Annotated in this window: 83 protein-coding genes, 6 tRNA genes, 10 rRNA genes and 1 riboswitch (2 of these 100 cut by a window edge); of the genes, 71 read left to right on the top strand and 28 right to left on the bottom strand. The window is 41.6% G+C overall.

The window, feature by feature from the left end:
* The 3 genes from recB to HWV03_RS21265 all read left to right on the top strand — a co-directional run.
* Nucleotides 1-1,971 carry the 3' portion of an exodeoxyribonuclease V subunit beta gene (gene recB / locus HWV03_RS21275; protein ID WP_211677817.1) on the top strand. The gene continues 1,602 nt to the left of window position 1, outside the view, so 1,971 of the gene's 3,573 nt are visible here — the last part of the coding sequence; the start codon falls outside the window, past its left edge; the stop codon is at nt 1,969-1,971.
* Nucleotides 1,968-3,995: an exodeoxyribonuclease V subunit alpha gene (recD, locus tag HWV03_RS21270; RefSeq protein ID WP_211677816.1), complete on the top strand. Its 2,028-nt coding sequence runs from the start codon at nt 1,968-1,970 to the stop codon at nt 3,993-3,995. Before recB ends, recD begins: the two co-directional genes overlap by 4 nt.
* Before the next feature lie 242 nt (nt 3,996-4,237).
* On the top strand, nt 4,238-5,416 hold the full coding sequence (locus tag HWV03_RS21265; RefSeq protein WP_255547191.1) for a dicarboxylate/amino acid:cation symporter: 1,179 nt from the start codon (nt 4,238-4,240) through the stop codon (nt 5,414-5,416).
* A gap of 111 nt (nt 5,417-5,527) precedes the next feature.
* On the opposite strand, the gene miaA is transcribed toward HWV03_RS21265, so the two are convergent.
* The gene (miaA, locus tag HWV03_RS21260) at nt 5,528-6,451 is read right to left on the bottom strand and encodes a tRNA (adenosine(37)-N6)-dimethylallyltransferase MiaA (protein WP_211677814.1); all 924 of its coding nucleotides are present in this window, start codon (nt 6,449-6,451) and stop codon (nt 5,528-5,530) included.
* A gap of 271 nt (nt 6,452-6,722) precedes the next feature.
* Between miaA and asnC the strand changes: the two genes are divergently transcribed.
* Nucleotides 6,723-7,184 carry a transcriptional regulator AsnC gene (asnC, locus tag HWV03_RS21255; protein WP_006032709.1) on the top strand — a complete coding sequence of 154 codons (462 nt, stop codon included), beginning with the start codon at nt 6,723-6,725 and terminating at the stop codon, nt 7,182-7,184.
* Between the two features lie 97 nt (nt 7,185-7,281).
* Nucleotides 7,282-8,517, top strand: a complete 1,236-nt coding sequence (locus HWV03_RS21250) for a cystathionine gamma-synthase family protein (protein ID WP_211677813.1) — start codon at nt 7,282-7,284, stop codon at nt 8,515-8,517.
* A 96-nt stretch (nt 8,518-8,613) separates the two neighbouring features.
* Here the strand turns inward: HWV03_RS21250 and HWV03_RS21245 are convergent, their stop codons facing one another.
* Nucleotides 8,614-10,296, bottom strand: a complete 1,683-nt coding sequence (locus HWV03_RS21245; protein WP_211677812.1) for a DUF342 domain-containing protein — start codon at nt 10,294-10,296, stop codon at nt 8,614-8,616.
* 522 nt (nt 10,297-10,818) lie between these two features.
* Here HWV03_RS21245 and rplY point away from each other — a divergent pair.
* Nucleotides 10,819-11,106, top strand: a complete 288-nt coding sequence (gene rplY, locus HWV03_RS21240) for a 50S ribosomal protein L25 (protein ID WP_198439038.1) — start codon at nt 10,819-10,821, stop codon at nt 11,104-11,106.
* Between the two features lie 60 nt (nt 11,107-11,166).
* Here the strand turns inward: rplY and HWV03_RS21235 are convergent, their stop codons facing one another.
* Both HWV03_RS21235 and HWV03_RS21230 read right to left on the bottom strand, forming a co-directional pair.
* Nucleotides 11,167-11,676, bottom strand: a complete 510-nt coding sequence (locus HWV03_RS21235) for a tellurite resistance protein (RefSeq protein ID WP_211677811.1) — start codon at nt 11,674-11,676, stop codon at nt 11,167-11,169.
* 9 nt (nt 11,677-11,685) lie between these two features.
* Nucleotides 11,686-12,075: a SirB2 family protein gene (locus HWV03_RS21230; protein ID WP_211677810.1), complete on the bottom strand. Its 390-nt coding sequence runs from the start codon at nt 12,073-12,075 to the stop codon at nt 11,686-11,688.
* Nucleotides 12,076-12,279: 204 nt separating this feature from the next.
* On the opposite strand from HWV03_RS21230, the gene HWV03_RS21225 reads away from it, so the two are divergent.
* Entirely contained in the window at nt 12,280-14,319 is a 2,040-nt protein-coding gene (locus HWV03_RS21225) for a protein-disulfide reductase DsbD family protein (protein ID WP_211677809.1), read from the top strand.
* 213 nt (nt 14,320-14,532) lie between these two features.
* Entirely contained in the window at nt 14,533-14,898 is a 366-nt protein-coding gene (locus HWV03_RS21220; RefSeq protein WP_211677808.1) for a nitrous oxide-stimulated promoter family protein, read from the top strand.
* Here HWV03_RS21220 and HWV03_RS21215 read toward each other — a convergent pair.
* Nucleotides 14,879-15,709, bottom strand: a complete 831-nt coding sequence (locus tag HWV03_RS21215; protein ID WP_211677807.1) for an NAD(P)H-binding protein — start codon at nt 15,707-15,709, stop codon at nt 14,879-14,881. The two genes, HWV03_RS21220 and HWV03_RS21215, sit on opposite strands and share 20 nt — an antisense overlap.
* 97 nt (nt 15,710-15,806) lie before the next feature.
* On the opposite strand from HWV03_RS21215, the gene HWV03_RS21210 reads away from it, so the two are divergent.
* The 8 genes from HWV03_RS21210 to HWV03_RS21175 all read left to right on the top strand — a co-directional run bounded on the left by HWV03_RS21210 (nt 15,807) and on the right by HWV03_RS21175 (nt 24,923).
* Complete coding sequence (locus HWV03_RS21210; RefSeq protein ID WP_211673358.1) at nt 15,807-16,277, top strand: hypothetical protein; 471 nt, start codon at nt 15,807-15,809, stop codon at nt 16,275-16,277.
* Between the two features lie 158 nt (nt 16,278-16,435).
* Nucleotides 16,436-18,385 (top strand): DNA topoisomerase III, encoded by a 1,950-nt coding sequence (locus tag HWV03_RS21205; protein WP_211677806.1) that lies wholly within the window; start codon nt 16,436-16,438, stop codon nt 18,383-18,385.
* 147 nt (nt 18,386-18,532) lie between these two features.
* A complete protein-coding gene (gene msrP / locus HWV03_RS21200; RefSeq protein WP_211677805.1) occupies nt 18,533-19,555 on the top strand; it encodes a protein-methionine-sulfoxide reductase catalytic subunit MsrP in 1,023 nt (340 codons plus the stop codon).
* 2 nt (nt 19,556-19,557) lie between these two features.
* The gene (gene msrQ / locus HWV03_RS21195) at nt 19,558-20,136 is read left to right on the top strand and encodes a protein-methionine-sulfoxide reductase heme-binding subunit MsrQ (RefSeq protein ID WP_211677804.1); all 579 of its coding nucleotides are present in this window, start codon (nt 19,558-19,560) and stop codon (nt 20,134-20,136) included.
* Between the two features lie 157 nt (nt 20,137-20,293).
* On the top strand, nt 20,294-20,467 hold the full coding sequence (locus HWV03_RS21190; protein ID WP_211677803.1) for a periplasmic nitrate reductase, NapE protein: 174 nt from the start codon (nt 20,294-20,296) through the stop codon (nt 20,465-20,467).
* 39 nt (nt 20,468-20,506) lie between these two features.
* Complete coding sequence (torC, locus tag HWV03_RS21185; protein WP_211677802.1) at nt 20,507-21,700, top strand: pentaheme c-type cytochrome TorC; 1,194 nt, start codon at nt 20,507-20,509, stop codon at nt 21,698-21,700.
* 13 nt (nt 21,701-21,713) lie between these two features.
* Entirely contained in the window at nt 21,714-24,230 is a 2,517-nt protein-coding gene (gene torA, locus HWV03_RS21180) for a trimethylamine-N-oxide reductase TorA (RefSeq protein ID WP_211677801.1), read from the top strand.
* Nucleotides 24,231-24,386: 156 nt separating this feature from the next.
* Entirely contained in the window at nt 24,387-24,923 is a 537-nt protein-coding gene (locus tag HWV03_RS21175; protein ID WP_211677800.1) for a YaeQ family protein, read from the top strand.
* A gap of 97 nt (nt 24,924-25,020) precedes the next feature.
* Here HWV03_RS21175 and HWV03_RS21170 read toward each other — a convergent pair whose 3' ends face one another.
* The 3 genes from HWV03_RS21170 to HWV03_RS21160 form a co-directional block, all read right to left on the bottom strand.
* The gene (locus HWV03_RS21170) at nt 25,021-25,932 is read right to left on the bottom strand and encodes a DUF808 domain-containing protein (protein WP_211677799.1); all 912 of its coding nucleotides are present in this window, start codon (nt 25,930-25,932) and stop codon (nt 25,021-25,023) included.
* 107 nt (nt 25,933-26,039) lie between these two features.
* Nucleotides 26,040-26,741 (bottom strand): spondin domain-containing protein, encoded by a 702-nt coding sequence (locus HWV03_RS21165; RefSeq protein WP_211677798.1) that lies wholly within the window; start codon nt 26,739-26,741, stop codon nt 26,040-26,042.
* Nucleotides 26,742-26,898: 157 nt separating this feature from the next.
* The gene (locus HWV03_RS21160) at nt 26,899-28,281 is read right to left on the bottom strand and encodes a DEAD/DEAH box helicase (RefSeq protein WP_211677797.1); all 1,383 of its coding nucleotides are present in this window, start codon (nt 28,279-28,281) and stop codon (nt 26,899-26,901) included.
* Nucleotides 28,282-28,549: 268 nt separating this feature from the next.
* Here HWV03_RS21160 and HWV03_RS21155 point away from each other — a divergent pair, with 268 nt between their 5' ends.
* Nucleotides 28,550-30,172, top strand: coding sequence for a hybrid sensor histidine kinase/response regulator (locus tag HWV03_RS21155; protein WP_211677796.1), 1,623 nt, complete (start codon nt 28,550-28,552; stop codon nt 30,170-30,172).
* A gap of 38 nt (nt 30,173-30,210) precedes the next feature.
* On the opposite strand, the gene HWV03_RS21150 is transcribed toward HWV03_RS21155, so the two are convergent.
* Complete coding sequence (locus HWV03_RS21150) at nt 30,211-30,357, bottom strand: hypothetical protein (RefSeq protein WP_211673348.1); 147 nt, start codon at nt 30,355-30,357, stop codon at nt 30,211-30,213.
* Between the two features lie 195 nt (nt 30,358-30,552).
* Between HWV03_RS21150 and HWV03_RS21145 the strand changes: the two genes are divergently transcribed.
* The 3 genes from HWV03_RS21145 (at nt 30,553) to glpX (ending at nt 34,298) form a co-directional block, all read left to right on the top strand.
* A complete protein-coding gene (locus HWV03_RS21145; RefSeq protein ID WP_211677795.1) occupies nt 30,553-31,197 on the top strand; it encodes a lysoplasmalogenase in 645 nt (214 codons plus the stop codon).
* A 47-nt stretch (nt 31,198-31,244) separates the two neighbouring features.
* Nucleotides 31,245-33,161 carry an MOSC N-terminal beta barrel domain-containing protein gene (locus HWV03_RS21140; protein ID WP_211677794.1) on the top strand — a complete coding sequence of 639 codons (1,917 nt, stop codon included), beginning with the start codon at nt 31,245-31,247 and terminating at the stop codon, nt 33,159-33,161.
* 120 nt (nt 33,162-33,281) lie between these two features.
* Complete coding sequence (gene glpX / locus HWV03_RS21135) at nt 33,282-34,298, top strand: class II fructose-bisphosphatase (RefSeq protein WP_211677793.1); 1,017 nt, start codon at nt 33,282-33,284, stop codon at nt 34,296-34,298.
* Nucleotides 34,299-34,393: 95 nt separating this feature from the next.
* Here glpX and HWV03_RS21130 read toward each other — a convergent pair whose 3' ends face one another.
* Nucleotides 34,394-35,452, bottom strand: a complete 1,059-nt coding sequence (locus tag HWV03_RS21130) for a 3-deoxy-7-phosphoheptulonate synthase (protein ID WP_211677792.1) — start codon at nt 35,450-35,452, stop codon at nt 34,394-34,396.
* Nucleotides 35,453-35,518: 66 nt separating this feature from the next.
* Nucleotides 35,519-35,947 carry a GNAT family N-acetyltransferase gene (locus HWV03_RS21125; RefSeq protein WP_211673343.1) on the bottom strand — a complete coding sequence of 143 codons (429 nt, stop codon included), beginning with the start codon at nt 35,945-35,947 and terminating at the stop codon, nt 35,519-35,521.
* 65 nt (nt 35,948-36,012) lie between these two features.
* Here HWV03_RS21125 and murB point away from each other — a divergent pair, with 65 nt between their 5' ends.
* The 20 genes from murB to thiH all read left to right on the top strand — a co-directional run bounded on the left by murB (nt 36,013) and on the right by thiH (nt 57,952).
* On the top strand, nt 36,013-37,062 hold the full coding sequence (murB, locus tag HWV03_RS21120; RefSeq protein ID WP_255546968.1) for a UDP-N-acetylmuramate dehydrogenase: 1,050 nt from the start codon (nt 36,013-36,015) through the stop codon (nt 37,060-37,062).
* Nucleotide 37,063: 1 nt separating this feature from the next.
* A complete protein-coding gene (birA, locus tag HWV03_RS21115; RefSeq protein WP_249185562.1) occupies nt 37,064-38,023 on the top strand; it encodes a bifunctional biotin--[acetyl-CoA-carboxylase] ligase/biotin operon repressor BirA in 960 nt (319 codons plus the stop codon).
* 150 nt (nt 38,024-38,173) lie between these two features.
* Nucleotides 38,174-38,249: transfer RNA gene (locus HWV03_RS21110), tRNA-Thr, on the top strand.
* A gap of 28 nt (nt 38,250-38,277) precedes the next feature.
* Nucleotides 38,278-38,362 (top strand) — tRNA-Tyr (locus tag HWV03_RS21105).
* A gap of 19 nt (nt 38,363-38,381) precedes the next feature.
* A tRNA-Gly gene (locus HWV03_RS21100) sits at nt 38,382-38,456 on the top strand.
* Between the two features lie 5 nt (nt 38,457-38,461).
* Nucleotides 38,462-38,537 (top strand) — tRNA-Thr (locus tag HWV03_RS21095).
* Between the two features lie 335 nt (nt 38,538-38,872).
* Nucleotides 38,873-39,250, top strand: coding sequence for a preprotein translocase subunit SecE (gene secE / locus HWV03_RS21090; protein ID WP_211673340.1), 378 nt, complete (start codon nt 38,873-38,875; stop codon nt 39,248-39,250).
* Nucleotides 39,251-39,254: 4 nt separating this feature from the next.
* Nucleotides 39,255-39,797: a transcription termination/antitermination protein NusG gene (nusG, locus tag HWV03_RS21085; RefSeq protein WP_211677791.1), complete on the top strand. Its 543-nt coding sequence runs from the start codon at nt 39,255-39,257 to the stop codon at nt 39,795-39,797.
* Between the two features lie 185 nt (nt 39,798-39,982).
* A complete protein-coding gene (gene rplK, locus HWV03_RS21080) occupies nt 39,983-40,411 on the top strand; it encodes a 50S ribosomal protein L11 (protein WP_045108698.1) in 429 nt (142 codons plus the stop codon).
* Between the two features lie 8 nt (nt 40,412-40,419).
* Complete coding sequence (rplA, locus tag HWV03_RS21075) at nt 40,420-41,118, top strand: 50S ribosomal protein L1 (protein WP_211677790.1); 699 nt, start codon at nt 40,420-40,422, stop codon at nt 41,116-41,118.
* A 374-nt stretch (nt 41,119-41,492) separates the two neighbouring features.
* A complete protein-coding gene (rplJ, locus tag HWV03_RS21070) occupies nt 41,493-41,996 on the top strand; it encodes a 50S ribosomal protein L10 (protein WP_045108700.1) in 504 nt (167 codons plus the stop codon).
* 47 nt (nt 41,997-42,043) lie between these two features.
* Entirely contained in the window at nt 42,044-42,409 is a 366-nt protein-coding gene (gene rplL, locus HWV03_RS21065; protein ID WP_211677789.1) for a 50S ribosomal protein L7/L12, read from the top strand.
* Between the two features lie 233 nt (nt 42,410-42,642).
* Nucleotides 42,643-46,680, top strand: coding sequence for a DNA-directed RNA polymerase subunit beta (gene rpoB, locus HWV03_RS21060; protein WP_211677788.1), 4,038 nt, complete (start codon nt 42,643-42,645; stop codon nt 46,678-46,680).
* Nucleotides 46,681-46,780: 100 nt separating this feature from the next.
* Complete coding sequence (gene rpoC, locus HWV03_RS21055) at nt 46,781-51,064, top strand: DNA-directed RNA polymerase subunit beta' (RefSeq protein WP_211677787.1); 4,284 nt, start codon at nt 46,781-46,783, stop codon at nt 51,062-51,064.
* Between the two features lie 147 nt (nt 51,065-51,211).
* A riboswitch (TPP riboswitch) is annotated at nt 51,212-51,313 on the top strand.
* A gap of 131 nt (nt 51,314-51,444) precedes the next feature.
* Nucleotides 51,445-53,454, top strand: coding sequence for a phosphomethylpyrimidine synthase ThiC (gene thiC / locus HWV03_RS21050; protein WP_370629416.1), 2,010 nt, complete (start codon nt 51,445-51,447; stop codon nt 53,452-53,454).
* A 7-nt stretch (nt 53,455-53,461) separates the two neighbouring features.
* Nucleotides 53,462-54,925 carry a thiamine phosphate synthase gene (gene thiE, locus HWV03_RS21045; RefSeq protein WP_211677785.1) on the top strand — a complete coding sequence of 488 codons (1,464 nt, stop codon included), beginning with the start codon at nt 53,462-53,464 and terminating at the stop codon, nt 54,923-54,925.
* A gap of 1 nt (nt 54,926) precedes the next feature.
* Entirely contained in the window at nt 54,927-55,697 is a 771-nt protein-coding gene (locus tag HWV03_RS21040; RefSeq protein WP_211677784.1) for a HesA/MoeB/ThiF family protein, read from the top strand.
* A 102-nt stretch (nt 55,698-55,799) separates the two neighbouring features.
* Nucleotides 55,800-55,997, top strand: coding sequence for a sulfur carrier protein ThiS (thiS, locus tag HWV03_RS21035; RefSeq protein WP_211677783.1), 198 nt, complete (start codon nt 55,800-55,802; stop codon nt 55,995-55,997).
* Nucleotides 55,998-56,807, top strand: coding sequence for a thiazole synthase (locus tag HWV03_RS21030; protein ID WP_211677782.1), 810 nt, complete (start codon nt 55,998-56,000; stop codon nt 56,805-56,807).
* Between the two features lie 23 nt (nt 56,808-56,830).
* Nucleotides 56,831-57,952 carry a 2-iminoacetate synthase ThiH gene (gene thiH, locus HWV03_RS21025; RefSeq protein ID WP_211677781.1) on the top strand — a complete coding sequence of 374 codons (1,122 nt, stop codon included), beginning with the start codon at nt 56,831-56,833 and terminating at the stop codon, nt 57,950-57,952.
* A 60-nt stretch (nt 57,953-58,012) separates the two neighbouring features.
* Here thiH and HWV03_RS21020 read toward each other — a convergent pair whose 3' ends face one another.
* Complete coding sequence (locus HWV03_RS21020) at nt 58,013-58,939, bottom strand: DMT family transporter (protein ID WP_211673328.1); 927 nt, start codon at nt 58,937-58,939, stop codon at nt 58,013-58,015.
* A 119-nt stretch (nt 58,940-59,058) separates the two neighbouring features.
* Between HWV03_RS21020 and HWV03_RS21015 the strand changes: the two genes are divergently transcribed.
* Complete coding sequence (locus HWV03_RS21015) at nt 59,059-59,517, top strand: Lrp/AsnC family transcriptional regulator (protein ID WP_211677780.1); 459 nt, start codon at nt 59,059-59,061, stop codon at nt 59,515-59,517.
* A 40-nt stretch (nt 59,518-59,557) separates the two neighbouring features.
* Here the strand turns inward: HWV03_RS21015 and HWV03_RS21010 are convergent, their stop codons facing one another.
* The 9 genes from HWV03_RS21010 to gorA all read right to left on the bottom strand — a co-directional run bounded on the left by HWV03_RS21010 (nt 59,558) and on the right by gorA (nt 69,633).
* Nucleotides 59,558-60,208: an SCO family protein gene (locus tag HWV03_RS21010; protein ID WP_211677779.1), complete on the bottom strand. Its 651-nt coding sequence runs from the start codon at nt 60,206-60,208 to the stop codon at nt 59,558-59,560.
* A gap of 20 nt (nt 60,209-60,228) precedes the next feature.
* Nucleotides 60,229-60,708 (bottom strand): copper chaperone PCu(A)C, encoded by a 480-nt coding sequence (locus tag HWV03_RS21005; RefSeq protein WP_211677778.1) that lies wholly within the window; start codon nt 60,706-60,708, stop codon nt 60,229-60,231.
* Between the two features lie 14 nt (nt 60,709-60,722).
* Nucleotides 60,723-61,178, bottom strand: a complete 456-nt coding sequence (locus HWV03_RS21000) for a hypothetical protein (RefSeq protein ID WP_211677777.1) — start codon at nt 61,176-61,178, stop codon at nt 60,723-60,725.
* Between the two features lie 238 nt (nt 61,179-61,416).
* Complete coding sequence (locus HWV03_RS20995) at nt 61,417-61,953, bottom strand: dihydrofolate reductase family protein (RefSeq protein ID WP_211677776.1); 537 nt, start codon at nt 61,951-61,953, stop codon at nt 61,417-61,419.
* Nucleotides 61,954-61,979: 26 nt separating this feature from the next.
* Nucleotides 61,980-62,861, bottom strand: a complete 882-nt coding sequence (locus tag HWV03_RS20990) for a Dyp-type peroxidase (protein WP_211677775.1) — start codon at nt 62,859-62,861, stop codon at nt 61,980-61,982.
* A 54-nt stretch (nt 62,862-62,915) separates the two neighbouring features.
* Entirely contained in the window at nt 62,916-64,706 is a 1,791-nt protein-coding gene (locus HWV03_RS20985) for an aminopeptidase P family protein (RefSeq protein WP_211677774.1), read from the bottom strand.
* Between the two features lie 234 nt (nt 64,707-64,940).
* Nucleotides 64,941-65,846: a DMT family transporter gene (locus HWV03_RS20980; protein WP_211677773.1), complete on the bottom strand. Its 906-nt coding sequence runs from the start codon at nt 65,844-65,846 to the stop codon at nt 64,941-64,943.
* 165 nt (nt 65,847-66,011) lie between these two features.
* Nucleotides 66,012-68,036: a methyl-accepting chemotaxis protein gene (locus HWV03_RS20975; RefSeq protein ID WP_211677772.1), complete on the bottom strand. Its 2,025-nt coding sequence runs from the start codon at nt 68,034-68,036 to the stop codon at nt 66,012-66,014.
* A gap of 241 nt (nt 68,037-68,277) precedes the next feature.
* The gene (gene gorA / locus HWV03_RS20970; RefSeq protein ID WP_211677771.1) at nt 68,278-69,633 is read right to left on the bottom strand and encodes a glutathione-disulfide reductase; all 1,356 of its coding nucleotides are present in this window, start codon (nt 69,631-69,633) and stop codon (nt 68,278-68,280) included.
* A 258-nt stretch (nt 69,634-69,891) separates the two neighbouring features.
* Between gorA and prlC the strand changes: the two genes are divergently transcribed.
* From prlC to HWV03_RS20885, 17 genes are all read left to right on the top strand, one after another.
* Complete coding sequence (prlC, locus tag HWV03_RS20965) at nt 69,892-71,931, top strand: oligopeptidase A (RefSeq protein WP_211677770.1); 2,040 nt, start codon at nt 69,892-69,894, stop codon at nt 71,929-71,931.
* Nucleotides 71,932-72,145: 214 nt separating this feature from the next.
* Nucleotides 72,146-75,130, top strand: coding sequence for a sensor domain-containing protein (locus HWV03_RS20960; protein ID WP_211677769.1), 2,985 nt, complete (start codon nt 72,146-72,148; stop codon nt 75,128-75,130).
* A gap of 112 nt (nt 75,131-75,242) precedes the next feature.
* Nucleotides 75,243-76,007, top strand: coding sequence for a class I SAM-dependent methyltransferase (locus tag HWV03_RS20955; protein ID WP_255546967.1), 765 nt, complete (start codon nt 75,243-75,245; stop codon nt 76,005-76,007).
* A gap of 144 nt (nt 76,008-76,151) precedes the next feature.
* Nucleotides 76,152-76,862, top strand: coding sequence for a helix-turn-helix transcriptional regulator (locus tag HWV03_RS20950; protein ID WP_211677768.1), 711 nt, complete (start codon nt 76,152-76,154; stop codon nt 76,860-76,862).
* Nucleotides 76,863-77,433: 571 nt separating this feature from the next.
* Nucleotides 77,434-78,978 (top strand): 16S ribosomal RNA (locus HWV03_RS20945).
* A gap of 119 nt (nt 78,979-79,097) precedes the next feature.
* Nucleotides 79,098-79,173, top strand: a tRNA-Glu gene (locus tag HWV03_RS20940).
* Between the two features lie 248 nt (nt 79,174-79,421).
* Nucleotides 79,422-82,313 (top strand): 23S ribosomal RNA (locus tag HWV03_RS20935).
* 140 nt (nt 82,314-82,453) lie between these two features.
* Nucleotides 82,454-82,569 (top strand): 5S ribosomal RNA (gene rrf, locus HWV03_RS20930).
* Nucleotides 82,570-82,609: 40 nt separating this feature from the next.
* Nucleotides 82,610-82,686: transfer RNA gene (locus HWV03_RS20925), tRNA-Asp, on the top strand.
* A 276-nt stretch (nt 82,687-82,962) separates the two neighbouring features.
* Nucleotides 82,963-84,507, top strand: a 16S ribosomal RNA gene (locus HWV03_RS20920).
* Between the two features lie 291 nt (nt 84,508-84,798).
* A 23S ribosomal RNA gene (locus HWV03_RS20915) occupies nt 84,799-87,690 on the top strand.
* Nucleotides 87,691-87,816: 126 nt separating this feature from the next.
* A 5S ribosomal RNA gene (gene rrf, locus HWV03_RS20910) occupies nt 87,817-87,932 on the top strand.
* A 923-nt stretch (nt 87,933-88,855) separates the two neighbouring features.
* Nucleotides 88,856-90,400: ribosomal RNA gene (locus tag HWV03_RS20905) — 16S ribosomal RNA — on the top strand.
* A gap of 291 nt (nt 90,401-90,691) precedes the next feature.
* A 23S ribosomal RNA gene (locus tag HWV03_RS20900) occupies nt 90,692-93,585 on the top strand.
* A gap of 141 nt (nt 93,586-93,726) precedes the next feature.
* Nucleotides 93,727-93,842: ribosomal RNA gene (rrf, locus tag HWV03_RS20895) — 5S ribosomal RNA — on the top strand.
* A 95-nt stretch (nt 93,843-93,937) separates the two neighbouring features.
* A 5S ribosomal RNA gene (gene rrf, locus HWV03_RS20890) occupies nt 93,938-94,053 on the top strand.
* The 16S, 23S and 5S rRNA genes sit together here with 2 tRNA genes alongside, the layout of an rRNA operon.
* Before the next feature lie 173 nt (nt 94,054-94,226).
* Nucleotides 94,227-94,787, top strand: a complete 561-nt coding sequence (locus HWV03_RS20885; RefSeq protein ID WP_211677767.1) for a DUF1415 domain-containing protein — start codon at nt 94,227-94,229, stop codon at nt 94,785-94,787.
* Between the two features lie 60 nt (nt 94,788-94,847).
* Here the strand turns inward: HWV03_RS20885 and pyrI are convergent, their stop codons facing one another.
* Together pyrI and pyrB are read right to left on the bottom strand one after the other, a co-directional pair.
* Complete coding sequence (gene pyrI / locus HWV03_RS20880) at nt 94,848-95,309, bottom strand: aspartate carbamoyltransferase regulatory subunit (RefSeq protein ID WP_211677766.1); 462 nt, start codon at nt 95,307-95,309, stop codon at nt 94,848-94,850.
* 4 nt (nt 95,310-95,313) lie between these two features.
* On the bottom strand, nt 95,314-96,246 hold the full coding sequence (gene pyrB / locus HWV03_RS20875) for an aspartate carbamoyltransferase (RefSeq protein WP_211680357.1): 933 nt from the start codon (nt 96,244-96,246) through the stop codon (nt 95,314-95,316).
* A gap of 337 nt (nt 96,247-96,583) precedes the next feature.
* On the opposite strand from pyrB, the gene HWV03_RS20870 reads away from it, so the two are divergent.
* From HWV03_RS20870 to tuf, 8 genes are all read left to right on the top strand, one after another.
* The gene (locus HWV03_RS20870) at nt 96,584-96,967 is read left to right on the top strand and encodes a RidA family protein (RefSeq protein ID WP_211677765.1); all 384 of its coding nucleotides are present in this window, start codon (nt 96,584-96,586) and stop codon (nt 96,965-96,967) included.
* Between the two features lie 12 nt (nt 96,968-96,979).
* Nucleotides 96,980-97,378 carry a sulfurtransferase complex subunit TusD gene (gene tusD, locus HWV03_RS20865; RefSeq protein WP_211677764.1) on the top strand — a complete coding sequence of 133 codons (399 nt, stop codon included), beginning with the start codon at nt 96,980-96,982 and terminating at the stop codon, nt 97,376-97,378.
* 22 nt (nt 97,379-97,400) lie between these two features.
* Nucleotides 97,401-97,757, top strand: a complete 357-nt coding sequence (gene tusC, locus HWV03_RS20860; RefSeq protein ID WP_211677763.1) for a sulfurtransferase complex subunit TusC — start codon at nt 97,401-97,403, stop codon at nt 97,755-97,757.
* Between the two features lie 14 nt (nt 97,758-97,771).
* A complete protein-coding gene (tusB, locus tag HWV03_RS20855; protein ID WP_067046660.1) occupies nt 97,772-98,062 on the top strand; it encodes a sulfurtransferase complex subunit TusB in 291 nt (96 codons plus the stop codon).
* Between the two features lie 228 nt (nt 98,063-98,290).
* Nucleotides 98,291-98,665: a 30S ribosomal protein S12 gene (rpsL, locus tag HWV03_RS20850; RefSeq protein ID WP_006033662.1), complete on the top strand. Its 375-nt coding sequence runs from the start codon at nt 98,291-98,293 to the stop codon at nt 98,663-98,665.
* 84 nt (nt 98,666-98,749) lie between these two features.
* On the top strand, nt 98,750-99,223 hold the full coding sequence (gene rpsG / locus HWV03_RS20845) for a 30S ribosomal protein S7 (RefSeq protein WP_017223615.1): 474 nt from the start codon (nt 98,750-98,752) through the stop codon (nt 99,221-99,223).
* Between the two features lie 68 nt (nt 99,224-99,291).
* On the top strand, nt 99,292-101,385 hold the full coding sequence (gene fusA / locus HWV03_RS20840; protein ID WP_211677762.1) for an elongation factor G: 2,094 nt from the start codon (nt 99,292-99,294) through the stop codon (nt 101,383-101,385).
* A 64-nt stretch (nt 101,386-101,449) separates the two neighbouring features.
* Nucleotides 101,450-102,634 carry an elongation factor Tu gene (gene tuf, locus HWV03_RS20835; RefSeq protein WP_211677761.1) on the top strand — a complete coding sequence of 395 codons (1,185 nt, stop codon included), beginning with the start codon at nt 101,450-101,452 and terminating at the stop codon, nt 102,632-102,634.
* 149 nt (nt 102,635-102,783) lie between these two features.
* Here the strand turns inward: tuf and HWV03_RS20830 are convergent, their stop codons facing one another.
* From HWV03_RS20830 to hslR, 5 genes are all read right to left on the bottom strand, one after another.
* A complete protein-coding gene (locus HWV03_RS20830) occupies nt 102,784-105,123 on the bottom strand; it encodes a Tex family protein (RefSeq protein ID WP_211677760.1) in 2,340 nt (779 codons plus the stop codon).
* 48 nt (nt 105,124-105,171) lie between these two features.
* Nucleotides 105,172-105,657 (bottom strand): transcription elongation factor GreB, encoded by a 486-nt coding sequence (gene greB, locus HWV03_RS20825; protein ID WP_211677759.1) that lies wholly within the window; start codon nt 105,655-105,657, stop codon nt 105,172-105,174.
* Nucleotides 105,658-105,827: 170 nt separating this feature from the next.
* Nucleotides 105,828-107,459, bottom strand: coding sequence for a phosphoenolpyruvate carboxykinase (ATP) (pckA, locus tag HWV03_RS20820; protein WP_211677758.1), 1,632 nt, complete (start codon nt 107,457-107,459; stop codon nt 105,828-105,830).
* 163 nt (nt 107,460-107,622) lie between these two features.
* Complete coding sequence (gene hslO / locus HWV03_RS20815; protein WP_211677757.1) at nt 107,623-108,504, bottom strand: Hsp33 family molecular chaperone HslO; 882 nt, start codon at nt 108,502-108,504, stop codon at nt 107,623-107,625.
* Nucleotides 108,505-108,523: 19 nt separating this feature from the next.
* Nucleotides 108,524-108,922 carry a ribosome-associated heat shock protein Hsp15 gene (gene hslR / locus HWV03_RS20810; RefSeq protein ID WP_446724893.1) on the bottom strand — a complete coding sequence of 133 codons (399 nt, stop codon included), beginning with the start codon at nt 108,920-108,922 and terminating at the stop codon, nt 108,524-108,526.
* A gap of 440 nt (nt 108,923-109,362) precedes the next feature.
* On the opposite strand from hslR, the gene gspC reads away from it, so the two are divergent.
* The 5 genes in view from gspC to gspG are tightly spaced (at most 51 nt apart) and all read left to right on the top strand, a layout consistent with a single transcriptional unit that may run on beyond the window.
* On the top strand, nt 109,363-110,235 hold the full coding sequence (gspC, locus tag HWV03_RS20805; protein WP_211677755.1) for a type II secretion system protein GspC: 873 nt from the start codon (nt 109,363-109,365) through the stop codon (nt 110,233-110,235).
* 51 nt (nt 110,236-110,286) lie between these two features.
* A complete protein-coding gene (gspD, locus tag HWV03_RS20800) occupies nt 110,287-112,380 on the top strand; it encodes a type II secretion system secretin GspD (RefSeq protein ID WP_211677754.1) in 2,094 nt (697 codons plus the stop codon).
* Nucleotides 112,381-113,880 (top strand): type II secretion system ATPase GspE, encoded by a 1,500-nt coding sequence (gspE, locus tag HWV03_RS20795; protein ID WP_211677753.1) that lies wholly within the window; start codon nt 112,381-112,383, stop codon nt 113,878-113,880. It abuts the gene before it with no gap.
* Between the two features lie 2 nt (nt 113,881-113,882).
* A complete protein-coding gene (gene gspF / locus HWV03_RS20790) occupies nt 113,883-115,103 on the top strand; it encodes a type II secretion system inner membrane protein GspF (RefSeq protein WP_211673297.1) in 1,221 nt (406 codons plus the stop codon).
* Nucleotides 115,104-115,128: 25 nt separating this feature from the next.
* Nucleotides 115,129-115,343: the 5' portion of a type II secretion system major pseudopilin GspG gene (gene gspG, locus HWV03_RS20785; protein ID WP_211677752.1), read on the top strand. It continues 220 nt past the right edge of the window; only the first 215 of its 435 coding nucleotides appear in the window; the start codon lies at nt 115,129-115,131; its stop codon lies beyond the right edge, outside the window.

Here is a 115,343-nt window from a genome sequence, read left to right as displayed (position 1 = left end):
ACATTATTGACAGATGCGCAGCAAGGTAATGCGATGTTATCTGGTCGGCCCGTTAAAGCGGGAGATATTGCTGTTCTTGTGCGAACGGGGGCGGAAGCTAAGTTAGTGCGTGACCAGCTCGATGCTTTATCTGTCCCTAGTGTATATATGTCGAACCGTGAAAGTGTATTTGCAACCCGTGAAGCGCGCGAGTTGTATCATATTTTTGCCGCTATTTTGAATCCTGAAGATGAAGGTTTATTACGAGCGGCATTAGCGACCGCTATTTTTGAGAAACCTGCTATTGAGTTAGACCAACTGAGTAATGATGAAAAAGTCTGGGAACAAACCGTTGCGGAATTTAAGCAATATCAAAATACCCTACAGTGGCAAGGATTTTTACCAGCATTAAGGTTATTACTTAATCAGCAAAATATTGCCGCGATCATGCTCTCAGCCCAAGGTGGTGATAGGCGTTTGACTGATGTTCTGCATTTGGGCGAATTATTACAAGAAGCGAGTTTGGAATTAGATGGTGAGTATAGCCTGTTCCGCTGGTTTGGTGAAAAAATTGAAAACCCAAATAGTGATGCGCAAGAGCAGCTGGTTCGTTTAGAAAGTGAAGCCGATCTCGTACAGGTCGTGACGATCCATAAATCAAAAGGGCTGGAATATAATTTAGTATTCCTGCCGTTTATTTGTGCGACAAGACAAGCATCAACCCCACTTTATCATCAGGATGGCCATACTTATGTGCATCTTGATTTAGATGACGAAGAAGCGTTAGAGACTGCGAAAGAACAAGCTGACCAAGAACGTCTTGCTGAAGATCTACGTCTGTTATATGTGGCATTAACGCGGGGTGTTTATGCTACTTGGTTAGGCTTAGGTGCTGTTAAAATGGGTAATTCTCATAATAAAATGCACTTAAATGCGATGGGATATTTATTACAGCAAGGCGAAGAGTGCAAAGATACTGAATTTAGAGCCTGTATCGAAAAACTTGCCGAGCAGCAGACTTGTGTTGATGTAGTATCTCTACCGTTAGCGGCGGTCGATGCTTATCAACCCATCGTTGCACCGCCTGTGGTTTATCAAGCTAAGACGATGACAAACCCGATTAGTAAAAACTGGTGGGTAACGAGTTATTCTGCATTATCTCGCCATAGTCATGGTAACCGTCATTCTAGCTATGACGCATCGCTAGAATTACCGGGATTCGATGCTGAAGTGGATACCGAAAAAGAAGATGAACAGGAAATTCGTTGGGATATTTTTAGTTTCCCGCGTGGTGCTGCAGCCGGTACCTTATTGCATACGGTGTTTGAGCACATTGATTTTTCCAATGTTGATGAAGACATGCTCACCGAGCAAATATTACAACTGCTCGAGCGCGAAGGGTATGACTTAGCTTGGTTGCCAGTATTACTTGAACTGGTTAACCAAGTACTGGATTGTCCATTGCAGGATGGCTTTAGTTTACGCCAGTTAACGCCAACCCAGAAAAAAGTGGAGATGGAATTCTTTATGCCAATTTCATCGCTTAACTGTGATGATTTAAATACATTGATCAAGCAGCATGATGGCCTTTCTCAGCAGGCTGGAGATCTTGATTTTCAGCAAGTGAGTGGCATGTTAAAAGGTTTTATCGATCTGGTGTTTGTTTATGAAGGTCGTTATTACGTTCTGGATTATAAATCGAATCATTTAGGTGACAGCCAAGCGGATTATACCTTTGGGGCGATTAATCAGGTGATGATTGAGCACAGATATGAACTGCAGTACCAACTGTATACCTTAGCGTTACACCGTTTCTTACGTTCACGTATCCCAGATTACAACTATGAGCAACATTTCGGTGGCGTTTATTATTTGTTCTTACGTGGCATGCAAGTCGAAACAGGTGATCAATATGGCGTATTCTTTACTAAACCATCATTCGACTTTGTTATGCAGTTAGATGACTTATTTTTAGGAGAACTCGCATCATGAGTGTACTTCATTGTCTCAAAGAATTAGCCAACGAAAATAAAATTCGTCAATTGGATTACCAGTTTGCTCGTTTTATCAGTAATTATGAATCTGACCCCGCTATTATTTTATTAGCTTGCTTAACCAGTTATCAACTGGGTAAAGGGCATGTCTGTATTGATTTAAAAAATATAGACAGCAATGCGTTATTTGATTTGAATTTAACCCGTTCACATCTGTTACTGGCTGAAGTCCCGAGTCGTAGCATTACTTGGCCGACATTATTAGAAAATTCGTTGGTGGTTGGTGAGTCGGCACCATTACAGTTTGTGAACGATGCCAATAAATTATATTTACAGCGATACTGGGCTTATGAGTTACAAGTTGCGCAACAATTAAAAGATTTGGCAAAACAAAGTCAGCAACCTGATTTAAGTGCCAGTCTTAATCGTTTGTTCAAACGTGATTATGGTTTCCTATTTCCTATACTTGCCAAAGAGCGAGAAAGTCATTTTAGTGCGCAAACATTTGTGGCTAAATATCTTGATGTGGTGAAGAAAGGCCGGATTAGTTGGCAGGATGTTGAGCAGGTATTACTTACGGCTAAAAATGCCCAAGAACTACATGCATTGGATAGTTTAATACCTGAAGCATACTGCTTAAACTGGCAAAAGTTATCGGTGGCGGTTGCTGCTACTCGTCACTTTTCAGTTATCTCTGGGGGGCCGGGTACAGGTAAAACCACAACAGTAACCAAGTTGTTAGCGTTATTAATCGAACAGGGATTATTAGCGCAACAAGCGTTAACCATTAAACTTGTAGCACCAACTGGTAAAGCCGCTGCACGGTTAACTGAATCGATTGCGGGTGCCAAAGGTAAACTCGATTTACACGTTAGCGTCGCGGATCTTATCCCCGAGCAAGCGGGAACGATACACAGATTATTAGGTGTTATCCCGAATCGACAAGCATTTCGTCATAATAAAGATAATCCCTTACATCTTGATGTGTTGGTGGTAGATGAAGCCTCGATGGTGGATTTACCGCTAATGGCAAAGTTGTTAGCGGCATTACCACCGCATGCACGATTGATACTGTTAGGCGATAAAGATCAACTTGCCTCGGTAGAAGCGGGTTCTGTATTGGCGGATATTTGTGCTTATGCTGAGTCCGGTTATTCGGCAGAGCAAGCTAACTGGTTATCGAAGATTACTGACTATGAACTGAGTCAATATCAAGCCTCTGATGCAGCGGCTATTTATGACAGTTTGTGTTTATTACGTAAGAGTTATCGTTTTGATGCCGAATCCGGTATTGGCTGTTTAGCTAGCGCGGTGAATCGAGGTGATCTGAATGAGTTTGATCGTGTTTGGGAAAATCAACACGATGATATTCACTTGCACCCGTTATCGACAGAAACCTACGACGCACTAATCACAATGGCGAAACAAGGTTATCAAGATTACCTTGCTAAGGTTGTGGTATCACCGAGCGAAGACGAAGCTAAATCAATATTGCGCAGTTTTAATGATTTTCAAATTCTAACTGCGATCAGAGAGGGGGACTTCGGTGTACATGGTTTAAATCAACGCATCGAAAAGGCGTTACAGTCGGCGCGTAAGATCCGTAAAAATCAGTCTGAATGGTATGCGGGCAGACCGATCATGATCACCAATAACGATCATGGTCTCGGTTTATACAATGGTGACATTGGCATTTGTATGCTAGATGAAGATGATCGCATGCGGGTTTATTTTGAAATGGCGGACGGTAATGTGCAGTCTTTTTTACCTAGCAGATTGCCGCCACATCAAACTGTCTTTGCGATGACGATCCATAAATCGCAGGGGTCTGAGTTTCGACATACGGTAATGATACTACCAAATCGCTTTAACCCGGTGCTAACCAGAGAGCTCGTTTATACCGGTATTACCCGTGCAAAAGAGAAACTAGACATATTTACTAACGTCACTGTACTGAAAAAAGCGATCAAATTACGTACGGAACGTGTGAGTGGATTAATGGCATTACTTAATCAAGATTGATGGATCGTAGATTTAGACCCTAGATTATCATTTATCCTAAAAAGGCACTGCTTTGTTATCGATTTTGCAAACATGGACTTAAAAAGTTGGCGTTTGATCACATTTATAGCTAACTTGTTGTGTTATCTTCGCCGCGTTTTTGTTAGCGTATAATATATCGCATAAAGCCTTATTAGGAGAGTGTTTTGCTTAAGGATAAAAATAGTCTGGTTAAAAATATTGGGTTTCAAGTTGTAGTTGCTATGATTATCGGTGCTGCTGTCGGTGCCTTTATGGGTGAAGGCGCTGCCATTTTTGCGCCACTGGGTGCCTTGTTCATTAATCTGATCAAAATGTTAGTTATCCCACTTGTTGCGGTATCGATTATTGCGGGTGCGGCGAATCTCGGTGATAGTCCTTCTGCCGGTAAAATTGGCGTCGGTACATTTGTATTCTTCATGTTGACGTCTGCGATTGCTGTTGCACTGGCGTTAGTGATGGGTACCGTATTTGAACCAGGTGTTGGTGTTGATTTCTCTCAAAATACAGTTGGTCTCGTTGCTGTAACCGCTGAACAGGGTGCACTGCCCGGTGTATTTGAGACTATAATTGGCATGATCCCAACTAACGTCTTTAGTGCGTTAACCAGTGGTAACATTCTCCAAATTTTAGTATTCAGTATCTTCTTTGGTATTGCGTTAACGAAAGTTGAGCGTAAACGTGCAAAACCAATTATGGATGGCTTACAGACCATTATTGATGCATTCGTTTGGATGATTAACTGTGTGATGGTTATTGCCCCAATTGGTGTATTTGGTCTGATGGCAGAATCAGTTGGTACGTTTGGTTTTAGTGCGCTAGCTGTAGTAATGAAACTATTCGTTGTTTATATTGCTGCGATTATTATCTATGGCTTTATCTTCTATCCACTGGTAGTTAAATTTTTCTCTGATACACCAGTTCTGAAATTCATGTCAGCAATGAAGAAACCACAAGCGTTAGCATTATCGACGGCGTCATCAATGGCGACATTGCCAGTGACACTAGAAGTATGTGAAAAAGAATTAAAAATTGCTAACTCAACGGCATCGTTTGTATTGCCGTTAGGCGCAACGATCAACATGAGTGGTAATGCTATTTATTACGGTTTAGTAGCTGTGTTCTTTGCACAAATGTTTAATGTTGAATTGGGCATGGCTGCTTACGCTGCGATTATCTTCACATCGACATTAGGTGCGATTGGTCAAGCGGGTGTTCCTGGGCCGTCTTTCCTTGTTGTTGCAGTATTATTGGCTGCGGGCATACCAATCGAAGGTTTACCACTATTATTCGCGTTAGACCGTATCTTTGATATGGTGCGTACCGCATTGAATATTACAGGTGATGCTGTTTGTGCAGTGGTAATGGATAAATATAATCCAGAGCATCAAGTAACTAAATAATAAAAATTTAGTTACTAAATATTTAAGCTAATAAGATAAGAAGCCACACCCGTTCGGTGTGGCTTTTTTATAGTTGGTAATTATGGCTTAAATTATTATTCGAGATGAGGGTTAGCTTTGTTGGAATTGACTTAATACAGCTTGCGCTTGTTGGTTTATATCACCTGTGCCATCTAACCAATGAATTGTTGCGCCTTGGCGTTCCATTCTTCTAAACCAAGTGTCTTGACGTTTCGCGTATTTATGAATTGCCACGTTGAGTTTATCAAACATGTCATCATAGCTTATTTTACCTTCCACATACTGGCTGACAAAACGATATTCAAGGCCAAAGTATTCAAGCTTCTCATGTGTAACGCCTTGCGCTAGCAAGCCCTCCACTTCTTCTATCATGCCGTTTTCTAAGCGTTCTTTTAAACGTAGAGTAATACGTTGACGTAATACACTACGCTCCCATTTTATCCCAAAATAAAGTGGCTTAATATCAGGTAGAGGTTTTTTTACCGGAGGCATGGTTTGCGATGTTGTATGCTGGGCAATTTCAATGGCGCGGTATAAGCGTGGTCGCACGGTAATATCGGTTGCTTGATACGCATCGCTGTCTAATTCAAATAAGATTTGTTGTACGGCTTCGAGTGCCATGTCGGAAAACTGTTCACGCTGGCTAATATTTTTATCGACTTGCACAAATTCATAACCAGCAACCACCGCATCTATATATAGACCGGTACCGCCGACAAGGAGGGGGAGTTTACCGCGTTGGTTAATGTCTTTAAATACCTTGAAGAAATCGCGTTGGAATTGAAAGGCGTTATATTCTTTACCGGGTTCGATAATATCAATTAAATGATAAGGTACCTCGCCATATTCAGCTAAATCTTTGCCTGACCCAATATCTAAACCAGTATATACCTGTCGAGAATCACCTGAGATTACTTCCCCGTTTAATTGTTTTGCCAGATCGACACCTAAACGTGTTTTCCCCGATGCGGTCGCACCAAGTACGACGATAAGATTGTATTGTTGTTGAGACATGAAATTACCTGAATGAAAAATTGCGCTGTGTGCAGGCCGAAATGGTAACTCAAGCTTGCTATGTGACCAATAGTCTTTTTCACTTTGTCGTGAAACTTATTTTAATTTAGATGAAATTCAAAGATTAATTAATGGAATATTGGATAAATCTCAATTATGCAGTCAAAAAGGTGGTATTTTTTCAAGATTATTCAAATTATACGCTAGATGATTAGGGTTTTAGCGTTATAATCGCCTTCTTGTATTGTTACTTATGATCGGAAAAGTTGTAATGTCGCTTAATGCTAATCTTGATGAATTAGATAAAAAAATCCTTAATGCCCTCATGGTTAACGCGCGTGTACCTTATGCTGAACTGGCAAAAAAGTTTAACGTAAGTGCGGGTACTATTCATGTACGTGTCGAAAAAATGAAAACAACAGGGGTTATTCTTGGCACTAAAGTTGAAGTATGCCCGAAAAAGCTCGGTTATGACGTGTGTTGTTTTATTGGTATTAATCTAAAGAGCGCAAAGGATTACCCTTCTGCGTTGGCACAATTAAAAGCGTTAGATGAAGTCGTAGAAGCGTATTACACAACGGGTAATTACAATATTTTTGTTAAGTTGATGACGCGCTCGATTGATGAACTACAAAAAGTACTGATTGATAAAATTCAACAGATTGAAGAAGTACAATCGACCGAAACATTGATCTCATTACAAAACCCAATTAGTCGTGGTGTTCACCCATAACTTTCACCGCTAATTATAAATGATATAAATGCTATAAGTTAGCCTCATCCTGATCAATAATGAGGTTAACGTCAATTTGTTGTATGAAGGAATATCAATGAAAGAGCAGGGATTCACTACTCATTTAGTTCATCATGATCACAACCAAAATTTAGAGTTTGGTGCTATTCACGCGCCAATTTATAACTCTGCCACTTATGGTTATGATGACATTCAAGATCTTATCGATATCTTCCAAGGCCGCCAAGCTGGCCAAGCTTATGCTCGTCAAGCTACGCCAACGATTGATATGTTGCAAAACATGATCTGCGAAATGGAGCAGGGTAAAGCATCACTATGTTTTAGCTCTGGTATGGCGGCGATTGTTGCGGTATTTTTGACTTTATTAAAAGGTGGCGATCATATTGTTGCCAGCCGTTTCTTATTTGGTAATACCTCAAGTGTATTTGGTACATTAAAAAGTTTTGGCATTGAAGTGACACTTGTTGATGCGACAGATGTGGCTAACGTTGCTGCAGCTTGCCAAGAAAATACGAAAATGGTGTTTGTAGAAACAATTGCAAATCCTGCTACACAAGTTTGTGACTTAGCCGAAATCGGCGAGTTATGTGATGCCAAAGGTTTACTATATGTTGTTGATAATACATTAACGTCAGCGTATTTGTTCCAACCTAAAGTCGTGAAGAGTCATCTTATCGTTACTTCACTATCAAAATATTTTGGTGGTCACGGAAATGTGATTGGCGGCTCTGTAACAGATACTGGTTTATTTGACTGGTCACAGTACCCGAATATATTTGAAGCGTACCGTAAAGGTGACCCGGCTATGTGGGGTTATGCGCAAGTGAAGAAGAAAGGCTTACGTGATATGGGCGCCTGTCTGAGTTCTGAAGCGGCTGGCCAATTAGCGTTAGGTTCAGAAACCATGGCTCTGCGAATTAAGCAATCGTCAGGTTCGGCATTAGCTTTAGCATTGATGTTAGAGAATCATCCAAAAGTTGAACGTGTTTATTACCCTGGTTTGGAATCACATCCTGAATATGCTCGTGCTAAATCATTATTTTCTGCATCTGGATCGATGTTAAGTTTAGACTTGAAAGAAGGTTTGGATTGTTGCAAATTTTTAAATGAGTTGAAGCTGGTGATTGGCGCGACGCATTTAGGTGATAACCGCAGTTTAGCACTGCCTGTTGCGTCAACTATTTTCCATGAAATTGGCCTAGTAGCAAGACAGGAATCGGGTATTAGTGAGAATATGATCCGCTGTTCAATTGGTATTGAAGATACTGATGATTTACTGGCTGATTTTACCCAAGCACTAGCAAATCTGTAAGTTTATTAGCTCGTATATTGAAAGAAAGGCCTAAGTGAGCACTTAGGCCTTTTTGTTCGCACATATAAAATTAGTGAGCATGGTATTTATTATTATCTAACCATGATCAGCATAATCGAAGTCAATTTGTTTATCTTTATGTATGACTCGACAAGGGCCGTGCTCACGCTGAGTAACGGTTGATGCTGTACCTACATGTAAGGTAACGTTATCAAATATACATTTACTTACTTTAATGTTGTGTACGTGAAAGTATTGATCTAATTCAAGTTGTAGTTGCTGTAATTCTATTTCGTCATTCACGCGTTGTTGGTTAAACCTATTTTTTTCATACAGCATTTCTTTGATTTCAGCAACGACACCGTGATCATGTTTCCATTTATCTTTTGGCGGTAAATTATTAATTTTGAGCCACAGCGAATCATCTTCTTCAACTAACGCTTTTAATTCTAGGCTACGGTCTTGTACTTGCACTCGAATTTCATCTTCTTGCATGGCACAAAAAATTTCAGTTTTGGTGCCTGACATCGCCCCAATGTTGACTACTACAATACCATTATTCGCATTTACAGTGCCGCCAATGATATCACCATGGCGGTTAAAACCATCACTCACCGTCAGTTTTCCTTGGGTATGAGTCACACTATGTAATAATTGTTTTGTAATCGTGATGTCACCAACGGCGGTTAACTCGGAATATTGCACAAACTGAGCGCGTATTTGTCCTTGTGCTTTAACCTTAGTCGCGAGCTGTTGACTGTCCCCGTTATTTGTTAGTTGACGGCCTAAGATGCCTTTATTGACGATAACATCACCTGCTGCTTCCAAGGTTGCGGAGTCAACAAACCCCATAACGGTTATATCACCACTACTTTTCACTATCATCTCGGCGTCAACATCACCTGTGATTAAAATGCTACCTTTAAACGTAATATGACCTGTGCCTATATCTACATTCTTAATCGTTAGCATATCATCAACTTGCAAGATGCCTTGGACCTCAACGGCTTGTCCTGTCATGGTTGCAAGTAATCTCAAAGGATTGTTTGGGTCGATCCGGGTACCAGGACCTGCTTGTAGCTTAGTGTCTTTACCTGACTTTGGTAATAGCTCTTTACCGAGTAAGTTGAATCCTTTGGTGCCATTATCTGCGGGTATTTTTTCGATGAGTACGTCGTTAGTTTTAACCATGTTTATTTCACCAAGGTTACGCATATCAACATTACCATCAGTTTTTATTTGTGGCTGTAATAATCGTTCTCGGGCTAATGATACTTGGCGTTTCAATTCGGCATCTTTGCCATTAATTGGAAGTTGACCTTCGGCAACAGTAATCTTAATTTGTTCACCGGGTGATAGGCTCGAGAGTTGTGTAAGTTGTTCCGTTATTTTTTGTTTATCAATACCAAGGTGGATGTTGCTGTTAGTGAGCTCAGCTAAAATATCATCAATTGAAATTTGGTTATCACCCCAGCCAGCCGTTAAATTAATTTCTGCTCGCATGCAGTCTTCATTAAGGCTGATATCAATTTTACAATTATTACGCTCTGCGAGAATAAAGATAAGTTCTTCTTCGCCGGCGCGTTTACCTGTAAGTTTATTTATTTGGGTGACGGCTTCTTCAAGGTTCGCAAGAATAGGAGATAGTTGATTGAAAGGCTCAATATTCAGTAATTCAAGTAAATCAGTTATTTCGAGTGGCGCGTGTTTATTTGGGAGCAGACGGACTTCGGCTTGGTTATCATCTTCGCTTAGCCTAATTAATGTTGAGTCCAGCATACAAGATCCTAAGGTATTATCGTTGATATTAGGGGGAGTTACGTTCCAGTATAGCAGCATAAACTTTATCTAAAGTAGTATAACCTATTGAAATGCTCGGTTTAGTGATCTAAAACTTACTTTAGAGATAGATGAGTTTATTATGTTTAGATACATTGTTTTTTTGTTTGATAGCTCTAATTTATTTGTTATTTAGAATGTAATCTCTGTTGATTATAATATTCCGAATCTTTTACATAGTTGTTCTTTATTGAAGTACATTATTTGGTGGCTTGTTTTTGTTGAAATAAATGTTGAAGGGAGTTAAATAGTATTTATTCCCGATAGATGCACATTTCCCTTATTTCAAATAGACTGAATCTTTTAGTTCTGTGCATTTACTTGTTGTGGTAAGGCTGCCATGGTATTATCCGCACCCGTTAATTATACTGTTGTTGCCCGGTCGCAGGCAGCAGTTAAAAGACGCTTACTTATCTGGATTTTAGTCCAGATCTAAATATTACTACTTATTAGGAAAAGATTATGTCTTTCACTTTTGAAGCACAAGTACGTTCTGACCTTGGGAAAGGTGCGAGCCGCCGCCTACGTCACGCTAACAAATTCCCTGCTGTAATCTACGGTAAAGGCGAAGAAGCTATCTCTATCGAACTAGACCACGATACAGTTAACAACGCACAACGTAACGAAGAGTTCTTCTCTTCAGTAATTACGCTTGTAGTTGACGGTACTGAAATGGCTGTTACAGTTAAAGCTATGCAACGCCACGCGTTCAAGCCAAAACTACAACACATTGATTTCATCCGCGCTTAATATCGGATTGTTATAATTGTGATAAGAGCGCCATGTTGATGATTCGACATGGCGCTTTTTTTATGGTTTTTTACAGACAATCTGTGCAATAGCGCGGTCAGGATTGCGTTCAATCCCTTCAAAATAATGTAAACATTCCCAGTCACTGAACATCGCTTTTAATTCTCCCAACTGTAATAGAAATGCATCACGATTAGGTCGACCAAATTGTCTGTTCTCGACAGTGAAAGTTTCATAGATCACAATACCGCCAGAACATACTGCTTGCTTGATTGCGTCAATGAGTGGACGGTGTAAATATCGAAATACGACAATGCCTTGATAGTGATTAGCGGGTAATTTATGCTCACCATTTTCAAAGTCAACTTGCCAGCATTGCTCGCTACTCACACCCGATACCGCCGCTATACTGGTTAAAGCAGTCCGATTTTGATCGGCAAAAATAGTGGGTATCTGTTGTTGATGCAGATACAGACCATTGCGACCTGCGCCACAGGCTAAATCCAATACGGGTTTACCTGACGGCTGGAACAACGTGCTGTATTGTTGTAATAGTGCTGATGCGGTCATATAAACCCCTTAAGCGAGCGCTAACCACGACATCACATCATGACTTTTTGCAACACCCAGAATATAAGCAAAAATGGCTACCGCAGCCACACTTGCCCATAAGCGTATGATAGCTGTCTTACCACGTTTTATTGCAATTGTACCCACGATAATATAAGCGATAAGGCCGATTAACTTTGCCGTTAACCAAGCATCAGCAAACGGATATTGTTGGATTGTCATCATTAAGTGACCCGCTAGCAAGATAAGTAGCGTATCAATGATGTGCGGTAATATTTTGATTACCTTATTTTGTAATAATGAAGATTCTGTGACCGACAAAATTGAACGAAAGATAAAGAAAGTGATACTAAGGTAAGCCATGCCCATATGCATGTGTTTAACAAATGCGTAATCCATTTTAATTGCCCATTGTAAAAGTGATGTGATTAAATCGATTAAGGGGAATAAATTTAATATCCACCTTAATACGCGTGTTAGTGACGTCTTCGGCGAGAAGTATATCTAATTCTGGTGGGGTTAGGTAATACATACGTTTTTAATTTCCTATCTTAAGGTAGCTGACTTAAAATAGGTGTAATGTAAAAATTTGGAACTTATTGAATGCGATTTTATATTTTAATTTGCCTTTTACTTTCTTCTTTTGCTTATGCGGAACAAAGTGCTAGTGCATTTGACCCTGCGGCGAAGGTGGCGACTGCGCAGTTACTATCAACGGCGAATGGCGTTAATGGCGCAACGGTATTGTCTATGGGTTTAAAAATAACCTTAGATGATGAGTGGAAAACCTATTGGAGTTCACCTGGGTTAGCTGGAGCACCACCGAGTATTGACTGGCAAGGATCTGAAAACTTAGCGGATGTTGAATGGTCATGGCCGGTACCGCAGCGCATGATGGTGTATGATGTTGAGACTTATGGTTACAAACACGAAGTGATTTATCCTCTGCAAGTTACCGTTATTGATCCCAGTAAAGCTTTAGCGTTACAAGCTAAAACGACCATGTTAGTGTGTCGTGAAGTGTGCATACGTGCACAAGTGAATCTGGTATTAAATCTCCCCGCAACAGCAAGCAGCATTGATAAAGCCTCAAGTGCACAGCTACAGCCTTACGTCGCTAATGTTCCGGTAGATATTAGTGCCACGTCGGCTTCTATCCAACAGTTCGGTTGGGACAGTGCATCATCACAATTATTAATTGAAGTGGCAGGATTAACAACGCCAGTGCTTGATAGTTTTGTTGAAGGTGTAGATTTTACTCTGTTTAGTCAGCCTAAAATAAGCCAGCAAGATGGGGTCACACGTTTAATTATACGGGTTGAAGACATGGCGGGCACACCTGCTCGATTAGATCCTCAACAAGCGTTAAAAGTGACGTTAACCAATGCACACGGGGGCATTACATTTACCGATACCATTAAACCCACCGTGATAGAACAAACCTTACCAAGTTGGATATACATGTTGCTGCTGGCGGTTGTTGGTGGTTTGATTCTTAATTTAATGCCGTGTGTATTACCGGTTTTGTCGATTAAATTATTAGGTGTGGTTGAATCGGTTAGTGAATCGAGTGCGCAACGACGGGTTAACTTTTTATTAAGCGCCGCTGGTATTTTTGTGGCGTTTTGGTTGCTGGCATTACTTTTCATAGGCTTAAAGTATTTCGGTATTGGTTTTGGTTGGGGAGTGCAATTCCAATCGGCTGCGTTCTTATTGATCATGATCCCGGTATTGTTGTTATTTGCATTAAATTTATTGGATAAATTTGATGTGCAGTTACCACAAAGTTTAATGGATAGGCTGTCTGGCTCTAATAAGGGGCATTTTTATCAAGGTATCTTTGCGGTGTTATTAGCAACGCCTTGCTCTGCACCTTTTTTAGGTACCGCGGTTGCCTTTGCCTTAGCTGGCTCAGGCTGGCAGATTATGGTGATATTTAGTGGTTTAGCCTTGGGTTTATCACTGCCATATTTACTTATCGCGATGTGGCCAAATAGCGTAAAAGTGATGCCAAAGCCGGGTCTATGGATGGTACGCTTTCGTCAGTTTCTAGCAGCCTTACTTTGCGCGACATTAGTGTGGCTAATTTGGCTGCTGCAAGCACATTTAAGCATGATGTTGTGGGTTACTTTTAGCGTCATTATTTGTGCGATGGTGATTCTCTTAATCGTTAAACCGGGCCCTAAATCACTGGTCACGACATTTGCAATATATCTGCTGTTGGCGAATACCATTATTTGGTCGCCTGAGTCTGTGAAGTTATTACAGCGCAGCGATATCCAGTCTGAATCAGAAATACACTGGCAGGCATTTGAGCCTGAAAAGATTGCGGAATATGTAGCGGAAGGAAAAACCGTGTTTATCGATATTACTGCCGATTGGTGTATTACCTGTGTGGTGAATGAACGTGCAGTGCTGCAACGTAGTGATATTATCGCCCGTTTAAATGCGGATAACGTTGTAGCGATGAAGGGAGACTGGACTAAGCCCGACAGTCAAATTGAAGCGTATTTAAAACGCCATGGCCGTTATGCTATCCCATTTAATCAGGTGTTTGGCCCGGCATTACCACAAGGAAAGTTATTACCTGAGTTATTAACGAAAGATGTCGTCACTATCGGATTGGTACAGGCTGGACAGTAATTCAGACTCATTGCTGCCTTATTGTTGAGTGATAATGGAGCAAGGCAAAAAACGGATGTACACTAAACGCCTGTTTTTTGTCTTGCAGTTCGATTATTTTGCTGTTCTAATTGCGCTCTTCTGAATTTATACAAGACTCATTTTATTGTTGAACTAAGAGATTAACGGATTTATTGAACCGTTAAGTTGGCGAACAGATAAAATAGATATACGATGAAAACAGTTACTGAAACTTTAGCGCAGCCACGTTTAAACCGTGAAATGCGCCTGCAAAATGCAATGATAACTATGTATTGTAAACAGCATCATGTTTACCAAGGTAAAGTATGTCGTGAGTGCGAACGTTTACAACAAATGACCGCGCGTAAACTAGCATTTTGTGAAAGTGGTATAGAAAAGCCCACCTGTGTAACCTGCACTGCTGTATGTTATACCCCTGTTGTCTCCAAACAAGTAAAGACTATTTCTCGTTGGGGCCGCCTGCGTATTTGGTTTCGTCACCCTATTCTCATGTCTCTATATTGTTTTGATAGCCTCAAACCAAGTCAAATGCCAAAACCTAAATTACTAAATCTGTAGCTGACTGATGTGTAAATTGGTAGTTTAATCGTTGCTTTAACTTCTCGTTGGCAATGATGCAATGTGGTTTGCTGTTCTTAGTTGTAAAGCTTGGAATCGTAATACTCAGTTGTTTGGCTGCTTGTTGATAGAATGTTTGTCTGCTGGGATGGTGATCGCAACAGGCATTGAATACTTCTCCCCAACATTCTTGTTTGATCACTTGATGAATGATCCCAACCGCATCATGTTGATGAATTAGGTTTACAGGTGATTCTCCGGCATCAAAGATATGACCGTCGGCACTCTTTTTCGATAAACTTTTTGTTGGATTCCTATCTTCGCTAATAAGCCCAGCAAAGCGGATAATGGTGTAATCAATATTTTGTTGTTGCTGAATTAATTGTTCTGCCGCATACACAGTACTGTTTGGATTTAAGGGTGATGTTTCGGTCAATGCTTGGTCTGTTTTTTGATATATGCTGGTGGAACTAATAAAGATCAATTTACCCACTTGGTATTCTTTGAGTAGTGCTAACAATTGTTTAATTTGTACCACTAATGGTGAGCTTGCATGATTACCTCTACTGGCTGGTAACAGACAAATGGCAATATCTTTATTGCTTAATAAACTTTTCCAATCACCTTGTGGTTCATTGCTAAGGGTGGCGCTTACTGCTGGGATACCTTGAGAAACTAAACTTGCTGCTTTTTCGGTATGGCTACAACTGACTATAAGCGGATAGTCTTGCGATAATAACTGTCGTGCGAGTGGCTTACCTAGCCAGCCCGCGCCTATGATTGCAATTTTCGGTTGTGTATTTGTGCTCATATCCGTTGCCTGTATTATCAAGTTAGATACAAGCGTAGCGATTTTTGGTTATAATAGCGATTGATAATCTGTCGTAACATAAACTAAAGAGAAAACCATGAGTAGATTTATAGATAGCTGGGCTATCGTGCATATTGATGATTCTTACAATGCATCAGTATTAGGTAGTAGAGGCACTAAGCTACACTGGTGTAATGGCCGTGAAGAAGCCATTGAGTTTATTTATGATGAGTATCTCGCTATTTTGGCTGATACTGGCGAAATGGACGAAGAGTTAGTTTATGCCGCGAAAGAGCGCTTTGAAGTACTACAAGAACAAACGCAATCTGATGCAGAGTGGATCGAGCACGTCAACGAATTAACCGTCGATTTACGCCATATTGTTTGGTTCGGCAGCATTGCAGAAATGGCTGAATTAAACAATGAATTTGCGTGTGCTGTGCGTGAAGTGTATTGGGAAGAATTTGGTGAGTATGATGAAGATGATCCAAGCGCATTTGTGCCTGAAGATGAATGGTTAAACCTTTCTGAAGCCTTAGTCGAATATTTAGGCCGCGCAATCGTATAATTTAATCACGCTGCTTATCGATAACAGATTAACGTATCAGTTTCCGTTTAATACGTTAATCTACTCTCATTTATCCCCCCCATTTTTAAGTCATAGACTTACACGTCGAAATTAGCTACATTAACTGTTTATTCATACAGTCCGTAATTGTTAACATCATGAAACTTTATATTGCCGAAAAACCCAGCCTTGGTCGTGCTATTGCCGATGTGTTACCTAAACCGCATAAGAAACAACAAGGCTATATTGAAGTCGGTAACGGTGATGTCGTATCTTGGTGTATTGGTCATTTGCTCGAACAAGCAGAGCCGGATGCATATGATGAAGCGTTTAAAAAGTGGCGGTTAGAGCACTTACCTATCGTACCTGAAACGTGGCAACTGAAGAAAAAGCCCAATACCAGTAAACAACTGACCGTATTAAGAGGTTTGGTAAAAAAAGCGACCAGTCTTGTGCATGCAGGCGATCCTGATAGAGAAGGGCAATTGCTGGTGGATGAGGTGATTGAATTTCTAAAAACCCCAGCGAAAAAGAAAAATACTGCCCAACGCTTATTGATCAGCGACCTCAACCCAGCAGCGGTGAAAAAAGCGCTGAATAATTTGCAAGCCAACAGTGATTATATTCCCTTGTCTGTGTCGGCATTAGCGCGTTCGCGTGCCGATTGGTTATATGGCATGAATATGACCCGTGCTTATACTTTACAGGGCCAAAAAGTCGGTTACCAAGGTGTGTTGTCTGTCGGGCGCGTACAAACCCCGATTTTGGGTTTAGTGGTGAGGCGTGATATCGAGATCGCTAACTTTGTCAGTAAACCTTTTTATGAAGTGCTGGTGCATTTAGAAACCCAGCAGCAAGAGATGTTCACCGCCAAGTGGAAACCGAGTGAAGCATGTCGTCCGTATATGGATGAAGACGGTCGGGTACTGGTCAAAAAATTGGCTGAAAATGTGGTCAGCCGCGTCCAAGGTCAAATGGGCGAAGTCACTAAGTTGGAAAAGAAAAATAAACAGCAAGCCGCGCCACTGCCATATAATTTATCTTCACTGCAAATTGATGGTGCTAAGCGTTTTGGTATGAGTGCACAACAAGTATTAGATACCTGCCAAGCTTTGTACGAACGGCATAAGCTCATTACTTACCCGCGTTCAGACAGTCGTTATTTACCCAAGGAACATTACGGGCACCGTGGTCGTGTGATCAACGCAATATCCAAAACTAGCGGGTCATTGCAGCAAGCAGCCTTAAATGCTGATCAAAGTTTACGGAGCAAAGCCTGGAACGACAGTAAAGTTGAGGCCCACCATGCCATTATCCCGACCGAAAAAAGCAGCAGTGTCGAGCGTCTTAACAGCAGTGAAAAAAATATTTATGAATTAGTCGCACGGCAATATTTATGTCAGTTTTATCCACCTTATGAATATGCGGACACGGTTGCAGAGATAACTATTGCGGGTGGTTTGTTCATCGCTAAAGCCAAAATGACCTTAAATCAAGGCTGGAAAATATTATTTCCGAAATCAGCAGGGAGCAATGCCAAACAAACTGAAGCTGAGAAAGAATTGGCCGCGCAATTACCGACCATTAAAAAAGGTGAACAGGTGTTATGCCAACACGCTGAGTGTGTTGAAAAACAAACTCAGCCACCGAAACATTTTAGTGATGCCACTTTACTTGCGGCGATGACAGGGATCTCTCGTTATGTCAAAGACAGTGAGATCCGTAAGATCTTAAAAGACACAGATGGGCTCGGTACCGAAGCCACGCGTGCGGGGATTATTGAACTGTTATTTAGACGTAACTTCTTGGTACGTAATAACAAACTAATTTTATCCACGGACGCTGGTAAAGGCTTGATTAATGCGTTACCTGAATCGGCGACCTTACCGGATATGACTGCTCAATGGGAATCTGTACTTGATGGTATCAGTAAAAAAGAAGCCAGCTACCAGCATTTTATGGGCGGTTTATTACAGCAGCTAGCAGGCATGATTGAGCAGGCTAAAGCAACACTACCGGATGGTTTACGTGGTCTTTCAAGCGGCAAGCCCGCAGGTGGACGATTTAAGAAAAAACCAGCCAAAAAAAGGACTTATAAAAAATCATAATCGAAAACTGAGAGCTACTCCCGTATTTATATAAGGTTGTGCTGCATTTAGATCAAATTGTGCCGCTATTGTGATAACTCTGTGATGAACAATTTGCTTAAATAGCTCATGATTAGTATATGGGAAGTTAACCAAGCAGGTAACGGAATGATTATTAAATGTAAAAAAAAATCTCAAGCAAGTGAAAATGATGTTGTTGCGGAACCTGTTTATCAGCAACGTCGACAATTCCTCAAACAATTAGGCCTTGCTGGTGTTGGTTTAGCCGCTGCGAGTCCAGCACAAGCAAGCATCTTTGATATTTTTGATAGTGGTAAGAAAAAAGCCCACAGTCAGGCGTTTGTGCAATCGCCATTGAAATTCATTGGCAGTAAAGATTACGCCGATGGTGAGATCTGGACGCCTGAGAAAAAAGTACTATCACATAATAATTTTTATGAGTTTGGCACGGCGAAAACAGATCCCCAAAAAAATGCCCAGAACTTTAAGGTTGAACCATGGACACTGACGATCACTGGTGCGGTGGAAAAAGAAATCACTTTAGGGTATGACGATTTATTTAAAGTGGCGGATTTGGAAGAGCGTATTTATCGCATGCGTTGTGTAGAAGCGTGGTCAATGGTGATTCCGTGGATCGGTTTTTCGCTAGCTGAAATTATTAAAAAAGCTAATCCAACATCAAAAGCTAAATATGTCGCGTTTGAAACCCTATATGATCCACAACAAATGCCGGGGCAAGCATCTTCTTATCTGGGTGGTAATCTGGATTGGCCCTATGTCGAAGGTTTACGTATGGATGAAGCGATGCACCCATTAACCATACTTTCTGTCGGTACGTTTGGTAAAACTCTTGCGCCACAAAATGGTGCGCCAATCCGCTTGGTTGTGCCGTGGAAATATGGTTTTAAAGGTATTAAATCAATCGTTAAAATCCATTTATTAGAAAAAGAACCACCAACTACGTGGAATCGTCTTGCTGCTCGTGAATATGGGTTTTATGCCAACGTTAATCCAGCTGTGGATCATCCGCGTTGGAGCCAAGCATCTGAACGTCGTATTGGAAATGGCAGTGTTTTTTCTTCTAAACGTATAAAAACATTAGCTTTCAATGGTTATGATGAAGAGGTCGCTAGCTTATACCAAGGTATGGATCTGAAGAGGTATATTTAATTATGCCAGTGCTAACCTATAAACGTATGCCGTATTTAAAGGCTTATATTCATATACTGGCCATTATGCCATTAGTATATCTCGGGTTAGCAATTAATGCTGATGCATTGGGTGGTGATCCAGTGCAAGCTGTGATCCATTTTTTGGGTAAAGGCGCATTAAATTTATTACTCGCCACCTTAGCTATTTCACCTTTGGCAAAGCGTTACAAAGAAGGGTTGTTGATCTCAACCCGTCGTCTGGTCGGTTTATATTGTTTTTTTTATGCAACGTTACATTTAGTTGCTTTTGCTTGGCTCGATTTAGGCTGGGATCTCGGTTTATTTCTTCAAGAGTTGATAAAAAGACCGTATATTTGGCTTGGCATGGTTGCCTTTATTATTTTACTATTATTAGCATTAACCTCGCCAATGTGTGTACGTCGTAAAATGCAGCGTAATTGGCAAAAGTTACATAATTTCATATACCTAGCTGCAGTTTTAACCCCCGTTCATTATTATCTGTCGGTGAAGTCTGGCTGGATAGAACCCATTATATATGCTTTTTTAGTGATACTCCTGCTATCTAGTAGACGAAAATAGCGCACCGCTGTGTTTAGTTACAATTTGGCACTAAAAAAATACTTATTTGTTTTATAAAGTAACCTTTCCTTGATCTGCTGCAATTAATCGTTCTTGACCTTGCTTTACACTGTCCTAAACTCTAATTTTATATATCATCTAGCTGCAGGAATTTGAGATGAAACAACAAGCAAGCAATGTAGAGGTCAAGAAAGTCGAGAAGAAGGCCGAATGGAAGTTATTTGTCTTCTTAACGGTGTTCTTATTTCCAATCCTCGCTACCGTTAGTGTATTTGGTTATGGGTTTGTCATTTGGATGAGTCATATCCTTTTTGGCCTACCTTCGCATTAATCAAATTAATCAATTACTCATTATCCAGGTATTACAGTAATGAAAAAATTATTCTCTATAATCGCTCGCTCTTGGCGTGTGTTTAATAAACCAAGTAAACATATCTCTTTAGGTGTTGTGACTTGTGCTGCTTTTATTGCGGGCGTTATTTTCTGGGGTGGTTTCAATACCGCGCTAGAAGCGACAAACCAAGAAGCATTTTGTATTTCTTGTCATAGTATGAAAGAAAATAACTATCAAGAAATCCAAAGTACGGTTCACTGGTCAAACCGTAGTGGTGTCCGTGCTACTTGCCCTGATTGCCATGTTCCTCATCGCTGGCAAAACAAAATCGCAGCCAAAGCGCGTGCGAGTAAAGACGTATTTGGTTGGTTATTAGGTACGGTGAATACCAAAGAAAAATTCGAATCTAAGCGTTTACACTTAGCGCAGAACGAATGGGCTCGATTTAAAGCCAACGGTTCTTTAGAATGTAAAAACTGTCATGACTATAAGAGCATGGATTTCACCAAAATGTCTGAACGTGCGCAAGTACAAATGCGTAAAGCGGCTGAGCGTGATCAATCTTGTGTTGATTGTCATAAAGGTATTGCCCACCACCTACCTGAAATGGATACCTCTGCAATCAGTGAACTAGGTAAAATGGCGAAAGACCTAGAAGGTCACTCATTTGAAATTGGTAAAGAGTACTACTCTCTGGTGCAAACACCACTTTATAAAGATGATAAAGAACCTGAGTATCTGGGCGTATTAACACCAGCGACTAAGTTTAAAGTTATCGCTGAATCTGGCAACCGCCTGCAAGTTGAATTAGTGACTTGGCATAAAGCTAAAGGTTACGGTCGCGTGCTGTACTTCGATTTTGCTAAAAATATTGTGCAAGCAACATTATCAAAAGAAGCATCACAAGATGAATCGCTATTCGTTCGTGGTGATAAGAAAGAAGATGATCTAACTGGTCTACCTTGGGAACAAGTAACGTTCACACTATGGGTTGATAAAAAAGGTTATGAAGAAAGCCTACAAAACATTTGGGATTACGCGAAAGACGCTTACCAAACCACATGTAGTGTTTGTCATACCCAACCAGCAGAAGCTCATTTTGATGCAAATACTTGGGTTGGTATGTTTGCCGGCATGCAAGGTTTTGTGAACTTAGATGGCGACACACATGACGTGATCTTGAAGTATCTACAAAACCATTCATCTGATTACAGCAAAGATGCTCATTAATTCAAAGAGAAGTATGACTATGTTTAATAAAGACAAAAAGTCTAAAAATGAAAATGTATCTGTCAGTCGTCGCTCCTTTTTAAAAGGTGTGATGGCGACATCAGCTGTTGCTGTGATTGGTCCTAGTTTATTAGTACCAAAAACAGCAAGCGCAGCGACAATGGCTGAGCGTGCTGAATGGAAGTTAACTGGTTCGCACTGGGGGGCGTTCCGCGCTAAGATCCACGGCGGTAAAGTTACAGAAGTTAAAGCGTTTGAATTAGATAAATATCCAACTGATATGCTGCAAGGCATTGAAGGTATTATCTATAGTCCATCACGTGTTCGTTACCCTATGGTTCGTCTCGATTGGTACTTGAACCGGGAGAAAAGTAACACAAAACAACGTGGCGATAATCGCTTCATCCGTGTTACTTGGGATCAAGCTCTAGATATGTTCTATGAAGAATTAGAACGTGTTCAGAATACGTATGGCCCATCAGGGCTACATACAGGTGCTAACGGTTGGCGTGCAACTGGTCAACTACATAGCTGTGGTAGCCATATGGCGCGTGCAATCGCGATGCACGGTGCATCAGTAAAAGATGTTGGCGATTACTCTACGGGTGCTGGTCAAACAATTCTACCCTACGTACTTGGTTCGACAGAAGTATATGCACCGGGTACATCATGGCCGTTAATCCTAGATAATAGTAAAACGATTATCTTATGGGCAACGGATCCAGTGAAAAACTTACAAGTAGGTTGGAACTGTGAAACACATGATAGCTTTGAATATCTGGAAGCGCTAAAAACTAAAGTTGCTGAAAAGAAAATCCGTGTTATCAGTGTCGATCCGGTTAAGAACAAAACGCAAAACTTCTTAGGTAATGAACACAGATACATCAATCCACATACCGATGTACCGTTCATGCTTGCTGTAGCACATACTATGGTAAAAGAAGATCTACATGATAAGAAATTCTTAGATACTTATGCGCTTGGTTTTGAAGAATTCTTGAAATACGTGCAGGGTGAAACAGAAGATAAAGTTGAGAAAACGCCTGAGTGGGCGAGTGAAATTTGTGGCGTATCGCCTGATGACATCCGTGATTTCGCTCGTTTAATTACTAACGGTCGTACTCAATTCTTATTTGGCTGGTCAATCCAACGTCAGCAACATGGTGAACAACCATATTGGATGGGCGCGGTATTAGCTGCCATGATTGGTCAAATCGGCCTACCTGGCGGTGGTATTAGCTATGGTCATCACTACAGCTCTATTGGTGTACCTACTTCTGGGGCAGTTGGTGCGGGTTCATTCCCACGTAACCCTGATTCAGGTCAAAAGCCTCGCCATGAAAGCAAAGATTTCAAAGGTACCAGCTCTACGATCCCTGTAGCACGCTTCGTTGATGCGCTGCAAAATCCAGGTAAAGTGATTGATGCCAATGGTTCAAAAATCACCTTCCCTGATATAAAAATGATGGTATTCACGGGTTGTAATCCTTGGCATCGACATCAAGATCGCAACAATATGAAAGAGGCATTCCAGAAACTGGAAACAGTGATCGCGATTGATTATAACTGGACTGCAACGTGTCGTTTTTCTGATATCGTGTTACCAGCTTGTACGCAGTACGAACGTAACGATTTAGATATCTATGGTTCATACCGTGCGAAAGGTTTACTGGGTATGAAGAAGCTAGTTGACCCGCTATTCCAATCTAAAACTGACTTTGAGATCTTTACTGAACTAACGAAACGTTGGGGTAAGAGTAAAGAGTATACTCAAGGTAAGAGTGAAGTTCAGTGGTTAGAAAAGCTGTATAACAAATCAAAAGATGCGAATGTTGGTAAATGGGATATGCCTGATTTCCATGAATTCTGGAAAGAAGGTTACTTCCACTTTGGTGATGGTGAAAACTGGACTCGTCATGCAGACTTCCGTGAAGATCCTGAAGTTAACGCACTTGGTACGCCTTCTGGTTTTATCGAGATTTATAGCCGTAAGATTGCACGTTTTGGTTATGAGCACTGTAAAGGTCACCCTATGTGGTTCGAGAAAACAGAGCGTTCACATGGTGGTCCAAAATCAGCTGAATTCCCTGTATGGATGCAGTCTTGTCACCCGAATAAACGCCTGCATTCACAAATGTGTGAATCAGAAAAGTTCCGTGCTACTTACACAGTCCAAGGTCGTGAGCCAGTTTACATGAACTCTGCAGACGCGAAGAAACGTGGCATTAAAGATGGAGACATCGTACGCGTATTCAATGATCGTGGTCAGTTGTTAGCGGGTGCGGTAGTTGATGATAACTACCCTGTGAATGTGATTCGTATTGAAGAGGGGGCTTGGTATGGTCCTGAAGATGAAAGCATCGGTTCACTTTGTACTTATGGCGATCCAAATAACCTAACATTGGATATCGGTTCTTCGGAACTTGCTCAAGCAACATCGGCAAATACATGTCAGGTTGAGTTTGAGAAATTCAAAGGTAAAGCGCCGGCAGTTAATTCGTTCGGTGGACCAATTGAAGTGGTTTCATAATGTTATAAAACATTAGTTAGTACGGTTCGATAAAGCCTAATAGTTGGCAGGTTGTGAAAGCAATTTGCGATTATTAGGTTTTTTTTTTGCCTTAAGCTTTCTTGCTCTAAAGACTGGTGTATCATGCCTGTCATATTCCCTTTATTAGTGACTTCCATGGCTTTAACAGCAACCATTTTAAAAGCAAAAGTATCAATCGTTGATCTTGATAATCATGTTTACCTTAATGATATTCCTCTGACTCTGGCTCAGCATCCATCTGAGAATGATAACCGTCTGATGTTACGCCTACTTGCTTGGATGCTAAATGTTGATGCTGAAGCTCGTTTAAGCTTTACTAAAGGTTTAGGCGAAGATGAAGAACCAGATATCTGGTTTAAATCTGATATTGGTGTGATTGAGCAGTGGATTGATTTAGGTCAGCCATCGGACAAACGTCTAAAGAAAGCCAGCAATCAAGCACAGAAAGCGACGGTTTATACGTACGGCGATCGCAGTGCTGCATTATGGTTTAAGAAAATAAAATACAGCGCAGATAACTTATCTATTCAGTTTATTAATGATGAAACGGCAGAGCAAATGGCGCAGTTATATAGCCGTAATATGGAGCTACAATTGATGATCCAAGATGGAGATATTCAAGTGTTATCTGGCGAGAGCTGTATTGCGATTAAACCTGAAGTTTGGTGTTAAGCCTTAGCGTTTAATACGAATATTGACTGATGAGTAACGACTGTGACACTGATGTATGATGGTGTCTTCATTATCGTTACTCATGCTAGTTATGTAGTTAGTTTCTTAGCTTTTGTATACCCGTCACCACCATCAACACAATAAAACCTGCCAGTAACCCCATTAAGCCATTAATTATCACAGGAATTACTCCCGCTACAATTGCATTATGTGCGAATGCATCAGGTAACATCGTCAGTAGTGTGTGGATGACATCGTGAGAGCCTGGAATACTGTGAATGACAATACTGCCGCCAACAAGAAACATTGCAATTGTCCCGATCACTGCTAACGAACGCATTAGTTTTGGCGCGAAAGTCAGTAGCCCATTACCGAGGTAGTGTTTGATACTTTTTGCTTGGCTGTTATTAACGAGATACAAGCCGACATCATCCATTTTTACGATGGCGGCAACAAGACCATAAACGCCGATTGTCATGATTAAGGCAATTAAGCTTACTACAATTAGCTGGGTTGTTAATGACTGTATTTGTACCGTACCTAAGGCAATAACAATTATTTCGGCAGATAAAATAAAATCCGTTCTAATTGCGCCTTTAACTTTTTTATCTTCAAATTCTTCAACGGATAGTCCCGTTAATCCATCATCATCACTATTATCTTCATGAGCGGATGTGGATTTAGCATGATGGAGCTTCTCAGCCCCTTCAAAGCATAAAAACAAACCACCGATAAGTAATAATGGGGTAATTAACCAAGGTGCTACAGCGCTTATGAGTAGGGCCGCAGGTACTAAGATAGCTTTGTTCTTAAAAGAGCCTTTAGCAACCTTCCAAACCACAGGTAGCTCTCGATCTGCGCTTACCCCTGACACTTGTTCTGCGTTGAGTGCGAGGTCATCACCTAATACACCCGCAGTCTTCTTTGCGGCGACTTTGGTCATCAGTGCCACATCATCCAATACCGACGCAATATCATCGAGTAGGGCAATTAAGCTTAGTCCAGCCATATTCAAAGTCCTCATTAATAAATAGCAACTCCCAGCGAAAAAGCTGGCAGTTGCTTAGTGAATAACCTTGGATACATAGCTAGATAACTTAACTGCTTAATACGTACTTAAGGTTTTAATTTAAGTGTAATAGTACCAATAAATGTACCATTGTCACGATGAACTCCATCGAAAAAGTTAGTATCTGCCGAATCTGTTGTAAGGCGTGTAATAACATCTTTGTTTATTTGAGGTGCATTAGCTGCAGTAAAAGTGTCTGCACTATCGCTGCCTGCATCATATACGCGTAGATTTAGGGTTAAATTATTCTTCCATTTATTATTTTCATATAGTTGCAAATTATCAATACCAATAAACCAGTCTGGGCTAGGTGCCAGCATAGATACGATTGAGAAGTAAGAATAATTGGTGTTAGCAGAGAAACTTAATGAAACCGAGTTGCTACCTGTAGGGATTCCAGCGCCGTCGACGATTTTGTCGGCATCGTTATTGGTGATGTGCGTATTTATTTCATTTATTAGTGTGCCTTTTTCTCCCGTTTCGGCAACAACAATGACTCCAGGGCTAGCTAACTCAGAGCGTCTGAAAATATTAATTTGGTTGTTGTGGGTAAGGCCTATTAAGCCAGAAAAGTGTGCTGTCGCGGGGTAATTTGTTGGAAAGTTAGCTGCACTCCAGTTGGAGTTAAAGGTAAGTTCGTAAACGACGTCATCGTTTGGGTTGATGTTATTTATACTGGAGGAGTTTGGGTCATCACAGCCTGCAAGCAGTATGGTTAAAAAAAGTAGTGGTATGTAGATAAACTTCATAATAGCCTCGATATTCAAATTAAATGTTAATTTAAATCTTAGCTATCGGTTGTCACATTTCTATCACAGTACCATTACTTTTATATCCATATATTTCATGGATACAATCTGCCTAATAAAAAGCCCGCAGATTGTGCGGGCTAATACAGTCAGATTGTTAATCTTCTTCGTGACCATCATCGATGATTTCAGCTCTTGGCTTTCTCTTCATCGGCGCGAAACCGCCATCCACGGCGCTTGCCATTGAATCACGCATAGCTTGTTTCTTATCTTGCTTAGGAGCCGTATTCTGCTTGTGTTTCGGTGCGTTTTTATCACCTTTACGCGCGAGTTTAGTTGGACGCCCTTTATTACTTTCTGGTAAACGTTTTTTCGCAGGTTTTGGTTTAAGGCCTTTAAACTTAGCTTCAAAACCTTCTAACATAATGCAAGGCAGTTTAACTTTTAAGTAACTTTGGATCTTGCCAAATGAAGTCCAGTCTTTCGGGCTTACGAGTGAGATTGCAATACCTGTTGCGCCAGCACGACCTGTACGACCAGTACGGTGGATAAAGTCTTCAGGGTTAATCGGTAAATCGAAGTTGATAACATGGCTTAATGTACGAATATCAAGACCACGCGCGGCAACGTCTGTTGCCACTAAGACTTCAACACGTCCACGACGGAAATCTTCTAACGTACGCTTACGTTGATTTTGTAACATGTCACCGTGAATTGAAGTGGCATTGATACCGTTATCAACTAATAGTTTTGCGAGACGTTCTGTATCTAATTTTGTTGCTGTGAAAATTAGCAGCTGGCGATAGTCTTCGGTCTTAGCAAGATGAACTAATTGTTCTTCTTTGTGCGTCAGATTATCAGAGAAAAATAAACGCTGTTCAATTTTCTCATGTTGATCGTTTGAACGGTTAATCTCGATACGTTCTGGTGCACGTAATACTTGGTTACAAATATTAGCAACGTCAACGTGCTCTAGTGTTGCAGAGAACAGCATCGTTTGACGTTTTACGTTCGGTGCACTGTTTGAGATTGCAGATACATCATCACGGAAACCCATGTCTAACATACGATCAGCTTCATCCAGCACTAAGAATTCTAAGTGCTCAAGCGAAATTGATTTTTCACGAATATGATCAAGCAAACGACCTGGTGTCGCAATTAAGACTTCTGGATTTTTACGTAATAACTTTTCTTGGTGCTGGAAAGACTCACGACCAATAATCAGTTGGATTTGATAATCCAGACTCATACCCAAATGTTTCATGTTTGCATGCACTTGGATCGCAAGCTCACGCGTTGGCGCTAAGATCACTGCACGTACAGCGCGGTGCTCAAAACGACGCTGCTTTAACATACGTTGTAATATTGGCAGACCATAAGCAATGGTTTTACCACTACCCGTTTGCGATGTAGCCATGATGTCACAGCCACCTAAAATAAGTGGAATAGCTGCTTCCTGCACCTCTGTTGCTTGTTCAAATCCTAAATGCTTGATTGAACTGATTAAACGTGGGTCGATACCGAAATCTTGAAAGCGCAAAGAAGCTACCTCTTAAATAGAATTAAAATAATTGCTAGAAATTATTTAGGGGCGAGAACTATATAGGAGCACAGCTCAAATTCCAACCCTATTTTCTAGTGACTACTGAGTATTATACAGCATAAACAGAAGATGCCTTCAGAAATAAATCATTATCCCTTTTTAAAAGCGTATTGTGCATTTGTTATTAATGAAAAATATGAGTTATTGCAGCAATTTTTACAATTTTAGCTAAATTTACTATATAGGTAATAGAAGGATGTATGGTATGCGGGATATCAAGGTTGATTCAAGTAAAGTCATTTTACAATATTCGTTATACAGTAAAATAAGAACATTATTGTTAGTGATGTTGGCGTTGGTTATTGCGGTTTTTTTTATTGCGATTGAAGTGACTGTTCAACAAGTTAACCCATTATTTATAGATGACTTTACTACTTTAAAAATAAACCTTTTATTAACAATATTACCGCTATTATTAATCTCGCTTGTTCTCTCAAAATTGGTGTTAGACAAATTAGTCTCCAAGCCATTAGCGAAACTACAACAAAAGTGCCATGACGCGATTGCTGATAAAGATAATCATCATGAAGCATTTAGCTCTCCTTATATAGAATTGGATGGATTAGTTAACTTATTGAATGATCAGATAGAGACAATGACTGAACCTCGAGTGAATAAAATACTGTTGGCGCAATCCAAGCAGCAATTTGTCGAGAGTTTAAGTAATGATATTCGAACACCAATGAATAGTATTCTAGGTACCGCTGAGTTACTTTGTGAAATGCCACAAAATATTAAATCCGCAGAATATCTGAAGTTAATGAAGCACTCTGCTAATCATATGCAGATGGTACTGAATGATGTGACTGATTACTCGAGAATCGAATCGGGTAATTTAGAACTCGCTAAAGTTCGTTTTGATTTGTTAGAAATACTCGATCAAGTTTACACCTCGCTACGTCCGTTTGTGCATAACAATTTACGCGTACGCTTTAGCCTGAATTATAGTGACGATCTGCATCGGTTTTATATCGGTGACCCGGTTCGGTTACAACAAGTGCTGGTCAACTTGGTTGCGAATGCGTTGAAGTTTACCGATAGAGGCTTTGTTGAACTTAAAGTCAATTGCAGCAAGGTCGATGATACAAATGAAGGAGGGGCAGTAGCAGATATTGTGTTTACGATTAGTGATACAGGCATTGGTATTCCAGTGACTAAACTTGCACATTTGTTTGATAACGAGCAGCTACCTTATAATCATAAATCGAATGATTTACCGAGTGGAGGCTTAAGTTTAGCGATTTGTTCCCGTTTGATTAACTTAATGCAAGGTCGTTTACAAGTCGAAAGTAAATTAGGTGAGGGTGCACAATTTAAGATTAATCTAAGGTTACCTCATGCTTACCAATTACGTACACAGCATATTATTGGTAGTAGTGATTTAGCATTAGATAAATTAGCAGGGTTAAAAGTATTATTGATCGAAGATAATAAAATGAATCAAATTGTTTTTCAGCAAGCGCTGACGCAATTGCAAATGCAGGTGTTTACTGGGAATACAGGTTTAGAAGGTCTAGATTTGATCCAAAAATACACTTTCGATATTATTTATATGCAGATCCCTGGTCCAGATGGTATTGCAACGACCAAGATGATTCGTGCGGGTACGAGTAATAATTGTAACACTCCCATTATAGCGCTTATAGAGGATGCATTTAAGTTTGATTTAGTGACCTGTAAGCATACAGAAATGGACGGTTATATTAATAAACCGATATCCAAGCAAGCTTTAATTGACGAAACGGTACGCGTACTTGATTTTGAAATACCCGTTACAGACGTGGTCCTGCCGATTAATAAAGAGTGTAAAGTCAGCTTAGAAGAGTAGGGTAAATGGTTCTCTTTTAAAGGCTGACGAAGTTGATCTTATGAAACTATCATGCTTTTTAGTGCTAACTGATCGGTGATATCTAAGTTCAGTTCGTTGCAAGCTTCTTCAAATGTTTTACCTAAATGGCAAATATACATTTCAATTGCGATCAGATGATTTTGTAGTGCTTGTTGCTGTTCCATACTTATACCTCCTAAGGTTTATGAGCTAATAAACTAGTACAGTTTGTGGATTTCTGTCTAGCGTTAGACTTAAATTACAGATCGTTATGTTTATAAATGTTAACCCACGCACATTTATACCGCTTTAATACTTGCTCATTACGGTGGATATGACTCAGACTCGAGTATTTATTCGATGAGATGGGACCTGTCAAAATGGAATTTACAACGACGATTATCACCAGTACTATTATTATCACTGCGTGCGCGATATTGCATTTATATGGTGCCTACCAAGACCGAAAGTGGTTATTTTATCTGTTTAAGCCTGTGACCACACTTTCTATAGCTGCTTTGTGTTGGTATCTTGCACCGGGGTTTAATGATTATGTCTGGCTGATCTTACTTGGTTTATTGCTCTCAACCTTGGGGGATATTTTCCTTATGTTACCCAAGGACCGCTTCATACCGGGATTATTGAGTTTCTTGTTGGCGCATGTTGCTTACATTATTGCATTTTCGATGGCACTGGAGTTGACTTATACTTGGTCACTTATCTTCCCTTTGGCTATTATAGCAATGATCTACTTAACCCTATTGTGGTCGTCACTAGCAGAAATGAAAGCACCGGTATTGGTTTATATGAGTATCATCGTAATAATGGCCTGGGTCAGTGGTGAGCGTTACCTTAGCTTGAATAGCTCGGCCAGTATGTATGCATTTATTGGTGCGATAGTGTTTTTGTTTTCAGATGCGACATTAGCACTCGACCGATTTAAAAAACAGTTCCATAGTGCTTATGCGGTTATTATTGTAAGCTACTATCTTGCCCAGTATTTTATTGCGCTTTCAGTTATATGACCAGTTATCTGAAGGTGTTAACGTCGTTACAGTAAGGGAATTAATTCGTGGCTAACCTAAATTTATCAGCACTTGCTATTTATCCACTGAAATCAGCAAAAGCAATTAACTTAACCTCTTCTCACGTGAGTGAAATGGGCTTGGATCATGATCGTCGATTTGTTATTAGTGACATGCAAGGACAGTTTATTACGGGGCGGACTCAGCCTAAAATCACGACGATTAAAATTGAAGTCGTGGCGCAAGGTATCATGCTTTCAGCGCCACAGATGCCACCGATTGCTTTCACGTTTAAAGAGCTACAGCAAGATTATACAGATGTAACGGTTTGGGGGACTATAATTCGAGGTCAACGTTGCAGCGAAAACATTAATCAATGGCTAGGTAAGTTCTTACAGATAGACTGCCAATTACTTTATTTTGGAACTAGCTCTTCACGTCAGGTTCCTAATTTTGATAAACAATTAAGTTTTGCTGATGGATATCCGATTTTATTAATCTCACAAGCCTCTCTTGATGAACTAAATCGCAGCACACTGAGACCAATTGAGATGAGCCAATTTAGAGCTAACTTCATCGTGACGGGCTGTGAACCATTTGCAGAAGATAGTTGGAAACGGATCAAAATTGGTAATGCTGAATTTGAATTAGTGAAACCCTGCGAGCGTTGTATCTTTACGACATTAAGCCCGGGAAAAATAAGCTTTGCTGAAGACAAAGAGCCGCTTAAGACGTTAAGTTTATTCCGCAAAGGTAATGATGGTAAGATTGATTTTGGCCAAAATCTAGTTAGTCATAACGATGCGGAAATTAAGCTTGGTGATAGAGTTGAAGTATTGGAATATCACACGCCTAAGTTTTATGCTGATAACCGCCCTAAACAAAGACCAATTGTGTCAGCACCAAAGGCTGCTGTGAACCATAATACTGAGCTACAGGCTAAAACTTTGTGGGATAAAAATGAAACCCGACAACTTTGCTGTGTAGCAGTTATCGATGAAACGCCTGATACTAAAACATTTCGTTTTCGTGTCGAGCCTGCCGCTTTGTTGAATTATAAACCGGGTCAATTTATTACCCTTAATTTAAAGATTGGTCATGATCTGGTGATGCGTAATTATACCTTATCATCATCACCAAGCCGTCCGGATTTGTTAGCTGTCACGGTAAAACGGGTCCCAGATGGTAAAGCGTCAAATTGGCTTAATGACAATTTAGCGGTTGGCGATCGGTTAGGGGCGTCATCACCACGTGGGCCGTTTCATGCTTTTACAGCCACGACACCAAAATTATTATTATTGTCGGCGGGTAGTGGTATTACTCCCATGCTCTCAATGGCGCGTTATTATGCTGACACTGAGTGTGATAAAGATATCGTCTTCTTCTACAGTGCAAAAACGGCGGTAGATTTGATTGCGCTTGATGAGCTGCAATTACTCACGCGTCAGCATACCAATATGCGTTTAGCCTTAACCTTGACAGCTGAAAGTACACAGAGTGATTGGACTGGGTTAAGGGGACGTATTGATCAGCAAATGCTGGCTGATGTGGTGCGCGACATTAGTGACCGATCATCCTATGTTTGTGGCCCCGAAACCTTTATGACGACAATGGCAGCTGCGCTAACGGCATTGAATGTACCAGCTGAACAGCAATTTCAAGAAAGTTTTGGTGATCATAAACATTCCGAAACACCTAGTGAACCAGTGAATATCTTATTGGATAGTTGGGATACCAGTTTTGTAGGTGACAATAAAACGACATTATTAGAACAAGCTGAAAGAAATGGCGTGAACATCCCCTATAACTGCCGTGCAGGTTATTGTGGTGTTTGCCGTGTAACGTTAGAGTCGGGAGAAGTGCGTGTACTCGCTGACCATGCATTAACAGATGATGGTAAAAAGGCGAAGAAAATATTGGCGTGTAGCTGCATTCCACAAACGGATGTCGTGATTAGCGCATAATGATGCTGTTGTATTGGGAGTGCTTAGTTTTAGATAATCGTTTTAAATATGAGTACTCTCAAATTGTAATTAGATAGGTGGTGCTTTAAAGTGTACCCACTTATATATAGGAGTTAAGACATGAATCGTACACTTGCCATTGAATTTTCGCGTGTCGTTGAAGCCGCTGCTCTTGCTGGTTATAAATGGTTAGGCCGCGGAGATAAGAATATTGCTGATGGCGCTGCTGTTGAAGCCATGCGTGTGATGCTAAATAAAATCGATATTGATGGTGAAATAGTTATTGGCGAAGGCGAAATCGATGACGCACCTATGTTGTATATAGGCGAGAAAGTCGGTACGAAAATAGCCGGAGCTGACGCGGTTGATATCGCTGTTGATCCGATTGAAGGCACCCGTATGACAGCAATGGGTCAATCTAATGCAGTTGCAGTATTGGCTGTCGGCGAAAAAGGCGCGTTTCTAAAAGCACCTGATATGTATATGGAAAAATTAGTGGTTGGCCCTGATGCTAAAGACGCCATTGATTTACGTTTATCCCTTGAAGACAATATTCGTAATGTTGCTCACGCGCTAGATAAAGACATCAGTGAGCTAACTGTAGTGACCTTAGCAAAACCTCGTCACGATGATAAAATCAAAGGCATGCAAGCAATGGGCGTACGTGTGTTTGCGTTACCCGATGGTGATGTTGCCGCGTCTATCTTGTGCTGTATGCCAGATAGTGACGTTGATATGATGTATTGTATTGGTGGTGCGCCTGAAGGTGTTATTTCTGCTGCTGCTATTCGGGCTATGGACGGCAACATGCAGGCGCGATTATTAGCGCGTCATGATGTGAAAGGTGATACTCCTGAAAACCGCGCGGCAGGTGAAATCGAAATTTCACGTTGTCAGGCATTAGGCTTGGTTGTTGGTGAGATCTTACCATTGGATAAATTAGCGAAAACCGATAATGTGATTTTTGCCGCAACAGGTATCACTAAAGGCGATCTTGTTGAAGGTGTGCAGCGTAAAGGTAATATTGCAACGACGGAAACCTTGGTTATTCGTGGTAAGTCGGGCACTATTCGTCGTATTCAATCAATACATGTGCTCAATCGTAAAGGTGCAGATTTACAAAGTATTATTTTATAACTCATCATTTTATAAACATAGAATCGTGATTGATTAGATAACAAAAAGCCGCGTTATTAACGCGGCTTTTTCGTTTTTATAATATAACGCTTAGCTTACGCAATCGCGATACGATCACTTGCTGCCAGGGCTAGATCCGCTAATAATTTTTCAGTATCTTGCCAGTGGATACAAGCATCGGTAATACTCTTACCATAAACCAAAGGCTCACCAGCAACGACAGCTTGGTTACCTTCTTCAATGAAGCTTTCTGCCATGATACCTGAAATTTGCATGCTACCCGTGCGCATTTGAGCCATTACATCTTCAGCTACGTTTAGTTGGTTAGTGTGTACCTTCTGGCTATTACCATGGCTAAAATCAACAACGACAGACGGTGCTAAACCTGCATCACTTAATGCTTTGGTCGCTACGTCAATGTGTGATTTAGCATAATTAGGTGTTTTACCACCACGTAAGATCACATGACCAAATGGATTGCCGTGTGTTTGATATACCGTCATCAAGCCATCTTTATCTGGAGAGTAGAAAATGTGTGGAACTTGTGCTGCACGTACGGCATCGATAGCAATTTTGGTATTGCCATCAGTCCCGTTCTTGAAACCGACAGGGCAAGACAAGGCTGACGCCATTTCGCGATGAACTTGGCTTTCTGTGGTTCGCGCGCCAATTGCACCCCAACTGATTAAGTCTGCAATGTATTGACCGTTAACCATATCTAAAAATTCGGTCGCGATTGGTAAACCGATTTCAGTAATATCAACGAGCAATTTACGTGCTAAGCGTAAGCCTTTGTTCGCTTGGTATTGACCGTTTAAGTCAGGATCACTGATCAAACCTTTCCAGCCCACAATAGTACGTGGTTTTTCAAAGTACACACGCATTGCAATAACTAAGCTACTTTTATACTGCTCTTGCAATGGTTTTAGACGGCGAGCGTAATCTAACGCCGCGCTAGTATCATGAATTGAGCAAGGGCCAATGATAACCAGTAGGCGTTTGTCTTTGCCTTCAATAATCGCTTCTATTTCACGACGGTTATTGATTAGCTGTTTTGCAGCGTTATCAGATAATGGAAACTCTTCAACCAGTTGACTTGGAGTGATCACCTGGTCGATATAGGTAGTTCTAAGTTCGTCTGTTTTAATTGTCATGATGTCTATTAATCTAAATATGGGCTGTGATCAGCTTAACGTAATTTCACCTTATTATAAAGATAATCAGATGTTAGCTTGATTCGAATCATTAAATCCTAATAACAGCAGTTGTTTACCCTGTTTTTGATAGGCTAAAAAACGTTGCTGTATATCGTTCGGCGCTTGCGTTGTCGGATAGAAGTCATGCTGACCATAAAACTGTTCAAGATGAGGCAAAGCAAAAGTGAACGTTTTATTATTCTGAAATTGAGAGCGCATGTGCCGTAAAATATGGTGGCCAAGGCGTTGGCCTCGGTGATCGGGAGCGACCAACATACCTGTTAATAAAGATAACTCACCAATAGGGCGTAATCGCGCGCAAGCTACAATGCTATTACCCTCTTTTAATACAGCAATATGCTCTGCTTTATTGGGTCTTGAATAGGGCAAATATTGCTTATAGAAGGGCTTAACTAATGGGTTCTCTATTTTTTTTAACCATTGAAACTGCATGTTGTTGCCTTTTATTATTCGGTTTTGCATGCAGATACGTTATTATCTGCAGTGAATTATGCCTTATGAGTGTTAATTATTTCATGCAAATACTAAAAAATCACAATTTAAAACCTTATACCAGCTTTGGTGTTGATGCTTATGCCACACAGTTTGTCACCGTTACCACGTTAAGTGAGCTTAAGTTAGCACTACAGATCCCTGCGCCTCAACGGTTAATTCTTGGCGGCGGTAGTAATTTATTATTTTGCGATGACTTTGATGGACTTGTTATCCGTATTTGCTTGACGGGCATAGCAGTGAATGAATCGGCAGATGATGTGGTTTGTTTACATGTGGCGGCTGGAGAAAATTGGCATGAATTTGTGGAATGGTCATTGACCCAAGGCTATGATGGTTTAGAAAATCTGGCGTTGATTCCGGGTGTTGTCGGAGCCGCACCAGTACAAAACATTGGCGCTTATGGCGTTGAATTTAAGGATGTCTGTGATTATGTGGATGTACTTGATATCGAAAGCCTGAAAGTACAGCGTTATGTACCCGCAGAATGTCAATTTGGTTATCGTGACAGTGTTTTCAAAGGTGAACTTAAAAACAGCGCGGTGATCACTGCTGTCGGCATTAAACTACACAAACCTTGGATTGCCAAAATTAACTACGGACCATTAGCGAATTTAGGGGCTGGCGTCTCGGCATTAGCAATTTTTAAGCAGGTTTGCCTTACGCGGCAACAAAAATTACCGGATCCAAATCAGCTCGGTAATGCAGGTAGTTTTTTTAAAAACCCGATCATCAATTTAACGCAATTTAACGCTATTGTGGCTAAGCACCCTGACATTCCTCATTATCCTGCTGGTGATGATATTAAACTAGCCGCAGGCTGGTTAATTGATCAATGCAATCTAAAAGGTTACCAGCAAGGTGGAGCACAAGTACACACGGAACAAGCACTGGTTATTGTTAACACGGGTTCTGCAACCGCGGGCGACATTATTGCACTCGCAAAGCATATCCAAGCCACGGTGATGGCGCGATTTGCAATTGAATTACACCATGAGGTTCGCTTTATGGGTCGTGATGGCGAAACCAATCTAGCGGAGGTGTGTCGTGGTTAATATGACGGTATCAAGGCAGCAACTGATTCGTTTACTGGCAGATGGTGAGTTTCATTCTGGAGAAGCTCTTGGTGAAAGATTGGGCGTTAGCCGCATGGCAGTAAGTAAGCAGATCAAAGTATTAGAAAGCATCGGTCTGGATGTATTTAAAGTGACAGGTAAAGGTTATAAGCTTTCTGCACCTTTACAATTACTCGATGCTCAACTGATCGCAGACGGTAGTGGTGTCAGTATTGAAAGTCATCAAGTGCTTGGTTCGACCAATCAGCATTTATTGGATAAAGCGGCGTTATTAACCAAAGGTCACAGTTGTTTTGCTGAATATCAGACCGCCGGACGAGGACGCCGTGGTAAAAAGTGGGTGTCTCCTTATGGTTCACACCTTTACACCAGTACTTATTGGAGTTTAGACGCTGGTATTCAAGCTGCATCTGGACTCAGCTTAGTGATTGGTATTGCTGTTGCGCGTACACTCACAGAGTTGGGTATTGCTAATACCCAATTGAAATGGCCAAATGATGTATATGTGGATGGTAAAAAAATTGCAGGTGTACTCGTCGAGATTATTGCGACGGCAGGTGGTGAATGCCATTTAGTCATTGGCCTGGGTTTAAACGTGAATATGCCATTACAAGCCGGATTGGAAATTGATCAAGCTTGGACTGATATAAATCAGCAATTACCGCACCTACTTGATCGTAATGAACTAGCCACGCGTTATTTAACACACCTAATCAAAATATTAACTGACTTCGAGCAGTTTGGTTTTGGACATTTTGTAGAAGAGTGGAACAATTGTGATGCATTTAAAAATTGTCCTGTGTTAGTTAGCGTCGGAAATAAGAAAAAATATGGTATTGCGAAAGGTATTGATCAAAGTGGGGCGTTGTTATTAGAAATTAATGGCATTATTAGTCCACAAATTGGTGGTGAAGTATCGTTACGACGTGCAGATACTTAATCTAATATTGATCTTACTAATGATTTTTAGTCGAAGCTTAGTCGAAATGGCTAATATTTCACCATGAGAGCAAAAAAGAACTGATTTTTATCGATTAAGGTTGCAAGAGGTCGGGGCTTACTCTAATATCCTTCCTCGTTAAGTGACGCCGCCGACTTAGCTCAGTAGGTAGAGCAACTGACTTGTAATCAGTAGGTCGCCAGTTCGACTCCGGCAGTCGGCACCATTTAACTCGTTACTGAAGTACAATATGTGGAGGGGTTCCCGAGTGGCCAAAGGGATCAGACTGTAAATCTGACGGCTCAGCCTTCGAAGGTTCGAATCCTTCTCCCTCCACCACTTTGTATTCAGGACGCATGCGGGCGTCGTATAATGGCTATTACTCCAGCCTTCCAAGCTGATAATGCGGGTTCGATTCCCGCCGCCCGCTCCAAATTTGCTGATATGGCTCAGTCGGTAGAGCGCATCCTTGGTAAGGATGAGGTCCCCAGTTCGATTCTGGGTATCAGCACCATTTTTCAGGTCAATTATTTCTTCTTCTCTATATTCTCCATACCAAATAACGATACCTTAAAAATATTCAAGATTTAAAAATCAAAAATCAAAAAATAAATTTAATTATAACGAATTTAAGCTATTTGTAATTCAAATATTATTCATAATTATTTACGAATAACTTGCATGAAAAACGAAAGCCCCTATAATTAGGTGCTCCGTTTGTAGGGGTAGCTCCAATTGGTAGAAAGGCGGTCTCCAGACTGATGTTTGTGAGTGCGATTATCTCCCTCCTGCCACTGTCATCACCGTGTAACAGCGGATTTTTTTGTCTTTAAGGTACAGGTTAGTAGTATGACTTCAAATACTGAAAACCAAGGAAAAGCACTAGAAACTGTAAAATGGGTACTAGTTGCTATAATTCTAATTGGCACAGTTATTGGTAACAATATTTTTAGTGAAGAATCAGTGTTAATCCGCGCAGTTGCTGTAATTATTGCCGCTGTTATTGCTGGTGGCATTGCATTACAGACAAGTAAAGGGCGCGATGCGCTTGAATTTGCATCTGAATCAAGAACAGAAGTACGTAAAGTAGTTTGGCCTACGCGCCAAGAGGCGATCCAAACTACACTTATCGTATTAGTTGTTACCGCTATTATGGCGTTAGTGCTATGGGGATTAGATGGAATTCTAGTTCGCGTAGTTGCATTTATCACAGATGTAAAGGTATAAGTTCATGTCTGAACAGAAAATGAGATGGTACGTAGTTCAAGCCTTTTCCGGTTTTGAAGGTCGTGTTCAAAAAACATTAACAGAACACATTCGAATTCACAACATGGAAGAATACTTCGGTGAAGTACTTGTTCCAACGGAAGAAGTTGTTGAAATGCGCGCTGGTCAACGCCGCAAGAGTGAACGTAAGTTCTTCCCTGGCTACGTTTTAGTTCAAATGGTAATGAACGATGAATCATGGCATTTGGTAAGTAGCTTACCACGTGTACTTGGTTTCATTGGCGGTACGAAAGAGCGTCCAGCTCCGATTAGTTCTAAAGAAGCTGATCGCATTCTTAACCGTCTTCAAGATGCAATTGATAAGCCGCGTCCTAAGACGTTATTTGAAGTAGGTGAAGTGGTTCGTGTATCCGACGGTCCATTTGCAGACTTTAACGGTGTTGTAGAAGAAGTTGACTATGAAAAGAGTCGCTTAAAAGTTTCTGTATTGATCTTCGGTCGTTCTACTCCGGTTGAATTAGATTTCGGTCAAGTAGAAAAAGGCTAATACCATTAACCTTTTAGATTAATGGTTAGGTTAAATAAAATAAAATTATCATTTTATTGAATGTAATTTCAACAAAATGCTTGGCAAGGGCAGCGATTATATCTATAATTCGCTGCCCTTGTTTTTCGGGAAGCTTGTATTCATGTCGGATACAGCGTTCGCACCCATATTTAAGGTAAATTAAAATGGCTAAAAAAGTTACTGCATATATTAAGCTGCAAGTTTCAGCTGGTATGGCGAATCCTAGTCCACCGGTTGGTCCTGCACTAGGTCAACACGGTGTTAACATCATGGAATTCTGTAAAGCGTTCAACGCAAAAACAGATTCTGTAGAGAAGGGTTCACCGACTCCTGTTGTTATCACAGTTTATTCTGATCGTTCGTTCACGTTCGTAACAAAGACTTCTCCAGCATCTTTCTTACTTAAGAAAGCGGCAGGCATCAAGTCTGGTTCTGGTCGTCCTAACACTGAGAAAGTGGGTACTGTTACTCGCGCTCAGCTGGAAGAGATCTCTAACACTAAACAACCAGACCTTACGGGCGCTGATCTAGAAGCTATGGTTCGCACTATTGCTGGTACAGCTCGCTCAATGGGCTTGAACGTAGAAGGATAATACTGATCATGGCTAAACTTTCTAAACGTATGCGTACGATCCGCGAAAAAGTGGAATCTACAAAAGCTTACGAAATCAACGAAGCTGTTGAACTTCTTAAAGAATTAGCATCTGCTAAATTCAAAGAAAGCATCGACGTTTCTGTAAACCTAGGTATTGATTCACGTAAATCTGACCAAAACGTTCGTGGCGCTACTGTGCTACCACACGGTACTGGTCGTGAAGTACGTGTTGCAGTATTTACACAAGGTGCTAACGCTGAAGCGGCTAAAGCTGCTGGCGCTGACATCGTAGGTATGGACGATCTAGCTGCACAAGTTAAAGCCGGTGAGCTTAACTTTGATGTTGTTATCGCATCTCCAGACGCTATGCGTGTTGTTGGTCAACTAGGTCAAATCCTAGGTCCACGTGGTTTAATGCCAAACCCTAAAGTTGGTACTGTAACTCCTGACGTTGCGACTGCAGTTAAAAATGCTAAGTCTGGTCAAGTTCGTTACCGTAACGACAAAGCTGGCATCATCCACACTACTATCGGTAAAGTGGATTTTGAAGCAGCGCAAATCAAGGAAAACCTTGAAGCTCTACTTAAAGCATTAAGCAAGTCAAAGCCTGCTTCTGCTAAAGGTCAATTCATCAAGAAGATCAGCCTATCTACTACGATGGGTGCTGGTCTAACTGTTGATGCTGCAACTGTAGAGACTAAATAATTTACAGGAACTAAATTATTTAGTATAATTCGGTTCCTTAAATTTAGCTGGTCGGTTAATACTAATTTATTAATATTAACCGACCAGTAAAAAATGTGGGTTGAAGTAAGTGCACTGAGTTTAATACTTAGTGTTGTTTACTTCCGTCCAAGACCGTAGGAGTTGTGCTTACTCTGTAAGAATAACTTAATAATGATCGGCTATTTTAGTTAATACTTGATCTTTCCTACGTAGATGGTGCAGGACCTCTGAAGAATTTATTTTTTTCTGGAATCCAAGCCGTAATGGTTCGACTGATATTACTGCCAAAGGCAAGGTATTGGTCGGAAATTTTAAATACCGATTTTTTTCGGTTTTATCCAGGAGTATAGACCATGGCATTAGGTCTCGACGACAAAAAAGCAATTGTTGCTGAAGTCAACGAAGCTGCCAAGGCTGCGCTTTCTGCAGTAGTTGCTGATTCACGTGGCGTTACTGTAGGTGCAATGACTGGTCTTCGTAAGCTTGCTCGTGAGAATGGCGTCTACATCCGTGTAGTACGTAACACTCTTATGAAGCGTGCTGTTGAAGGTACGGATTTCGCGTGCCTTAACGAAGTATTTACCGGTCCAACTCTGATCGCATTCTCTAATGAGCACCCAGGTGCTGCAGCTCGTCTTCTTAAAGACTTCGCTGCACAAGAAGAATCTTTCGAAGTTAAAGCGTTAGCATTTGAAGGCGAATTTATCGGTGCAGAAAACATTGATAAACTAGCTAAACTACCAACATACGACGAAGCTATTGCTCAGTTAATGATGACTATGAAAGAAGCATCTGCTGGCAAACTTGTACGTACATTGGCTGCTTTACGCGATCAAAAAGAGCAAGAAGCTGCTTAATTTAGCCGCTTTGTCTAAAATAAATTTTAATATATTAGGAATGACACATGTCTATCACTAAAGACCAAATCATCGACGCAATTGCTGAACTTTCTGTTATGGAAGTTGTTGAATTAATCGAAGCAATGGAAGAAAAATTCGGCGTATCTGCTGCAGCTGCAGTTGTTTCTGGTGGTGCTGAAGGCGCTGCTGTTGAAGAGCAAACAGAATTCGACGTAATTCTTGCTTCTTTCGGCGACAACAAAGTTAAAGCAATTAAAGCTGTTCGTGGTGCTACAGGCCTAGGTCTTAAAGAAGCTAAAGGTGTTGTTGAATCTGCACCTGTAGCTCTTAAAGAAGCTGTAGAAAAAGCTGAAGCTGAAGAACTTAAGAAAGTTCTAGAAGAAGCTGGTTGTACTGTTGAGATCAAATAGTCTATTCTTAAATAGATTATTGCCCTCATAAGGCATTGGCTGGTGATTCTTTAATCGCCGGCCTTTTTGCGCTATAGGATGTTTGGAAATTTCACATCATTTCAACCAAAATTCTGCGCACTGTTTAGCCCAATTCTTTTGGTCGAGACAGGATAAAAAACATATAATGATGTTGTTAGAGCTGTCCTTTTTAAGGGCAGAGTGGGTCACTTATCAGCGAGCTGAGGAACCAAATGGTTTACTCTAATACCGAAAAAAAACGTATCCGTAAAGACTTTGGTAAAAGTGCACCAGTTGTGGCTAAGCCGCAAATGTTGGCTATTCAAACTAGCTCTTTTAAAAAGTTTTTAGAAATGGATCACACAGGTGAATACGGCCTGGAAGCAGCATTCCGTAGCGTGTTCCCTATTAAAAGTTACTCTGGAACTTCTGAACTTCAATATGTATCGTACCGTTTAGGTGAACCTGTATTTGAAGTTAAAGAATGTCAAACCCGTGGTGTTACTTATTCTGCACCGCTGCGTGTTAAATTACGTCTTGTATTATACGATCGTGATGCACCAGCAGGTACTATTAAAGATATCAAAGAACAAGAAGTCTACATGGGCGAAATCCCATTAATGACTGAAACTGGTACTTTTGTTATCAATGGTACAGAGCGTGTTATCGTATCTCAGTTACACCGTAGTCCTGGTGTATTCTTTGATCACGACAAAGGTAAAACCCATTCATCAGGTAAAGTATTATATAACGCACGCGTTATTCCTTACCGTGGTTCATGGTTAGACTTTGAATTCGATCCGAAAGATAGCTTATTCGTTCGTATTGACCGTCGACGTAAATTACCATCATCAATTATTCTTCGTGCACTTGAGTTCACGACGGAAGAAATCTTAGCAATCTTCTTCGACACTACGCGTTTTGAAGTTAAAGATGGCAAGTTATTGATGGAACTACAGCCAGACCGTCTACGTGGCGAAACGGCGGTATTTGACATCGTAGCTAACGGTGAAGTATACGTTGAAAATGGTCGTCGTGTTACTGCTCGTCATATCAAGAAATTTGAAAAGAACGGCGTAACAGAGATCGAAGTACCATTAGAGTATATCGCTGGTAAAGTAGCCTCTAAAGATTACGTTAATGAAGAAACAGGCGAAGTGATTGTTGCAGCGAATGCTGAACTAACACTAGAATCTGTTGCTGAATTATCACAAGCTGGTATCAAGGTAATTGATGTTCTTTATACGAACGACCTTGATGTAGGTAGTTACATGTCTGACACATTACGTGTTGACTCAACTACTAACAAACTTGAAGCGCTAGTTGAAATCTACCGTATGATGCGTCCTGGTGAACCACCAACGCGTGAAGCGGCAGAATCATTATTCCAAAATCTTTTCTTCGCAGAAGAACGTTATGATCTATCTACTGTAGGTCGTATGAAGTTCAACCGCCGTATTGGCCGCGAAGAAGATACTGGCTCAGGCATTCTGAACAAAGCTGATATTGTTGAAGTGATGAAAACTTTGATTAATATCCGTAACGGTAAAGGCGAAGTTGATGATATCGATCACCTTGGCAACCGTCGTATTCGTTCAGTTGGCGAAATGGCAGAAAACCAATTCCGTGTTGGTTTAGTTCGTGTAGAACGTGCTGTTCGTGAACGTCTAAGTCTTGGTGATCTTGATGCAGTAATGCCACAAGATTTAATCAATGCTAAACCGATCTCAGCTGCGATCAAAGAGTTCTTTGGTTCATCACAACTGTCTCAGTTCATGGATCAAAATAACCCATTGTCAGAAGTGACGCACAAACGTCGTATTTCTGCATTAGGTCCTGGTGGTCTAACACGTGAACGTGCTGGTTTTGAAGTACGTGACGTACATCCAACTCACTACGGTCGTTTATGTCCGATTGAGACTCCAGAGGGACCAAACATTGGTCTAATTAACTCACTAGCTGTATTTGCCCGTACTAACGATTATGGTTTCTTAGAAACGCCATTCCGTAAAGTTATCAACGGTCAAGTTACTAATGACGTTCAATACCTTTCTGCTATCGAAGAAGGTCTGTATGCAGTAGCACAGGCTAACGCAACTATCGATACAAATGGTGTATTACAAGATGAATTTATTCCATGTCGTCACAAAGGTGAAACAACCTTTATGTCTGCGGACCAAATTCAGTATATGGACGTATCTCCACAGCAAATTATTTCTGTGGCGGCATCGCTAATTCCGTTCCTAGAACACGATGATGCTAACCGTGCATTGATGGGTGCGAATATGCAACGTCAAGCAGTACCAACACTAAATGCTGATAAGCCATTAGTAGGTACTGGTATTGAACGCGCGGTAGCAATCGATTCTGGTGTAACTGTTGTTGCGCTACGTGGCGGTTCAATCGACTATGCTGATGCAAGTCGTATCATCGTTAAAGTTAACGAAGATGAACTTGTACCAGGTGAAGCGGGTATTGATATCTACACGCTAACTAAGTACACACGTTCGAACCAAAACACATGTATTAACCAACGCCCAACAGTATTAACTGGTGAAGCAGTGGTTAAAGGTGACGTGCTTGCTGACGGTCCTTCAACAGACTTAGGTGAATTAGCACTTGGCCAAAACATGCGTATCGCATTCATGCCTTGGAATGGTTACAACTTCGAAGATTCAATCCTTGTATCTGAACGTGTTGTAAAAGAAGATCGTCTAACGACAATCCACATTCAAGAATTGTCATCTATTGCGCGTGATACTAAACTTGGTAGCGAAGAGATTACTGCGGATATCCCTAACGTGGGTGAAAGCGCATTATCTAAACTAGATGAGTCTGGTATTGTTTACGTTGGTGCTGAAGTTAAGCCGGGTGATATCCTGGTAGGTAAAGTAACCCCTAAAGGTGAAACACAATTAACGCCTGAAGAAAAGCTTCTACGAGCTATCTTCGGTGAAAAAGCATCTGATGTAAAAGATAGTTCATTACGTGTACCTAACTCTGTTTACGGTACTGTAATTGACGTGCAAGTATTTACCCGTGATGGCGTAGATAAAGATAAACGTGCACAAGACATCGAGCAGATGCAACTGCGTGAAGCGAAAAAAGACTTAACTGAAGAGTTATCTATCTTCGAAGAAAGCTTATTCGGTCGCGTTAAATCTCTATTACTTGCTGCAGGTAAAACGGAAGAGCAACTTAATGCTGTTTCTCGCGCACAATGGTTAGAGATTGTTCTTTCTGATGAAGAACAACAGATTCAATTAGAAGGCCTAGCTAAGCAACATGATGAGCTACGTGCTGACTTTGATTCTAAGTTTGATATCAAACGCCGTAAAATTACCCAAGGTGATGACTTAGCACCAGGTGTACTTAAGATTGTTAAAGTATACCTAGCTGTTAAACGTCGTATCCAACCGGGTGATAAGATGGCTGGTCGTCATGGTAACAAAGGTGTGATCTCAACAATCGTTCCTATTGAAGACATGCCACACGATAAGTTTGGTGAGCCAGTTGACATCGTACTTAACCCGCTGGGTGTACCATCGCGTATGAACATCGGTCAGGTACTTGAAGTTCACTTGGGCCTTGCTGCTCGTGGTATCGGTAGTAAAATCGATAACATGATCAAAGAACAACAAGATCTTGCTAAGATCCGTGAATTTATGCAAAAAGCATACGACATCGGTAATACGCATCAGAAAGTTGATTTATCAACATACTCTGACGAGCAGGTTCGTGTTCTTGCGCACAACTTACGTAAAGGTCTGCCAATGGCTACACCTGCGTTTGATGGTGCAGCTGAAGCTGAAATCAAAGAAATGCTTAAATTGGCTGATTTACCAGAATCAGGTCAATTAGAGTTATTTGATGGTCGTACTGGTGACGTATTCGAACGTCCAGTTACCGTTGGTTACATGTATATGCTGAAACTGAATCACTTGGTTGATGACAAGATGCATGCACGTTCTACCGGTTCTTACAGCCTAGTTACTCAGCAACCGCTGGGTGGTAAAGCTCAGTTCGGTGGTCAGCGTTTCGGTGAGATGGAAGTATGGGCTCTGGAAGCATACGGTGCAGCATATACTCTACAAGAGATGCTAACTGTTAAGTCTGATGACGTGAACGGTCGTACTAAGATGTATAAAAACATCGTAGACGGCGATCATCGTATGGACCCAGGTATGCCTGAATCATTCAACGTATTGTTGAAAGAGATCCGCTCATTGGGTATCAACATCGAACTAGATGAAAACAAAGGTAAGAAATAAGCTCTTATTAAGAGATTATTCAGACTTTTGAATTAGCATTGCGCCTCGACTCATTCTGTGAGTTGAGGCTGCGTAGTTTTCACTCCCAGTGGAGAAAAACGTGAAAGACTTATTAAAGTTTCTAAAACAGCAAGGTAAGACCGAAGAGTTCGATGGTATCAAGATTGGTCTAGCTTCTCCGGAACAGATCCGTTCTTGGTCTTTTGGTGAAGTTAAAAAGCCAGAAACCATCAACTACCGTACCTTCAAACCTGAGCGTGACGGTTTATTCTGTGCGCGTATTTTCGGCCCAGTAAAAGATTACGAATGTCTTTGCGGAAAATATAAGCGTCTGAAGCACCGTGGTGTTATCTGTGAAAAATGTGGCGTAGAAGTAACGCAAACTAAAGTTCGTCGTGACCGTATGGGCCACATCGAATTAGCGTCTCCTGTTGCACACATTTGGTTCTTGAAATCATTACCATCTCGCATCGGTCTATTACTAGACATGACGCTACGTGATATCGAACGTATTCTTTACTTCGAATCATATGTTGTTATCGAACCTGGTATGACTTCGCTAGAGCGTGGCATGATGCTGACTGAAGAGCAGTATCTTGACAACCTAGAAGAATGGGGTGATGAATTTGATGCGAAGATGGGTGCAGAAGCTGTACTTTCTTTGTTACAAGATCTAAACCTAAACCAAGACATCGAAGAAATGCGTGAAGAATTAGAGACTACAAACTCTGAAACTAAACGTAAGAAGATCACTAAACGTCTTAAACTAATGGAAGCATTCGCTGTATCTGGTAATAAACCAGAGTGGATGATCATGAACGTACTGCCGGTATTACCGCCAGATCTTCGTCCATTAGTACCACTAGATGGTGGCCGTTTCGCGACTTCTGATCTAAATGACCTTTATCGTCGTGTGATCAACCGTAACAACCGTCTAAAACGTCTATTAGATCTAGCTGCACCAGATATCATCGTACGTAACGAAAAACGTATGTTACAAGAATCTGTTGATGCACTATTAGATAATGGTCGTCGTGGTCGTGCGATTACAGGTTCTAACAAACGTCCTCTTAAATCTTTGGCTGATATGATCAAAGGTAAACAAGGTCGTTTCCGTCAGAATCTACTAGGTAAACGTGTAGATTACTCTGGTCGTTCTGTAATTACAGTAGGTCCAACGTTACGCTTACACCAATGTGGTCTACCTAAGAAAATGGCACTTGAGTTATTCAAGCCATTCATCTACGGTAAATTAGAATCACTTGGTTTTGCAACAACGATTAAAGCAGCTAAGAAAATGGTTGAACGCGAAGGCGCTGAAGTTTGGGATATCCTAGACGGCGTGATCCGCGAACATCCAGTAATGCTTAACCGTGCACCAACACTGCACAGACTTGGTATTCAAGCATTCGAACCTGTTCTAATTGAAGGTAAAGCGATTCAGTTACACCCATTAGTATGTTCTGCATACAACGCCGATTTCGATGGCGATCAGATGGCTGTACACGTACCGTTAACAATTGAAGCTCAATTGGAAGCGCGTACACTGATGATGTCTACGAATAACATTCTTTCACCTGCGAATGGTGAACCGGTTATCGTACCTTCTCAAGACGTTGTATTAGGTCTTTACTACATGACTCGTTCTGGCGTTGGTGCTAAGGGTGAGGGAATGGTACTAGGTAGCCCTGAAGAAGCTGAAAAGCTTTATCGTAGCCACCTTGTTGAGCTACATGCACGTGTTAAAGTACGTATTACTGAACATCTTAAAGATGAAAATACTGGTGAAGTTACAGTTCGCACTGAACTGAAAAACACAACAGTTGGTCGTGCGATTCTTTCTTTAGTAGCACCTAAGGGTCTACCATATGAATTAATTGATCCGATTAAAACTTTAACTGCTGAAGAAGAAGCTAAACTTGCAGAGAATCCAGCTAACTGGATCCTGAAAGTATCTAACGAAGCGTTAGGTAAAAAGCAGATCGGTAAGCTACTGAATGACTGTTACCGTCTATTAGGTCCAAAAGACACTGTTGTTTTCGCTGACCAAATAATGTACACCGGTTTCCATTATGCTGCGCTTTCTGGTGCATCAGTTGGTATCGATGACATGGTTATTCCGGATGCGAAGAAAACGCTAATTGAAGCGGCTGAACTAGAAGTAACTCAAATCCAAGAACAATTCCAGTCTGGTCTTGTTACTGCGGGTGAGCGTTACAATAAAGTGATTGATATTTGGGCTCGTGCCAATGAGCACATCTCAAAAGCAATGATGGATAACTTGTCTACAGAAACTAAAGATAACTCTTTAGGTGATGCTGAGACACAGAAATCTTTCAACAGTATCTTTATGATGGCCGATTCTGGTGCACGTGGTAGTGCGGCACAGATTCGTCAGCTAGCTGGTATGCGTGGTCTGATGGCGAAACCAGATGGTTCGATCATCGAAACACCTATTACGGCTAACTTCCGTGAAGGTCTAAACGTACTTCAGTACTTCATCTCAACGCATGGTGCGCGTAAAGGTCTAGCCGATACAGCACTTAAAACAGCAAACTCGGGTTACCTAACTCGTCGTCTTGTTGACGTTGCACAAGATCTTGTGATTAACGAGATTGATTGTGGTACTGAAAGTGGCCTAATCATTACTCCTCATATTGAAGGTGGTGATGTTGTTGAACCACTACGCGATCGTGTTCTTGGTCGTGTTGTTGCTGAAGATGTTGTGAACCCAAGTACTGGTGAAGTGATATTGCCACGTAATACATTACTTGACGAAAAACTTTGTGATTTCTTAGAAGAGCACTCAGTTGATCAAATGAAAGTACGTTCTGTAATTACTTGTGACAATGACTTCGGTGTTTGTGCAAGCTGTTACGGTCGTGATCTAGCTCGTGGTGAGATGGTTGGTCAAGGTGAAGCAGTTGGTGTTGTTGCAGCACAATCAATTGGTGAACCTGGTACACAGTTAACGATGCGTACATTCCACATTGGTGGTGCGGCATCAAGAGCCTCTGCAGAAAATAATATCCAAGTTAAAAATACGGGTACGATTAAGTTCCACAACGAGAAATTCGTTGAGAATGCAGAAGGTAAACTGGTTATTACTTCACGTTCATCAGAAATTACAATTATTGATGAAAACGGTCGTACTAAAGAAAGCCATAAACTGCCTTACGGTTCTGTTGTTGAATATAAAGACGGCGCAGCTATTGAATCTGGTAGCATCATTGCTAACTGGGACCCGCATACTCACCCAATCATCACTGAGGTGGCTGGTCAAATTAAGTTTGTTGACTTAATTGAAAGTGTAACGGTTACTAAGCAAACTGATGATCTAACTGGTCTATCTAGCACGGTAATTCTAGACCCTGCAGCACGTGTTGCCGCTGGTAAAGATTTACGTCCTATGGTTAAGCTTGTTGATACAGCAGGTAATGATTTGTTCATTCCTGGTACAGAAGTTATTGCACAATACTTCTTACCTGCAAACGCAATCGTTAACTTAGAAGATGGCGCATTAGTGACTATTGGTGAAGCGTTAGCGCGTATTCCTCAAGAAAGCTCGAAAACACGTGATATTACGGGTGGTCTACCACGCGTAGCGGATCTGTTTGAAGCTCGTCAGCCAAAAGATGCTGCTATCTTAGCGGAAATCTCAGGTACTATTAGTTTCGGTAAAGAAACTAAAGGTAAACGTCGTCTAGTTATCACACCTACCGATGGTGCTGAAGCTTACGAAGAGATGATCCCTAAATGGCGTCACTTGAACGTGTTCGAAGGTGAGAAGGTTGCTAAAGGTGAAGTTATCGCCGATGGTCCTGAATCAGCACACGATATTCTACGTCTACGTGGTATTAGCCATGTTGCGAACTATATCGCGAACGAAGTTCAAGAAGTATACCGTTTACAAGGCGTAAAGATTAACGATAAGCACATTGAAACTATCGTTCGTCAAATGCTACGTAAAGCTAACGTAATCTCTGCTGGTGATAGTAACTTCTTACCAGGTGAGCAAGCTGAAGTTTCACGTCTGAAAATTGCTAACCGTCAGCTAGAAGCTGAAGGCAAGCAACCAGCCGTGTTCCAACACATGCTTATGGGTATTACTAAAGCGTCTCTTGCAACTGAATCATTTATTTCAGCTGCATCGTTCCAAGAAACAACACGTGTTCTAACAGACGCTGCTGTTCATGGTAAGATTGATGACCTTCGTGGTCTGAAAGAGAACGTTATTGTTGGTCGTCTGATCCCTGCTGGTACAGGCTTCTCTTATCACCAAGAACGTGCGAAAAAACGTGCTGGTAAAGTAGAAGAAGTAATGCAAGAAATCACGACTGATGAAGCTGAACAGAACTTAGCAAACCTACTAAATAACCTTTAATTGATTTGCTGAATGCAATTAAAGTCGTGTGTAAGTGATGACAGACCCACTGATTCACTTACGCATAGTTATTAGATAGTAAAGGCGCCCTTTTATAGGGCGCTTTTTTTTGCTTGTTTTTTAACGCCATACCAGTCTATACTCCGATACATCTTGTCGGAGTGCTTTAGGGCTGAGACCATTTAATAATGGGATCCGTGGAACCTGATCAGGCTAATACCTGCGTGAGGAAACAAGAGTGATTAATATGAATATTATTCGTGTCATTGTAAGTTAGCCATAGGGACATCAGGCCGCTTACTATTACATTTACGATCAATATATCACTACTCTCCATACTCAACGACAAGCAATCATCTTATTAGAAAGGAATGAGTGCTATGTCTACTACCAATATAAATCAAAGCAATAAGACCAAAAAACCAACGCGTCGTGAAAACCGCGAAAATGCACAAGAGTTTATTAATAACCTCAGTTGCGAACCGTTTCCTAATTCAGAAAAATTTCATCTCACAGGTAGCCGTGACGATATTCAAGTTGCGATGCGAAAAATCAATCTTGATGAGACGTTAGTCGCAGGCAGTAAAGACGATCCGGTTTATGAGCAAAATGAATCGATCCCGGTTTATGATACATCAGGCCCCTATACAGATCCGGCGATTGAAATAAACGTACACCAAGGTTTACCGAAGTTAAGACAAAAATGGATCGAAGAACGTAACGATATTGAAGCATTAGAAATCGTTACTTCGCACTTTGCCCAGCAGCGTCTTGCTGATGATGGTATTGATCATATCCGCTTTGAGCATTTACCAAAGCCATTGAAAGCCATTGATGGTCAAAACGTTACTCAGATGCATTATGCTCGTAAAGGCATGATCACGCCGGAAATGGAATACATCGCGATTCGTGAAAACATGGGCCGTGAATTGATCCGTAACGAGCTGTTATTAAAACAACATGCGGGTAATGATTTTGGTGCCAGCATACCGGAAAAGATCACACCTGAATTTGTCCGTGATGAAGTGGCGCGCGGTCGTGCGATCATCCCTTCCAACATCAATCATCCAGAATCTGAGCCGATGATCATCGGTCGTAACTTTCTTGTAAAAGTAAACGCCAACATTGGTAATTCGTCAGTCACATCATCGATTGAAGAAGAAGTCGAGAAGCTAGTATGGGCGACGCGCTGGGGTGCTGACACGGTAATGGACTTATCCACAGGCCGTAATATTCATGAAACGCGTGAGTGGATCCTCCGTAATTCACCTGTGCCAATCGGTACTGTGCCGATCTATCAGGCTCTAGAGAAGGTAAACGGGATCGCCGAGGATCTTACTTGGGAAGTATTCCGCGATACCTTGATCGAACAAGCTGAGCAGGGGGTTGATTACTTTACTATTCATGCTGGTGTACTGCTTCGTTATGTACCAATGACGGCAAAACGCCTTACCGGGATCGTGTCGCGTGGTGGTTCGATCATGGCTAAATGGTGTTTGACGCATCATAAAGAAAACTTTGCTTATGACCATTTCGAAGAAATCTGTGCGATTTGTAAAGCTTACGATGTATCTCTGTCATTAGGTGATGGCATGCGTCCAGGTTGTGCGGCTGATGCGAATGATGAAGCCCAATTTGCTGAATTAGCAACTTTAGGTGAGTTAACGAAAGTTGCGTGGGAGCAAGACGTACAAGTTATTATCGAAGGCCCTGGTCATATCCCAATGCACATGATTAAAGAGAATGTTGAAAAGCAGCTCGATATTTGTCATGAAGCGCCTTTCTATACTTTAGGTCCACTGACAACCGATATCTCACCGGGTTATGATCATTTTACTTCGGGTATTGGTGCTGCTCAAATTGGTTGGTATGGGTGTGCGATGTTGTGTTACGTGACACCAAAAGAACATCTAGGGCTACCGAACAAAGAAGACGTTAAGCAAGGTATGATCACTTACAAAATCTCTGCGCATGCGGCTGATTTAGCGAAAGGTTTCCCAGGTGCTCAAATCCGTGACAATGCGATGTCGAAAGCCCGTTTTGAATTCCGTTGGAATGATCAATTCAACCTAGCATTAGACCCTGATACTGCACGTGCCTATCACGATGAAAATATCCCACAAGAATCCGGTAAAGTTGCCCATTTCTGCTCTATGTGTGGACCAAAATTCTGTTCAATGAAGATCTCACAAGATGTCCGCGATTACACTGCTAAACAAGAACAAATCAGTATTCAATTGCTCGATGAAGTTGTTGTGATTGATGCCGAAGAGGGGATGAAACAGATGTCTGAAGAATTTAAAAAGCACGGTGCCGAATTATATCTGCCACCAACACATGATGCGGTAAATGGTCGTGTGACTGAATCTATAACTGATAAAGTGGAATAATTATTTAATGACTCAAGCCATTATTTGGACTATTGCGAGCTTTTCTGCTCGCGATAATGTTGCGACTAAAACTGATATTAATACGATTCATGTGTTGGGTGGACGTGGTTATCATGTATCTACGATACTATTATCTGATGCGGATTTTTCTGCTGAGTTAGCGGTATTGACTGCCGCACCGGTAGCATCCGCCATTAAAATAGGTGTGATAGCGACAACCTCGCATGTAGAGATCTTAGCCGATTTTTTACAAGCTTATAAGCAACTACATCCAGCACTCAGTGTTATCTATGAGCCGTTATCAATTTCATTATCTGATATGGCAAAGACTGAATCGGCAGGCACCGTGCTAATAAATGTGATTAAAATGCGCTTATTACCAATTGTGGATGTATTGATCTTACCGGAAGAGCAAGGCGGAACAGATGCTGCTGTGTTATTTGGTACGACGAAACAAGCGATCAACACACTACTGAACTTAGGTGTAAAAGGTGTTTGTGCGAAAGCGATTGCTGTTAATCATAAGCAGCAATCTATCGTCCTCGATGTTTATATTGATGGACAACGTGAAATCTTATTATCGTCACCAAACGCGACATTAACTCCATCAAGTAAAGATGAAAACAGTGGTGTTTTTTCTGCAGCGTTGGCAACCGTGATCGCTCAAGATTATCCGGTAGATGATGCATTAGTGGTAGCCAGAGCCTACTTGAACCAAACAACTGATAGTTGGCCTACCGATCGCAGTGACTTCCCACAGGTCGTCTTACCGAATACGGAATTAGGCGATCAGCTTGGCTTAGTTCTGCAAATGCAATTAGCTTATGATTTTGCACCTTGTGATACCAACCGCCTTGGACTGTATCCGGTGGTGGATACGATCGAGTGGTTAGATAAAGTATTACAACAAGGGGTTAAAACCCTGCAATTACGTATTAAAGACAAAGCCCCAGTCGAAGTGGTTGATGATATTAAAGCTGCTGTGGCATTAGGCCGCCAATACCAAGCGCGTTTATTTATCAATGATTACTGGCAATTAGCGATTGAGCATGGTGCTTATGGCGTGCATTTAGGTCAAGAAGATATGCTTATTGCCGATTTTGTTGCGATAAAAAATGCGGGTTTAAAACTGGGTTTAAGCACACATGGTTATTATGAAATATTACGTGCACATCAAATAAAACCGAGTTATATCGCCCTTGGTCATATCTATCCTACGGTCACTAAAGACATGCCTTCAAAACCGCAAGGATTACAGCGTTTACAGCGTTATGCTGATTTAATGCAAGACTATCCTTTAGTCGCTATCGGCGGTATTAGCATAGCGAGAGCGCCACAAGTGGCTGCGACAGGTGTGGGGAGTGTCGCTGTCGTCACAGCGATAACTTGCGCTGACGATTATAAACAGGCCATTGCCGACTTACTGGTGATCACTGAACCGCAATCATCCTTAACCAGTGTGGGTCGTTAATATGACCGGGTTAAGTGATCAGGAATATATGCGTTATAGCGCGCACTTACTGCTTAGTGATATCGATGAGCAGGGACAATTAGCACTGCGTAATGCCAAAGTATTAATTGTCGGTGTAGGTGGCCTTGGCGCACCTGTTGCTCTGTATTTAGCTTCTGCTGGTGTTGGCCATTTATATTTAGCGGATGATGATCATGTTGAGCTAAGTAATCTACAACGGCAGATTATTTTCACTCAACAGCAGTTAAAACAGACGAAGGTAAGCGCGGCAAAAGCCTCGTTAGCACAGCTTAATCCACATATAAGTGTCACGGCAATCGCACAACGAGTAACCCTCGATAGTGTGAATAATCAAATGGCAGATATGCTTGCCCAAATTGATTTAGTCATTGATTGCAGCGATAACATGCCGACTAGGCAAGCGATAAACAAGATCTGTGTAACCCAAAAACTACCGTTAATAGTGGGCGCTGGTATTCGTATGGAAGGGCAGTTGATCTCGTTTAACGCACAGCAAACTGATTCGGCGTGTTATCACTGCTTATATCCTTTTGAAGAAACTGCAGAAACGAATAATTGCAGTACCTCGGGAGTACTCGGCCCCTTGGTTGGTGTTATTGGTTCTTTGCAAGCATTGGAAGCGATTAAATATTTAACCAGCATGCCATTGTCTTCACTAAATAGGTTAATGCGTTTTGATGGTAAAACCTTGCAATGGGAGTATCTCTCAGTCACTAAAAATCCCGACTGTCCTGTGTGTGCAGGTCGCTAATACCAATATGAAATATAAATGCTAAATATAGATAGTAAAACTAAGCAGTTAATTAAATAACCTCATGGCTGAATATTTGGATGTGAGGGACAGGAAGAGAAGATGAAATTAATCATTAACGATGAAATAAAGAACCTAGCAGTGACGACTATTACGTCATTATTGACGGTATTAGAACAGCCAGAAAAAGGCATTGCGGTAGCGGTGAACCAAGCCATTATTACACGTCAAAAATGGGATGATTTTCAGTTGTCAGAAAATGATCGAGTGACTTTATTTCAGGCTATTGCAGGAGGCTAAATGTCAGTAACAACTTTAAACCCAGCATTCTTATTACCAAGTGATGAGCTTGTCATTGCCGATAAAACCTTTTCATCACGGTTATTTACCGGTACGGGGAAATTTAGCGATCAAAAAATAATGGCTGCTGCCTTGATTGCATCTCAATCCCAGTTAGTGACTATGGCATTAAAACGCATTGATTTAGCTAATCAAGATGATGATATTCTTAAGCCTTTGATTGCAGCTGGCATGAACTTATTACCCAATACGTCTGGTGCGCGTGATGCCAAAGAAGCGGTATATGCTGCGCAATTAGCACGTGAAGCATTGCAAACCAATTGGATTAAATTAGAAATTCATCCAGACCCAAAATATTTACTACCTGATCCAATTGAAACCTTAAAGGCCACAGAACAGTTAGCGCGTGATGGTTTCCATGTGTTGCCATACATTCATGCCGACCCGGTGTTGTGTAAACGTCTGGAAGCTGTGGGTACTGCTGCAGTCATGCCGTTAGGTGCGCCGATTGGTTCAAACAAAGGTATTCGTACTGCAGAGTTCTTAGAGATTATTATTGAGCAATCGACAGTCCCTGTAATTGTTGATGCTGGTATTGGTGCGCCATCACATGCGGCGTTAGCCATGGAGATGGGCGCGGATGCAGTACTTGTTAATACCGCTATTGCGGTGGCTAAAGATCCTGTGGCAATGAGTCAAGCATTTGCGTTAGCCGTGCAAGCAGGTCGCCAAGCTTATTTAGCTGGGTTAGGTAGCCAAGCACAAACTGCAGTTGCTTCCAGTCCATTAACCGCATTTTTAGATCTGTAATAACGCCAACTTAAGGTATAAACATGAGTTTTTACGAGCAGTTACAAAAATTAGATTGGGATGATATTCGCTTATCGATTTATGCCAAAACGGCGGCGGATGTTGAGCGTGCATTAACGAAAGAGCGACTCGATCTGGATGATTTTCAAGCCTTAATTTCACCTGCAGCAGAACCTTACTTAGAACAAATGGCCCAGCGAAGTGTGCAATTAACGCGACAACGTTTTGGTAATACTATCCAATTCTATGTGCCGTTATACCTTTCTAACATGTGTTCCAATATTTGTACCTATTGTGGTTTTTCGATGCATAACAAAATTCGTCGTACCACGCTGGATATGAAGCAGTTAAACAGTGAAGCGCGAGCGATTAAAAAAATGGGTTTTGATCATTTGTTATTAGTGGCAGGTGAGTCGGAACGTAAAGTGGGTATGCCGTATTTTCGTCAGGTATTTAATGAATTGAAATCGCAGTTCTCGCATTTATCCTTGGAAGTGCAGCCGCTAGAACAAGCCGATTATGAAGAACTAAAAGAATTGGGACTAGATTCAGTATTAGTGTATCAAGAAACCTATCATCCCCGGACGTATGCCGAGCACCATATCAAAGGTAAGAAGTCTGATTTTAAATATCGAATTGAAACCCCAGACAGGTTAGGCAAAGCTGGTATTCATAAAATGGGGCTAGGTGCATTAATTGGCTTAGATGAATGGCGTACCGACTGTTTTCATGTTGCTGCGCATTTAGATTATTTGCAAAAACGTTATTGGCAAACCAAGTATTCAATTTCTTTCCCACGTTTAAGACCATGTGAAGGTGCATTTCAGCCGAAGTCGATTATGAATGATCGCCAATTAGTACAGTTGATTTGTGCTTATCGATTGTTTAATCCGGATGTGGAATTATCGTTATCGACGCGAGAGTCCGAACATTTTCGTGACAATGTTATTCCATTGGGGATCACGAGTATTAGTGCGGGTTCGAAAACCCAACCCGGTGGTTATTCTGACGATACAGAGAAAGCCTTAGAGCAGTTTGAAATTGATGATGACCGCTCACCAAATGAAATGGCAGGTCTAGTCAAAACGATGGGCTTAGAAGTGGTTTGGAAAGATTGGGATAGGTCGTTAACGGCACTTAAATAATGGGTATAGGCTGCTATCGCATAACGCGAACGCAGCCTATATTATAAAATCGGTCATTAATTATGACGATTTCTCTACTTTAGAGGCAATTCTTGTGAAACGTTTACTGATTAATTCAATCGGTAATTTACACAGTAAAACACCTGCAGTGAGCATTACCATCATGACTAATGATTCGTGACTAATCGTTCTACCGTTGATTGCACTGTCTAGACCAAGTGCGATAACGGGGAACACAAGGAAACAGATTGATGCTTGAAATGGGCTTGCCACTTTATTTAATTGGAAGTAAGCCATTATGCCGCCAATACCAGCAATAACGCCAAGGTAAATAACTGATAACCAAGATGTTGACGTGAATGTGCTAAAGTCTGGTTGCTCTATGAATGCGCCAACAGCTAATAATAATACTGAAGCAACAAGACACGGTAGTGCATTATACGTCAGTACGTGAATACCCTGACAACGGGTTTGTACACTGGTATAGATCGTCGCGTGCATTAATACGGCTAACACCAATGCGCCAACACCGATTAGGCTACCGTTCGCACTTACGCCCATCTCATTACTAATAATTGTAATTAAACTAAACAAAGCAATAGCAAGACCTGCTAGCTGGTGAATGTGTACTTTTTGGCGGTGTACTAATACGGCGAATGCTAATACGACAACTGGCATAGTGGCAAAAATAATCGACGCTAATCCAGATGAAATATATTGCTCACCAAAAATCATTAAGGTGAATGGTGCCGCAAAATAAAACACGCTGATTAACGCAAATTCAAGATTTTTACCTTTTGGGAACATCAGCGGGATATTGAGCTTGCGAGCAGCTAAAATTAATAGCGGTGCAGCCAGTGCAAAGCGTAATCCAGTTGCAGTGATGGGTGGAATTGAATGAACTGCAATTTCCATAGCCATCCAGGTTGTACCCCAGATCAAACATACAGATGCAAATAATAATGTGGCGACAAGTTTTGTATTCATAAGGCTATCTCTATATAAGTGCTGGAATATTTAATATGATAATTATATTGCTTTTAAGCAGAAATATGATTTCATATATGTTACTGATATTGGCTTTTAAGGAAAGGATTTACTCCATTATGTTAGATTCGAAGGATAAATTGATTTTAGACATACTGCAGCGCGATGCATCTTTGTCAGTGGCAGAGCTCGCGGATAAGGTGAGTTTAACGGTATCGCCTTGCTGGAAGCGGTTAAAGCGGTTAGAGGATAGTGGTTATATCTTGCGTCGAGTGGCATTATTAAATGAGCAGAAACTCGGTCTCGCGCTCACAGCCTTTGTTAATATCAAAACCCAAAATCACAGTGATACTTGGTTTAAAAAGTTTGTAGTGAGTGTCGATGGCTTTGCAGAAGTGACCGAGTTTTACCGTATGGCTGGCGAATACGATTACATGATGAAGGTGTTAGTGAAAGACATGGCTGCATTTGATGTATTTTATAAACGATTAGTGAATTGCGTCGATGGATTAACAGATGTCACCTCCTCCTTTGCGATGGAAGGGTTGAAAAATACGACGCAATTACCGATTTATTAATATTTATAATACAGAGCCCTTAATCTAGAGCTCCAGATTATTATAATTTAAGCAGGTCTTTAGCTATTTTCTTTGCGCTATGGGGCGGTGCAAATGCCGCTACATATTGTCCTTCTGGATTAACTAAATACAGTCGAGAAGAGTGATTAATTAAATAACTCTCACGCTGACCTTCAGGTATTGGACTATTGTAAGGCACTGAGACATATTTACCATTATTCGCTAAAAACGTTTTTTGATAAATAACGCCAAAACTAGCGACTAATTTATCAATTTCGCTCGTTTCACCTGTGATGCCTATAAAGTTGTCGTTATAAAAATGCGTATAAGTTGTCAGCATTTCATTACTATCACGCTTCGGGTCGACCGAAATAAATACTACTTGTGGCATGGTTTTACCAGCATCAGTCATGATATTTGCAACATTGTTGAGGTTGTATAATTCAGTTGGACAAATGTCTGGGCAGCTGGCATAACCAAAGAAAACTAATGACCATTTACCTTTAAATAAGGCCTTGGTGTATTCTTTATTATCGCCGAGTTCGAAATCTGGCAAGCTTATTTGCTTAGGTTGTGCGTAAGCCGTCGTGAATGTCGGTAAATTTGATTGCTGTATATTATTGGCAATAATAGCGCCGAGTGCACTAAGGCCGATAATACCCGCAGCGATTATCGCCTTAGACTTTTTCATTCGTTAATCCTTTGTCGAAACTAATTATGTTTCATATTTGTGTGATCCATTTTAGTCTTACTGTTATCACGTTTAACTGGCATTTTTGTACTAATTTTTTCACCATTTAACAAAGTGAAGGATACGTTGACTAACTCACCCGGCGCCGCGATCTTGTTTGGTTCTAATAACATTACATGGTAGCTACCCGGCTTAAATTTAAAAACAGCATTGGCAGGAATTGTTACTTTCTGCTGTTTTTGCATTGTCATCATGCCATCTTTTTTACCAGATAAATGCAGTTCGCTACGGCCAAAACCTTGCGCTTCAACATCTGTGATCACTATTGGTTTATCACTGTGATTCATAACAGTGAAAAAAGCTGCTTGTACTTTTGCAGATGGTGGTGCAGCTCGAACCCAAGCGTCCATTATCATCATATTAGTTTTTTCCGCCGCAAACGTCGGTGCTGCAGATAAAATAGCAGTTGCGATAAGCGTGGTAATTATTGATTTTTGCATTTGTTCATCCTGAATTAATGAGTTGTAGTGGTAAATTGAAAAGGTATTAAATAAGGCCGACCAGCTACCGTGACGGTTAAGTCTGCTTGCCATAACATTTCACCCAATATACAGATTGCTAGCGCGGTTTCTGCTTGGTATCTATCTTTTTTTATGGCATTCAGCTGTGTAGGGAATCCCGGCATAATCATGTTCACACCATTAATTGTAATACTGGCATTGTCAATGTTAGACCCGTTCAAATTAACGGATAACGGCGTCATTGGTTTTGCATTGAATGGCGTGATCGACAGTGAAATTGCGTGACCTGGTGTTAACTGAACCTGACATTCTTGTTGATTCACACGACAGTCCTGTGCCAGTGGTAATTGAATGTGGTTGAGATCTTGCTGCGGCTGATAGAAGAAGTTGAAATAACCGACAGCAGCGATAGAAATAGTACTCATACCAACAGTTAACCATTTAGACATGGATAAGGCTCTTATACTTAGTATTGGGTTCGAAAAAGGGCATCCGCTTTATAACAAAACGATTAATAACATAATATTACTTTAATTTTTAATGTAGATAAACCGCCAATAGAATAAAACGTAAGTTAGCACTTGTTTTGAGGATATTTAAAAAGTGGGACGATGGCAGGTCGGGGTTATGGTGATGCCGTTAATATATATTAGCGGCATCGGCCGTATTAATGCGGATTCGTATCATTCATTTTTGTTGTTTTTTTATTATCTTATAATGTGTTTGTATCAGTCCTGATGGATAGGATTGAGAGGATAATAGCGTTACTCCCAGTTCTGGCAGAGGCGCATTAAATAAACGTATGCCATTACCGAGTAAAATTGGAATGGTAGATAAAATTAATTCATCAACTAAATCTAGCCGTAATAAAGAATCGGCCAAGTTTGCACCACCAAGTAACCAAATATTACCTTCATCACTGGCCTTCAGTTGCTTAATTGTTGCGGCGGGGTCGGTAATAAAAGTGACGTTATCATTAGGAACAATGTCGGGAGAGTGGGACGCGACAAAGCATTGTTTATTGGTATAAGGCCAGTCGCCAAAGTCTTTAATCACCTGAAAAGAGCTGTTTCCCATGATCACAGCACTGACATCATTGAAAAATTGTTGGTAACCATAATCTTCATCTTTGACTTCAACATTTGAGAGCCATGAGATGTCATGGTCCATTCTGGCAATGTAGCCATCAAGGCTAGTTGCTATATACAAAATAACGTTCGACATAATCATCGCTCCCGGTTGAATGCAAATTAATTCATTAATGTATCTAGCTCTGTCTGAGAAGGGGCAAACCAATATGATCCTGTTACCGCATCTGAATAATCAATCAATCTGTCTGTGACTCCGTCAGGTATTCCATACATACGTTGTAGCTGAGTCGTAAAGCGTAATTGTTCACATGCGAATGCTAAAAAGTATAGTCCGTGTTCGGATGCGTTACCATAAGGCGAACTACGACGATATATCTTCATTCCCGATACATCTGTACGGCTGACGTGTGAATTAGCTGGCATCGCATCGCCGGATAACTCGATATCGTCTTCTTTAGTACGACCTACAACCGCTTCTTGCTCCGGTACTGGCATCGCATTGAAACTACTTAAATCGTGAACCCATTTTTGTGATAACACAAAGCTACCGCCTGCTCCTGGTTGTCCTGTTGGGATCAACGAAGCTAGTTGGCGCGCGTCTTCTTTTGGATTAGCAGTGCCGTCAACAAAACCAATGAGATCACGATTTTTATGGTATTGGAAACCGGAAATATCCAGTTGGGTATCGGCAATTGTACTTATCACCGATTGGATATGAAATGCTTGCTCTAAGGTATGGCTAGCATTGTCGCTATGGATCCAAAACATTATATCACCTTGGCTCGCGATGGCTTTTTTGCCGTGCGGACTCGCTATCTCGGTAAAATCGTCAAATGCAGTAAGTTGTAAATCAGGTAATAGCGTATTGGTGGCACTACGACCAAAGGCAATTACGATGTTAATGTCATTTGTTTGTTTGCATAATGCTTTTTGCAGTGCACTTTGGATATTGGCTAAGTAAACATCCTCTTTCAATTTGTATTCTAAATGATGATAGCTTTGGCTTTGTTCGTTAAAAATAGCGATCTGTGGTTGGGTCATGCCAACTCCTTCTAATGCATAACCAATCGATTAGATTGGTTACATAATAATTAATTAAATAGCGTGTGTAGCTTGAGATAGCCACTGTAAATCAGCACCGGTTAACAATGGGGATAATGCGTCACGTACTTGAGCGTGATAAGTATTGATCCAGTTTACTTCGTCTTGTGAGAGTAGCTGTTGATCTATCAGATGCAAATCAAAAGGAACCAGTGTTAATGTTTCAAATTCGTAGAATGTCTTGCCATCATGCCCATTATCTTTAGCAACAACATAAATTAGGTTCTCACAACGGATACCATATTCATCTTGTTTGTAGTAACCCGGCTCATTGGATACCACCATACCCGGTTCTAATGCTACGCCGTTAGCGTTTTTACCAATACGGTGTGGACCTTCGTGTACATTCAAGAAACAACCTACACCATGCCCAGTTCCGTGGTCATAATCATAACCTTGTTGCCATAAGAATTGACGCGCGAGTGAATCCAGTTGACCACCGTTAGTGCCTGCTGGGAATTTCATTTTAGCCAGTGCGATATGGCCTTTTAATACCAAGGTGAACATTTTCTTATGCTCAGCTCTCGGTGTACCAATGGCAACAGTACGGGTAATATCGGTTGTACCATCAAGGTATTGAGCGCCTGAATCGAACAGGTAAATACTGTCCATTGGGAGTTGTGCTGGCACGCCATTATTATGATTGTAGTGACACATAGCGGCATTACCACCTGCTGCTGAAATAGTATCAAAACTTAATTCAACGAAGTTCTCATTCGATGCACGGAAACTTGTCAGCTTGTCAGAAAGGTAACCTTCATCATGCAAACGCCCTGCGGCAACTTCTGTTTCTAGCCAATTAAGGAAGCGTACTTCTGAAGCGCCGTCACGAATATGTGAGGCACGCATACCTGCAAGTTCAACTGCATTTTTACAGGCTTTTGGTAATGCTACTGGATCATTGCCTGCAATGAGAGTCGCACCAGCTTGCTGTGCGGTTAGCTGGCTGAATGCATTTGATGCTTCAGGATCTGCTAATACATGTAATTGCTGTTCTCCGAGCGCTTGGTAAGTTACAGTTGCCTGTGATTCATCAACAATCTTAACACCAGCGCCAACGTGTTCGTGAAAACCAGCGGGGATCTTCGATGGATTGGTGAAGAATGTCATCGAACCGTCTTTACGTAATACCGCACTGCCTAAGATCACGCAGAAGCAATGAATGTCTTTACCACGGATATTCAATAACCAAGCAATAGAATCTAACGCGCTGATAATAACGGCATCAGCACCTTGCTTCTCAATATCGGCACCAATCTGTTGGCGTTTTTCTAAACTTGACTGGCCAGTGTATTTCTCATCGAGTAACAGGCCTAAATTTTCTGTTGGTATAGGTCTATCTGACCAGCTCAAATCAATAGGGTTTTCATTGACTGCCACTAAGTTTATTTGTTTATCTGCTAAGGTTTTTTTACTGGCGTTATGCCAATTTAAATTATGTACTTTGGCGTCATAACCGACATTTGCATTGGCGGGTAATTGTTCACTTAACCAAGCAACATGTGGTGTTTCGATAAGATGATAAAACTCAAAGCAATCGCCATTAACTTGCTGCTTAACCTGAATTGTATAACGACCATCGGTAAAAATGGCGGCGCGATCTTTTAAGATTATTACCGTGCCTGCTGAGCCGGTAAAATCACTGCACCATAATAGGCGTTCATTATGTGCTGGTACGTATTCGCCAAGGTACTCATCTGCGCGCGGAACGATAAATGCGTCTAAGTTTGCTGCATTCATATGGGTACGTATTACTGCTAATTTCTGTTCTATTGTTTGAGGCATCTTGCTGTCCGGTTCGTCATGTTACCTGACGCACTACTCTGCGTTTTATAGGATCATGTTCTGGTTATAGAAAGAGAGAATATTGAAACATTAACCTGTTAGGGTTTAGATATGCAAGAGGAGGTAATGGGGATTGTGATACTTTCAGTAATTAAACCGTGATTAAGTCATTATTACGGTTTAATTTGACTCCGCTGGTGGCTGATTTTATTTATCAGCCACCAAGTGTCACAATTATTTCACTGTTACGGTACTACGTTTTTTACGCCAGTTAATTTGTTGGATAACGAGTCCGATGATAATTGTTACTAAGCCGATGAAGGTCGAAGGATGAATTTCTTCACCAACAATAGCACTTAATAAAAACAGCGAGATAAATGGCGAAATAAAGATAAGGTTACTTACCTGTGCGGTATTGGTGGCTAATTTAATGGCCATTAACCACAATACAAATGAAATCCCCATTTCAAATAAGCCGATATAAATCGCGCCTAAAATACCTTCTACAGAACTAAGATTAAAGTCTGCGAGTAGCGCTGTTGCGACGAGGGTAAAGGGTAAACTTAATAAAAACCCAAGTAACAGACTAATAATAGGATCATTGTTATTTTTCGCATTAATAATCCAGTAACTTGCCCAAATCAATGTACTTAACAATGCAAATACAACCCCAAGTGGACTTTCAAAATTAAGGCCTAATAGATCCCCCTTAGTCGCAATGATTAAGGCACCGGTATAACTGAATAAGATTGCCACCCAGTCTTTTTTTCGGATCTTTTGGCCTAAAAAAGGCACTGATAATAATGTCAGTGTGATTGCCCAAGTATAATTTAAGGCCTGGGCTTGTGATGCGGGCAGTAAGTCATAGGCTTTAAATAAAACTAAATAATAGAGAAACGGATTAATTACCCCCAGTGTTAAATAGAATAGCGGCTGCTTAACAAAATATTGTTTAAGTAAATATAATTTTTTTTGCTGGTAAGCAATACCCAGCAGTAGAGCAATACTGGTCAATGAGGCAATTAGAACCATTTGAATGGGTGCAAAATGGCTAAGAGTAATTTTAAATGCGGAGGCTACCGTGGACCAGAGTAAGACTGTAATAAAGCCGAACAGCATAGCTTTTTTTTGATTTTTCATTTGTACCAATTTCGGGTGTGGGTTAAGACGTATTGGCAGTGTAGTCGGCAAATTTATTCAAATCTAGTGTTTCATACGGGATAACTTATATTCAAAGAGTTAAATTGTGGCTTAAAGCAATGAAATACACTTAAACCACTAATTAAAAATGCTAAAATGTAACTTTTAAAAAGCATATTCCTCGGCAACTTCAGTTAACTTATCGGCAACGGTTAATAAGTTATGTGCTGACTGAGTAGCACCTGTGGCAACAGAGCGTGCCGAATCCGCACCCTCAGATACATTACTGACATTACGCTCAATTTCCTCTGCCGCGAGACTCTGTTCTTCAATCGCACTCGCTATTTGGCTATTGAGTGAAACGATCTTATCGACAGACAAAGTAATCGCTTCAAAGGTATTTGAGGCTTCTTTGGCCTGCATCACGCCCATGTTGGCTTGTTCTCTGCCTACTGCCATTACTTTTACTGATTCTTTCGCGCCTGATTGTACACGCTCAATCATCGCTTGAATTTCATTCGTTGATTGTTGTGTGCGGCTTGCGAGTGTTCTCACTTCATCTGCGACCACCGCAAAGCCTCGCCCCTGCTCACCGGCCCTGGCTGCTTCAATTGCGGCATTTAATGCCAGTAAGTTGGTTTGTTCGGCAATACTCTTGATCACTTCCACTACGCCTCCAATATCGGCGCAATGGCTTTCTAGTTTCTGAATGGTATCACTTGATGTTTGTACCTCTGAAGCAATCGCATTAATGGCGATGATAGTCTGGTCTACAACTTGTTTGCCTTCTAATACAGCACGCTCAGCATCATGTGTTGCACCAGTGGCATCATTGGCATTGATGGCCATCTCGGTTGATGTTGCTGCCATTAGTTTTATTGCCGCCGCGATTTGATGGGTTTCCGTTTGCTGTGCGGTTATTGTTGTTTCTGCGGAATTGGTTTTATCTTTAATGTCTTGAACTGAACTATGTACATCTACGGCACTGCTATTGAGCTGCTTGACTAATGTGCGCATGCCATCAATGGTGCTATTGAAATATTGGGCAATAATGGCCAATTCGTCATTGCTGACTATATTTACGTTTTGTGACAGGTCGCCATTTGATACGTTCTGCGCTACTTGACTGATACTACGTATGGTTTCGGTTAGAGAAATATAAATACTTAATAAGATCACCATGCAAACTACAAATAAGGTGATTAGTATCGCGTAAAAAATATTTAGCTCGCTATTTTTTTCACTGAGTCTGACAGCTATTTCAGTACCGAGTGTATTAAAGGCAACTTGATACAAATCATTGGTTTTTACTCGTAGCTCTTCACCTAAACGATAAAGCGTATTTGGGTCAATTTTGATCTCGGCTGATACGGTATTTATTAACTGGCGGTCGAGTAGATCTTCGAGTATCGCCATGGTGGTTTTGATCTGTTCAAGTGGTGTGACTAAGGTGCTGTGATAGTCGGAGTTAATTGCTACTAATGCTTGCACATCATTATCGGTTGCTGAAAAAATAATATTAAGTTGATCAATGCGGCGGCTTAAATCATTAAAGCTGGTGGCCGTAAATGCAGCAAAAGCGGCTGTTTCAGCCGCTTTGTCTGTTACTTGGTAAGAAAAATCAGCAAGTCGTGGTAATTGACTTTGGGTTAAATTAATCAGGTAATAGCTACCCAAATGTGAATCAAATAATAATTTACTTTCGCTGTTGATCTCACGGGTACCTATACGCAGGTTCTCTAACATTAAATCGATGGCATAGAATATTTCTTCTGGTAATAAAAAATCACTGTCGGCTTTGAGTTGCTGCCAATCGGTAGTGATCTTATCAAACGCTGATAATTGCAATCCTGTTGCTGCCGTATAAGCACTGTAATATTGATTGAAGGTGTTTTCTGCGAGCTCTTGTGCTTGTTGTATTTTGTCATCTCCAGGTTCAAGTTCTGCAACTTCCAAGCTTAATAGATGGCGATAATCAATTAACTTATCAGCGACTTCAGGTAAGTCTTGTAATAATTGATAGCCTTGCAGCTCAGATTCTGCAAAGGCGATATCTTTTTGTGTTTGCGAGATGATTTTAAATGAAAAAAATACTATCGGTGTGGCAAGTAGTAAGATCACTAAACCAAACTTTTTCTGAAATGATAATCGGCTAATCAGGTAAGTGACTGGCTGCAATAATGCGCCCATAAAAATATCCTTATCAATATGGTGAGAAAGTGGTGAGCCTGAGAAGTATGGTTAAGTGGCTAATGCCAACGTATGAATAATATAGCTAGTTGTTAGGTAAATGTTAAGTATTTTGTGTGCGTATTTAACAAGGATGGGGTTGTTTCGTGATCTCTATAGCGAGATAGGAAATATTATTGAAATGAAAGTGGAAAAGTTGATGCGCATATCAATTATATGCACACCAGAATATGAGCTAGCGCTAGCGCATAGTAACGAACTCTTCTGAGCCTGTCGGGTGGATCGCAACAACGCTATCGAAATCTGCTTTGGTTGCGCCCATCTTCATCGCGACACCAAAACCTTGGATCATTTCGTCAGCAGCAAAGCCAATACCGTGCAGACCTACAACGGTTTCTTCTTCACCAGCACAAACCAATTTCATTTTGCAAGGCTGACGGTTTGAAGTGATTGCGGTATACATAGCAGTAAAGCCTGACTGGTATACTTTTACGTTTTCTTCGCCGTATTGTGCAATTGCTTCAGGTTCAGTTAAACCGATAGTACCAATTGGTGGGTGGCTAAATACAACTGTAGGGATAAGGTTATAATCCATTTTAGCTGTTGTTTTACCGTTGAATAGACGTTCTGATAATTGACGACCCGCTTTAACTGCAACAGGTGTTAGTTCAACACCACCTTCCATTATGTCACCTACACAGTAGATACCATCAACATTGGTGTTTTGGTATTCATCTACTTTGATGTAACCACGGTCATTGGTTTCAACCCCCGTTACTGCAAGGTTGATTTTGTCTGTAGAAGGATGACGACCGATCGCCCAGATTAGGGTATCAACATTTTGTGATTCGCCATTTTCAAGGTGTAAGGTGATAGAGCCATCTGCTTCTTTCACGACTTCTTTTGGTACTGAGTTTGTATGTAACTTTGGACCTTCGGTATTCATTACATCAACCAAGGTATCAATTAAGATTGGATCAAAGCTACGCAGTGGAGATTCTTTACGGACAAATAAATGTGTTTCGCTGCCTAAACCGTTTAATACACCTGCTAGTTCAACAGCAATATAACCTGCACCGATAACAGCAACGCGTTTTGGTTGCTCTGTCAATTCAAAGAAACCATTCGAATCAATACCGTGCTCAGCACCTGGTACATTAGGAATTGTTGGTGCTCCACCTGTTGCAATCAGGATATGATCGGCTGTGTAGGTTTCACCATTTACGCTGACGGTTTTTTTGTCTACGAAGGTCGCAAAACCTTTGATCACAGTGACTTTATTATTACCTAAAACATTGTCATAAGAAGTGTGGATACGGCCGATATAAGCTTCACGTGCCGCAACTAATTTACCCCAATCAAGGCCTTTATTTTCAACATCAAAGCCATAATCTTTTGCATAAAGGTGCATTGCTTCTGCGATTTGAGCACCATGCCACATTACTTTCTTCGGTACGCAACCAACATTAACACAGGTACCACCAAGCGCATTCGCTTCGATAATAGCTACTTTTTTACCGTACATTGACGCTCTATTTGCAGATGCAATGCCGCCGCTACCACCACCGATTGCAATATAATCAAAATGCTGTGACATATTTTTGTAGTCCTTAAATGAGAAGATGAACTTATTATATGACTAAGTTCAGAACCTTGTTTGTAATAAAGTTAATTACACAGTTTAAACTGTATTGACGGATATTATTAGTAGGTAAAGCCATTCATAGTCATTACTTTTACCTATCAATACTGAATTCGACATGTCGAGTGTTTCTCGATATTTACTCGCTATACTTGAAATTATCATTTTATAGCCGCATTAACTAATTAATATCATTATAAATAGGATGACTCTATGACTAACCCACTTTTGACTATGACTGGTTTACCTCCGTTTAAGAGTATTAAACCCGAGCATATTGTGCCGGCTGTGACTCAAGCTATTCAAGACTGTGAAGCGGTTATTGATAGCGTATTATCAAATACTGCGGCTGTAACGTGGGATAATTTAGTTGCTCCCTTAGAAGAAAGTGATGATCGGTTAGGACGTGTTTGGTCGCCTATTGGCCACTTAAATGCCGTTGTGAGTAGTGATGAGTTACGTGAAGCCCATGATGCTTGTTTACCATTACTGTCTGAGTACTCAACTAAGGTTGGACAAAATCAAAATCTGTTTTTAGCGTACCAAAGTTTACATGACAGCAGTGAGTTCGCCACTTTATCAACTGCACAGAAAAAAGTGATCACTAATGCATTACGTGATTTCAGATTATCAGGTATTGATTTACAAGGTGATGATAAACAGCGTTATGGTGAGATTACTAAACGTTTATCACAATTGACATCAACATTTAGTAACAATGTTATGGATGCTACTTTAGGTTGGCAGAAAGAGATCACTGACGAAGCTCTCCTTATCGGGTTGCCTGAATCAGCGAAAGCAGCAGCTAAAGCGGCTGCAGAAAGTAAATCATTAACAGGTTATTTGTTTACGTTAGACTTTCCAAGCTATTTACCTGTGATGATGTATTCTGAAAATAGAGAATTACGTCGTGAAGTGTACGAAGCGTTCTGTACTCGTGCGTCGGATGTAGGTCCAAACGCTGGTAAATGGGATAATTCGACGATAATGAATGAAATTATTGCGCTGCGTCATGAACTCGCTGAATTACTTGGTTTTGCACACTTCGCAGAAAAGTCTCTCGCCACCAAAATGGCGGAAACACCAGCCCAGGTGATTGAATTCTTGACCGACCTTGCCGATAAATCTTTCTCGCAAGCTGAAGTTGAATTAGCGGAGATTCAAGATTTCGCAAAAAATAACTTTATGGCTCAAGCGTTAGAAGCCTGGGATTTAACATTTTATGCTGAAAAATTAAAGCAAGCTAAATATACTATTTCTGATGAAGAATTACGCCCATACTTCCCTGAAGAAAGGGTTGTCAAAGGTATGTTTGAAGTGGTTAAACGCTTATTTGGTTTGAACATTATCGAAGAGCTTGGTGCTGAATCTTGGCATGACGATGTACGTTTCTTCGAGATATTTGATGAAGAAGGTGAATTACGCGGTAGTTTTTATCTGGATCTGTATGCTCGTGAACACAAACGTGGTGGAGCTTGGATGAATGATTGTCTAACACATCGTATTAAAGCTGATGGGGAGCTACAAAAACCTGTCGCTTACTTAACCTGTAATTTTAATAAACCAGTTGGCGATACACCTGCATTATTTACTCATAATGAAGTGACGACTTTATTTCATGAATTTGGTCATGGCCTACATCACATGTTAACAAAAGTGATTCCTGCAGCAGTGTCGGGTATTAATGGCGTGCCGTGGGATGCAGTGGAACTACCAAGTCAGTTTATGGAGAACTGGTGTTGGCAAGAAGAGGCGCTTGCGTTTATTTCAGGTCATCACAAAACAGATGAGCCTCTACCACAAGCTATGTTGGATAAACTATTAGCTGCTAAGAACTTTAATTCAGCGATGGGGATGTTACGTCAAATCGAATTTGGCTTATTTGATTTCCGCATGCACATGGAATATAACCCAGCGCAAGGTTCAAATATTCAATCTGTATTAAACTCGGTAAGAGAAAAAGTATCAGTGCTACCAGCACCTGAGTTTAATCGCTTCCAAAACGGTTTTTCACATATTTTCGCTGGTGGTTATGCCGCGGGTTATTACAGCTATAAATGGGCCGAGGTATTATCCGCCGACGCTTTTTCTCGTTTTGAAGACGAAGGTATTTTTAATGCCGAAACGGGTCGAGACTTTATGCATTGTGTACTTGAACGTGGTGGTAGTGATACACCAATGTCATTATTTGTGAAGTTTCGTGGTCGTAAACCGAGCACATATGCGTTATTAAATCATTCGGGTATTAATTAGTACAATGGATAACTTGCGATAACTGCTGAGTCGTAGCGGTTATCGTTTAGTTTTGATTTTAAAATAGTGGTAAATTGTGTATTATCTTTGCGTGATATTACCCACTGTATTTTTAGTGCTAAAGTATTACCATAGTTTTAGATAAATTGTGGTGATAATTGAAAGGATATCAATCTACTGTAGTTAAACTAATTGAATTTCTGGACAAGGATGTATGATTGATACACTCACGCTTAGTGGCATAAACATTGATACGGCAAAATTATATGAGCAAAACCATTTAGATTCGTTCCTCACTAATTTAGCCGCATTACTACGTGTTGATACTATATATGTTGCGGCCATTTGCCCTCAGTCCTTTGAGCTATCCATTTTATCTTGTTTACAGCAAGGGGTATTTGTCCCCAATATTGAGGTCGATTTTAAATCTATGCCTTGTTTTGCTGCTTATCAACGGGGTTATGCTGAATATGAGCAAGGTTTGGCATCTCGATTCCCAGACCAAAAGCTACTGCAAGAGTGGCAAGCACAAGCATATTTAGGTATCCGTTTAAATGATGCATTTGGTCAACCTACTGGTGTACTTTCGGCGTTCTTCCCTCGTCAACTTTCTAAGCATAAACTTGAATTAAATTTAATGCGTTTAGTTTCCGGTTTTTTAGAAAAAGAAATTCAACTTACTTCTAGCTGCACGCTATCAGACACTCCGACTACATCCACTTACTCTGACGAACTAAATGCATATACCTTGTGGCTAGAAGATAATATAGCCAAAGGTCGTTTAAGTAGTTGGAGCTATTTTTTGGAGCAAGACCGATTAGTATGCTCTGATTCTGCCGGCAGTATTATTGAAACCGAGAGTGTAGAGAAAATTGATAAACTGGAGACTTTGTTAGCATTAGTACATAAATTAGATAAAACTGCTGTATTACGTGATTTTCATAATGCAATAAAGTCTAATTCAACGACGTCGATATGCAGCATTTTCAATATTACGACCATAGAGGGAAATTCGAAGCGAATTCAAAGTGATATTTATCCTATTATTGATGAATCTGGGCTGGTGTATCGTCTAGACTGTATTAGTAAAGATATCACTGCAGAAGAATTAACGAAAAAAAGGATATCAGCGCAAGAGCGTATTCTTGAAACTGTTTTAGCGACAACGCCAGTCGGGTTAATCAAACTAAATGCGAAGCGTGAAATTAAATGGGTGAATAAGCAGGCATGTAAAATGTTTGGTTATGAATTGGATGATTTTCATCGCTTACGTGAAAAAGGTATACTGAATACGAGTAGTTTGAATTTATATTTTGATGAAGATATAGAACAGTTTGAAGAGTATTATCAAGAAATATATGCCAATAAGCGTAATAACTTTACGCTTAATACCCGTTATCGTCATCGTGACGGTAGTATCTTATGGACAAAGCTAACTGTCACAGCAGTTAGAGATGACGTTAATAACATTCAATATTTTATTAACACTATTCAAGATCTCACCGAAGAACAAGATAATAGGCAACGCCTATCTATGATTGAAAGCGTTTACAAGCATAGTGCTGAAGGCATCATGTTGTGTGATGCGAATGAAAAGATTATTGATGTTAATCCTGCGTTTGAAGCTATCACAGGCTATAGCGCCGAAGATGCAATCGGGCGTACACACGGCCTATTACGCTCTGGCGTTCATGATAAAGCCTTTTATAATGACATTTCTGAAGCATTATTAAGTGGCAATGAGTGGAAAGGTGTTATTTGGAGTCGTAATAGAGATGGTGAGATATTTGCGCAACAAGTGACGCTTTCGAGTATTAAAGAAGGCGGTAAACTTAAATATTTCTTTGCTGTTTTTACTGATGTGACAGAAGAGAAGAAAATAGAACAACAGATTATAACTCAGTCTAATTTTGATACGCTCACTGGTTTGCCTAATCGTCAGTATTTTAGTGCTGAAATTCATCAGGTTATCGATAAATCAGCTAAGAGTGGCCAAAAGTTTGCAATCCTCTATATTGATATTGATGACTTTAAGTCGGTCAATAATTCAGAAGACTTTATGGCCGGTGATCGCTTGCTGAAAGAGACTGCGGAACGGTTAAAATACCGGAGTCGAGACAATGACTTTCTTGCTCGAATTGATGGTGATGAATTCGCATTTATCATTCCTGAAGTGGTAAATAAACGTCAAGCTGAAGTCTATGCGAAACAGCTACAGGGGGTTTTTGCCCAAGCTTATCAACTCCCAAATCAGCAGCGCTATGTTACGGCATCGGTTGGTATTACCATGTACCCAGAAGACGGAATATCGGTAGAAGCATTAATGCAAAGTGCAGAGCAAGCGATATTTGAAGCAAAACGTAAAGGGCGTAATCAATGCGTCATGTTTACACAAGAGTTAAGTGATGCCGCGATACTTAAACACCAAACAGTTGTTGAATTAGCTGATGCGATCAAACGCGGCAGTCTTGATGTGTATTATCAACCTATTATTGATAATGCCACGGGGAAAGTTGATAAGGTCGAAGCTTTAGTTCGTTGGAACCATCAAGATAGAGGGTTTATCTCACCAGCGGAGTTTATCCCACTTGCTGAGGAAGGTGGGTTGATTCAAGGTTTAGGAGAATACGTATTAGACCAGGCATGTTGTGATCTTAAAATTTTGCATGAAGCCGGATATCCTTATATTGAAATGAGTGTAAATCGTTCTTGCCTCGAATTTAAGACTGTTGATATGCAAGCATCGGAATGGCTCAAAGTTATTTCTTCACATAACTTACCTTATAGTTCGGTGACTATGGAGATAACTGAAAGTTTATTAATGGAGATGGACGGTCAGTATATGCAGCGTATTAACGCTTTAAAAAGTGCTGGTGTAAAAATTGCTATTGATGATTTCGGTACCGGCTATTCATCACTAAACTACTTGCGTAGCTTGCCTGCTGATATAGTTAAAATTGACCGAAGTTTTATTATTAATATTCCAGAGAACCAGCAAGATAATTTATTGCTCGATGGTATCATTACTATTGTTCATAATCTGGGGATGAAAGTCGTAACTGAGGGCGTTGAAACAAAAGCACAATTGAATTACCTACAAGAGAAAAAATGTGATTACTCACAGGGGTTCTTATTATGCCGTCCGATACCACTGCATGAGCTATTAGAATTTCTCTCTCAAAATGAAAGTGTTTTTTAATTCACACTTTCTATTTTCCTCTAATCATCAACTGAATTTAGGTTGTATTCGTATTTTTTGCTAATATAGGCAATCTAACTTGAATTATTACACCTAACCTTATCAGGCATACATGAACTGCATACAAATAATCACAACAGATTCACTCTTTTCTGAACATATAGCAGCACTTGCTAAACAGTGGGGGTTTTCTCTTGAGCCTGTGGCTGATGCTCAATTCCAATTGATATATTCGGATAAGGGACTTGAATTATTTAAACTAGATGAACCGAAGCTCGGTTCTGTATATGTTGATTTCGCTGGTGGAGCCGTTAATCACCGTCGTAAATTTGGTGGTGGCAAAGGGCAAGCAATTGCAAAAGCCGTGGGCTTAAAGTCGGGAGTAACACCATCTGTTGTTGATGGCACGGCAGGTTTAGGCCGAGATGCATTTGTGCTGGCATCATTAGGTTGTCATGTCACTATGTTAGAACGCTCGCCAATTGTTGCGGCATTACTGGACGATGGTTTAAAGAGAGCCGTTGACGATGCAGAGATCGGTGGCTGGATTGGAACAAGGCTAAAATTGGTCTTTGCATCAAGCCTGTCGAAATTAGAAGGTTTGGGTATTACTCCTGATGTGGTTTATCTTGATCCTATGTATCCACATAAGAAGAAATCGGCACTGGTGAAAAAAGAGATGCGCGTTTTTCAATCTTTAGTTGGAGCGGATTTAGATGCGGATGGTCTGTTTGAACCTGCCATGCGCGTAGCGACGAAGCGTGTTGTTGTTAAACGCCCTGATTATGCTGAATATATAGCAAACGCTGAACCGAGCATGGCAATCGAAACTAAGAAAAATCGCTTTGATGTTTATGTTAAACAAGGGATGAAGTAATTACCTTAATTTATTTGTGTAGTTATTAATATCGACCAGATATTTTATTTTAATATAATATCTGGTATCCGGTTCAAAGTTTTTAATATTGAACTATGTTAACGTTGCCTCCCAAATGGGCTTAACTATAGGCGAGGGATAGTTGTGCTACTTGAACTAGATAATATTAAGAATGAATTAACAAGTTCATATACGTTTACGGATGAAGATCACCGTATTTTAAAATCTTATGATGGTGTTATAGAAGGTATTGCTACTTTATTTGGTAAGCAATGTGAAGTGATCTTACACTCATTAGAAAGCGTAGATCGTTCTGTGATTAAAATTGAAAATGGTTTTAATACAGGCCGTGTTGAAGGTTCTCCGATCACTGATTTAGCATTAATGATGCTACAGGATATATCGGAACAAAATAAGCAATGTTCTAAAGCTTATTTTACACAGACAAAAGATGGTCAAATGATGCGTTCGATGACGATCGCAATCAAAAACCGTTCTGAAAGAACAATCGGTTTAATTTGTATCAACATTAATATTGGTGCGTCATTTATTGATTTTGTTCAGGAGCTATTACCTACACCTGAGACAAGAGAAACTGAATTGTCTTCTGAAAATTTCGCAACGACAGTTGAAGAATTGGTTGACCGCTCTGTAGAAGAAACGATTGCTGATATTAACAACCGAACTGATATTGCCAATAATGCTAAAAATAAGCACATTGTAATTTCGCTTCACCAACAAGGTATTTTTGATATTAAAGATGCAATTAATATGGTTGCGGAAAAACTGAATATTTCAAAACATACTGTGTACTTATATATACGTCAAATCAAGTCTGATGAAGCTGAGCTGTAAATAAGTTAATTATTTAAGCTGCTTACTATCTAGAATATGAATGTGTAAGTAATTAAGAAGGTGATTACTGTATGAATAATCACCTTTCCTTTTGAACTAACTCAGCTACCCCACACTTAATGCACGTCATATGCGCAATTATTGTGCAGTTCAATATATCTGGTTAATTACGGCATATAAAACTTGCTAAGTGAGCCTAGTTCTCTATAATTCGACCTCACTTAAACGGCAATAGCCGCTAAGTAAAAGGTGTTTTATCAGTATCGAAAGTTACTTTTAAAACCTCCTGAAATAAAGTGCAATATGTACTTGACTTCAAAACTGGTTGCCGTATTATACGCAGCCTGGCTACGACGGATAACGTCAAGGTCAATGCTCTTTAACAATTTATTCAAGCAATCTGTGTGAGCACTTGCAGAGATATAATGACCAAAAATTATATCAATGTAATTGTGAACATTAAATTAAATCGAAAGATTTGGTTTTATAAACAACAAACCTCGGTTTGTTGTTGAAGTACAGAATTCATTGAGCCGACTTAATCAACAACGTTGATTAGTCAAAAAACTTTTAATTGAAGAGTTTGATCATGGCTCAGATTGAACGCTGGCGGTAGGCTTAACACATGCAAGTCGAGCGGAAACGAAGAATAGCTTGCTATTCTGGCGTCGAGCGGCGGACGGGTGAGTAATGCTTGGGAATCTGCCTAGTCGAGGGGGACAACAGTTGGAAACGACTGCTAATACCGCATACGACCTACGGGTGAAAGGGGGCCTCTTCTTGAAAGCTCTCGCGACTAGATGAGCCCAAGTGGGATTAGCTTGTTGGTGAGGTAAGAGCTCACCAAGGCGACGATCCCTAGCTGGTCTGAGAGGATGATCAGCCACACTGGAACTGAGACACGGTCCAGACTCCTACGGGAGGCAGCAGTGGGGAATATTGCACAATGGGGGAAACCCTGATGCAGCCATACCGCGTGTATGAAGAAGGCCTTAGGGTTGTAAAGTACTTTCAGCGAGGAGGAAAGGCAGTAGATTAATACTCTACTGCTGTGACGTTACTCGCAGAAGAAGCACCGGCTAACTCCGTGCCAGCAGCCGCGGTAATACGGAGGGTGCAAGCGTTAATCGGAATTACTGGGCGTAAAGCGCATGCAGGCGGTTTGTTAAGCGAGATGTGAAAGCCCCGGGCTCAACCTGGGAACTGCATTTCGAACTGGCAAACTAGAGTTCTTGAGAGGGTGGTAGAATTTCAGGTGTAGCGGTGAAATGCGTAGAGATCTGAAGGAATACCAGTGGCGAAGGCGGCCACCTGGCAAGTAACTGACGCTCAGATGCGAAAGCGTGGGTAGCAAACGGGATTAGATACCCCGGTAGTCCACGCCGTAAACGATGTCTACTCGGAGTTTGGTTCCTTGAGAACTGGGCTCTTAAGCTAACGCATTAAGTAGACCGCCTGGGGAGTACGGCCGCAAGGTTAAAACTCAAATGAATTGACGGGGGCCCGCACAAGCGGTGGAGCATGTGGTTTAATTCGATGCAACGCGAAGAACCTTACCTACTCTTGACATCCATAGAACTTTTCAGAGATGAATTGGTGCCTTCGGGAACTATGAGACAGGTGCTGCATGGCTGTCGTCAGCTCGTGTTGTGAAATGTTGGGTTAAGTCCCGCAACGAGCGCAACCCTTATCCTTATTTGCCAGCACGTAATGGTGGGAACTCTAAGGAGACTGCCGGTGATAAACCGGAGGAAGGTGGGGACGACGTCAAGTCATCATGGCCCTTACGAGTAGGGCTACACACGTGCTACAATGGCGCATACAAAGGGCTGCAAACCAGCAATGGTAAGCGAATCCCATAAAGTGCGTCGTAGTCCGGATTGGGGTCTGCAACTCGACCCCATGAAGTCGGAATCGCTAGTAATCGTGAATCAGAATGTCACGGTGAATACGTTCCCGGGCCTTGTACACACCGCCCGTCACACCATGGGAGTGGGCTGCACCAGAAGTCATTAGCTTAACCTTCGGGAGGGCGATGACCACGGTGTGGTTCATGACTGGGGTGAAGTCGTAACAAGGTAGCCCTAGGGGAACCTGGGGCTGGATCACCTCCTTACGTAAAGTTGTTAGTTTTTGTAAGTGCCCACACAAATTGCTTGAATAGAAACGTTAAAGACAGTCTTATGAAAATAAGACAACGTTTGGGATGAAATCCAAACGTAGAAAGTAAATAGTGTCCCGTTCGTCTAGAGGCCTAGGACACCGCCCTTTCACGGCGGTAACACGAGTTCAAATCTCGTACGGGATACCATCTTTCTTCTGTAAGGAAGATGGAGTATTTTTTCTTTCTGATTAAAAATCAAAGCTAAGCAGCGAATGCTTATCTTTGCTTTTTAGCAAATTGCTCTTTAAAAATTTGGAAAGCTGAATAAATAAAGAAGTTCTTAAAACACGTTATTACTTCGGTAATAACAATATAGTGTTCTTGAGTATTCTTGAGGCGAAAAAAACTAGATAATACCTAGTTATTTCAATTGTACAGTCGACTTTAGATTGTATGGTTAAGTGACTAAGCGTATACGGTGGATGCCTAGGCAGTCAGAGGCGATGAAGGACGTGTTAATCTGCGTTAAGCTGTGGGGAGTTGATAAAAAGCGTTAATCCACAGATTTCCGAATGGGGGAACCCACTCTACTTTGTAGAGTATCGTAACGTGAATACATAGCGTTGCGAAGCGAACCGGGAGAACTGAAACATCTAAGTACCCCGAGGAAAAGAAATCAATAGAGATACCCTTAGTAGCGGCGAGCGAACGGGGTCTAGCCCTTAAGCAGTTTGGAAGTTAGTGGAAGATTCTGGAAAGTTTCACGATACAGGGTGATAGTCCCGTACATGAAAACGACCTTACTGTGAAATCGAGTAGGACGGCACACGTGATATGCTGTTTGAATATGGGAGGACCATCTTCCAAGGCTAAATACTACTGACTGACCGATAGTGAACCAGTACCGTGAGGGAAAGGCGAAAAGAACCCCTGTGAGGGGAGTGAAATAGAACCTGAAACCGTATACGTACAAGCAGTGGGAGCAGACTTGTTCTGTGACTGCGTACCTTTTGTATAATGGGTCAACGACTTAATTTCAGTAGCAAGGTTAAGCGAATAGCGGAGCCGTAGGGAAACCGAGTGTTAACTGCGCGAATAGTTGCTGGGATTAGACCCGAAACCCGGTGATCTAGCCATGGGCAGGTTGAAGGTTGAGTAACATCAACTGGAGGACCGAACCGACTAATGTTGAAAAATTAGCGGATGACTTGTGGCTGGGGGTGAAAGGCCAATCAAACCGGGAGATAGCTGGTTCTCCTCGAAAGCTATTTAGGTAGCGCCTCGCGTCTAACTATTGGGGGTAGAGCACTGTTAAGGCTAGGGGGTCATCCCGACTTACCAACCCTTTGCAAACTCCGAATACCAATAAGTTCAATCGCGGGAGACACACGGCGGGTGCTAACGTCCGTCGTGGAAAGGGAAACAACCCAGACCGTCAGCTAAGGTCCCAAAGTGTATGTTAAGTGGGAAACGATGTGGAAAGGCTCAGACAGCCAGGAAGTTGGCTTAGAAGCAGCCATCTTTTAAAGAAAGCGTAATAGCTCACTGGTCGAGTCGGTCTGCGCGGAAGATTTAACGGGGCTAAACATACCACCGAAGCTACGGATGCAAGACTTGTTCTTGCATGGTAGAGGAGCGTTCTGTAAGCCGTCGAAGGTGAGTTGAGAAGCTTGCTGGAGGTATCAGAAGTGCGAATGTTGACATGAGTAACGATAATGGGGGTGAAAAACCTCCACGCCGAAAGACCAAGGGTTCCTGTCCAACGTTAATCGGGGCAGGGTGAGTCGACCCCTAAGGCGAGGCCGAAAGGCGTAGTCGATGGGAAACAGGTTAATATTCCTGTACTCACTTATATTGCGATGGGGTGACGGAGAAGGTTAGGCTAGCATGGCGATGGTTGTCCATGTTTAAGGTTGTAGGCTGTGTGCTTAGGTAAATCCGGGCGCACATTAAGGCTGAGAGCTGATGACGAGTCTCTACGGAGATGAAGTAGTTGATACCCGGCTTCCAGGAAAAACCTCTAAGCTTCAGATATAAGAGAATCGTACCCCAAACCGACACAGGTGGTTAGGTAGAGAATACTAAGGCGCTTGAGAGAACTCGGGTGAAGGAACTAGGCAAAATGGTACCGTAACTTCGGGAGAAGGTACGCCGATGATGGTGAAGGACTTGCTCCGTAAGCTATTGTCGGTCGCAGAGAAATGGTGGCTGCAACTGTTTATTAAAAACACAGCACTGTGCAAAATCGAAAGATGACGTATACGGTGTGACGCCTGCCCGGTGCCGGAAGGTTAATTGATTGGGTTAGACTTAGGTCGAAGCTCATGATCGAAGCCCCGGTAAACGGCGGCCGTAACTATAACGGTCCTAAGGTAGCGAAATTCCTTGTCGGGTAAGTTCCGACCTGCACGAATGGCGTAATGATGGCCACGCTGTCTCCACCCGAGACTCAGTGAAATTGAAATCGCTGTTAAGATGCAGTGTACCCGCGGCTAGACGGAAAGACCCCGTGAACCTTTACTATAGCTTGGCACTGAACATTGAACCTACATGTGTAGGATAGGTGGGAGACGTTGAAGCATTGTCGCTAGATGATGTGGAGTCAACCTTGAAATACCACCCTTGTACGTTTGATGTTCTAACGTAGGTCCCTTATCGGGATTGCGGACAGTGTCTGGTGGGTAGTTTGACTGGGGCGGTCTCCTCCCAAAGAGTAACGGAGGAGCACGAAGGTTGGCTAAACATGGTTGGACATCATGTGGTTAGTGCAAAGGCATAAGCCAGCTTAACTGCGAGACAGACACGTCGAGCAGGTACGAAAGTAGGTCTTAGTGATCCGGTGGTTCTGAATGGAAGGGCCATCGCTCAACGGATAAAAGGTACTCCGGGGATAACAGGCTGATACCGCCCAAGAGTTCATATCGACGGCGGTGTTTGGCACCTCGATGTCGGCTCATCACATCCTGGGGCTGAAGTTGGTCCCAAGGGTATGGCTGTTCGCCATTTAAAGTGGTACGCGAGCTGGGTTTAGAACGTCGTGAGACAGTTCGGTCCCTATCTGCCGTGGGCGTTTGAGAATTGAGAGGAGCTGCTCCTAGTACGAGAGGACCGGAGTGGACGAACCACTGGTGTTCGGGTTGTTATGCCAATAGCATTGCCCGGTAGCTAAGTTCGGAACTGATAACCGCTGAAAGCATCTAAGCGGGAAGCAGGCCTCGAGATGAGTTCTCACTGGGACTTTAAGTCCCCTGAAGGGCCGTTGGAGACTACAACGTTGATAGGCAAGGTGTGTAAGTGCTGTGAGGCATTGAGCTAACTTGTACTAATTACCCGTGAGGCTTAACCATACAAATTAAAGTATGATTAATTGAAATACGACTTAAGAATTGATTGAACACTACTATTTATCGAAAGATAGGTTTTAAAGACTTCTTTATTTATAGCTTTTCAGATTTTAAAGATACAACTTGAAAGCAAACCAAATTTGCTTGGTGACCATAGTGTTGCGGTACCACCTGATCCCATTCCGAACTCAGTAGTGAAACGTAATAACGCCGATGGTAGTGTGGGGCTTCCCCATGTGAGAGTAGGGCATCGCCAAGCGCCAAATTAAGACTGATGGAAACATTAGCACAGATTGTGCGGAGTGGTAGTTCAGTTGGTTAGAATACCGGCCTGTCACGCCGGGGGTCGCGGGTTCGAGTCCCGTCCACTCCGCCAACAATTCTTAAATAACATTCTATGAGTGTTATTTTAAAATTGTAGTGAGTAAAGCACACAATCAGACCGTAAGGTCAATGCTCTTTAACAATTTATTCAAGCAATCTGTGTGAGCACTTGCAGAGATATAATGACCAAAAATTATATCAATGTAATTGTGAACATTAAATTAAATCGAAAGATTTGGTTTTATAAACAACAAACCTCGGTTTGTTGTTGAAGTACAGAATTCATTGAGCCGACTTAATCAACAACGTTGATTAGTCAAAAAACTTTTAATTGAAGAGTTTGATCATGGCTCAGATTGAACGCTGGCGGTAGGCTTAACACATGCAAGTCGAGCGGAAACGAAGAATAGCTTGCTATTCTGGCGTCGAGCGGCGGACGGGTGAGTAATGCTTGGGAATCTGCCTAGTCGAGGGGGACAACAGTTGGAAACGACTGCTAATACCGCATACGACCTACGGGTGAAAGGGGGCCTCTTCTTGAAAGCTCTCGCGACTAGATGAGCCCAAGTGGGATTAGCTTGTTGGTGAGGTAAGAGCTCACCAAGGCGACGATCCCTAGCTGGTCTGAGAGGATGATCAGCCACACTGGAACTGAGACACGGTCCAGACTCCTACGGGAGGCAGCAGTGGGGAATATTGCACAATGGGGGAAACCCTGATGCAGCCATACCGCGTGTATGAAGAAGGCCTTAGGGTTGTAAAGTACTTTCAGCGAGGAGGAAAGGCAGTAGATTAATACTCTACTGCTGTGACGTTACTCGCAGAAGAAGCACCGGCTAACTCCGTGCCAGCAGCCGCGGTAATACGGAGGGTGCAAGCGTTAATCGGAATTACTGGGCGTAAAGCGCATGCAGGCGGTTTGTTAAGCGAGATGTGAAAGCCCCGGGCTCAACCTGGGAACTGCATTTCGAACTGGCAAACTAGAGTTCTTGAGAGGGTGGTAGAATTTCAGGTGTAGCGGTGAAATGCGTAGAGATCTGAAGGAATACCAGTGGCGAAGGCGGCCACCTGGCAAGTAACTGACGCTCAGATGCGAAAGCGTGGGTAGCAAACGGGATTAGATACCCCGGTAGTCCACGCCGTAAACGATGTCTACTCGGAGTTTGGTTCCTTGAGAACTGGGCTCTTAAGCTAACGCATTAAGTAGACCGCCTGGGGAGTACGGCCGCAAGGTTAAAACTCAAATGAATTGACGGGGGCCCGCACAAGCGGTGGAGCATGTGGTTTAATTCGATGCAACGCGAAGAACCTTACCTACTCTTGACATCCATAGAACTTTTCAGAGATGAATTGGTGCCTTCGGGAACTATGAGACAGGTGCTGCATGGCTGTCGTCAGCTCGTGTTGTGAAATGTTGGGTTAAGTCCCGCAACGAGCGCAACCCTTATCCTTATTTGCCAGCACGTAATGGTGGGAACTCTAAGGAGACTGCCGGTGATAAACCGGAGGAAGGTGGGGACGACGTCAAGTCATCATGGCCCTTACGAGTAGGGCTACACACGTGCTACAATGGCGCATACAAAGGGCTGCAAACCAGCAATGGTAAGCGAATCCCATAAAGTGCGTCGTAGTCCGGATTGGGGTCTGCAACTCGACCCCATGAAGTCGGAATCGCTAGTAATCGTGAATCAGAATGTCACGGTGAATACGTTCCCGGGCCTTGTACACACCGCCCGTCACACCATGGGAGTGGGCTGCACCAGAAGTCATTAGCTTAACCTTCGGGAGGGCGATGACCACGGTGTGGTTCATGACTGGGGTGAAGTCGTAACAAGGTAGCCCTAGGGGAACCTGGGGCTGGATCACCTCCTTACGTAAAGTTGTTAATTTTTGTAAGTGCCCACACAAATTGCTTGAATAGAAAGTTGAATAGTATGTCTTACTAATAGTAAGACGCTAGTAAGCAAAGATAAGCAATCGCTTGTTTATCTTTGCTTTTTAGCAAATTGCTCTTTAAAAATTTGGAAAGCTGAATAAATAAAGAAGTTCTTAAAACACGTTATTACTTCGGTAATAACAATATAGTGTTCTTGAGTATTCTTGAGGCGAAAAAAACTAGATAATACCTAGTTATTTCAATTGTACGGTCGACTTTAGATTGTATGGTTAAGTGACTAAGCGTATACGGTGGATGCCTAGGCAGTCAGAGGCGATGAAGGACGTGTTAATCTGCGTTAAGCTGTGGGGAGTTGATAAAAAGCGTTAATCCACAGATTTCCGAATGGGGGAACCCACTCTACTTTGTAGAGTATCGTAACGTGAATACATAGCGTTGCGAAGCGAACCGGGAGAACTGAAACATCTAAGTACCCCGAGGAAAAGAAATCAATAGAGATACCCTTAGTAGCGGCGAGCGAACGGGGTCTAGCCCTTAAGCAGTTTGGAAGTTAGTGGAAGATTCTGGAAAGTTTCACGATACAGGGTGATAGTCCCGTACATGAAAACGACCTTACTGTGAAATCGAGTAGGACGGCACACGTGATATGCTGTTTGAATATGGGAGGACCATCTTCCAAGGCTAAATACTACTGACTGACCGATAGTGAACCAGTACCGTGAGGGAAAGGCGAAAAGAACCCCTGTGAGGGGAGTGAAATAGAACCTGAAACCGTATACGTACAAGCAGTGGGAGCAGACTTGTTCTGTGACTGCGTACCTTTTGTATAATGGGTCAACGACTTAATTTCAGTAGCAAGGTTAAGCGAATAGCGGAGCCGTAGGGAAACCGAGTGTTAACTGCGCGAATAGTTGCTGGGATTAGACCCGAAACCCGGTGATCTAGCCATGGGCAGGTTGAAGGTTGAGTAACATCAACTGGAGGACCGAACCGACTAATGTTGAAAAATTAGCGGATGACTTGTGGCTGGGGGTGAAAGGCCAATCAAACCGGGAGATAGCTGGTTCTCCTCGAAAGCTATTTAGGTAGCGCCTCGCGTCTAACTATTGGGGGTAGAGCACTGTTAAGGCTAGGGGGTCATCCCGACTTACCAACCCTTTGCAAACTCCGAATACCAATAAGTTCAATCGCGGGAGACACACGGCGGGTGCTAACGTCCGTCGTGGAAAGGGAAACAACCCAGACCGTCAGCTAAGGTCCCAAAGTGTATGTTAAGTGGGAAACGATGTGGAAAGGCTCAGACAGCCAGGAAGTTGGCTTAGAAGCAGCCATCTTTTAAAGAAAGCGTAATAGCTCACTGGTCGAGTCGGTCTGCGCGGAAGATTTAACGGGGCTAAACATACCACCGAAGCTACGGATGCAAGACTTGTTCTTGCATGGTAGAGGAGCGTTCTGTAAGCCGTCGAAGGTGAGTTGAGAAGCTTGCTGGAGGTATCAGAAGTGCGAATGTTGACATGAGTAACGATAATGGGGGTGAAAAACCTCCACGCCGAAAGACCAAGGGTTCCTGTCCAACGTTAATCGGGGCAGGGTGAGTCGACCCCTAAGGCGAGGCCGAAAGGCGTAGTCGATGGGAAACAGGTTAATATTCCTGTACTCACTTATATTGCGATGGGGTGACGGAGAAGGTTAGGCTAGCATGGCGATGGTTGTCCATGTTTAAGGTTGTAGGCTGTGTGCTTAGGTAAATCCGGGCGCACATTAAGGCTGAGAGCTGATGACGAGTCTCTACGGAGATGAAGTAGTTGATACCCGGCTTCCAGGAAAAACCTCTAAGCTTCAGATATAAGAGAATCGTACCCCAAACCGACACAGGTGGTTAGGTAGAGAATACTAAGGCGCTTGAGAGAACTCGGGTGAAGGAACTAGGCAAAATGGTACCGTAACTTCGGGAGAAGGTACGCCGATGATGGTGAAGGACTTGCTCCGTAAGCTATTGTCGGTCGCAGAGAAATGGTGGCTGCAACTGTTTATTAAAAACACAGCACTGTGCAAAATCGAAAGATGACGTATACGGTGTGACGCCTGCCCGGTGCCGGAAGGTTAATTGATTGGGTTAGACTTAGGTCGAAGCTCATGATCGAAGCCCCGGTAAACGGCGGCCGTAACTATAACGGTCCTAAGGTAGCGAAATTCCTTGTCGGGTAAGTTCCGACCTGCACGAATGGCGTAATGATGGCCACGCTGTCTCCACCCGAGACTCAGTGAAATTGAAATCGCTGTTAAGATGCAGTGTACCCGCGGCTAGACGGAAAGACCCCGTGAACCTTTACTATAGCTTGGCACTGAACATTGAACCTACATGTGTAGGATAGGTGGGAGACGTTGAAGCATTGTCGCTAGATGATGTGGAGTCAACCTTGAAATACCACCCTTGTACGTTTGATGTTCTAACGTAGGTCCCTTATCGGGATTGCGGACAGTGTCTGGTGGGTAGTTTGACTGGGGCGGTCTCCTCCCAAAGAGTAACGGAGGAGCACGAAGGTTGGCTAAACATGGTTGGACATCATGTGGTTAGTGCAAAGGCATAAGCCAGCTTAACTGCGAGACAGACACGTCGAGCAGGTACGAAAGTAGGTCTTAGTGATCCGGTGGTTCTGAATGGAAGGGCCATCGCTCAACGGATAAAAGGTACTCCGGGGATAACAGGCTGATACCGCCCAAGAGTTCATATCGACGGCGGTGTTTGGCACCTCGATGTCGGCTCATCACATCCTGGGGCTGAAGTTGGTCCCAAGGGTATGGCTGTTCGCCATTTAAAGTGGTACGCGAGCTGGGTTTAGAACGTCGTGAGACAGTTCGGTCCCTATCTGCCGTGGGCGTTTGAGAATTGAGAGGAGCTGCTCCTAGTACGAGAGGACCGGAGTGGACGAACCACTGGTGTTCGGGTTGTTATGCCAATAGCATTGCCCGGTAGCTAAGTTCGGAACTGATAACCGCTGAAAGCATCTAAGCGGGAAGCAGGCCTCGAGATGAGTTCTCACTGGGACTTTAAGTCCCCTGAAGGGCCGTTGGAGACTACAACGTTGATAGGCAAGGTGTGTAAGTGCTGTGAGGCATTGAGCTAACTTGTACTAATTACCCGTGAGGCTTAACCATACAAATTAAAGTATGATTAATTGAAATATCGACTTAAGAATAGACAGAACACTTTATGTTTTAAAGACTTCTTTATTTATAGCTTTTCAGATTTTAAAGATACAACTTGAAAGCAAACCAAATTTGCTTGGTGACCATAGTGTTGCGGTACCACCTGATCCCATTCCGAACTCAGTAGTGAAACGTAATAACGCCGATGGTAGTGTGGGGCTTCCCCATGTGAGAGTAGGGCATCGCCAAGCGCCAAATTAGAGAGCCGATATCAGCGATGATATCGGCTTTTTTGTGTCTGTAATTTACACCTGTGATGTGATTATTGCGCGTTTGAATTAAAAATACCGAGCTTAACCAGCAGCGTTGGTTGCTATAAACGTATTCCAACTAATAAAAAACCAGCCGATGGCTGGTTTTTGTGTAACTGGCGTTCGATTAGTCAAAAGGAACGGCTCTTCGTAGTCAATTCGCTTGTGAACACGCACCGTTATTTTTAGCTTGAGTGAATGTTGGGCCTTATATTCACTGAATATAATGAGCAAAAAAGTTATTTTATGCTCAACGCTGATTATTTTGGCTAATTATAGTCGCGCTCTGTTCCGGGACAGAACTAGATTAATAGATTTGGTTAGTATTTTTTATCCATGAGACGAATTGGTATTAGTAAGGCTGTAGGGAATTGAATGCTGTAATAGTAGTCGTTCGTATGAATCGTGATCGTTAATACGCGTGTTATTGCTGGTTTTTCCTGCACTAAATATTAAATCAATATAAGTGCATAAAATGGATTGCTAATGTGATCTAAATCCCTATAATGCATCCCACTGACACGGCAAGAGCCGCTCAGTAAGGTGTTTAAAAAGAACTTAGGTTACTTTTTAAACGTCCTGAATAAAGCATAAATATGTGCTTGACTTCGAATCTGGTTTGCGTAGAATACGCAGCCTGACTAAGACGCAAAGCGTTGATGTCAATGCTCTTTAACAATTTATTCAAGCAATCTGTGTGAGCACTTGCAGAGATATAATGACCAAAAATTATATCAATGTAATTGTGAACATTAAATTAAATCGAAAGATTTGGTTTTATAAACAACAAACCTCGGTTTGTTGTTGAAGTACAGAATTCATTGAGCCGACTTAATCAACATCGTTGATTAGTCAAAAACTTTTAATTGAAGAGTTTGATCATGGCTCAGATTGAACGCTGGCGGTAGGCTTAACACATGCAAGTCGAGCGGAAACGAAGAATAGCTTGCTATTCTGGCGTCGAGCGGCGGACGGGTGAGTAATGCTTGGGAATCTGCCTAGTCGAGGGGGACAACAGTTGGAAACGACTGCTAATACCGCATACGACCTACGGGTGAAAGGGGGCCTCTTCTTGAAAGCTCTCGCGACTAGATGAGCCCAAGTGGGATTAGCTTGTTGGTGAGGTAAGAGCTCACCAAGGCGACGATCCCTAGCTGGTCTGAGAGGATGATCAGCCACACTGGAACTGAGACACGGTCCAGACTCCTACGGGAGGCAGCAGTGGGGAATATTGCACAATGGGGGAAACCCTGATGCAGCCATACCGCGTGTATGAAGAAGGCCTTAGGGTTGTAAAGTACTTTCAGCGAGGAGGAAAGGCAGTAGATTAATACTCTACTGCTGTGACGTTACTCGCAGAAGAAGCACCGGCTAACTCCGTGCCAGCAGCCGCGGTAATACGGAGGGTGCAAGCGTTAATCGGAATTACTGGGCGTAAAGCGCATGCAGGCGGTTTGTTAAGCGAGATGTGAAAGCCCCGGGCTCAACCTGGGAACTGCATTTCGAACTGGCAAACTAGAGTTCTTGAGAGGGTGGTAGAATTTCAGGTGTAGCGGTGAAATGCGTAGAGATCTGAAGGAATACCAGTGGCGAAGGCGGCCACCTGGCAAGTAACTGACGCTCAGATGCGAAAGCGTGGGTAGCAAACGGGATTAGATACCCCGGTAGTCCACGCCGTAAACGATGTCTACTCGGAGTTTGGTTCCTTGAGAACTGGGCTCTTAAGCTAACGCATTAAGTAGACCGCCTGGGGAGTACGGCCGCAAGGTTAAAACTCAAATGAATTGACGGGGGCCCGCACAAGCGGTGGAGCATGTGGTTTAATTCGATGCAACGCGAAGAACCTTACCTACTCTTGACATCCATAGAACTTTCCAGAGATGGATTGGTGCCTTCGGGAACTATGAGACAGGTGCTGCATGGCTGTCGTCAGCTCGTGTTGTGAAATGTTGGGTTAAGTCCCGCAACGAGCGCAACCCTTATCCTTATTTGCCAGCACGTAATGGTGGGAACTCTAAGGAGACTGCCGGTGATAAACCGGAGGAAGGTGGGGACGACGTCAAGTCATCATGGCCCTTACGAGTAGGGCTACACACGTGCTACAATGGCGCATACAAAGGGCTGCAAACCAGCAATGGTAAGCGAATCCCATAAAGTGCGTCGTAGTCCGGATTGGGGTCTGCAACTCGACCCCATGAAGTCGGAATCGCTAGTAATCGTGAATCAGAATGTCACGGTGAATACGTTCCCGGGCCTTGTACACACCGCCCGTCACACCATGGGAGTGGGCTGCACCAGAAGTCATTAGCTTAACCTTCGGGAGGGCGATGACCACGGTGTGGTTCATGACTGGGGTGAAGTCGTAACAAGGTAGCCCTAGGGGAACCTGGGGCTGGATCACCTCCTTACGTAAAGTTGTTAATTTTTGTAAGTGCCCACACAAATTGCTTGAATAGAAAGTTGAATAGTATGTCTTACTAATAGTAAGACGCTAGTAAGCAAAGATAAGCAATCGCTTGTTTATCTTTGCTTTTTAGCAAATTGCTCTTTAAAAATTTGGAAAGCTGAATAAATAAAGAAGTTCTTAAAACACGTTATTACTTCGGTAATAACAATATAGTGTTCTTGAGTATTCTTGAGGCGAAAAAAACTAGATAATACCTAGTTATTTCAATTGTACGGTCGACTTTAGATTGTATGGTTAAGTGACTAAGCGTATACGGTGGATGCCTAGGCAGTCAGAGGCGATGAAGGACGTGTTAATCTGCGTTAAGCTGTGGGGAGTTGATAAAAAGCGTTAATCCACAGATTTCCGAATGGGGGAACCCACTCTACTTTGTAGAGTATCGTAACGTGAATACATAGCGTTGCGAAGCGAACCGGGAGAACTGAAACATCTAAGTACCCCGAGGAAAAGAAATCAATAGAGATACCCTTAGTAGCGGCGAGCGAACGGGGTCTAGCCCTTAAGCAGTTTGGAAGTTAGTGGAAGATTCTGGAAAGTTTCACGATACAGGGTGATAGTCCCGTACATGAAAACGACCTTACTGTGAAATCGAGTAGGACGGCACACGTGATATGCTGTTTGAATATGGGAGGACCATCTTCCAAGGCTAAATACTACTGACTGACCGATAGTGAACCAGTACCGTGAGGGAAAGGCGAAAAGAACCCCTGTGAGGGGAGTGAAATAGAACCTGAAACCGTATACGTACAAGCAGTGGGAGCAGACTTGTTCTGTGACTGCGTACCTTTTGTATAATGGGTCAACGACTTAATTTCAGTAGCAAGGTTAAGCGAATAGCGGAGCCGTAGGGAAACCGAGTGTTAACTGCGCGAATAGTTGCTGGGATTAGACCCGAAACCCGGTGATCTAGCCATGGGCAGGTTGAAGGTTGAGTAACATCAACTGGAGGACCGAACCGACTAATGTTGAAAAATTAGCGGATGACTTGTGGCTGGGGGTGAAAGGCCAATCAAACCGGGAGATAGCTGGTTCTCCTCGAAAGCTATTTAGGTAGCGCCTCGCGTCTAACTATTGGGGGTAGAGCACTGTTAAGGCTAGGGGGTCATCCCGACTTACCAACCCTTTGCAAACTCCGAATACCAATAAGTTCAATCGCGGGAGACACACGGCGGGTGCTAACGTCCGTCGTGGAAAGGGAAACAACCCAGACCGTCAGCTAAGGTCCCAAAGTGTATGTTAAGTGGGAAACGATGTGGAAAGGCTCAGACAGCCAGGAAGTTGGCTTAGAAGCAGCCATCTTTTAAAGAAAGCGTAATAGCTCACTGGTCGAGTCGGTCTGCGCGGAAGATTTAACGGGGCTAAACATACCACCGAAGCTACGGATGCAAAGACTTGTTCTTTGCATGGTAGAGGAGCGTTCTGTAAGCCGTCGAAGGTGAGTTGAGAAGCTTGCTGGAGGTATCAGAAGTGCGAATGTTGACATGAGTAACGATAATGGGGGTGAAAAACCTCCACGCCGAAAGACCAAGGGTTCCTGTCCAACGTTAATCGGGGCAGGGTGAGTCGACCCCTAAGGCGAGGCCGAAAGGCGTAGTCGATGGGAAACAGGTTAATATTCCTGTACTCACTTATATTGCGATGGGGTGACGGAGAAGGTTAGGCTAGCATGGCGATGGTTGTCCATGTTTAAGGTTGTAGGCTGTGTGCTTAGGTAAATCCGGGCGCACATTAAGGCTGAGAGCTGATGACGAGTCTCTACGGAGATGAAGTAGTTGATACCCGGCTTCCAGGAAAAACCTCTAAGCTTCAGATATAAGAGAATCGTACCCCAAACCGACACAGGTGGTTAGGTAGAGAATACTAAGGCGCTTGAGAGAACTCGGGTGAAGGAACTAGGCAAAATGGTACCGTAACTTCGGGAGAAGGTACGCCGATGATGGTGAAGGACTTGCTCCGTAAGCTATTGTCGGTCGCAGAGAAATGGTGGCTGCAACTGTTTATTAAAAACACAGCACTGTGCAAAATCGAAAGATGACGTATACGGTGTGACGCCTGCCCGGTGCCGGAAGGTTAATTGATTGGGTTAGACTTAGGTCGAAGCTCATGATCGAAGCCCCGGTAAACGGCGGCCGTAACTATAACGGTCCTAAGGTAGCGAAATTCCTTGTCGGGTAAGTTCCGACCTGCACGAATGGCGTAATGATGGCCACGCTGTCTCCACCCGAGACTCAGTGAAATTGAAATCGCTGTTAAGATGCAGTGTACCCGCGGCTAGACGGAAAGACCCCGTGAACCTTTACTATAGCTTGGCACTGAACATTGAACCTACATGTGTAGGATAGGTGGGAGACGTTGAAGCATTGTCGCTAGATGATGTGGAGTCAACCTTGAAATACCACCCTTGTACGTTTGATGTTCTAACGTAGGTCCCTTATCGGGATTGCGGACAGTGTCTGGTGGGTAGTTTGACTGGGGCGGTCTCCTCCCAAAGAGTAACGGAGGAGCACGAAGGTTGGCTAAACATGGTTGGACATCATGTGGTTAGTGCAAAGGCATAAGCCAGCTTAACTGCGAGACAGACACGTCGAGCAGGTACGAAAGTAGGTCTTAGTGATCCGGTGGTTCTGAATGGAAGGGCCATCGCTCAACGGATAAAAGGTACTCCGGGGATAACAGGCTGATACCGCCCAAGAGTTCATATCGACGGCGGTGTTTGGCACCTCGATGTCGGCTCATCACATCCTGGGGCTGAAGTTGGTCCCAAGGGTATGGCTGTTCGCCATTTAAAGTGGTACGCGAGCTGGGTTTAGAACGTCGTGAGACAGTTCGGTCCCTATCTGCCGTGGGCGTTTGAGAATTGAGAGGAGCTGCTCCTAGTACGAGAGGACCGGAGTGGACGAACCACTGGTGTTCGGGTTGTTATGCCAATAGCATTGCCCGGTAGCTAAGTTCGGAACTGATAACCGCTGAAAGCATCTAAGCGGGAAGCAGGCCTCGAGATGAGTTCTCACTGGGACTTTAAGTCCCCTGAAGGGCCGTTGGAGACTACAACGTTGATAGGCAAGGTGTGTAAGTGCTGTGAGGCATTGAGCTAACTTGTACTAATTACCCGTGAGGCTTAACCATACAAATTAAAGTATGATTAATTGAAATATCGACTTAAGAATAGATTGAACACTACTATTTATCGAAAGATAGGTTTTAAAGACTTCTTTATTTATAGCTTTTCAGATTTTAAAGGTACAACTTGAAAGCAAACCAGATTTGCTTGGTGACCATAGTGTTGCGGTACCACCTGATCCCATTCCGAACTCAGTAGTGAAACGTAATAACGCCGATGGTAGTGTGGGGCTTCCCCATGTGAGAGTAGGGCATCGCCAAGCGCCAATTACTATTTATTCAAACCTAGTCTGAATAAATATTGTTTAAGACGTAGTCTTAAACAAGAGCAGATGATTCGTAAGACTCGAAAAATTTGTTTGGTGACCATAGTGTTGCGGTACCACCTGATCCCATTCCGAACTCAGTAGTGAAACGTAATAACGCCGATGGTAGTGTGGGGCTTCCCCATGTGAGAGTAGGGCATCGCCAAACGTCAAATTAGATTCAAGACTAATCTTGAACAAAAAAAGCCGATATCATTGATATCGGCTTTTTTTATACCTGTAAATTATTAACTGTTAAAGTTAAAATATACTTTCACCACTTTAGGTTAAATCACTAATTTTGTGGTTAACGAATTAAATTCATATATTTAGGATCCTTGTATGACTGATAACCATGAGATAATTAAGTTACAGACGCTAAAATGGGTGAAAGATATTATTGTGAAATACAATATTTGCCCTTTTGCGAAAAAAGAATTAGAGCGAAAAACAATTCATTGTGCAGTACTTGATGGGACTGATTTAACTGAGTTATTAGAATGTGTTAATGCTGAATTTATTCGTTTAGATACCAATGAAGAGATAGCTACAACATTAGTTGTTATTCCTAAATTGAGTAGCAATTTTGATGATTTCCTCGATCTAATTGATTATGCGAACGATTTATTGGAAATGCAGGACTACGAAGGTGTTTATCAATTAGCGCATATGCATCCTAAGTATCGTTTTGATGACACGACAATGCAAGATGCTGCTAACTTTACTAATCGCTCACCTTATCCGATACTGCACATTATTCGTGAAGATGAGATGGCGCGCGTATTGAGAGTATTCCCGAACCCTGAGGAAATCCCTGAACGTAATGTTGAATTATTACGAAAGAAAGGATTTAAGGAAATTAAAGCGGAATTAGAAGCGTGTTTTGACGTGAAAACCAAATAATTCTATAAAGCGTTTATAACAGAGCTGTATCAGTGAGAAGCAGCTCTGTATTAATTTAAGTTAAACTTGCTCTGTTACAATCTCTTTTGAGAAAGTTTTCTCACAATACTTACATTTCAAACCGATATTACCTTTGATCATTTTAATGGTGAAAGATGAAATAACTGGTTCTCCGTGTGTAATACAATTTGAGTTTGGACACGGGAATACGTTTTCAACGTCTTTTGGCAATGCTAACGCATGCTTATCTGTCACCTCGAAATTTTCAATTATATTGATGGTTGCATTTGGTGCAAGCAGTGCTAATTGATTAGCTTGTGACTTGGTTATCTCAGTGTTTTCAACTTTAATTAAATCTTTGGTCGCACCATTATGAGTTGGAAGGTTAAAACCAACGGTAACACGCTGCTTGGTATTTGTAAGACTAAATAGTCTTAGGATCTTCACACCTTGTCCTGATGGGATGTGATCGATAACGTAGCCATTACAGATAGCTTCTACTTGCATGTGATTGCTTTTCATTATCTTATCCTTCAATTGTTTCGTTTAATACAAGAGCAAGTAATGCTTCACGTGCGTAGACACCATTTTCAGCTTGCTGGAAGTAATACGCGTATGGCGTTTTGTCCACATCGACAGTGATTTCATCAACACGTGGTAATGGGTGAAGCACTTTTAAATTATCTTTCGCATTCTTTAATGAACTGGCTGATAAAATAAAACCAGCTTTCATGTGTTGATACTCTGTCTCATCAAAACGTTCTTTTTGTACGCGAGTCATGTACAACACGTCGATTTCAGGCACGACTTCTTCAATCGAGTTATAACAGGCATAGCTGATATCGTGCTCATCAAGCTCGTCACAGATATATTCAGGCATCGCCAATGCATCTGGTGCAATGAAATAGAACTTGCAGCCACTGAACTTAGCAAGGGCTTGTGCTAAAGAATGAACTGTTCGACCGTATTTAAGATCTCCCACCAATGCGATATTTAAATTATCTAAACGGCCTTGTGTTTCGTAAATAGAGAATAGGTCGAGTAATGTTTGTGTGGGATGTTGATTAGAGCCATCACCGCCGTTAATTACGGGAACGTTGGAAAATTCTGATGCCAGTCTTGCTGCACCTTCTTGAGGGTGGCGCATCACAAATGCATCCGCATAGCTTGAGATCACACTGATTGAATCGGCAAGCGTTTCACCTTTTTTCGCAAGTGATGTGTTACCAGCATTATCAAAGCCAATAACAGTCCCACCTAATCGTTGGATCGCCGTTTCGAATGATAATCGTGTTCGTGTTGATGCTTCAAAGAAACAGCTCGCAATTACTTTGTTTTTTAAAAGTTCGGGCTGTGGCTGTTTTTTTAGTTTTGCCGCAGTTTTAACAATAAGTTCTAGCTCATTACGTGACATATCATTGATAGATACTATATGTTTTCTAAATAACGGATTTACCATTTTTGTGCCCTGATGATCAGAATTATCCAAAAAAAAGCCTCATATGAATAGTTATGAGGCTTTACAAGTTTGCATGCATAGGGAGAGGGTTCTATGGTCTAATGATATGAACATTCGTTAATCCTCTAATCCGCTAAACACAATAGGTAATTTTAGCTTAAAATAAAAACGACAGAAAGCACTAATCAAATTAATTTTATGTAAAAAAACCTATAAAGTTTAAACTATTCGTTGCTCTAGATTTGCTTATTATGCGTGTTATTAAATATAATGCGTATAAATAGTGCAATATACTCGCTCTGAATATGGGAGCATTGATAAATTTATGGAACTTACAATGAGTAAAAAAATCATTTCTACAACGAATGCACCTGCTGCAATTGGTCCGTACTCACAAGCTAATCAACTTGGTAATATGGTTTTTACTTCAGGACAGATCCCATTAGTGGCAGAGACGATGGACATTATTGAAGGTGGCGTGAAAGAGCAAGCTGAATTAGTAATGGAAAATCTAATGGCAGTACTAAAAGCGGCGAATGCAAGTGCCGATACAGTAATCAAGACAACATGTTTCCTGAGTGATATGAATGATTTTGTTACTTTCAATGAAGTGTACGCACGTTATTTCCCTGAGAACGCACCAGCACGTTCATGTGTTGAAGTCGCTCGTTTACCGAAAGATGTATTAGTTGAAGTTGAAGCTATCGCTTACACGCTTTAATTAGGCCTATTTATGTCTAAATCGGTCACTATTGCTGTGCTTGTTACAGGTCCAGCATATGGTAGTCAAGATGCTTTAAGCGCCTATCATTATGTTAAATCAGCGATTGAGTTAGGTCATACTATTCAGCGCGTATTTTTTTATAATGATGGTGTGCTTAATGGTTCAACGCTGACATCTCCAGCTGCGGATGAATTTGATTTATATAATGCTTGGCTTTTGATGGCTCGTGAGCATCTATTTCCTTTAGATATATGTTCAGGTGCAGCGCTAAGGCGTGGTGTTATTGATCAAAATGAAGCGGATAGGACTGGGAAGAATCAGTTTAATCTTGAGTTACCATTTCAATTAACCGGGTTAGGTCAATTAGCAGAGTCGATTATGACTGCTGATCGGGTTATCCAGTTTTAATTATCTACATTTGGTTAAAAATATGTTGAGAGCCGCGTTTGTTACTCGTCAAGTTCCTCATGGTACGAGTCTAGCCAGAGAAACACAAGACGCCATCCTTGCTACGTCTGCATTAACGGAAGAGTTAAGTGTTTTTTTTATTGGCGATGGCGTTTATCAGTTAGTCTGTAATCAAAAGCCTCAAAATATCGCTTGTCGGGATTTTTCGCCTACATTTGGACTGTTTGACTTATATGATATCGAAAACATTTATGTGTGCGCTGACTCGCTTCTAGAGCGAGGTATAAGCGATATTGAGTTGATTATCGATGCTGAACGTTTATCACAGCTAGAAATTAATCAGCGAATACGCCAGCATGCTATTATTTTGAATTTTTGATTGGTGATAACATCATGCTTCACATTATTAAATCGTCGCCGTTCTCAAAAAACACATTTATTGACAGCCTAGCTTATCTCAATGAGGGTGATGCGCTGCTCTTTATTCAAGATGCTGTCGTCATTACGGCATCACAGCATAAATATGCTAAAATACTTCAAGATCTCCTACCAAAGATAAGTGTTTACACTTTAACTGAAGATCTGGATGCGAGAGGGTTAAAATGTATTCTAGGTCAGCAAGTTAGCTATCTAGAATTTGTTAATCTTACTGTGTCGCATTTACAAGTACAGACTTGGAATTAAAGAAGCTTAACTGTACGAATTTTCATTGTTGCCCTATGAATTATGGGTAAGTTTTTATCTAGTAGTGTTGTAAATGCGGTTTATTTACGATTTATTGGTGAATAAACTGATTTATTTTCAATAATACTGTTCTTATGCTTGACAGCTAAAGGCGCAATGACTAAAATTCTGCGTCCCTATATTAGGGATGATTTTTCACACGTAAAAAACTCAACGGAGCTATTTTAAATGGCAACTACTAACCAATTAGTACGCAAGCCTCGCGTAAGAAACGTTACAAAAACTAACGTTCCTGCTCTTGAAGCTTGTCCACAACGTCGTGGTGTTTGTACTCGCGTATACACTACTACTCCTAAAAAACCTAACTCGGCTCTACGTAAAGTAGCTCGTGTTCGTCTAACTAACGGTTATGAAGTAACTTCATACATCGGTGGTGAAGGCCATAATCTTCAAGAGCACAGCGTGATCCTAATCCGTGGCGGTCGTGTTAAAGATTTACCGGGTGTTCGTTACCATACAGTTCGTGGTGCGCTAGATACAGCTGGTGTTAGTGACCGTCGTAAAGGTCGTTCTAAATACGGTACTAAACGCCCTAAGAATTAATAATTCTTCGTTTAGTAAGGCCAAGCAAACTGTTAACTATTTATTAGTTTTGGGTAATACCTGAAGCACAACGAGGAATAAGAGATGCCAAGACGTCGCGTCGTAGCTAAAAGAGAAATTTTAGCAGATCCAAAATTCGGATCAGAAATTCTAGCAAAATTCATCAACATCGTAATGGTAGACGGTAAAAAATCTACTTCAGAAGCGATTGTATACGGTGCGCTAGAAACTATCTCTACTAAAAGTGAAGATAAAACACACCTAGAGCTTTTCGAAATCGCTTTAGACAATGTTCGTCCATCGGTTGAGGTTAAATCTCGCCGTGTTGGTGGTTCAACTTACCAAGTGCCTGTAGAAGTTCGTCCTTCTCGTCGTAATGCACTAGCTATGCGTTGGTTAGTTGAAGCAGCACGTAAACGTGGTGAAAAATCAATGGCTGCTCGTCTAGCTGGAGAGCTATTCGACGCTGCTGAAAACAAAGGTTCTGCGGTTAAGAAACGTGAAGACGTTCACCGTATGGCTGACGCGAATAAAGCATTTGCTCACTATCGCTGGTAATTTTTGGACGCAGATTTTAAATCTGCGTCAATTACTTTCTGTCTAGGTTTCCTAGTAAGGGATTTATTGTGGCACGTACAACTCCGATCGAGCTCTACCGAAATATTGGTATTTGTGCTCACGTTGATGCGGGTAAAACTACAACTACAGAACGAATTCTGTTCTATACTGGCCTTTCACATAAGATGGGTGAAGTTCATGATGGCGCAGCCACTATGGATTGGATGGAACAGGAGCAGGAGCGTGGTATCACCATTACTTCTGCTGCGACAACAACAATGTGGAAAGGTATGGATGCGAAATTTAAGCAGCACCGTATCAACATCATTGATACTCCGGGACACGTTGACTTCACGATTGAAGTAGAACGTTCTTTACGAGTCCTTGATGGCGCAGTTGTCGTGTTTTGTGGTGCATCAGGTGTTGAACCACAATCTGAAACGGTTTGGCGTCAAGCTAATAAATATCAAGTACCACGTATCGTATTCGTTAATAAGATGGATCGTACAGGTGCTGATTTTGAAGCTGTTATTGACCAAATTCGTAATCGCCTGGGCGCGACTTGTGTTCCTATCCAGTTAAACATTGGTGCGGAAGAAGAGTTTGAAGGCGTAATTGATTTAATTAAGATGAAATCAATTAGCTGGAATGAAGCAGATCAAGGTATGTCATTTAGTTATGGCGATATTCCTGCTGGTCTACTTGAGCGTGCAGAAGAATTACATGAAGAATTGGTTGATGCTGCCGCCGAAGCTAACGATGAGCTTATGGATAAATACCTTGAAGAAGGTGAATTATCTGAAGAAGAAATTAAAGCGGGTTTACGTCAACGCACGCTGAACAACGAGATCGTACTTGCGACTTGTGGTTCTGCCTTTAAAAATAAAGGTGTACAAGCGGTACTTGACGCCGTGGTTGAATTTCTTCCTAGCCCAACGGAAGTGAAAGATATCAATGGTATTGATGATAACGAGAACGAAATTACTTGTCCATCAAGTGATGACGCTCCCTTTGCTGCATTAGCCTTTAAGATCGCGACAGACCCATTCGTAGGTACGCTTACGTTCCTGCGGGTGTATTCTGGGGTGGTCAATACGGGCGATGGCGTTTATAATTCTGTTAAGCAGAAGCGTGAACGTTTAGGTCGTATTGTGCAAATGCATGCCAATGATCGTCAAGAATTGAAAGAAATACGTGCCGGCGATATTGCTGCGGCAATTGGTCTTAAGGACGTCACTACTGGTGATACGCTTTGTGATACTAATCATAAAGTAATTCTTGAGCGTATGGATTTTCCGGAACCGGTTATCCAAATTGCTGTAGAGCCTAAAACAGTAGCCGACCAAGATAAGATGGCTATCGCCCTAAGTAAATTAGCGGCGGAAGATCCATCGTTCCGTGTTGAAACTGACGAAGAGTCAGCGCAAATTCTGATATCTGGTATGGGTGAACTTCACCTGGATATTATTGTTGACCGTATGCGTCGTGAGTTTAACGTTGAATGCAACGTTGGTAAGCCTCAGGTTGCATATCGTGAATCAATTCGTGATTCGGTTGAAGCAGAAGGTAAATTCATTCGCGAATTAGGCGGGAAAGGTCAATATGGCCATGTTCTGCTGAAATTAGAACCGCTTGAAGCGGGTGCTGGTTTTGAATTTGTGGATGCAATCGTTGATGGTGAAGTTCCTCGTGAATTCATTCCAGCGGTAGAAAAAGGTTGTAAAGAACAGATGGACCAAGGTGTGTTAGCTGGATATCCTATCATGGATGTTCGTGTTACACTCTACGGTGGTTCATTTCACGATGTTGATTCCAATGAAATGGCATTCAAGGTCGCGGGTTCTTTTGGTTGCAGACAAGGCGCATTGGATGCAAATCCAGCCTTGCTTGAGCCAATGATGAAAGTTGAAATTACCACTCCTGAGGGGTGGATGGGTGATGTTGTTGGTGACGTAAGCCGTCGTCGCGGCATGATCGATGGTATGGATGATGGCCACTCAGGTCTTAAAATTATTCATGCTAAGGTTCCGTTATCTGAAATGTTCGGTTATGCAACTGCACTACGTTCAGCTACACAGGGCCGCGCTTCGTATTCAATGGAATTCCTTGAATACAATGAAGCACCTAAAAACATCGCTGACAAAATTATTGAAGCGAAATAAAGTTTAACTTTGGTAGTCTTTATCATAAGATAAAGGCTTAACTGATAATTAGAAGGTACACGTCGTGTCTAAAGAAAAATTTGTACGTAGTAATACCCACGTAAACGTAGGTACAATTGGTCACGTTGACCATGGTAAAACAACTCTAACAGCAGCAATCACAAACGTACTTGCAAAAGTATACGGTGGTGAAGCTAAAGATTTCGCATCAATCGATAACGCTCCTGAAGAAAGAGAACGTGGTATCACGATCAACACTTCTCACGTTGAATACGATACGCCTAACCGTCACTACGCACACGTAGATTGCCCAGGTCACGCGGATTACGTTAAAAACATGATTACTGGTGCTGCTCAAATGGACGGCGCTATCCTAGTTGTTGCTGCAACTGATGGTCCTATGCCACAAACACGTGAGCACATCCTGCTTTCACGTCAGGTTGGCGTTCCTTTCATCATCGTATTCATGAACAAATGTGATATGGTTGATGATGAAGAACTGCTTGAACTAGTAGAAATGGAAGTTCGTGAACTTCTTTCTGAATATGACTTCCCAGGTGATGACCTACCAGTTATCCAGGGTTCTGCTCTTAAAGCACTTGAAGGCGAAAAAGAGTACGAAGACAAGATCATTGAACTAGCAGAAGCGCTAGATTCATACATCCCTGATCCAGAACGTGCTATCGATATGCCTTTCATTATGCCTATCGAAGACGTATTCTCAATCTCTGGTCGTGGTACTGTTGTAACTGGTCGTGTTGAGCAAGGTATCGTTAACGTTGGTGATGCAGTAGAAATCGTTGGTATCCGTGAAACTGTTACTACTACTTGTACTGGTGTTGAAATGTTCCGTAAACTGCTTGACGAAGGTCGTGCTGGTGAGAACATTGGTGCACTTCTACGTGGTACTAAACGTGAAGACGTTGAACGTGGTCAAGTACTAGCTAAGCCTGGTTCAATCACTCCACATACTAAGTTTGAATCTGAAGTATACGTACTTTCTAAAGAAGAGGGTGGTCGTCACACTCCTTTCTTTAAAGGTTACCGTCCACAGTTCTACTTCCGTACAACTGACATCACTGGTGCTGTAGAGCTTCCAGAAGGTGTTGAAATGGTTATGCCTGGTGACAACCTTAAGTTTGTTGTTGAGCTAATCAACCCAATCGCGATGGAAGAAGGTCTACGCTTCGCTATCCGTGAAGGTGGCCGTACTGTTGGTGCTGGTGTTGTTTCTAAAGTAATCGCTTAATTTCGATTAGTTTGAACAATATATAGAAAGGTCGCTTAGGCGACCTTTTTTTCATCTTCGATTTATGTCATTAATTGTTAGCAGAGAATAGCTAAAAAATGACGAACTAAGTTCGCCACATTTCATTTTATAACATAGTCATTTCACTATTAACGTTTCTTTGCATTTTTAAACGCGTCAGCAAAAGCATTGTTACCGAACGATGTATTTCTATTTTCAGTTGGATTCTGTTTTTTTGATTCTGGTTGCTTGTATGGTTTTTTTTTATTAACAACCGTTTGGTTCTTATCTGATTCTGAAGTATTACGTTGTACTATGTCATCATCTAACCGCATAGTGAGTGCGATACGCTTTCTGGCTATATCAATTTCTGTCACTTTAACTTTGACTACTTGACCAGCTTTCACAATCTCATGGGGATCTTTTACAAAACGGTTCGTTAGTGCTGAAATATGGACTAAACCATCCTGATGAACGCCGATATCAACAAAGGCACCAAAGTTAGTCACATTACTGACTATGCCCTCTAATAACATCCCTGGTTCTAAATCTGTTATTTTTTCAATACCGTCTTTGAATATTGCTGTTTTGAATTCGGGTCTTGGGTCTCGACCTGGTTTCTCTAGCTCTTGCAGAATGTCGATGACCGTTGGTATCCCCACTTTAGTATTTGTGTAATCTTGTGGGTCAAGCGATCCCAGTATTTCACTATTACCAATAATATCGGTGATTTTTCTCCCTGTCTTTTGAGTAATATCTTTTACGATGGAGTATGACTCAGGGTGAACTGCTGAGCTATCAAGCGGGTCTTTCGCGTTTAATATACGCAAGAATCCGGCACATTGTTCAAAAGCTTTAGGGCCTAATCTCGCAACTTTCTTTAGTTCACTACGTTTACTAAATGGACCGTTGTCATTACGATAATTAACAATGTTTTCAGCAATCGTTTTGTTCAATCCAGCCACACGAGAGAGTAGGGCTGCAGATGCTAAGTTAACATCAACACCGACTTTATTTACGCAATCTTCAATGACAATGTCGAGTTGCTTTGATAACAAGGTCTGGTTTACATCATGCTGATATTGACCAACACCAATTGCTTTCGGGTCGATTTTAACTAACTCGGCAAGTGGGTCTTGTAAACGACGGGCAATGGATACGGCTCCTCGAATAGAAACATCAAGCTGTGGAAATTCGTTGGCTGCTAACTCTGATGCAGAATAGACTGATGCGCCGGCTTCACTGACCATGATTTTTTGTAATTTAAGCTCAGGCTTCGCTTTAATTAACTCAGCGACTAACTTATCTGTTTCTCGAGATGCGGTGCCGTTACCAATACTGACTAACTCAACGTTATAGCGTTGGCACAAAGTCGCTAATGTCGACAGCGATTGTTGCCATTGCTTTTGTGGTACATGCGGATAGATGGTTGTGTGATCGAGTAATTTACCTGTTGCATCAACGATGGCAATTTTGGAACCTGTACGTAACCCGGGATCAAGTCCAAGTGTTACCTTTGGTCCCGCTGGCGATGCCATGAGCAATGCAGTTAGGTTGGCTGCGAATACTTTGATAGCTTCAACTTCCGCCGACTCTTTCATTTTACCGATAAGTTCAGTTTCTAATTGGCTGAGTAATTTTTGTTTCCAACTGCTGTGAACGACTGATTTTAACCATTCGTCAGCGGGTTTATTTTGATAATGAATCCCCAAATGTTTGGCGATGATTATTTCACAATAGCTGGTTGCATTTTTCTCGGTAAATTCAGGGTCTGCATTCAAACCTATTTGTAGCTCACCTTCATTTTTGCCGCGTAACATGGCTAACATGCGGTGTGATGGTACTTTGCTAATCCCCTCACTGTGGGCGAAATAATCTTTGAATTTACTGTCTTCTGTGGCTGTTTTTTTATTTTCTTTTGATTCAAGCGTTGCGTGAGAAAGTAACTGTTTACGGACTTTAGCAATCAGTTCTGCATCAACGCTCGCTTTTTCCATCAGGATAAATTTAGCTCCTTCTAATACTTGCTCTGGTTCAGCAAAATTAGTGTCTGATGTGATAAATTGTTTGGCGAGTTTGATCGGCTGCTGTTGTGGATTTGCAATCAGAGATTCTGCTAATGGTATTAATCCTGCTTCAATTGCTATTTGGCCCTTCGTACGGCGTTTGGTTTTAAAAGGTAGGTAGAGATCTTCTAAACGCGTTTTTGTTTCAGCATTATTGATAGCGGCGGTTAACTGCGGAGTTAACTTATCTTGTTCGGCAATATTTTTTAAAATTGTTTCACGGCGCGTTTCTAAGTCACGTAAGTAGGTCAGGCGCTGTTCTAATGTTCTTAATTGACCATCATCTAAGCCTTCAGTGGCTTCTTTTCGATAGCGGGCGATAAAAGGGACGGTCGACCCGTCATCAAGTAGGGTAATTGCAGCGTTAACTTGGCGTACATGCGCATTAATTTCTTGCGCGATCAGAATAGCTAATTTAGACACTTTGGATCCTTAAAATGAATAGATTTGTGATGACATGAATACGGATGATTATTCTGTAAATGGGGTGTATTGGATCTTGTTGATGTACCACGTTTTACTACCCGCAGGCGTGTGCACTATCGCCTCATCATCAACTTGTTTCCCGATAAGGGCTTTTGCCATTGGTGAGTCGACTGTAATGAAATTACGTTTAGGGTCTAATTCGTCACGGCCGACAATGCGGCACTGGATTACCTTACCATCATCATCTTCTAATTCGGCATAGGCGCCAAAATAGACTGTGCCATCTTGTTGTGGACGATAATCGACGATCTCTAATACTTCGAGGCGTTTAACTAAAAATCGAATTTCGCGGTCGATGGTTCGCAGTAAATGTTTATTTTCTTTGTAGTCAGCATTCTCACTGCGGTCACCTAGAGAAGCTGCCCAAGACACAACTTTTGTGACTCTTGGTCGTTCTTCTTTCCAGAGAAATTTAAGGCGTTTGTCTAAAGTTTCCCAGCCAACTCGGGTGATTAAGTTTGATATAGCCAATGCTATGACCTTCTTAAATTATATTGAAAAGAAATTATAGCAATAGCACAGCTGAATAGCTCATTTTCGTTATGGCAGGTAGAAAAAATGCCAGGTCGATTACTCGATACTGGCATTTTGTTCATGATTGCTCATTATTTAAATCGGTATAAACACAACTTAAATAAAGTTTAAAGTTGTGGACCTGCAGCAAGCAGTGCTTTGCCTTCTTCGTTGTCAGTGAACTTCTCGAAGTTGTTCACGAAACGTTTAGCAAGGTCAACGGCTTTCTCTTCCCATACATTTGCATCTTCGTATGTATCACGAGGGTCAAGAATCTTAGTATCACAACCTGGTAGTGTTGTTGGTACTTCTAAATTGAAGTAAGGGATCGTTTTACTTTCCACTTTTTCAATTGAGCCATCAAGAATTGCATCGATGATGGCACGCGTATCTTTAATTGAAATGCGTTTACCAGTGCCGTTCCAGCCAGTATTAACAAGGTAAGCTTGCGCGCCTGATGCTTCCATACGTTTAACAAGTTCTTGACCGTATTTCGTAGGGTGAAGTGATAGGAACGCAGCACCGAAGCATGCTGAGAATGTTGGTGTTGGTTCTGTAATACCACGCTCAGTGCCGGCTAATTTAGCGGTAAAACCTGATAGGAAGTGATATTTAGTTTGTTCTGGCGTTAGTTTAGATACTGGTGGTAAAACACCAAATGCATCTGCACTTAAGAAAATAACTTTATTTGCGTGACCGCCTTTTGAGATCGGCTTAACAATGTTTTCAATATGTTCGATAGGGTAAGAAACACGCGTGTTTTCTGTTTTCGAACCGTCGTTATAATCAACTACGCCACCGTCAAGTACGGTTACGTTTTCAAGTAATGCGTCACGACGAATTGCGCCGAATATTTCTGGCTCCGCTTCTGCACTTAACTTAATTGTTTTTGCGTAGCAACCACCTTCGAAGTTGAATACGCCATCATCATCCCAACCGTGTTCATCATCACCAATTAATTGGCGTTTTGGATCGGTTGATAATGTTGTTTTACCTGTACCAGATAAGCCAAAGAAGATTGCTGTTTCACCATCAGAACTTACGTTTGCTGAACAATGCATTGATGCAATACCTTGTAGAGGCAATAGGTAGTTCATATAAGAGAACATACCTTTTTTCATTTCGCCGCCGTACCAAGTACCGCCGATAAGTTGAATTTTCTCTGTTAAATTGAAAGCAACAAAGTTTTCAGAATTTAGGCCGTGCTTTTCCCAATCAGGGTTTGTGCACTTAGCACCATTCATTACCACGAAATCTGGTTCGTAAGTTGCTAATTCTGCTTCGGTTGGACGGATGAACATGTTCTTAACGAAATGCGCTTGCCATGCAACTTCGGTGATGAAACGAACTTTAATACGGGTATTGGCGTTAGCACCACAGTATGTATCAACAACGAATAAACGTTTTGTGGAAAGCTGTTGTGTTACGAGTGCTTTAAGATCATTCCATACGTCTTGAGAGATGGCTTTATTATCATTTTTACCTTGATCTGACCACCATACTGTATCGCGAGTTGTATCATCACGAACAATGTATTTATCTTTTGGTGAACGACCAGTGAAGATACCTGTATCAACTGCAACTGCACCTGATTCAGTAACAGTCCCTTTTTCATAACCTTCTAGACCTGCTTTTGTTTCTTCTGAAAAAAGTAGCTCGTAAGAAGGGTTATATACGATTTCTTCAACATCCTTGATGCCATATACCGATAGATCGATAGTGGCGCCAATAACTGTATTTTTATGTTTTACTTCTGTCATTGGTATCTCCTGGGGGTACAGAGTTTAATTTATTGTTTCAGATTAAATTAAGTTGGTTTGAAAATTAAATTTAATGAGTGCACTAACGGCACTCTTATTATTAAATTTAGCAGTATTAAACGATGTGCTGCGGTGTATTTGTTACACTCTTATTCCATCTTGTTTAATGTACAGGGTTGCCAATTTGCGGTGCATGTATATCTTCTACATCTCCTGCATTAAAAGCATAAAGCGAACCGCAATAATCGCAGTGCATCTCTATTTGTCCTTTTTCAGCAATAATATCAAGTAACTCTTCTTTTGCTACATTCAGTAATGCTGCTGCACTACGTTCATGTGAACAACCACATTTAAATGACACGGTTTGTGGATCGAATAAGCGTACTTTTTCTTGGTGATAAAGTCGTACTAGCACATCTTCAGCATCAAGATTAAATAATTCATCATCTTTTATCGTTGCAGTTAATGCTGCGAGGTGTTCAAAATCTTCGTGTGAACTTTTCTTGTCGTCTGATGCTGGTAATTTTTGTAGCATCATGCCCGCAGCTTGTTTTCTATAGCCAACTTTACCAGTACGGAACCACAAACGTGTTGTTAGTTGTTCAGACTGTTCGAAGTATTGTTCCAAACATTCTTGTAAAGTCTCGCCACCAAGATCAACGATACCTTGATAACGTTCGCCTTTGTCTGGTGAGATAGTAATAACCATTACTCCTTTACCAATCAATTCTTTTACATTGTTTGTGTCTGGTACTGAACCATTCCAGCGAGCCACACCACGTAATTCAAGATCTTCATTACCATTAATAACAGCAAGTGTCACTGGACCGTCACCTTGTAACTGAACCGTGATAGAGCCTTTAAATTTTAATGTCGCTGTTAATAGACTTGCTGCAACTTGTAACTCACCGAGTAGGCGCTGAACAGGTCTTGGATAATTTAGGTTTTCTAAAATATCAATAAAGCTTTGTTCAAGTTGTACAATCTCACCACGTACTTGGTGATCTTCAAACAGGTAACGGTGTAATAAATCTTTCTGGCTCATAATATTCTCGACGTTAAAGTTAATGATTTTTTATCCGCAATAGTTCTCGACGTTGTTTCTTGTCGGGACGTTTATCAGGGCTAGGGTTATACAATGTATTCAGTTTACGCGCGACATCATTTTGTGCACGCTTTTCAACACTAGTTGGTGTTTCTTCATACAAAGTAGTCGCCTCTGGTGCCCCTCTCCTTTGTGCGGAAAGCTGCTTTACGATCACTTCCTTTTCATCAAAGCCTTGTTTTATTTTTATTGTTGCACCCAACTCAACGGTTTTACTGGGTTTTGTGCGTTGATCATTGTAGCGGACTTTACCACTTTGGATCATGTCTCTGGCAATGGCGCGGGTTTTAAAAAACCGTGCAGCCCACAACCACTTATCAAAACGCACATCACTATCTGGTTTGGTATTTTTTGACATATTGAATGTAACCATATTCCAAATAAACGATCTTATTGATCTGATTATAACAGATAAATAAAGCAGTAAGAGAGTCTTTTATTACGCGGAAATACACATTTCATTAACTAAATCACGTCGTTGATTTCACATTTCTTTCGTCATAGTTTCATTTGTAAGTGTTCTAATTATAGTGTGGCGAATAATCAGAATTCATATATTCTTTAAAGGTTAGCGCTGGTATGTTTTTTTATTAAAAAAACATTAATTTTCTATTATGATTTACCCGATTTATCTGATTTATATGATTTAACTGATGTTTGTCGTGTTTAAGGCTTGTACGGATAGAACGAGAAGGCTAGTATTGGTCAGTTCAATTTACGACTTTTATTCGGGTTAATCACAAACGTTGGTAAACATAGCTTATTTTGAAAGTAATGCTGTATTAGGGTAATACAAAAATGGATAATTTAGATGCGCTTAAGCAGCTTATAATCAAACTACCTCAAAAACAAATATCGACCTTTTGTTGCTATTTTTTACTCGCTGTATTTTGTTATCAATCAGCGGTGTTAACTTGGCAGTTATGGCCGATAAAATCTGATTCTGCAACATTATGGCAACCTATATTTAGCCGTGGTAGTGATCAAGCCAAAAGTTATGAATTAAATACACTTCGTAATTTAAATTTATTTGGTAAACAGAACGCAGAAAATCAAGCGTCTGTCGCTGTTCAGACTATTGATGCACCAAAAACACGCTTACGTCTAATATTAGTTGGTCTTGTTGCGAGTAGTGAACCAAGTCTTGCATTAGCTATTATCGAGCTCAAAGGTAAGCAAGAAACGTACGGGATTGATGATGAGATTGGCGACACGAATGCGGTGTTAAACCAGGTACTGGTTGACCGTGTGATCATTAAATATCGAGGTAACTTAGAAACGTTAATGTTGGATGGTGAAGAGTTCACTCGTGAGACAAGCGGGCGACAGTCTCATAACGAAAGTTCAAGTAAAGCACCTAGAGGCCTTTCTAATCTACGTAAAGACTTATTATCAAACCCTGCCAGCATTACCGACTACGTACGTATTTCTCCCGTTCGAACTAATGGGCAATTAGCGGGTTATCGTGTTAATCCAGGTAAAAATCGTGAACTATTTAAAGAAGTTGGTTTAAAGCCAAATGATCTCGCCGTATCGTTAAATGGATATGATTTAACGGATACTCGCCAAGCAATGGAAGTTGCCACGCAACTGAAAGACTTGACCGAAATGTCCCTCACCGTTGAGCGTGATGGGCAATTACACAGTATTTATTTAAGTATGCCAGAGTAGCCATTTGAGCAACACTTTTTAAGCCGGTAACTTAGGTAGCTAAGGATAAAGATGAACCTTAATAACGTTGGAAAAAAATTAACAAGCTTAACCTCAGGGATATTGCTGAGTTTGAGTGGGATGGCCATGGCTGCCGATTATTCTGCAAGTTTTAAAGGCACAGATATTAATGAATTTATTAATGTTGTGGGTAAAAACTTAAATAAAACCGTGATCATTGATCCGAGTGTGCGTGGCAAGGTGAATGTTCGTAGTTACGATTTATTAAATGAAGAACAGTATTATCAGTTCTTTCTTAATGTCTTAGATGTATATGGTTATTCCGTTGTTAAGATGGACAATGGTGTACTTAAAGTTATTAAAAGCAAAGTAGCAAAAACATCAAGCATACCAGTGGTTGATGATAACGATCCTGGTCAGGGTGATGAAATGGTTACGCGTGTAGTACCTGTTCATAATGTATCAGTACGTGAGCTCTCTCCGTTATTACGTCAATTAAATGATAATGCTGGTGGCGGTAATGTAGTGCATTATGAACCGTCTAATGTGTTAATGCTGACAGGCCGCGCAGCTGTGGTTAATCGCTTAGTAGAAATTGTCCACCGTGTAGATAAAGCGGGAGATCAGGCCGTTGATATTATTCATCTTAAATACGCATCTGCTAGTGAGATGGTTCGTATTATTGATAGTGTGAACAAAGGCGATGGGAAATCGAAGATCCCAAGTATCTTACAACCTAAAATTGTTGCTGATGATAGAACTAACGCGGTTGTGATTAGTGGTGATCCCAAAGCGCGTCAACGTGTTGCTAAATTAATCCAACAGCTTGATAGCGAATTAAAAAGCACAGGTAATACCCGCGTTATTTACTTGAAATACGCGAATGCCAAAGAAGTTGCCGAAGTTTTAAAAGGGGTGAGTAACTCTATTGAGGATGGAACGTCTGGTTCATCGAGTAAATCAAAATCAAAATCGAGTTCAAAATCAGAGCCGGGTATTGAAGCGCATGAAGACACCAATGCGTTGGTGATTACCGCGCAACCGGATGTGATGCGTACCTTAGAGCAAGTGATTAGTCAGCTTGATATTCGCCGTGCACAAGTATTGGTCGAAGCGATTATTGTCGAAATATCAGAAGGTGATGGCATTGACTTTGGTGTTCAGTGGGCAACTGAAGCAGGAGGCACGCAATATAATAATGGCAAGCAAGTCTCTTTAGGTGCACTTGGCCAGGGTATTTATGATGCACAGGATAAAAAAACGACAACGATTTATACTGACCCTACAACAGGTGCAGAAACACCGAGGACGACTACAACTTCTGGTGATACTTCAGCACTTGCTTCAGCACTTGGTGGTGTGAACGGCATGATTATGGGCGTTATGAATGGGTCAAAAACCTTCGGTGCGATTATTCAAGCGGCTGCGACAGATACTAATTCTAACCTTCTTGCTACGCCAAGTATCATGACACTCGATAATCAAGAAGCCACATTTGTTGTTGGTGAAGAAGTCCCCGTTATTACAGGCTCTTCAACGGGGTCGGGTAATGAAAACCCATTCCAGACGATTGAGCGTCGGGAAGTGGGAATTAAATTAAAAGTGACGCCACAAATCAACGAAGGTGATGCGGTACAGTTAACCATTGAGCAAGAGGTATCACAAGTATTAGGTTCTACTGCGGTGGATGTGACTTTTGCGAAACGTCAGGTAAATACCAGCATTTTAGTGGATAGTGGGCAAACGATCGTGATTGGTGGCTTACTTGATGAGAAAGTGATTGAAAGTATTTCTAAGGTGCCTTGGCTCGGCGACATCCCTTGGATTGGTAATTTATTTAAGTCTACATCATCAAGCACTTCAAAACGTAATCTGATGATCTTTATTAAACCGACCATTATTCGTGATAATGCATCGATCCGCGGTATCAGTAATCGTAAGTACAGTTTAATGCGCGCAAATCAGTTGCTACAACAAGAAAAAGGTGTCGCATTGATGCCGTTTACTGATGTTCCAGTGTTACCTAAATTTGATGAAGAACGTATTATTTCGCCTGCAGTTCGTCAATATCTGGAAGAACAAGATAATCAAACGGTTGAATTTGATATGAGAACGAAGCCTAAAACGACAAGTGAGGCTGAGTAGATGAGTACTCAGGATTATGACGAGGTAAGTGAAAGCGAACGCTTGCCTTTTTCGTTCGCCAAAAAATTTGGTGTGGTGCTAAGTGAAGCTGAACGCGGCTGGGTGTTATATCACAAAGCCGGTGTTGCCCCGAGTACGGTACTTGAAGTACGTCGTAACCTTGGTCAAGTGTTTCAATTGGTATTATTAGATGATGAGGCATTCGAATTAAAACTGACAGACGTGTTTCAACGTGACTCATCAGAAGCAAGACAGTTAATGCAGGACATTGGTAATGAAGTTGATTTTTTTACGTTAGCTGAGGAGTTACCAACCGAAGAAGATTTATTGGAGTCCGATGATGATGCGCCGATCATTAAACTGATTAATGCGATGCTCAGTGAAGCAATTAAAGAAGGTGCTTCAGACATTCATGTGGAAACATTTGAGCGTGCATTGGTGATCCGCTTCCGTATTGACGGTGTATTAAGAGAGATTTTGAAACCGAATCGGAAATTAGCATCATTGTTAATATCACGAATCAAAGTCATGTCAAAAATGGATATCGCAGAAAAGCGTGTTCCCCAAGATGGGCGAATTTCGTTGCGAATTGGTGGACGTGGTGTTGACGTGCGTGTATCAACCTTACCATCGAGTTTTGGTGAACGTGTCGTAATGCGTTTACTCGATAAGAATAACGCTAAATTAGAATTAAAGCATTTGGGGATGACGTTAGATAATCGTAATAAGATGTCTGAACTTATTCATAAGCCACACGGCATTATTTTAGTTACTGGTCCTACGGGGTCGGGTAAGAGTACGACCTTATATGCCGCACTATCGGATATTAACAGCAAAGATCGTAATATCTTAACGGTTGAAGATCCAATTGAATATCAACTTGATGGCATTGGGCAAACGCAAGTGAATCCAAAAGTTGATATGACCTTCTCACGTGGTTTACGTGCTATTTTACGTCAAGACCCCGATGTTGTGATGATTGGTGAGGTGCGTGATTTAGAAACAGCGCAAATTGCCGTTCAAGCTAGTTTAACGGGTCACCTCGTATTATCTACCTTACATACTAATACCGCAGTGGGCGCCGTCACTCGTTTACGTGATATGGGATTAGAGCCCTTCTTATTGTCGTCAAGTATATTGGGAGTACTGGCACAACGATTAGTTCGAACGCTTTGTCCAGATTGTCGAGAGGGTGCACCGCCAACAGAGCGCGAACTTGAGCAATTGGCTTCTAATCGAGTGGCGGACGCGACAGTCATTTATCATCCGAAAGGTTGCGAAAACTGTAACAACACAGGCTATCGAGGTCGTACTGGTATTCATGAATTATTAATCGTCGATGAAGATGTGCGAGACATGATCCACAGTGGTGCTGGCGAACAGATTGTAGAACGTCATATTCGACCATTCACACCAAGTATCCGTCAAGATGGCCTAGCTAAAGTACTGGAAGGTGTCACCACCTTAGAAGAAGTACTTCGTGTGACAAGAGAGGGATAAGCATGCCTGCATTTTCTTATTTAGCGATTGATCAAAAAGGTAAAAATAAAAAAGGGGTAGTGGAAGCTGATGGGCCAAAGCAAGCGCGTGCTTTATTACGCGAGAAAGGCTTAACCCCACTGGAAGTGGAAATGTCTGCTGCGGCTGAAAAGAAAAAAGCGGCAGGTATTTTTTCATTTAAACGAGGTATTAGTACGGCGGATATGGCGCTATTAACCCGCCAGTTATCCACGTTAATTGCTGCTTCGCTACCACTCGAGGAATCATTAAAAGCGGTTGCAGAACAAAGTGAACTACCACGTATTCAGAATATGATCTTAGCCGTACGGAGTCGTGTTGTTGAAGGACATACGTTAGCAGAAAGTTTTGCTGAGTTCCCTCATGCCTTTGACGACTTGTATTGTTCTATGGTGGCCTCTGGCGAAAAGTCGGGTCATTTAGATAAAGTACTCAATCGTTTGGCTGACTATACCGAACAACGCCAAAAAATGACCAGTCAATTAACGCAAGCCATGATTTATCCGGTCATGTTAACGCTGGTGGCTATTGGTGTTGTGTCGCTATTATTGACAAGTGTCGTGCCTAAAGTTGTAGGCCAGTTTGAACACATGGGACAAGAATTACCGCAAATCACCCAAATATTGATCGGACTTTCTGATTTTGTCAGTAACTATGGTCTTTATCTTGTTGTTGGTATTGTCCTTACTATCATTGTTATTAAACGCTTGTTATTAAAACCTGCGAATCGCTTGATATTCGATGAACGATTATTAAAAGTGCCTGTCATTGGTAAGGTGAGTCGTGGAATCAATACTGCGCGTTTCGCGCGAACATTAAGTATTTTAAATGCCAGTGCGGTACCGCTACTCGAAAGTATGTTGATTGCGGGACGGGTATTAACCAATATGCATGCGCGTAAATTGGTCGAAGCTGCGACAATGCGCGTTCGTGAAGGTACTAGTTTAAGAGCAGCATTAACGGAAACAAAATTATTTCCACCAATGATGCTGCATATGATTGCCAGTGGTGAACAAAGTGGTGAATTAGGTCCGATGTTAGAGCGCGCTGCAGATAATCAAGATTCACAATTTGAAGCGCAAGTGACGATGGCTTTAGGCATTTTTCAACCCTTACTGGTAGTGAGTATGTCGGGTGTTGTATTATTTATTGTGATGGCAATTCTTCAACCGATTTTGTCTTTAAACAATATGGTTTCAGGTTAGATTTTTATTTCAAATAGAGGATTTTATGAATAATAAAAAACGGAGTATGTCAGGTTTTACCCTGTTAGAAATCATGGTTGTTATCGTGATTTTAGGTATTCTTGCATCAATGGTTATCCCTAATTTATTAGGTAATAAAGAAAAAGCGGATCGCCAGAAAGTAGTATCAGATATCGTCGCGTTAGAAAATGCGATGGATATGTATAAGTTAGACAACAGCCGTTATCCAACGACAGAACA

The sequence above is a fragment of the Moritella sp. 36 genome (assembly GCF_018219415.1).
In the GTDB taxonomy this organism is placed as follows: Bacteria; Pseudomonadota; Gammaproteobacteria; order Enterobacterales; family Moritellaceae; genus Moritella.
Note: the sequence above shows the minus strand (reverse complement) of the source record. Positions and strands in the feature narration are given on the sequence as shown.

Bases quoted from the DNA above. Each gene is read 5' to 3' on its own strand.
- rplK (WP_045108698.1), top strand. From the start codon at position 39,983: ATGGCTAAAAAAGTTACTGCATATATTAAGCTGCAAGTTTCAGCTGGT.
- HWV03_RS21165 (WP_211677798.1), bottom strand. From the start codon at position 26,741: ATGAAGTTTATCTACATACCACTACTTTTTTTAACCATACTGCTTGCA.
- thiE (WP_211677785.1), top strand. From the start codon at position 53,462: ATGACTCAAGCCATTATTTGGACTATTGCGAGCTTTTCTGCTCGCGAT.
- msrP (WP_211677805.1), top strand. From the start codon at position 18,533: ATGATTATTAAATGTAAAAAAAAATCTCAAGCAAGTGAAAATGATGTT.
- tusD (WP_211677764.1), top strand. From the start codon at position 96,980: ATGTCTAAATCGGTCACTATTGCTGTGCTTGTTACAGGTCCAGCATAT.
- HWV03_RS20985 (WP_211677774.1), bottom strand. From the start codon at position 64,706: ATGCCTCAAACAATAGAACAGAAATTAGCAGTAATACGTACCCATATG.
- prlC (WP_211677770.1), top strand. From the start codon at position 69,892: ATGACTAACCCACTTTTGACTATGACTGGTTTACCTCCGTTTAAGAGT.
- HWV03_RS20990 (WP_211677775.1), bottom strand. From the start codon at position 62,861: ATGACCCAACCACAGATCGCTATTTTTAACGAACAAAGCCAAAGCTAT.
- nusG (WP_211677791.1), top strand. From the start codon at position 39,255: ATGTCTGAACAGAAAATGAGATGGTACGTAGTTCAAGCCTTTTCCGGT.
- HWV03_RS21220 (WP_211677808.1), top strand. From the start codon at position 14,533: ATGAAAACAGTTACTGAAACTTTAGCGCAGCCACGTTTAAACCGTGAA.
- HWV03_RS21235 (WP_211677811.1), bottom strand. From the start codon at position 11,676: ATGACCGCATCAGCACTATTACAACAATACAGCACGTTGTTCCAGCCG.
- rplY (WP_198439038.1), top strand. From the start codon at position 10,819: ATGTCTTTCACTTTTGAAGCACAAGTACGTTCTGACCTTGGGAAAGGT.
- HWV03_RS21170 (WP_211677799.1), bottom strand. From the start codon at position 25,932: ATGGCTGGACTAAGCTTAATTGCCCTACTCGATGATATTGCGTCGGTA.
- HWV03_RS21000 (WP_211677777.1), bottom strand. From the start codon at position 61,178: ATGTCTAAATGGTTAACTGTTGGTATGAGTACTATTTCTATCGCTGCT.
- hslR (WP_446724893.1), bottom strand. From the start codon at position 108,922: ATGTCAAAAAATACCAAACCAGATAGTGATGTGCGTTTTGATAAGTGG.
- pyrB (WP_211680357.1), bottom strand. From the start codon at position 96,246: ATGGTAAATCCGTTATTTAGAAAACATATAGTATCTATCAATGATATG.
- miaA (WP_211677814.1), bottom strand. From the start codon at position 6,451: ATGTCTCAACAACAATACAATCTTATCGTCGTACTTGGTGCGACCGCA.
- rpoB (WP_211677788.1), top strand. From the start codon at position 42,643: ATGGTTTACTCTAATACCGAAAAAAAACGTATCCGTAAAGACTTTGGT.
- HWV03_RS21010 (WP_211677779.1), bottom strand. From the start codon at position 60,208: ATGAAAAAGTCTAAGGCGATAATCGCTGCGGGTATTATCGGCCTTAGT.
- HWV03_RS20870 (WP_211677765.1), top strand. From the start codon at position 96,584: ATGAGTAAAAAAATCATTTCTACAACGAATGCACCTGCTGCAATTGGT.
- HWV03_RS21245 (WP_211677812.1), bottom strand. From the start codon at position 10,296: ATGCTGGACTCAACATTAATTAGGCTAAGCGAAGATGATAACCAAGCC.
- rpsL (WP_006033662.1), top strand. From the start codon at position 98,291: ATGGCAACTACTAACCAATTAGTACGCAAGCCTCGCGTAAGAAACGTT.
- HWV03_RS20975 (WP_211677772.1), bottom strand. From the start codon at position 68,036: ATGGGCGCATTATTGCAGCCAGTCACTTACCTGATTAGCCGATTATCA.
- gspC (WP_211677755.1), top strand. From the start codon at position 109,363: ATGGATAATTTAGATGCGCTTAAGCAGCTTATAATCAAACTACCTCAA.
- murB (WP_255546968.1), top strand. From the start codon at position 36,013: ATGAGTGTTAATTATTTCATGCAAATACTAAAAAATCACAATTTAAAA.
- thiC (WP_370629416.1), top strand. From the start codon at position 51,445: ATGTCTACTACCAATATAAATCAAAGCAATAAGACCAAAAAACCAACG.
- HWV03_RS21040 (WP_211677784.1), top strand. From the start codon at position 54,927: ATGACCGGGTTAAGTGATCAGGAATATATGCGTTATAGCGCGCACTTA.
- HWV03_RS21215 (WP_211677807.1), bottom strand. From the start codon at position 15,709: ATGAGCACAAATACACAACCGAAAATTGCAATCATAGGCGCGGGCTGG.
- gspF (WP_211673297.1), top strand. From the start codon at position 113,883: ATGCCTGCATTTTCTTATTTAGCGATTGATCAAAAAGGTAAAAATAAA.
- gspE (WP_211677753.1), top strand. From the start codon at position 112,381: ATGAGTACTCAGGATTATGACGAGGTAAGTGAAAGCGAACGCTTGCCT.
- asnC (WP_006032709.1), top strand. From the start codon at position 6,723: ATGTCGCTTAATGCTAATCTTGATGAATTAGATAAAAAAATCCTTAAT.
- HWV03_RS21020 (WP_211673328.1), bottom strand. From the start codon at position 58,939: ATGAATACAAAACTTGTCGCCACATTATTATTTGCATCTGTATGTTTG.
- tusC (WP_211677763.1), top strand. From the start codon at position 97,401: ATGTTGAGAGCCGCGTTTGTTACTCGTCAAGTTCCTCATGGTACGAGT.
- rplJ (WP_045108700.1), top strand. From the start codon at position 41,493: ATGGCATTAGGTCTCGACGACAAAAAAGCAATTGTTGCTGAAGTCAAC.
- recD (WP_211677816.1), top strand. From the start codon at position 1,968: ATGAGTGTACTTCATTGTCTCAAAGAATTAGCCAACGAAAATAAAATT.
- HWV03_RS21250 (WP_211677813.1), top strand. From the start codon at position 7,282: ATGAAAGAGCAGGGATTCACTACTCATTTAGTTCATCATGATCACAAC.
- HWV03_RS21190 (WP_211677803.1), top strand. From the start codon at position 20,294: ATGAAACAACAAGCAAGCAATGTAGAGGTCAAGAAAGTCGAGAAGAAG.
- HWV03_RS21205 (WP_211677806.1), top strand. From the start codon at position 16,436: ATGAAACTTTATATTGCCGAAAAACCCAGCCTTGGTCGTGCTATTGCC.
- HWV03_RS21005 (WP_211677778.1), bottom strand. From the start codon at position 60,708: ATGCAAAAATCAATAATTACCACGCTTATCGCAACTGCTATTTTATCT.
- HWV03_RS21145 (WP_211677795.1), top strand. From the start codon at position 30,553: ATGGAATTTACAACGACGATTATCACCAGTACTATTATTATCACTGCG.
- torA (WP_211677801.1), top strand. From the start codon at position 21,714: ATGACTATGTTTAATAAAGACAAAAAGTCTAAAAATGAAAATGTATCT.
- HWV03_RS20995 (WP_211677776.1), bottom strand. From the start codon at position 61,953: ATGTCGAACGTTATTTTGTATATAGCAACTAGCCTTGATGGCTACATT.
- rplL (WP_211677789.1), top strand. From the start codon at position 42,044: ATGTCTATCACTAAAGACCAAATCATCGACGCAATTGCTGAACTTTCT.
- thiH (WP_211677781.1), top strand. From the start codon at position 56,831: ATGAGTTTTTACGAGCAGTTACAAAAATTAGATTGGGATGATATTCGC.
- HWV03_RS21210 (WP_211673358.1), top strand. From the start codon at position 15,807: ATGAGTAGATTTATAGATAGCTGGGCTATCGTGCATATTGATGATTCT.
- pckA (WP_211677758.1), bottom strand. From the start codon at position 107,459: ATGACAGAAGTAAAACATAAAAATACAGTTATTGGCGCCACTATCGAT.
- torC (WP_211677802.1), top strand. From the start codon at position 20,507: ATGAAAAAATTATTCTCTATAATCGCTCGCTCTTGGCGTGTGTTTAAT.
- HWV03_RS21225 (WP_211677809.1), top strand. From the start codon at position 12,280: ATGCGATTTTATATTTTAATTTGCCTTTTACTTTCTTCTTTTGCTTAT.
- secE (WP_211673340.1), top strand. From the start codon at position 38,873: ATGACTTCAAATACTGAAAACCAAGGAAAAGCACTAGAAACTGTAAAA.
- gspD (WP_211677754.1), top strand. From the start codon at position 110,287: ATGAACCTTAATAACGTTGGAAAAAAATTAACAAGCTTAACCTCAGGG.
- rpsG (WP_017223615.1), top strand. From the start codon at position 98,750: ATGCCAAGACGTCGCGTCGTAGCTAAAAGAGAAATTTTAGCAGATCCA.
- HWV03_RS20885 (WP_211677767.1), top strand. From the start codon at position 94,227: ATGACTGATAACCATGAGATAATTAAGTTACAGACGCTAAAATGGGTG.
- rplA (WP_211677790.1), top strand. From the start codon at position 40,420: ATGGCTAAACTTTCTAAACGTATGCGTACGATCCGCGAAAAAGTGGAA.
- tusB (WP_067046660.1), top strand. From the start codon at position 97,772: ATGCTTCACATTATTAAATCGTCGCCGTTCTCAAAAAACACATTTATT.
- birA (WP_249185562.1), top strand. From the start codon at position 37,064: ATGACGGTATCAAGGCAGCAACTGATTCGTTTACTGGCAGATGGTGAG.
- HWV03_RS21125 (WP_211673343.1), bottom strand. From the start codon at position 35,947: ATGCAGTTTCAATGGTTAAAAAAAATAGAGAACCCATTAGTTAAGCCC.
- HWV03_RS21175 (WP_211677800.1), top strand. From the start codon at position 24,387: ATGGCTTTAACAGCAACCATTTTAAAAGCAAAAGTATCAATCGTTGAT.
- thiS (WP_211677783.1), top strand. From the start codon at position 55,800: ATGAAATTAATCATTAACGATGAAATAAAGAACCTAGCAGTGACGACT.
- HWV03_RS21265 (WP_255547191.1), top strand. From the start codon at position 4,238: ATGATTATCGGTGCTGCTGTCGGTGCCTTTATGGGTGAAGGCGCTGCC.
- HWV03_RS21030 (WP_211677782.1), top strand. From the start codon at position 55,998: ATGTCAGTAACAACTTTAAACCCAGCATTCTTATTACCAAGTGATGAG.
- HWV03_RS20960 (WP_211677769.1), top strand. From the start codon at position 72,146: ATGATTGATACACTCACGCTTAGTGGCATAAACATTGATACGGCAAAA.
- hslO (WP_211677757.1), bottom strand. From the start codon at position 108,504: ATGAGCCAGAAAGATTTATTACACCGTTACCTGTTTGAAGATCACCAA.
- HWV03_RS20980 (WP_211677773.1), bottom strand. From the start codon at position 65,846: ATGAAAAATCAAAAAAAAGCTATGCTGTTCGGCTTTATTACAGTCTTA.
- HWV03_RS21015 (WP_211677780.1), top strand. From the start codon at position 59,059: ATGTTAGATTCGAAGGATAAATTGATTTTAGACATACTGCAGCGCGAT.
- msrQ (WP_211677804.1), top strand. From the start codon at position 19,558: ATGCCAGTGCTAACCTATAAACGTATGCCGTATTTAAAGGCTTATATT.
- HWV03_RS21150 (WP_211673348.1), bottom strand. From the start codon at position 30,357: ATGGAACAGCAACAAGCACTACAAAATCATCTGATCGCAATTGAAATG.
- HWV03_RS21230 (WP_211677810.1), bottom strand. From the start codon at position 12,075: ATGGATTACGCATTTGTTAAACACATGCATATGGGCATGGCTTACCTT.
- HWV03_RS20955 (WP_255546967.1), top strand. From the start codon at position 75,243: ATGAACTGCATACAAATAATCACAACAGATTCACTCTTTTCTGAACAT.
- HWV03_RS21130 (WP_211677792.1), bottom strand. From the start codon at position 35,452: ATGACAATTAAAACAGACGAACTTAGAACTACCTATATCGACCAGGTG.
- gorA (WP_211677771.1), bottom strand. From the start codon at position 69,633: ATGTCACAGCATTTTGATTATATTGCAATCGGTGGTGGTAGCGGCGGC.
- glpX (WP_211677793.1), top strand. From the start codon at position 33,282: ATGAATCGTACACTTGCCATTGAATTTTCGCGTGTCGTTGAAGCCGCT.
- HWV03_RS21155 (WP_211677796.1), top strand. From the start codon at position 28,550: ATGCGGGATATCAAGGTTGATTCAAGTAAAGTCATTTTACAATATTCG.
- pyrI (WP_211677766.1), bottom strand. From the start codon at position 95,309: ATGAAAAGCAATCACATGCAAGTAGAAGCTATCTGTAATGGCTACGTT.